Raw genomic sequence first — 114,667 nt, 5'->3', positions numbered from 1 at the left:
TGTTCTACTACACGGTCGTCGGCAACCTGGTCGTCTACTACTCGACCGTCTACGGCTACTCCGAACAGCGCACCAACGCGCTCGCCAACTGGTACTGGGGCGCCAACGCGATCGCCCTCGTCGTGGTCGGCATCGCCTCCGACCTGACCCGGGTGCGCAAGCCGTTCATGATCGTGGGCGGCGTCGGCACGGTGGTGTTCACGTTCCTGTTCGCGCTGACCACCGACAAGCCGGACACGGACTACTACACGTTCGCGTGGCTCCTGGTCGGCATCGGCGTGTGCAGCGGACTGACCTACGCGCCGTGGATGGCCGGGTACACCGAGACCGTCGAGAAGCACAACCCCGCGGCCACCGCGACCGGGTTGGCGGTGTGGGGCTGGATCATTCGGATCGTGGTGTCGGTGTCGGCGGTGTTCACGCCGGTGATCGTCACGTCGGCGACGCCGCTGGTGAACCACGGCGAGGAGGTGGTCGCGGCGCAGGCGGACGCGGGTCCCGCGCTGGAGTTGGTGCAAAAGGATCCGGAGCTGTTCATCCGAATGTCCCGGTTCCCCGACCGCGCGTCGATCCCGGTCGAGTTGCAGATCAAGGCGTTGCAACTGGCCGGCGGTGACCTGGCCAAGCTGAATCTGGTCGAACAGAAGCAAAAGTCGCTGGGGGTCCTGATCGACCACGGCGAGGAGGTACAGAAGGCCAAGGATCGCGCGAGCGACGAGTGGATGCGCTGGTGGTGGCTGACCCTGGCGTGTCAGGCGCTGTTCATCCCGTGCGTGTTCGTGATGGCCGGCCGCTGGAGTCCGCGCAAGGCGCGGGAGGACGAGCAGGCACACGCGCGTCGGGTCGAGGAGGAGCTGGCGGCGCTCGGCGCGGAGGGCTCACCGGGCCTGGCGAAGACGACCTGACCCGCCGTCCCGGACGTACCGCGGCAGGAACGCCGTCCGGAAAACGCCGAGGGCCGGCGCCGCACAAGTGCGGCACCGGCCCTCGGTCGTGCTGATCGGTGAAGATCAGAGGCGGTTGATGTTCTCCGCCTGGAGGCCCTTCTGGCCCTGCACGACGTCGAATTCGACGGCTTCGCCCTCGACGAGCTCACGGTAGCCGTTGCCCTGAATCGCGGAGAAGTGGGCGAAGACGTCGTCGCCGCCACCGTCCTGCGCGATGAAGCCGAAGCCCTTTTCCGAGTTGAACCACTTCACGGTTCCGGTAGCCATATTTTTCTCCCTACATGTGGGCCGATGAACGAATCCACACTTCGTGAATCCGGGCGTCGCCGCGTTTTTCGCCCTCATTTCGGAAGCTACCGAAATGCAAAATGCACCTGTAGTGAACAGCTCTACAGGCGCACTCAGAAGATGATGCGAACCACAACTGCAACAGGCTTCAGACTAACACAGGATGGGAGCGAGATCGAGTCCTGCTGCAAAACGGCCGTGTCCGACCGCTTCGGGCCGCCCTCTGCCCGCCCGATGGCCGGGTCCTGATCGGCACCGCGTCGAGATGCCCGATGCGGGTGACTCGCGCGCCACACCCACCTGTGACGGATTCCAAACCAATGAACCTGGACATCGCGCCGCCCAGGATGCCACTCTGAGCGCGCCGAGCCGGCCGCGTCCGCGCGTACGGGCTTGTCGTACCCCGGGCGGGTCGCGTCGGACGCCGACCTCACCGGGCCTCGCAGACCCTCCCTCGCCCCGCCTTCCTGCCAGGACGCCCGTGTAACACCCCCCTTCCGCCTCGGCCGCCCGCTGCGGCCCCCGCGACCGTGCCCTTCGCCGCCGGTCGCCCCACGCGCGGCTCGTACGTCCTTCCTCGGGCACGTCCGCGCGCGCACCCAGAGCACCCCGCCGCGCCGAAGCGCCCCGTTCGTCCCCACGACGGGCCCTCGGCCGGCCGCGCTCCCCTGCCTCGCCGCGCTCGCCGGCCCGCCTCGTGGCGGCGCCCGCGCCTGCCGCCGGCGGCCCGTTCGGAAACCGAGCTTCACGTGTTCGTCTTCACCCTGCCCGCGCGCGCCCGCGCGGCCCGGTCCGGCTCCGCCGTCGCGGCCATCTCGATCCTGGCCTCGGCCGGCTTCCTGATGGCCAACCTGCTGCCCGCCTTCCTCGACGCCGTCCGCACCGGCCTGGGCCTGTCCGGCACCGCCGCCGGCGCGATCGGCACCGCCGCCCTGCTCGGCTCCGCGCTCGCGGGTGCGGCCGTCACCCGCGCGGCGGGCGGCACGGGGCGCCTACGACAGGCCCGGATCGGGCTGCTCCTGATGGTCGGCGGCTTCGCCCTCGCGGCGATCACCGGCAATACGTGGCTCGCCGTCGCTGGCGCGATCGTCGGCGGCGCGGGCAGCGGGATGGCGCTGACCGTGGCCACGGCCGCGATGGCCGGCACCCGTGATCCGGGCCGGACGTCCGGCATCGCGATGTTGGTGGTGGCGCTGTCCGGGACCGGGCTGTACGCCCTGGTGCCGCTGCTCGGTGGTGGTCGACTCGCCACCGTGGGATTGATGGCGACGGTCGGTCTGGGCGCGTTGCCGATGGTGCGTCATCTGCCGGCGGCGGCTCCGGCCGATGCTTCGGCGGCGGTCGGGCCGGCGCCCCATCGGCGCGCCGGGTTGTTGTTGACCACCGCGTTCGGGGTGCGGTCGGTGGCGATGAACGCGCTGTGGGCGATCGCCTCCGGGGTGGGCACCGATCGGGTGGGGCTGTCCGCGAAGACGGTGAGCGTGTTGTGCGCCGGGTGCCTGTTGGCCGGGGTGCTCGGGGTCGTGGTGGCCACGTGGACGGGGCGGGGTCGGACCAAGACCGTCCCGCTGATCACGGCGGTGGCCGCGGGGGCGATGGCGGTGTTGGCAGTGACCTGCGCGCCGCGTGGCGGGCTGGTGCTGTACGCGGTGGGGCTGCTCGGCTGGAACGCCTCCTGCCAGGCGGTCACCACCTACGTCCTGGGCGTGGCCGGCACGCTGGACGAGCGCGGCCGGTGGAGCGGGCCGGCCATGTCGGCCAACACCTTCGGCGCCGCCTGCGGCCCGATCGTCGGCCTGACCGCCCTCGGCGCGTTCGGCGCACCCGCCACCGGCGCCCTGATCGCCGTCACCGCCGCCCTGTGCATCGTCCCCCTCGCCCACGCCGCCCACACCGCGAGCACCCTCGCCGGCCGGGCGCCACGAACCGTCCCCGTCGTCATCTTGGCCCCAAGGCGGCCGAGCCCCATCACGACCATGCCGCTCACCCTCGCGGCGACCACCACCGACGCGCGGCCGGTCGCGGTGCCGGACGAGCGGGCACCGGCACTCACCGGCGCCTGACCGCGCGGCACGGTCGCGGACACGGGCACACCCGGCGGCGGGCACGGCACGCCCGGGCCCCATGCGCCCGCGCGCACCGGGGCCCGCCCCGACCGCGCCGAAGACACCGACGAGACCCGCTCGTTCGTGCGTGCGAAGCCTGGTCCCGGCGGCCGGGCCGGGCGCCCGCCCACCTTCGTTGCCCGAGAAGGGCAAGATGGGCGGCATGGCGAAGATAAGCAAGGGCGGGAACACTCCGGTACCGACTGCCGAGCTTCGGGCGGTCCTGACCTGGCGCGCGGCGGGTGCCCCCGACGTGGACGCCTCGGCGCTGCTGCTGAACGCCGCCGGGAAGGTGCGCACGGAGGCGGATTTCGTCTTCTACAACCAGCCCTCGGACGCCGCCGGCGCGGTCCGGCACGACGGTAAGCGGCCCGCCGCCGACGGCTTCGTCACCGACACGATCCGGGTGAACCTGGCCGCGATGCCGGCGGACGTCGAGCGGGTGGTGATCGGCGCGTCCGCCGACGGCGGCACGTTCGGGCAGGTGCCGGGGCTGGCCCTGCACGTGGTGTCCGCGCAGGGCGGTCCGATCGCCGAATTCGACATCGACGAGGCGTCCACCGAGACGGCGTTCCTGTTCGGCGAGTTCTATCTGCGCGGCGGGGCCTGGAAGTTCCGCGCGGTCGGCCAGGGGTACGCGTCCGGGCTGACCGGCCTGGCCACCGACTTCGGCATCGAGGTCGCCGCCGACGACGCGCCGAGCGCGGCAAGCACGCCGAGCGCCCCGAGCGCGCCGGCGCCCGCCAGGCCGAGCACGCCGCCGCCCGCGGCACCCGCGGTCAGCCTGAAGAAGCAGAATCTGGTCGACATGGAGAAGCGGCTCGCCCGGGAGGGGCACCCGCAGTTGCTCAACCTGACCAAGCAGGCCGCCGTGAGCCTGGAGAAGCGCGGCCTCGGCGAGCACACCGCGCGGGTCGCCCTGTGCCTGGACATCTCGTACTCGATGCAGTCGCTGTTCAAGCGCGGCAAGGTGCAGGCGCTCGCGGAGCGGGTGCTCTCGCTCGGCCTGCGCTTCGACGACAACGCGGCCGTGGACGTATTCCTGTTCGGCTCCCGCGGCCACGCGATCGGCCAACTCGGGCTGGGCGAGTACCAGGGCTGGGCCGAGCGGATCCGCAAGAACCCGGGGCTGGAGGGCTCGACCGACTACGCCGGCGCCATGCGGCTGGTCCGCGAGCACTACTTCGGCGGCAGCGGGCCGCGGCACCAGCCGCTCGCCAACGACCTGCCCGTCTACGTCATGTTCATCACCGACGGCCAGACCACCTCCCGCGATGCGACGCGCGAGCAGATGACCTACTCCAGCTTCGAGCCGATCTTCTGGCAGTTCATGGGGCTCGGTCGGCCGGGCGGCTTCTCGTTCCTGGAGGAGTTGGACGACCTGACCGGCCGTTACCTCGACAACGCCGACTTCTTCTCGGTGCAGGATCCGGCGAACGTCCCGGACGGACAGCTCTACGAGATGATGACGAACGAGTACCCCGGCTGGCTCGCCCGCGCGAGGGCCCAGGGGTTGCTGGGCTGACCGGGGCCGCGGCCCGATACCCCGGGCATCGCCGATCCGAGCCGGGTACTACCGATCCGACTCGTGCACCATCGAGCCCGCCGAGGTCGGCCCACCCCCCTGCGGCCGGGTCGACTCGGCCGGCCGGGTCGACCCGCGCACCCAGCGGGCGGGGAACGCGGAGAGCACGTGCAGGGCCGCCTCCATCGGGCCCTTGCGCAACACGTGCCGCCAGATCCAGCACAACAGCAGCGCGGTGACGGCGAAGCCGAGCAGCCGCTTCCAGCTCTGCGCGGCGTCGAGCGGGAACCAGCGCTCGATCACGATCAGGTGGGCGGTGTACACGGTGAGCGCCATCGCCCCGACGCAGATCAGCGGGTCGAGCACGATCCGGCCGATCCAGGCGCGGCAGGCCAGCAGGGTCAGGCCGAGCAGGGCCAGGGCCACGCCGATCGCGCCGACGATCTCGAACGGCGTGCCGGTGTGGCCCTCGGCGACGGTCAACCACGCGGGATCGGACACCGGGACCGAGCCGACCCGGCTGTGGATCAGGTCGAACACGCCGGACGGCTCCGCGTCGCGGGCGAGTCGGTCGCCGGTGAACACCTCGACCACGAGCCAGGACCCGCCGTACCCGAGCACGGCCAGCCCGGTACCGATCCCGACGAACGCGCGCTGGACCCGCAGGTCGGCAAGTCGCAGCCGGCCGACCGCCATCCCGGCGAAGACGAACGGCAGCCAGGTGATCGCCGGGTAGCTGCCGGTCAGGAACAGCGTCTCGAACAGGTGACCCGGGCCCTGCCAGTCGTCGAAGCCGGGTGCCGCGTAGCGAACGTCGCCGGTGCCGCCGCTCCTGCGCAGCAGGTACGAGGCGATCGGCCCGAGCAGGGCCCAGCCCGCCGCGAGCAGCACCAGCGCGCGGGTGGTCAGCCACAGCGCGGGCCAGGCGAGCAGGAAGTAGAGGCCGTAGAAGGCGAGGATGACCAGCACGCCGGTGTCCAGATCGGCCAGCCACATGCCGAGCGGGATCAACAACACGGCCCTGATCAGCACCCGGACCACGACGGCCGAGGTGCGCCGACTGCGACCGCGCAGCGGTGCCCGGCCGGACATCAGCACCAGCGAGACGCCGGCCAGGAACGCGAACAGCGCGGAGGCACGGCCGGAGACGCCCTGAACCAGGGTGTCCACGCCGCCGTCGTAGGGGTCGGGGCCGACGTGTGAGGCGAACATGCCCAGGATGGCGAGGGCGCGGGCGACGTCCACGCCGACGATCCGTGCCCGCGTGCTTGCCGGCTGCTCCACCCGCTCCCCGTGCTCCCCCACTTCGGCCCGCATGCGTCCAGATTAGGCGGGTCCTCGAACTCCCGTCGGACCCGCCGGGTGCCGGCGGCCTTGACCTGCGGGCGGCCGGTGGTCTATTCGCCCGTGTCCCGGGCCCGCGGGGCGTCCGACACCTGCGGGGCGACGGGCGAGCGCGGTGCGGCGGACGACTTCGGGGCGGGCGCGGCCTGTGGCGCGACCGACGGCCGGGGCGTCTCCGACCCCTGTGCGGGCACCGGCGCCGCCGACTCGCCCGGCGCCGAATCCGCCGGCTCGCCGCGCCGGCGCACCGCGACCATGCCCAGTGCGAGCGCGACGCAGCCGACGAACACGCTGACCACGACCGGCGTGGACAGGCCGCTGCGTACCGAGGCTCCCGCCGCGCACTGGACCATCGTCATCGGCAACATGCCCAGCGCGGTGCCGAGCAGGAAGTGGCCGGTGCGGATCCTGGTCGCCGCCGCGCCGTAGCTGACCACCGAGGAGGGGATCACCGGGATCATCCGCAGGATCGTGATCGGCACCAGGCCGTCTCGGGAGAGTCGGCGATCGAGCACGGCCAGCGCCTCACGCTTGTGCAGCCAGCCGCCGATCCGCTCCCGGCCCAGCCGGCGGCCCAGGTAGAGGCTGATCAGCGCGCCCAGGGTGGCTCCGACCAGGGTCACCACCGTGCCGCCGATCGCGCCGAACAGTGCACCCGCGATCGGCGCGAACAACGACTTGGGGACGAGCGCGGCCACGCTCAGCGCGCAGACCACGGTGAAGATCGCCACCGAGACCGGGAGCGGCCAGTGCGTCCACGCGCCGTGGTCGAGGAAATCCCGCAGCGAGTCGAGCAAGCCCCGCACGGTGTCCAACCTGCGTCCGCCCCTCGTACCCATGTGTGTATGCGCCCGATGCGCCGATGGGCCGGACCCCATAGGTGGGTGATCCGCTTCGCATCGTCGGCCACGCCGTCACGGCGACACGCCCGCGACCACGCCGTGCCCCCGGCGCGCATTCGGCCCATTGTACGGAGCGTTCGCGCTCCCCCGTGCGGGCCGGCCGGCGGCGGAACGACCACGAGGTGAACAAACGACTTCGAAGTCGCACGCCGATCGCGCCGGCGCCGAAGGGTCGCCTCGTGTTAGAAAACCTACTGACCACTAGGTTTTTACGGAGGATCCATGACCGAGATCACCGCGCGCAGCCGGTTCCGCGCCGCGACCTGCCCCTACGAGGACGCATCGTTGTCGATCGAGGAACGGGTCGCGGACCTGCTCGGCCGGATGACGGTCGAGGAGAAGGCCGGTCTGATGTTCCAGACCATCGCGGTCATGGGCCCCGAGGGCACGCTGCCGGACGACAAGGATTTGTTGCCGTTCGACTTCACCGTGCGGGAGATGATCGCCGAAAAAGGGATGAACCACTTCAACCTGGTCGGCGGCGGTCGGCCCGAGCACATCGCGCAGTGGCACAACCGGATCCAGGAGCTGGCGCTGGAGACCCGGCTGGGCATCCCGATCACGCTCTCCACCGACCCCCGGCACCACTTCACCGACAACCCCGGCACCGCCGCGTACGCCGAGGGCTTCTCGCAATATCCCGAGACGCTCGGCTTGGCCGCGATCGGCGACGAGGAGTCGGTCCGCGAGTTCGCCGACCTGATGCGCCGTGAATACCTCGCGGTCGGCATCCGGCTCGCGCTGCACCCGCAGATCGACCTCGCCACCGAACCGCGCTGGTCGCGGATCAGCGGCACCTTCGGCGAGGACGCCGAGCTGACCGGCAAGCTGGTGGCCGCCTACATCCGCGGCGCGCAGGGCGAGACGCTGAACACCGAGTCGGTGGCCTGCATGACCAAGCACTTCCCCGGTGGCGGCCCGCAGCTCGACGGCGAGGACCCGCACTTCGCGTACGGACGCGAGCAGGTCTATCCCGGCGACAACTTCGACTACCACCTGGAGCCGTTCAAGAAGGCGCTCGCGGCCGGGACCTCGCAGATGATGCCCTACTACGGCATGCCGATCGACACCGAGCACGAGGCCGTCGCGTTCGGCTTCAACAAGGGCGTCATCACCGGCCTGTTGCGCGAACGGTTGGGCTTCGACGGCATCGTGTGCACCGACTGGGGCCTGATCTCCGACGCGAACATCATGGGCCGGCCCATGCCCGCGCGGGCCTGGGGGGTCGAGGACCTGTCCGTGCCGGATCGGGTGTCGCGGGTGATCGAGGCGGGCTGCGACCAGTTCGGCGGCGAGCACATCCCCGAGCAGGTCGTCGCGCTGGTGCGGGCGGGTCGGCTCACCGAGGAGCGGTTGGACCTGTCGGTCCGGCGTCTGCTCCGGGAGAAGTTCGTCCTGGGTCTGTTCGACCACCCGTTCGTGGACCCGGCCGCCGCCGTCGAGCTGGTCGGCACGGACGCCGGCATCGCAGCCGGGCTGCGCGCGCAGAGCAGGTCGGTCACGGTGCTCAAGAACGAGTCGGTGCTGCCGCTGGGCAAGGGCACGCGCGTCCACGTCCGGGGCATCGACCCCGAGGTGGCCGCCCGATACGGCACGGTGGTGGCCACTCCCGAGGAGGCGGACGTCGCGATCGTGCGGATCAAGACCCCGTTCGAGCCTCGTGAGGGCGCCTTCGAGCAGTTCTTCCACGCGGGTTCGCTGGAGTTCCCCGAGGCCGAGCTGACCCCGATCCTGGACCTGTGCGCGACGGTGCCCACCGTGGTGGACATCTACCTGGAACGCCCGGCGGTGATCCCGGAGATCGCCGCCGGGTCGGCCGCGCTCGTGGCGAACTACGGCTGCGCCGACGCGCCGTTGCTGGACGCGCTGTTCGGTCGGGTGCGGCCCGAGGGCAGGTTGCCGTTCGAGCTGCCGCGCTCGATGGCCGACGTGCGCGCCCAGCGCTCGGACGTGCCGCAGGACGGCACCGACCCGGTGTTCGGGTTCGGGCACGGCCTGACCTACTGAGCACTCGTCGCGCGCACCGCGGCCATTACCCCCAACGGGTATCGGCCCCGGTGCGCCGGCGGCGCGGTGCGCACCCGTGGTGGGCACGCCCGACACGCACCGGTTCACCATTGCCGCCCGCGCCTGCTTAGGGTGCTGCCATGGGTAGCGAGCAGCGGGAGGACGTGGCTCTCTCCTTGCACGCGACGGCTCGGGCATTGCGGGTGTATCGGCTGCGCGCCGCCGTGACCACGGTGATCGGTCTGGCCTGCACGGGGACCTGGTTCGCGATTTTGTCCACGGCCGAGGACGGCGGCGACGCCGCCTGGGGCGGCTGGGGCACGGTCCCCCTCGTGGTCGGCCTGGTGGCCCTGGTGATCGGGATCGGCGCGCTGGTCCTGGGCCGCCGGATGCGCCGCACGCTGGCCCGCCATCCGTGGGTGACCTGCTCGTGCCGCTTCCGCGATCCGGCCGACGGCGACGGGGCGTGGGGACCGCCGCTGGTGATCGGCCACCGCGCCGGCGACGGCACGCAGTACGCACTGACCGTGGTGTCCATGTCGCACCGCTGGTGGCACCTGCACAAGTGCGACGGCGGCGACGTCTGGTTCGCGGGTGACCCGGCGCACGGCGGAGTGGTCTCCCCGCCCGGCGGCGAACTCCTGCTCTGGACCCGCCCGAGCCGACTCAGCCGCAGCAGTCGCCCCACCCGTCGCGCCAACCCGGCCGGGGCGTAAGGGCCCTCGCCGAGCCCCCCGCCGGGGACCGACTCATTTGATCGGACGCAGGCTGATCGGGTAGCGCATCACGTCGCCGCCGGCCGCCCGGGCCCCGCCGAGGATGGCGCAGACCGCGATCGACGAGAACATCAGGCCGATCAGCAGGCCGCCGAAGTCGCCGAGCAGGCCCAGGATCGGCGCCAGCACGAACGAGAGCAGGCAGGTGAGCTGGAAGTTCAGCGCCGCCTTGGCGTTGTCCCGGACGAACTCCGAGTCGGCGCCCGCCGTCTTGCGGATCACGTACGGACCGATCACGGGCGCACAGAAACCGCTCCAGTGCGCCGCCGCGCCCCAGCCCCGCTCCCGCCCCGGACGCAGCCGCTCGTACTTCGCGACGGGCCGATCCAACCACCACGGCGGCGGCATCGGTGGTCCGGGCATCACGCGGTGCATCGGCATCGGCGGCGGCCCCGTCATCGGCATCAGCAGATCGTCGAGCAGCGCCTCCAGGTCCGCCCGGGTGCGCCCGGCCAGCGCCGCGGCCACCCGCTCCTCGAACTCGTCGGCGTTCAACCTGCCTTCGCCGTAGGCAAACTTCAGGTGTTCGATCGTACGTTCGCGATCCGCGTCGCCGACCCGCATATGCGCGGGCATACCGTACCAATGGGGTGGATGAGGACCGGAGTTCGGGTGCATGCGCGGCTCCTCTCGCTGTGCACACGGCTTCGTACAGCATGCGCCGTCGAGGCACCGTGGTCCATCAGGGATAACCCTTGGCCCAACCCCTAGACAACCGCCGCAGGGATGAGTGTGCCCCGCCCCGGAACAACGGCACTCGTGGTCGACGGCCGCTCCGACACCGGGCGGAGCCTCAGAACAGCCGGCGCAGCAGCCGCAACGAGTGCGCCTCCAGGAGTACGGAAGTGCCCGCCTTGGCCGCGGGTCGGTCCCGATCGAGCAGCACCATCGCGCTGTCCAGCACCGTTGCCCACGCCGCGCCGTACTCGGCGGGCGGCAGGGTGAAGTCCAGGTCCCCCTCGTGCGCGTTGATCAGCAGGAAGAACGAATCGTCCCGGATCGGTTCGCCGCGCGGGCCGGGTTCGCCGATCGCGTCGCCGTCGAAGAAGACCGAGATCGCCTTGTTGAATCCGGCCTGCCAGTCCGCCTCGGTCATCGGCCGCCCGCCGGGCCCGAACCACACGATGTCGGCCGGCCTGACCTCGTCCACCGACGCCCCGCGCGGGAAGCGCCGGCGGCGAAACACCGGATGCTCGCGGCGCAGCCGGATCAACAGTTGCACCCATTCCAGGAACACCCAGTGCTCCCGGCCGCGTTCCCAGTCGACCCAGGAGACCTCGTTGTCCTGGCAGTACGCGTTGTTGTTGCCGCGCTGGGTGCGGGCGATCTCGTCCCCGTACAGCAACATCGGCACCCCCTGGGACAACAGCAGCGTCGCGACCAGATTGCGCTTGGTCTTCTCGCGCAGCGCGAGGATCTCGATGTCGGTGCTCTCGCCCTCCACGCCGCAGTTCCAGGACCGGTTGTGCTCCTCCCCGTCCCGGCCGTCCTCACCGTTGGCCTCGTTGTGCTTGTGCTCGTAGGAGACCAGGTCGTGCAGCGTGAAGCCGTCGTGCGCGGTGACGAAGTTGACCGACGCGGTCGGCCGCCGGCCGTCGTGGCGATACATGTCGCCGGATCCGGTGAGCCGGGCGGCGAAGTCCGGGAGCACGCCCGGCACACCGCGCCACAGGTCGCGCACGGTGTCCCGGTACCGGCCGTTCCACTCCGTCCACAGCGGCGGGAAGTTGCCCACCTGGTAGCCCTGGTCGCCGACGTCCCACGGCTCGGCGATCAGCTTGACCCGGCTGACCACCGGGTCCTGCTGGACCAGGTCGAAGAACGCGGAGAGCTTGTCCACCTCGTAGAACTGCCGGGCCAGCGCCGCCGCGAGGTCGAAGCGGAAGCCGTCGACGTGCATCTCGGTGACCCAGTAGCGCAGCGAGTCCATGATCATCTGGAGCACGTGCGGGTGCGACATGCGCAGCGAGTTGCCGGTGCCGGTGGTGTCCCAGTAGTGGCGCGGATCCTGTTCGGAGAGCCGGTAGTAGGCGCCGTTGTCGATTCCGCGCAGGGAAAGCGTCGGACCCAGGTGGTTGCCCTCCGCGGTGTGGTTGTAGACCACGTCCAGGATCACCTCGATACCGGCCTGGTGCAGGCACTTCACCAGGTAGCGGAACTCCTGCACCTGCTGCCCCAGCGAGCCGGTCGAGGAGTAGGCGGCGTGCGGCGCGAAGAAGCCGATCGTGTTGTAGCCCCAGTGGTTGGCCAACCCCCGGGCGACCAGGTGGCCGTCGTCGACGAACTGGTGCACCGGCATCAGCTCGACCGCGGTGACCCCCAGCGAGCGGAAGTGATCGATCATCGCCGGGTGGGCCAGGCCCGCGTAGGTACCGCGGATCTCCGCCGGGATGTCCGGATGGCGCATCGTCGACCCGCGCACGTGCGCCTCGTAGATCACCGTGTCGTGGTACTCGTGCCCGGGCCGGTGGTCGTCGCCCCAGTCGAAGTACGGGTTGACCACCACCGAAGTCGTGGTGTGCGGCGCCGAGTCGCTCTCGTCCATCCGCTCCGGGTCGCCGAAGGTGTACCCGAACACCGGTTGGCCCCAGCGGATATCGCCGTCGAAGGCTTTGCCGTACGGGTCCAGGAGCAGCTTGTTCGCATTGCAGCGCAGACCCCGGCCGGGGTCCCACGGGCCGTGCACGCGGTAGCCGTAGCGCCGCCCGGGTTGCAGTCCGGGCAGGTAGCCGTGCCAGATGCCGCCGTCCACCTCGCGTAGCGGCACCCGTTCCTCGGCGCGGTCGTCGTCGATCAGGCACAGGTCGACGGCGTCGGCGACGTCGCTGTACAGGGCGAAGTTGACGCCCGTTCCGTCGTAGGAGGCACCCAGCGGAAACGGGTGTCCGGGCCACGGTTTCATCGAGGTTCCCCCTTCACGACCGCGATCGGCCGAGGGCAAACCTGCCCCGTTCCGGGTCCGGGAACCGTGCCGGAGTGTGCTGCGTCGGATGGCCATGCGAATCCACGACCGTTCCACGCGCGGGGCCGCGGCCCTGCCGATATTCGTGCTGACGGCGGGACTCGTCGTCAGCGGTTGCACCTCCTCCGGCGGCGACTCGAAGCCGGATCCGGTCCGCACGGCCGCCGCGTCCGACGAGACGATGCGGCTCACCGCGTTCGACTCGTGCGGCGCACTGGTCGACGACTTCCGGGCGGCGGCGCTGCGCACCCTGGCCGACCGGAAGTCCCCCGACACCACGAAGTCCGACGGGATTCCGCCCGGGGCGATGGCGGACGCCGGCGAGGCACCGGCCGCCGCACCCAGGGCGGCGGCCCCTCCGGGGCTGGCCGAGGACAAGGCGGCGCCCACCGCGCCGGAGCACTCGACCACCAACACCCAGGAGCGGGGCGTCGACGAGCCCGACCTGGTCAAGACCGACGGGCGTCGGGTGCTGACCGTGGCCGACGGCCGGCTGAGCGTGGTGGACGCCGCGACCCACCGGGTCTCCGGCACGCTGGAGGTGCCGGGCGCGCGGGCGAGCGATCTGCTGCTGTTCGGCGATCGGGCCCTGCTGATCCTGGACGGCTCCTCGAACCTGCCCAAGAGCAAGGGGGGTTCGGGCAAGATGGCGCCGATCCCGGTCGATCCGGGCGGTTCCTCACGTCTGCTCCCGGACAGCCGGGCCCGCTTCGTACTGGTGGATCTGACCGCCGCGCCCCGGGTGATCGGCGACCTGTCGGTGGACGGCAGCTACACGGACGGGCGGCAGATCGGCAGTACCGCGCGGATCGTGGTGCGCTCGCGGCCTCGCCTGTCCCTGTCCTCGGCCACGTCACCGGGCAAGGCCAAGGACCTGGTCCAGCGCTCGACCGCCGCGGACTGGCTGCCGCAGTTCACCCTGGCCGCGAACGGCCGGACCGATTCCGGCAATCTGGTCGGCTGCGACCGGGTCAGCCGGCCGCAGGCCAAGCCCGGCGAACCCGGGCACACCGGCACCGCGACGCTGAGCGTGTTGTCCTTCGACCTGACCCGCGACCTGGACAAGGGCGATCCGGTGACGGTCGCCGCCGACGTGGACAACGTGTACGCCTCGGAGTCCAACCTCTACCTGGCGACCACCGTCATGCGGCGCACCGTGTCCAAGGACGCGAAGGTGATCGGCGGCGGACCACCGAACACGACGACCACGATCAACCAGCTCGACATCTCCGGCAAGGGCACGCCGAAGCTGGTCGGCACCGGCGCGGTCTCGGGGGCGATGGTCAACGAGTACGCGATGTCCGAGCACGCGGGCAACCTGCGCGTGGCCACCACGCTCCAGCCCGGCGACCCGACGATTCCCGGGACCGTGCCCGGCGGCCTCCCCCGCAACGAGACGACCCGCGGCAGCGCCCCGGGCAGCGCCGCGTCGGGACAGGCCGTCCCGGACACCGCGCCGCGCGGCGCGATCGCCCCGAGCGATCCCACCGAGGCCACCCCCGGCCCGCCGCGGGACGTGTCGCCGCCGATCGCACCGCGCACCGGCACCGAGTCGGTGGTCACCGTGCTGGCCCGCAGCGGCGACCGGCTGACCCCGATCGGCCGGGTGGGCGGCCTGGGCCGGACCGAACGCATCATGGCCGTGCGCTTCGTCGGCCCGCTCGCCTACGTGGTGACCTTCCGGCAGACCGACCCGCTGTACACGCTCGACCTGGGCGACCCGCGCAACCCCAGGACGGTCGGCGAGCTCAAGATCAACGGCTACTCGGCCTACCTGCACCCGATCGCCGACGGCCGGCTGATCGGCGTCGGCCAGGACGCCACCGACGGCGGCCGGCGTCTGGGCACCCAGGTGTCGTTGTTCGACGTGAGCACCCTGGCCGATCCGACCCGGATCGCGCAGTACGCGCTGCCGGGCGCGAACTCGCAGGCCGAGCAGAACGCGCACGCGTTCCTGTACTGGGCCAAGGACGGCACCGTGGTGGTGCCGGTGAACGACTCCTACCGCGCGGCGCAGCCGCAGATCGCCCCGGGTGAGAAGTACCCGAGCGCCGGCGCGTACGCACTGGTGTTGCGGATCCGGGGCTCTTCGATCGTCGAGGTGGGTCGGGTCACCCACCCGGGCGCGAACATCCAGCGCTCGCTGGTGATCGGGACCGACCTGTGGACCGTCTCGGCGGCGGGCATCTCGGTGGACCGGCTCGCCGACGTGCGTCAGGTGGCCTGGATCCCGACCGCCTGATCGTCTCGGGCGGGCCGGTCTGGTATACCCGGGAGAGCTGATCTGACAGACCATCAGAAACGATCGGGAGCGCACATGGCGGCCACCGTCTTCACCGACCTCCAGCAGATCAAGGACTCGGTGGGCAAGCACCTCGGCCACAGCGAGTGGCTGGAGATCACCCAGGAGCGGATCAACCTGTTCGCCGACGCGACCGGCGACCACCAGTGGATCCACGTGGACGTGGAGAAGGCGAAGGAGGGCCCGTTCGGCGCGCCGATCGCCCACGGTTACCTGACCATGGCGCTGTCCAACCTGTTCCTGCCGCAGATCGTCGAGGTGCGCAACATCTCGATGGGGGTGAACTACGGCGTGGACAAGGTGCGCTTCCCGGCGCCGGTCCCGGTCGGCTCCCGGGTGCGCGGCGGCGCGGAGATCGTGGCGGTCGCCGACATCGCCGGCGGCATCCAGGTGACCACCCGGATCACCGTCGAGATCGCCGACTCGGCCAAGCCGGCCTGTGTGATCGACGCGATCAGCCGCTACCTGGTCTGAGCGCGGACGACCGGCCGTCCACCGCCCACGACGCCGGGCGGGCCGTACTCGGCCCGCCCGGCGTCGTGGGCGCCTGTTCCGAACATCCGGCTCCCGGGCCCGGGCGGGCGACCGGGTCTACGCGTCCGGCTCGATCACGACGCAGCGGGTGCGGCTGTAGATGGTCGGCATGCACTTGTTGCAGTGGATGCACAACGACTCGGTCTCGGCTTCGGCCGCGATCCGGTTGATCAGGTCGGGCTCGCGCAGCACCGCGCGGCCCATCGCGACGAATTCGAAGCCCTCGGTCATCGCGAGGTCCATCGTGCTCCGGTTGGTGATGCCGCCCAGCAGGATCAGCGGGAGCTTGAGTTCGGCCCGGAACCGCCGGGCGGAGGCGAGCAGGTAGGCCTCCTCGTACGGGTACGAGCGCAGGATATGCTTGCCGATCAGCTTGACGCCCAGCCGCTGCGGCTGCGGGAAGGTCGCGGCGAACTCCGGCACCGGGGCATCGCCGCGGAAGAGATACATCGGGTTGAGCAGCGAGCTGCCCGCGGTCAGCTCCAGCGCGTCCAGCGAGCCGTCCTCCTCCAGCCATCGAGCGGTCCGGATGCTCTCGTCGAGCTGGATGCCGCCCGGGACGCCGTCCTCCATGTTGAGCTTGGCGGTCACCGCGATCCGGTCGCCCACCGCGTCCCGCACCGCCCGACACACACCGCGGGCGACCTTGGCCCGGTTGGCGAGCGAGCCGCCGTAGGCGTCCTTGCGGCGGTTGAGCTTGGGGCTGAGGAAGGCGCTGGCGAAGTAGTTGTGGCCGAGGTGGATCTCCACCGCGTCGAAGCCGGACTCGATCGCGAGCAGCGCGGCGTCGGCGTGCGCGCGGGTGATCCGGTCGATGTCCGCCTCGGTCGCGGCCTGCGTGACGCGCATGGAGAGCGGATTGAACATGCGTCCGGCGGACAGCGCGGGCCGGCGATTGGACTTGGCGTTGGCCACCGGACCGGCGTGGCCGAGCTGCGCCGAGACCGCCGCGCCCTCCGCGTGCACCGCATCGGTGAGCCGGCGAAGTCCGGGTACCGCCTCGGGGCGCATCCAGATCTGGTGCCGGTCGGTGCGGCCCTCGGGGGCGACCGCGCAGTACGCCACGGTGGTCATCCCGATGCCGCCCGCGGCCGGACGCCGGTGGTATTCGATCAGGTCGTCGGTGACCAGCGCGTCCGGGGTGGCCCCCTCGAACGTCGCGGCCTTGATGATCCGGTTGCGCAGCGTCAGCGGGCCGAGCGTGGCGGGGGCGAAGACGTCGGGTATCACGAGGCACCTCGTTCTGTGCGGGCGGTCGGGGACGGGCCGGGCAGGGACGGGCCGGGTGCGGACGCGTCGGCCGGCGGGCCGGCCGGCCGGGGGGCGTCGAGGCCGGCGGTGACGAACCCGACGACGGCCGCGGCGGCGGGGGGCGGTACGAACGCGTCCGCCACGGGTTGGCCGTAGAGCTGGAGCAACAGGTCGAAGGCGAGCCGCCAACGGTCGGCGATCTCCCGGGCGCTCAGGTCCGGGCGCGCCGAGGCCAACAGCGCGCGCCACGGTCCGTGCCGAAACCACGGGTCGTCCCACGGCAGTTCGTGCCCGGAGAGCACGGTACGGGCGAGCAGTTGCAGCAACATCGGCCCGTTGGGTTCGCGGGCCAGCCGGTCGAACGGCTCGACGATGATCGTGACCACCTCGCCGACCGTGGGCGTCCACCCCGCCGCCCGGGCCCGCTCCAGGTCGGCCAGCGGCCCGGCCCACAGCGGCCCCAGACGCTGTTGCAGCAGCGCCACGACCAGGTCCCGTTTGGAGCCGAAGTGGTAGTGCACGGCGGCCGGATTCATCCCGGCGGCGGCGTTCACCGCCCGGACGGAGACCCGGTCGTAACCCTGGGCGAGGAAGAGCCGTTCGGCCTCGTCGAGCAGTCGAGCCCGCGATTGTGCTGTCACGGCAGGCACCAAACCACGAAGCGCCGGCATTTTCAATCACTGATTGAAGCACTGATCGAAACGGGATCGAAGCGCCGCGTGCGGCGCCGATCACCGTGCCGTTCACGGCGCCGAGCGCAGCGCCGTTCGAACGGGGGCGCACGGCCCGCCGCGCCGAACGTCTCCCGACGCGCACGGCGCCGGGCACCTCAGTCCAGCGGGACCACCAGGACCGGGCAGTGCGCGTGCTCGATCGCGGCGGTCGCGACGTGGCCGACCCAGTGCCGCAGCGGGCCGCGGCGGTGTCGCACGCCGACCACCGCCAGCGCGCTGCCCGCCGACGCCTCCACGAGCGCGCCGGCCGCGTCCGCCATCACCGAGTCCGTGCGCACCTCGACGTCGGGAAACCGCGCCCGCGCCGGAGCCAGCGCACCCTCCAGCGCGGTCGCGTGCACCTGCGCGACCGCGCGCATGTCCGCCTCGCCGGGCCCGGCCAGTCCCGCGTAGCCGGGCCAACTCCACGCGTGCACCGCCCGCACCGGCAGACCCCGCTCGCGGGCCGCCTCGAACGCGGCCCGCACCGCCCGGTCGTCGCCGTCGCCCTGCACCCCGAGCAGCACGTCCGCCCCGGCCGGCCCGAGCGCCGGCGTCCCGTGCTCGCCGCGCACGATCAGCAGCGGGCACGTCGTGCGCGCGGCCAGGAACCGCGAGACCGAGCCCAGGAGCAGGCCGACGAACCCGCCGCGCCCGCGCGACCCGGCGACCAGCAACAGCGCGCCCTCGGCCGCCGCGAGCAGCGCGTCCCCGGGCAGGCCGTAGCCGACCCGGGCCTGCACGACCAGGTCCGGATGGCGCCGCAGCGCCGCCGCACCGGCGTCGCGGACCAGCGCCTCGGCCGCCCGGCGGGTGTCCTCGTCGGGTTCCACCGTCTCGAAGCCGGGCGTGCCCATCGGCATCCGGATCGCGTGCAGGATGCGCAGCGGTGCGCCGCGCCGCGCCGCCGCCTCGGCGGCGTGGGCCACCGCCCGATCGCCGTGTTCCGAGCCGTCCGTGCCCACCACCACCGGCGGTGTGTCCGGCTCGCCCGTGTTCGCCATGCTGCTCTCCCCTACCGGTGTCCCAACGGCGAAGACCGGCCCGGCGGACCTGCCGCCGGGCCGGTTCGGGTGACCGCCGCGCTCAGAAGTTCAGATTGCTCAGCAGGTTCGCGACGCTCTTCCCGCTGCTGTGGATGCTCGGCGCGATCGAGGTACTGGCGAGGTAGAACCCGAGCAGCGCGCACACGATCGCGTGCGGGATTCGCATGCCGCCCTTGCGGATGAAGATGAACACGATGACGCCCAGCAGAACGACGGTGGAAATGGACAAGGCCATGGGGGTGACTCCTCGGGAGGCGCGCTGGGGAGCGCAGGGGACGGAACGACCGCGCCGATTTCGGGACAGCGCGAAGAGAGCCTGATGCCGGTGGGACGGCGGAGCGTGGGTGTTTGTACCTGTGTCACCGGCACAAAAACTAACAGAAAGTATCTATAAAGTAGCAAAATGTCATGATTCCGCTCATCGAGTCGCACACCGTCACGGCGTGTCTCGGCGTGTCGGCGCGCCACCGGCCCGAATTCGCCCGCAGCCGGCCGTCGATCGCCCTTCCCGACCCACCCGAGCCGTGGAATTCTGGCCGCGCCCGCGCCCCGCCAGCACCCTGCCGGAAGGTCCGCCGTGCCCGAAACGATCGACAGTGCCGCCCCGGACGCCACCACGTTCGACGTCTACAGTCCCGACAGCTACGCGGCGGGCATCCCGCACGCGACGTTCGCCCGCATGCGCCGCACCGCTCCCGTCTACCGCCACGCCGACCCGGAACGGCCGGACGGCTTCTGGGCCGTCACCCGCCATGCCGACGTGATCCGGGTGTCCCGCAACCCGGAGATCTTCTCCTCACGCGAGCGGCTGTCGCTGCTCGTCGAACCCGAGGAGGACGTGCTCGCCACCCAGCGGCTGATGATGCTCAACATGGACCCGCCGGAGCATTCGCGGCTGCGCAACATCGTCAACAAGGGCTTCACCCCGCGCACCACGCTGACCCTGGAGGACAAGGTCCGCGAGGCGTGCGAACGGATCGTGGCGAAGGCGGTCGACCAGGGCGAGGGCGACTTCGTGGCGATGTGCGCGGCCGAGTTGCCACTGGTGGTCATCGCCGACCTGATGGGCGTGCCGCAGGTCGACCGACACCGGCTGTTCGAGTGGTCGAACAAGCTGGTCGGCGACGCGGACCCGGACCTGCGCCCGGAGGAGGGCGAGGCGGAGCAGGTGCAGATGGAGATGTTCGGCTACGCGGACGCGCTCGGCGCGGCCCGGCGCGAGTGTCCCGTGGACGACATCGTGTCCAAGCTGGTCTGCCCCGACCGCGACGGGCAGGAGTTGACCGCGCTCGAGTTCGACCTGTTCTTCATGCTGTTGGCGGTGGCCGGCAACGAGACCACCCGCAACGCGATCTCCGGCGGCATGCTCGCGCTGATCGAACACCCCGAACAGTGGGAGCGACTGCGCGCCGACCCGGCCGGGCTGGCCGGCACCGCGGCCGACGAGATCGTGCGCTGGGTCAGCCCGGTCAACGCCTTCAAGCGCACCGCGGTCCGGGACACCGAGCTGAGCGGCCGGCCGATCGCCGCCGGCGACAAGGTGGTCGTCTACTACGCCTCCGCCAACCACGACGAGGAGGTGTTCGTGGACCCCTATCGGCTCGACATCGGGCGCGACCCCAACCCGATGCTCGGCTTCGGCGGCGGTGGCCCGCACTTCTGCCTCGGCCGGCACCTGGCCAAGCTCGAACTGGAGATCATCTTCCGCACCCTGGCCGAACAGGTGGCGCGGGTCGAACCGCTGGGCCCGGCCCGGCGGATGCGGTCCAACTTCCTGAACGGCATCAAGGACATGCCGGTCCGGATGCACCGGGCCTGAACCGACCGCGGCCGGCCCGAGGAACGCTCGGGCCGGCCGCGGCACACTCGGGTGCCCGCCGTCAGGTGGCCGGCACCTCGATGTCGGTTTCCAGGCGGCGGCGCGCCCGCAGCCCCTGGGTGATCGGATGCTCGTCGCCCAGCTTGCGCCGACACGCCCGCTCGGTGCGGGTGAACCATTCGCGGGACTCGTCCCGGCGACCGATGTCGCCCAGGCTCTGCACCCGGTTGCAGGCCGCGACCAGGGTGTGCGGGTGGTCCGCGCCGAGCAGCGCCTCGTACCGGTCGTAGGTCACCCGGTCCAGGTCGGCACACTCGTTGGCCTGGCCCGCCTTGTACAGGTTGTTCGCGTGGTTGAGCGCCGCCGCCAGGGTGTACGGGTGATCCTCGCCCAGCAGTTCGCGCAGACCCTCCAGGCCGCGCAGCCCCAGCGCCATCGCCTCCTCGTCCCGACCGGCCGCCCGCAGGTAGATCGACAGGTTGCTCGCACATCCGTAGGTGAACGGGTGCTGGGCGCCGAACTGCTCGCGGTATCCCTGATATGCCTCCTGGGCGAGGTCGAGCGCCGCCTCGTCGTTGCCCATCGCGTGGTTGTCGGCGGCGAGGTTGACCGTGCAGGCCAGCAGCACGGGATGGGTGGGACCGAGGTAGGCCCGGTACTTGTCCAGGGTGTCGCTGTCCAGCGAACGGGCGTAACGGGCGTCCCCCGTCTGCCGGATCGTCACCGCCAGGCTCTTGGCGGTACGCAGCGCGTCCCGGGTGCGGCCCAGCGCCTCCTCGCGCGCCAACGTCTGCTGGAGCACCGCCCGCGAGCCCGCGTAGTCACCCAGCTCGCGCAGGTCGTGGCCGACCTCGTTGGCCAGGAAGCAGGTCCTGGGGTGGTCTTCGCCCTGCATCCGCCGGCGTCGGTCGAACGCCTCCTGGTGCACCTCGCGCGCCTCCTCCAGCCGGCCCATCAGGCGCAGCGAGACACCGAGGTTGTTGGCCGCGAGCAGGGTGTCGTTGGCGTCCTCGCCGAAGACCTCGCTGAAGCGCGTGTAGTTGTCCCGGTCGGATTCGAGCGCGGTGTGGAAGCGGCCGAGCGAGCGCAGGTCGCCGCCGTAGCCGCGCCCGGTGATCAAGGTGTGCGGGTGGTCCGGGCCCAGCGATTCGCGCTGTGCCTCCAACGTCGCCCGGTCCAGGTCGTAGGCCTTGCGGTACCTGCCCTGGGAGCGGTAGACGTTCGCCAGTTGGGTGCACATCCGCAGGGTCAGCGCGTCGTGCCGGTGGAACCGGGCCCGCCAGCGCTCCAGCGCGATCTCGGCGATGTACTGGCCGAACTCCCAGTCGTTGAAGCGCCAGGCGAAACGCACCTGTTCGACGATCCAGCGGCGCACCGACTCCGAGTCGCTCTCCAGCGCACGGGAGGGCACCAGGTGCTTGTAGAGCTCTTCGTACGTCTCCTGGTTGGCCGGGTCGTCCACGTCGCCGGGGGCGTTGGAGGCCAGGATCTCCAGCACCCGGGCACGCCGGGCGGCGTTCTCCTCGGGCGGCATCTGGTCGCGCAGCACGGCCTGGACCAGCCGGTGCACCTGGATGGTGTCCTCGCCGCGATCCACCCGGGCCAGCGCGTACCGGCCGAGCTGCTGGAAGATCCGGGACAACAGGAGCGTGTCGCCCAGGGAGCTGTCCACCCGCACCAGTTCCTGGAGCACCTCGCGCGAGCGCAGCAGCCGCATCGAGATCGAGTCGGGCGACAGGTACGCGCACAGTTCCAGCAGTCGCACCGCGGCCGGCTGCCGCTCCTTGAGCTCGTCGAGCGAGACGGTCCAGGTCGCGGCTGCGGTGGTCGGGTAGTCCGGCGGCTGGCCCTCGTCCAGGATCGCGCTGACGCGCGTGTTGACCCGCTCCAGGTATTCCTCGACCTGCATCGCCGACTCGGCGAGCCAGGCACCGGCCTGCTCGACCGCCAGCGGCAGATCACCCAGCGCGGTGGCCACCTTCTGCGCGTCCGCCTCGGTCAGCGAGGGCACCCGGCGCTGGAGCAGCGCGACGCTCTCGTCGCGGCGGAACACCGGGACCTCCAGCGGACGCGCGCTGCGCGCCCACAGGTCGTTGCGCGAGGTGACCAGCACGTGGCCGTTGACGCTGCCCTGGGGCATCAGGTGGGCCACCGACGCGGGTTCGTCCGCGTTGTCGTAGATCACCAGCCAGCGGTCGTAGGGCTCGCCCTGCTGCAGGGTCTGCAGCACCGAGGCCGCCGCGTCCGAGACGTTCTCGCCCGTCGGCAGGTCGAGCCGGTCGCCGAGCCGGGCGAGTTGGGCGGCGACACCCTGCGCCTGCTCCGCCGACACCCACCAGATGACGTCGTAGTCGGCGGCGAAGCGGTGCGCGTATTCGAGCGCGACCTGGGTCTTGCCGACGCCGCCGAGGCCGTGCAGGGCCTGGGGCAGCACGGCGGTGGCGCCCTTGGCGAGTTGGTCGCGCAGCCGCTCCAGGATGTCGTCGCGTCCGGTGAACGCCGGGTGGCGCGGCAGCAGTTGGGAGACCCTGGGCTTGGTCCCGGGGAACCTGGGACCGTCCGCGGGCGGGGTCGTGGTGGGCGTGCGGCCGAACGCGGTCAGGAGCACCGTGCGGCACTGCTCCTCGGACAGCGCGGTCAAGGTGACCGTTTCGCCCACCCCCGGGTCGCTGTCGATCAGGTCGTCCACCCGCAGGGTCACCACGCTCGCCTGGTCGACCGCGGCGAGTCGGCGCAGCGTGGTGCGCATCGCGGTCCAGGATCGGCTGGGCAGCGAGTGGGAGGAGGAGACGACCACGACGCTGTCGACGTTCTGCAGGTCCTCCAGCGAGGTGTCGCAACCGCCGGTGCCGACCACCTGGGCGCCCGAGGCGGTCAGTTGGGCCCGCACCCAGTCCACCCACATGCGGTCGCGGGCGCTGTAGAGGATGCGCATCGTGACCGGGGCGGTGTAGCGGATGCGCTCGAAGCGGCGCAGCTCGCGTCGACGGTCCACCTCGTCGATCGGGTCCAGCCGGGAGATCGCGCCGTCGGTGAGCACGCCGGTCAGCCGCTCGTACGCGCTGAGCAGGCTGCCCTCCTGGAGCGGGCGGTCGCCGAGCGTGGCGAGCGTCTCCTCGTAGGCGTAGAACGCCTTGTACGGGACCTCGACTTCGCCCCAGTACTTGGTGCGCTCGGCCTCGGTGCGGTCCGCGAGGAACTCGGCGAAGCGCTCGCGGGCGTGATCGCGGCCGGCTTCGAGCTTGTCCTTCTCGTCGTCCTCCACGCGCATCGGCACGGGCAGGATGCGCAGCGGACGGTCGGCCTGGCGGGCGATCGAACGGGCCACGTTGACGCCGCCGTCGATGGCCTGTTCGTTGAGCGTGAAGCCGTCCACCACGATGTCCGGCAGCAGTGTGGTGCAGATGCCGGCGATGTCGTTGAGGCCGGTGCGGCTGTCGATCAGCGCGTAGTCGTAGGAGGCGCGCATGTCCTCGCGCAGCGCGTCCAGGAAGCCGATGCCGTGCGGGCTCTCGCAGAAGTCGGCCCAGTTGAAGCCGGCCAGCGTGGCCGCGTACTCGTGGTTCTGTCGGCCCGGGCCGAGGAAGCGGATCAGGCCGCCGTCGGCGAAGTCCCGGTCGACCTTGACCGCGCAGCCGTCCACCCGGCTCTCCGCGTCCCGGCTCGCCTCGATCATCGCGTCCGTGCTGGCCGGGGAGCCGACCACCTTGGCGAACGCGCGGATCATGTCGAGCACGCCGCGCGTGTCCTCCAGCCGCTTGTCGATCAGGTACGGGTGGAAGTAGCGGTGCAGGCCCGGCGATTCGAGGTCCCAGTCCACGACGAGCACGCGCTTGCCCCGGGAGGCCAGGATCCAGGCGACGTTGGCCAGGGCCATCGTGCGTCCGGTGCCGCCCTTGTACGAGTAGAACGTGACGACGGTGCCCGGTGGGTTGTCGCTCATCGTTTCAGTGCTCCTCAACATCGCCACCGGGTCCCCACAGCAACGGGCGGCGGGGATTGTGTCGGGCCGTGATCCAGCGGGGTCGGGTGGGCAGGTCCGGGCCGGTGCGCGCGTGCATGGGCAGGACCCGGGCAGCGGTGACGACCGGCGCGGAGCCCGCGTACGGCATGCGGGCGGGGGTGGGGAGGCTCGGCGCGGTGCGGGCACCGAGGAGTTCGCGCGCCTCGGCCGGCGGCAGCGGGCGCAGCGGGACGCGGTTGACCTCGACCACCACGCGGGCCAGTTCGGCGATCAGCCGTCGGTAGTCGGCGGAGTGGCCCTCCAGGCGCATCAGGTCGAACAGGCCCTGGCGGGCGTAGATCGGGCCGAAGTCGCCGTCGGCGCCCACATCCGGGGTGGGCTGCTCGCCGGGGCGGGCGTCGGTGGCGCGCCAGCGCACGGTGACCATCGCGTCGAGTTGTTCGCCGGTACGCACGCGGTGGCCGCGTACGCGTTCGGCCATCACCGCCCATTCGCGCATGGCGTCCGGATCGGCGAGGTAGTCGGGCGAGGCCAGCACCACCGCGGCGGGGACCGAGCAGGCGGCGTACGTTTCGGGCGGATCGCCCGCGTCGTGATCCGCGCACGGCGACAGCAGGCCCCGTGCGCCGTCCCGGCCCGGCACTCGGGCGGATACGGCTTGTTCGAGATCGGCGTGGAAGCGTTCGACGTAGACACGCTCATCGCCGCACGACCGACTCGTGAAGAAGACTGGTGTCATCTCGACCCCTGCTGTCGGTGCTTCGTTTCGACGCGCGCGGGATTGCCCTCCCCGTCCGTCACTCGTTGTTCCCAGGCTACCCGAGTCCATCACTCGAAGTTACTCCTCGTGACATCAGGTAATCTCATGTTCTCTCTCGTTTCGTAGCGTTTTGCCCATCCCCACCACCCGCCCTCCCGGGTCCGCCCCGGCCCGGGCAGCGTTTCGCTCCGCCCAGGTGCGCCGGCCCGATCGCACCCGTTCGGCGGCGCGGCGCGCCGCCCGGACGGGCACCTCCTCGCCCCACCAGGGCTCGACGGTGTCCGCCATGCCGGCCACGACCCGCTCGCCGTCCGGCGTCAGTTCGCCGCACGCGCGCAGTGTCGCGATCGCCTCCGCGACGTGCGCCCGATGCACGGCGAACTCGGCCTGCGCCCGATCCTGCTCCTCCCCGTCGGTCGTCTGCCGTCGGATCCGCCAGAAGTCCGCGATCCCCAGGTGCGCGTAGGCACCCTGGAGGAGTGCGCCCACCGGTCGGGGGTCCAACCGCCAGGGCGCCCGATACCGAAGCATCGAGCGTTCCGAGAGATTCGTGATGTCCTGTACCGCGCCGAGCTTGTTGTGCTGGAACTCGTGGATCAGCGTCACGGCCAGCGTGATCGGTCCCATCGCCGGCGTCAACGCGATGCTTCCGAACGCGTATCGAGACGACGAGCTGAGGCTGGCCCCCGGTTCCGCGAGCACCGGGACCAGCGTGGACAGCGCCTGGCCCAGGCCGGCCGCGTGGGCCCGGTGGGCGACCGCCAGTCGGCTCCACGCCTTCCCGAAGTTCCTTTGCAGCAACGATACTTGGTGCTCGGTCAAGCGGGCCGTCGGCTCCCAGCCGTGCACGTCGCGATAGGGGTCCACGTCCTCTATCGCCACGGTGGCGGACAGGCCGGCGGCCGTCGCGGAACATACCCGATTCGCCTCGCGTCGCGCGAGCGGACCGGCGCCGCGCCAGTGCCGCCCGATCGGCGCGGTCCGACCCGAGTCCTCGGCCGGCCGCACCCGGCCCAGGGTGGGCAGGTAGACCCAGCCGTCGACCGCGCGAAGCCGGATCCGCTCCCCCGCCTCGTGCTCGGGGTCGGCGCGCAGCGCGGCGGCGGTGGCGATCGAGCCGAGGTGGTCGAGCAGTCGATCCGCGTCGGGTGCCGCCGGGCCGGTCTCGGGTCGACGCAGCCACCACAGGCAACGCATCGCCCACGCGCCGGTGTACGGATGCATCAGCACCGTCCGGGCCGCCCGCGGGTCGGTGCGCTGGATCTGGGCGAGCAGGTCCAGCGCGTCGACCAGGTGCGCGGTACGGGTGCTCGGCAGGCGCTCGCGGGCGGTGGCGACCACCGCGTAGACTTGGAGCAGCCGGCGGCTCTCCTGGGCCCGGACCAGTGCGGCCACGGCCTCGGATCCGCCGTAGCCCGCGGCGAGTTCGGCGAAGACGGCGGCGTCGAGGCGATGGGTGCGGATCATCGCCGACGCTCCGGGCCGACCAGTGCCCGCAGATCGGCGTGCACCCGGGTCCTCACGTGGTCGATCAGTGCCCGCAGGTCGGCGCAGTACACCGAGGGATTGTCGAATCCGTTCGCCGGGTGGTAGCGATGCGCCCGCAGGCCGCCGCCGCAGGTGCGCAGCACGGGGCAGCGCCGGCAGGTCGGGCTCGGCTCGGCGGGTTCGCCGGCATCGGCGCCGAGGCCGCCGAACCCGCTCGCGGCGAGCACGGTCGCCGGGTCGTGCCGGAAGACGTCGAACCCGGTGGCCGCCGCCCCGTCGTAGGCCGCCTTGAGCGCGTCCTGCCGCTCGAAGGTGCCGTCCGTCTCGATCACCACCGAGCCGGCCGGGCTCAGTCCGAGCGTCTCGCTGCGCACGGCCCGACCCAGGGTCAGATCGACCAGGTCCTCCAGGAGGCGTACCCGGGTCTCCCGCACGGGTGCGCCGTACCAGCGGTCGAAGACGGCGATCAGCCAGTCCGCGTGCGCGGTTTCGCCGGTCCTCGCGCCCGGCGGCGGATACTCCCACGTGGCGTGCGGCAACAGCAGGTCGATCATCGGCGGTGCGTGCGCGAGCAGTTCCTCGTAGGTGGCGACGGGATCGTTCGCCAGGTCGATCGTGGCGAGCAGCCCGCCGTACAGGGGCCGATAGCGGGGCCGGCGCAACAGTTCGATGCCGCGCACCGTCGCCGCGTGACTGCCGCCTCCGTCCGGCCCGCGCCGGTGCCGGTCGTGGGCGACCTCGTCGCCGTCGAGCGAGACGCCGACCCGGATCCGGTGCGCGAGCAACACCTCCGCGCAACGCTCGTCCAGGAGCACCCCGTTGGTCTGCAGCGTGAAGCGCGGCTCGGCCACACCCGCCAGCGCGGCCCGCAGGTCGGTGGCGATGGCGTCGAGGCGGGCGGGGCCCACGAGCAGCGGCTCGCCGCCGTGCAGCACGATGTCCAGGGTCCGCAGGCCGGCCTGTTCGGCGTGCGCGCGCAGCCATCGCCCCAGCGCGGTCACCGTCTCGTCGGCGATCAGCCGCGGGCGGTTCCGCCAGCCCTGGTCCCGGAGTTCGTACACATAGCAGTAATCGCACGCCAGGTTGCAGCGTGCCGCTGTCTTGACGACGAATTGCCGAAACGGTAGCGCCTCGTTCATCGGCCCTCCCACGTCAGTTCCGAGTGCCGGGACTCCCATCGGACCGGGATTCCTCGACACCGTCGTCGGCCTCGGCCGGCACCCAGATCCGGGCGAAGGCGGGTTCGACCGCGCTGTCGAAGGCGGCGACCACCGCCTCCGAGGGCTCTTCGGACTCGCGGATCAACCGGCGCAGCGCGGAGCCGAGCACGGAGTCCGGCAGGTCGTCCAGATCGTCGAGACAGAGCCCGTCGAGGTCCGGCAGGGCCGACTCCACGTCACCGCGCTCCCCTTGCATCCGCAGGTCCCCCGTTCTCCCGCGTCGCCCGGACGTTCGGGTCCGCGTCGGACGACCGGCGTGTGCCGCTCGCGCGTGCCGTCCGAGTGAAACCCGTACATTCGAGTGCGGAACGTATCGCCACGATTACACAAGCCTTCCTATACTAGCCGGGCCGGGTCGGCCTGCGCGATGCTCTGTGTGGGCAGAGTCGTACACACGAACGGCCGGCACGGGGGCGGCAGTTGCCAGACCCGCCGTTTCGGCGTGTGGGTGTCGCTCCGCCGTCCTTGTACGGTGCTCGATCCGGGGGTCGCTTGGTGGACTACGACTTCTTCACGAGTCACGTCGCCGACCGCGATCCCAAGTGGGCGGCCCGCTTCCACGACGACATCGAGGCGGAACTGCGGCGCGGGGGCGATCCGGTGCGGGCGGCGATCCGGCTGCAACCCACCTTCGGGCCGATCCAGATCCCGGACGGCGATCCGCCCGCGCGGGCCCGCGCGATGGTCGCGCTGTGCTCGGACGACTACTTCGAGGATCTGGACTGCGGGCGCGATTGGGCGGTGTTCACCGACCGGTTGCGTCGACACGAGTCGATCGTGGGCGTGTCGCCGCCGAATCTGATCGCGGTGCCCTGGACCACGATGGAACAACCGATCCCGGCCGCCCTGGGCGCGATCGAGTGGGCCGCCGGGATCGCCGGGCCGAGCGTGTTCGACATGCTGCGGCTGGGCGGCATCCGCGATCTGGGCTACGTACGCGCGGTGCGCACGGTCGCCGATCGGGTGGCCGCGGCGCTGCACCATCGGCTCGCGCCGCTGAGCGCGGGCGAGGCGGCCGAGGTCGAGCCGTTGTTCGGCAGCAACGAGGGCGGCCCCCGCACGCTGCCCGAGGCGCCGCGCCGGCTGCCCATCCTGGAACCGGTCCCACCGGCCCGCACCGACCTGGTGATCAGCTACGTGGGCAACGACCTCGCCTGGGCGGACTGGGTCAGCGAGGTGCTCACCTTCGAGGACTACCGGGTCTCGCTGAGCCGCTGGGACTGGAGCGCGGGGGTGAGCTTCGGCAAGGCGATGGCCCAGGCTCGCGGGTTGGGCGAACACGTGCTCGCGCTGTTCTCCGAGCACTACTTCGAGGCCAGGCGACTGGCCATGGACGAATGGGAGGAGGCCCTGGGCGACGGGGACTCCGGGGGCCGGTTGTTGCCGATCGTGGTCGGCCACACCCAGGTGCCGTCGATGTTCCGCGGCGTCCGGCCGGTCGACCTGACCGAGGCGGACGCGGCCGACCAGCGCGACCTGCTCGTCGACGCGGTGCACCGGTTCGCGCCGTTGCCCGCGCGGAATCCGGGGTTCGCCTGACCGTGTCGGATCCGATACCACCACCGCCGCCGCGCCCACGCAGGCCGCCCGGACCGCCCAGGATGCCGCCTCCGCTCTCGGCGCGCTCGCCCGCGGAGGATCCGCCGGTGTGGCACGTGCCGGGCGCCAGGGGGCGCTTCTACGGGCGGGACGGCACGCTTGCCGATGTGCGCGCGCTGGTTCAGGTCGAGCACCGGGTCGTGCTGCGCCCGCAGGACGACCTGCCCGGCCTGGGCACCACCCACCTGGCCCGCGAATACGCCTACCGGCACCGGCATCTGTACGACACGGTGTGGTGGTTCGACTGCGCGGCCCGGCCCACCGAGCGGGGCGTCGCCTTCCTGCACCGCATGCTCGAACAACTGGCCGAACTCGGCCGGCGGGTCGACCAGGAGGTCGGCCCGCAGCACGAACTGCGGTCCCGCGAGGGCTGGTTGCTGATCTTCGACGAGGTCGATCGACCGGGCCTGGTCGGCGAGATGATTCCGACCGGCCCCGGCCACGTGCTGATCACCAGCACCGATCCGCTCGCCCGTCACCTGGGCAGCACGGTCGCCCTGCCGCCGCTGGACCGGGTTTCGTCGGTGCTGATGCTCCTCGACGCGCACCGCGAATTCGAACTGGAGATGGTCACGGCCGAGGCGATCGCCGCGTTCGTGGGCGACCGGCCCTCGGCGATCGCCCGAATCGCCGACCTCTTCGCGTCCGGTCTGGTGACCCCCGACGTCACGCTCGAACTGCTGCGCTTCGGGAACATGGCCAAGCTGTCCCGGGCCATCCCGCAGAACCAGGTCGTCTACCTCGCCGACCTGTTCCTGGCCGTACGCGGATTGCGGGCGCCGGACACCTGGTCGATCTGGCTGGACCTGTCCGAGGACTACCTCGAACACCAGTTGTTGCACCGGCACATGACCGACGCTCGATCGATGTTGCTGCACATGATCCGGACCCTGGTCAACGGCCCCGACCCGATCCACTCGTTGCAGTGTCTGTGCCGCGCGCTGCACGACGTGCTGCCCACCGCCCAGGGCGTCGAGGAGGTGTGCCGGGCGATCGACAACCTGCCCGGCTGAACGGGTGGTTCCGCTTCGGTATCGGATGAAGGGGCCGATTCCGGCCGGCCGGTGCGCGATGCTGGTACGCATGGCGAACGACGGGGAGCACGGGGGCGACACGGTGCGCTATTTCATCAGCCACGCCGGTTCGGACACCGCCTGGGCGGAGTGGGTCGCCGACCGACTCCTCCAGGCCGGCCTGGAGGTCGAACTCGACGCGTGGGACTGGGCGACGGGCGAGAACCTGACCACCAAGGTCAGCCGCGCGCTGGACGGCGCGGGGCACATGATCGCGCTGTTCTCGCCCGCCTACTTCGTACCGGAACGCTGGACAACGGTCGAGTGGACCGCGATGTCGGACGCCCTGCGCGGCGGCGACCGGCGACTGATCCCGCTCGTGGTGCACGAGTTGAACCGCGACGAAATCCCATCCGTGCTAAGGCCGTTGCTGCGCAAGACGCTCTACGGCAAGTCCGAGGAGGACGCGCACGCCGAGCTGATGGCGGCCGTCCGCGGACCGTCCCGGCCCACCGATCCGCCGGCGTTCCCGGGTCCGCGCGCGGGCGGGACCGACCCGGCCGCGCCCGCACCCGAGCCCGCACCCGAGGCCGAGCCGCCGACCGCGCTGCCGGTCCCGCCCGTACTGCGCCGCACCATCACACCCGGGCGCACCCGGGAGTTGACCGACGCGATCCTGGCGGTGCCCCGGATCGCCCGGACCGACCTGTGGAACCTGTGGCTGGATCTGGCCGAGGGCTATTTCGAACGGCCCCTGCCGCGCGAGCAGATCGCCGCGCCGCGGATCATGCTGCTGCGCCTGATCCACGACCTGTCCACGCTCACCGAGCCGGAGCCGGCCCGCGCCCTGGACGCACTGGTGCGCGCGCTGGGCGACGTGCAGCCGACCGGGGCGGAGATCGATCGGGTGCGGGCGCTGCTGGCCGAGTTGACCACCCCGACCGACGCGGCCGACCGGATGTCCTGAGCCGGGCCGCGCGCCGAGCCGGCGTCAACTCCCGTACGCGGCCCGCCGACGCCGCTCGTAGGCGCGCCGCCACCCGGCCCGCCACAACAACGCGGTGCCGGGCGGAATCCAGCGCAACACCCGCCGTCGTTCGGCCTCGGTGGCATGGTGCAGGTGGAAGGCGACCAACGCGGGCAGGTCGCGGCCCCACACCCGCACGGTGCGACTTGGCATGCGCCCGTCCGACGTGCCGCGCACGTGCCGGCGCATCAGCGGGAACAGCTGGTGCTCCTCGGCCAGACTGTGCCGGGCCACCAGGTCGTACAACCGCCCGATCGCGGGCGAACGATCGCGCAGCGGCACATTCCGGTCGGCCGCGCGAAGCATCGCGTCCTCCAGGGCCGAGTGCTCCACCTGGAACGCGGTCACGGTGCGGGCGGCACGCGGCGAACCGGCGCGCACCCACGGATACAGGACGGTGTGTTCCTCGCGATGATGCGCGCGCAAAAAGCGCAGCACCAGCGCGAGATGCTCCTCGACCGCGCGCACGCGCAGGATGTCGACCGGGTCGAGGTGTCGGGTCACCTCGGTCAGTCGGGCCAGTTCCTCGCGCAGACCTCGATGCGCGACATAGCCGGGAGTGAGGTCGAGCGTGCGGGTGGGTGCGGTGGGCGCGGGGGTGGGACTTACGGGTGGAACGGTGGTCGTCGACACGGGGGCCGCCTCGGGGGCATGGAAAGAGGGAGCCTCATACCGTAAGGGCAGGCGTCCTTGATTCCGCATCGATGCAAGGAGATTTCCGGCCATTCCCGATCGACGCCGGTTTCCGGTCCGATACCGGCCGAGCCGATACCGAACCGGAACGCCGGTTGTCGTTTTTCTTGCGTGCGCGCCGAGCGTCGCGGCTCCGTTACTTCTTGAGGTTGGGGATCGTCCAGTCGATCGCCTTGTGCCCCATGGCCGCCAGCGCGGCGTCTATCTGCGAGAACGGCTTGCTGCCGTGGAAGAGCTTCGCGGACAGCGGCGAGGGGTGCGCGCCCTGCACGATGGTGTGCTTGGCGGTGTCGATCAGCGCCGCCTTCTTCTTCGCGTGGCCGCCCCACAACACGAAGACCACCGGCTCGTCCCGGTCGCTCACCGCCTTGATCACCGCGTCGGTGAACTTCTCCCAGCCCCGGCCCTTGTGCGACGCGGCCTCGTGCGCACGCACGGTGAGCACGGTGTTCATCAGCAGCACACCCTGCTGCGCCCACGGCATCAGATAGCCGTTGTCGGGGATGGGCAGACCGATGTCCGCGTTCATCTCCTTGTAGATGTTGCGCAGCGACGGCGGGATCCTGACCTCGGGCCGCACCGAGAAGCACATGCCGTGCGCCTGGTTGTCGTCGTGGTACGGGTCCTGCCCGACGATGAACACCCGGACGTCGTCGTACGGCGTCGCCTCCAGGGCCGCGAACACCTCGTCGTCCGGCGGGAAGATCTGGTGTTCCTTGCGTTCCGCGTCCACGTACGCGGTCAGCTCGGCGTAGTAGGGCTTCGCCAACTCCTCCGCGAGCACGGGCTGCCAGGACTCGGGCAACGTCTGCACAGCAAGAACCTCCACACGAGGGCGCAACGCCCATGGATCAACGTGGGATCCAACGTAGTCGCTCGCCCGGACACCTCGGTCCGCACCGAGCGGATCGGTGCGGACCGAGGTGGGGCCGAAGCGGTACGCCGAGCCTACGCGTCCGGCTTCTCGTCCGGCTTCGGGTCCGGCTTGTAGCAGAGCTTCATCAGCAGCGCGGCGTTCGCGACGCCGACGCCGGCCGCGAACAGCGCCGGGCGCAGGCCCGACTTGCGGCGACCGATCAGCGCGTCCACCGAATACTTGCCGTTGCCGAGCGCGGCGAGCGCGACGGCGGCGCCGCCGACCACGGCGGTGTACTCCCAGCCGCCCTTGAAGACGAAGAAGCCCTTGCCCTTGTGGTCGGTCGCCGCCGCGACGCTCATCAGGCCCACCGTCGCCGCCGCGGGCAGCGGGTTGGCCACGCCGAGCGCGATGCCGACGCCGGCCGCCATCTCGGTGCCGGCCGCCAGGCGCGCGTGCACGTCGGCGGGCTTGAGGCCGAGCGACTCGAACCAGCCGGTGGTGCCCGCGAGGCCGCCGGGGCCGGCGACCTTGTTGTAACCGTGCGCGAAGAGCATCGGACCGAGCGTCGCGCGCAGTACGAGCGCCGCCACATCGCGGCCTTCGGCCGCCGCCGCGGCCTTCTTCTTGCCGAACATTGCCCACCTCATCAACTGACGCATCGTCACATTTCTGTGGGCAACCTACCCGAACACCCGGCTCGGGCAAGGACCGGGCGGCCCGCGACCGGCGCTTTCAGGACCCCGACGAGCCGATCCCGGCCCGGTCGGCACGATCGGCGCCCACGAGCGAGGCACCGTCGACACCCGCCCGCGCACCGGCTCCGAGCATCCTGGGCACCACCACCGGGGTGTCGTCCCCCGGCGCCCGGAGGATGTCCGCGTCCACGTCGTACAGCGCCCGCACCAGCTCCGCGTCCACAACCTCCTTCGGCGGCCCGGACGCGATCACCTCGCCCGCCCGCATCGCGACCAGGACATCCGCGTAGCGAGCCGCCGACGCCAGGTCGTGCAGCACCATCACCACCGTGCGCCCACCGGCGGCGACCCGCCGGACCAGGCCCAGCACCTCGACCGCGTGCCCGAGGTCCAGCGCCGAGGTCGGCTCGTCGAGCAGCAGCACCGGCGCCTCCTGGGCGATCACCATCGCGACCCAGCAGCGCTGCCGTTGCCCGCCGGAGAGTCGATCCAGACGCCGATCGGCCAGGTCCAGCACACCGGTCGCGGTCAACGCGTCCCGGCAGACCCGCTCGTCCGCGCGCGACCACTGGCGGAACAACCCCTGGTGCGGATGCCGGCCGTAGCGGACCAGCCCGGCCGCGGTGACCGCCTCCGGCGCGGTCGGATTCTGCGGCAACAGCCCTACCCGGTGCGCGGCCTGACGCGGCTTCAGTCGCCAGATGTCGTCGCCGCCGACGCTGACCCGACCCGAGTCCGGCTTGTGCAGGCGCGCGATCGAGCGCAACAAGGTGGACTTGCCGCACCCGTTGGGCCCGACGATCGCGACCACGCTGCCGGCGGCCACGGACAGGTCCACGCCGGAGACGGCACGATGCCCCGGATATCCGGCGTGCAGATCTTCCACGAGCAGTTCCATGGGCGGACCCTCCCGGCCGTACACAGCGACAGCGTATGTAAGGCGAGGCTAACCTAATCGACCCGATCGCCGGCACCTCGGTCGGCTCGGCGGGGCCGGACCGGCCGCGGGGTCGGATGCGGCCCGCCGGTCAGCGTGTGCCGACCTCGGGGAACCACCGGGCGCCGACCCGGCCGGCGCGGTCGGCGTACAACAACGCGTCCCGGCCGTGCCAGGCGAGCGTGGTCACCGGCGCGGAGACGTGGCGGCGGGCCAGCGGGGTCGGCGCCCGACGGGCCGACCCGGCGCGCACGTCCCACACCACGAGCATGCCGTCGCCGCCGGCCGTGGCCATCAGGGCGCCGCCGCCCGGTCGCCAACTCGGCGTGCACGCCTGTGGTTGCGCGGGCAGCCGGCGTGGCCGGGGGCGGACCCGGCCGCCGCGCGCGGCGAGATCCCACACGGTCACCCCGGTCCGGTCCTCCGCGGCCAGCCAGCGTCCGCCCGAGTCCAGCGCGAGCCCGGCGACCGGCTCGTTGCCGGCCGCGCCGAGGTCCTCGTGCGTACCGCCGGCGCCGCGCACGTGCACGCCCGGCACGTCGCCCGCCGCGCACAACCACGCGCCGTCCGGGGTGCCCGCGAGCACCCGCACCGGGAACGGGTAGGTCCACACGTTCGTCCGCCCGCGCGACCCGTACACGTGCACCTCGCCGCCGAGCGCGACCGCGAGCCCGCCGACCGAATCGACCCACACCACGTCGTCCACCCGGACCGGTCCGTCCACGGCCCGCCACGACTCGGTACCGCTGTCGCCCGCGTAGACCCGCACGGCGCCGCCGAAGGACACCGCGCACCGGCTGCCCGCGGACCACGCGAACCGGGCGGGCAGGCCCGGCGTACGCATCAACAGCGCGCCGTCGGTGACCCGCCACAGCGCGTACCCCGTGGGGCCCGCGAGCGCCACCACGGTGCCGTCGGGCGAGAAGCCGGCGCGGCGCACCCCGCCCGGCAACACGATCCGGGCCTGCAGTTGCCCGGTCGCCGCGTCCAGCAGCCGAACCCCGCCGGCGGCTCCCGCGACCACGCACAATCCGCCCGACAACGCGACGGCGGACGGCACATCGTCGATCCCGTGCTCCCAGCCCAGCCCCGTACGTGTCGCCATGACAGTCATCGCGGCCCCCTTGTTCGCGGGGCGATCCTTGCGCCTTCGTGTTTCGACCAGGAAAACTCTCAGGTCGAGGCCGGTTTCCCTGGGTTCGAGGAGTCTGCTAATAAGACGACCGGACCTGTTCGCCGATCGATCGGATCACACCGTTGAGCACGCTCGAAGGTACGGCGCCGATCATGGCGGACATCGCGGGCGCCAGCGGGAACGAGCCCACGATCTTCGTCGCGGGCCTGATCCTGCTCGCCGCCGGCGCCCTGCTCGCGCTCGCGGGCCGGCGGCGGTTCGCGGACGACGCGGACGACGCGGACGACGGGTACGACGAGGCCCCGACCGAGGTCGCCGAGGTGTCGACCGCGCGGCCGGCCGCCGCAGCCGTGCCGACGCCCGCGCCGAGTCGGCCGGCGGACGAACAGCCCGCGGCGGAGCCGCAATCGGCGATCCGACCGACGGCCCCGGCCGGGGCGTCGGCGAGTGCGGATTCGGCTCCCGCCGACGTGTCGGACGCCGATTCCACGCCCGACTCGGCGCGCGAGCCCGCCCGGGCTGCGAAGCCCGAGGCCGAGGCCGAATCGGCACCCGAGGAGACCCCCACGACCGAGGCCGGCTCCGAGCCCGAACCCACCGAAGCCCCCTCCGCCCCCGCGTCACCCTCCGACGCCGAGTCGACGACCGAGCCGGCCGCGGCAGCCGAGCCCGAGGCCAAGCCCGAGTCCGGGCCCAGGCCCGACTCCGAACCCGAGGCCGAGCCCGACGCCGACTCCCGCCCGCCCAAAGGCGCCTGACGCCCCGTCACCCCGCCGGACCGCGCCCCCGGCCCGCCGCATCACCCGTGCGCGCCACGCCCCGTGGGTTCGGCCGCAAGTTCGTTCCTGGGCCATTCGCGACCCTCGACGGCCTCGACCGAGCGGTTGAACCGGGTCAACACCTCGAAGAGTTCGCGTCGTTCGCCCTCGTCCCAGGACTCCAGCACTCGTTCCAGACCCCGGCAGTGGATCGCCAGCTCGTGCGCGAGCCGTTCCGCACCGACCGCGGTGATCCGCAGCTTGCGGGCGAGACCGCCGTCCGGGTCCGCGATGCGTTCCGCGTCGCCGGCCCGCAACAGCGCGGCCACCTGGCGGTTCACCGTCGAGGTATCGAGCCGAAACGCTTCTGCGAGTTGCCCGATCGACATCGGCCCCTCGACCTCCAGTCGGGTCAACAGCAGGTAGGCCGACCGCTCCAGACCGTCGCCGTTCCGCTTGCCCATGACGTGGTGGCGAGCGATCAGCATCAGCTCTCGCTCGATCCCTTCCAACACGTGCCCACTCCCGCCTTCACACCAATGCGCCTGCCGGGAACCCTAGCGCCGCACCCGGGCAATGTGCACGATACACATCATGTGTATCGTGCACATTTGTTGACCCTGGCAATCATCCGGCGATTCTGTGGAGGCAGTCCGTGACCGCTCCGAGCGGCATACCCGAGCCGAGCCCGGCGGATGCCGGGGCCCATCCGCCCGGATCGGTGGACCGGGCCGGGCCGGTGGTGGCCGTACTGGCGTTCTGCGGCGTGGTCGTGGCGCTCATGCAGACCCTGGTCGTACCGCTGCTGCCCAACCTGCCCAACCTGCTCGACACCTCGCCTGCCAACGCGTCCTGGGTGGTCACCGCCACGCTGCTCTCCGGCGCGGTCTGCACTCCCGTGATGGGGCGACTCGGCGACATGTTCGGCAAACGCCGGATCCTGATCGTCAGCCTCGGTCTGATGGTCGCGGGCTCGGTGTTGTGCGCACTGTCCGACACGCTGCTCCCGATGGTGATCGGCCGCTTCCTCCAGGGCGCGTCGTTCGGCGTGATCCCGCTGGGCATCAGCATCATGCGCGACGAACTCCCGCCCGCGAAGCTGGGTTCCTCGATCGCGCTGATGAGCGCGACGCTGGGCATCGGCGGCGCGATCGGGCTGCCGGTGGCCGCGCTGATCGCCCAGAACGCCGACTGGCACATGATGTTCTGGGCGGCCGGCGCGATCGGCGCGCTCGACGTCCTGCTCGTGCTGTTCCTGGTGCCCGAGTCGCCGGTCCGGCTGCCGGGACGCTTCGACTTCGCCGGCGCGGGCGGGCTGTCCGTCGGGTTGGTGGCCCTGCTGCTGGTGATCACCAAGGGCGCGGACTGGGGTTGGGGCAGCACCACCACGCTCGTCCTGCTCGCCGTCGCGGCCGTCGTACTGCTCGGCTGGGGATGGCTCGAACTGCGCACCGCACAGCCGCTCGTGGACCTGCGCATCGCGGCGAAGCCGCAGGTGTTGTTCACCAACCTCGCCTCGGTCGTGGTCGGTTTCGCGATGTTCGCCCAGTCGCTGGTGTTCCCGCAGGTGCTGATGAACCCGGAGAACACCGGCTACGGCCTGGGCAAGAGCATGGTCGTCGCGGGCCTGTGCATGGCGCCGTCGGGCATCGTGATGATGCTGATCTCGCCGCTGTCCGCGCGCCTGTCCGCCGCCCGCGGCCCCAAGGTCTCGCTGCTCGTGGGCACCGCGGTGATCGCGATCGGCTACGCGCTCTCGGTGTTCATGCTCGACGCGATCTGGAAGATCGTCGCGATGGCGGTGCTCTCGGCGGTCGGCGTCGCGCTGGCGTACGCGGCGATGCCGTCGCTGATCATGCAGGCCGTACCGATCGGCGAGACCGGATCGGCGACCGGCCTGAACACGCTGATGCGCTCGATCGGCACGTCGACCTCCAGTGCGGTGATCGGCGTCGTGCTCGCGAACATGACGATGCACACGGGCGGCCGCGAGTTTCCCTCGCACGACGCCTTTGTGACCGCGCTGTGGCTCGGCTGCGGAGCCGCCGTCCTGGGCCTGCTGGTCGCGCTGTTCATCCCCGGGCGCAAACCGGTCGAAGCCGCGCAGATCCCGGCAGTGAACCGAAAGCAGGACCCCGCAGCGGTCCGAACGGCCACCTGACGGCACATCAATTCCCGTGTCGCACATGGCCAAAACCGACCCGGGTAGCCGATGCTCGTAACTCTTACCCCGGCGCCGACCACACGATTGGGAGATCGCCACCCCCAGTTCGCTCTCGACAGGGAGACACCATGAGCCTTCCCACCTTCCGCGGATCGCGTTCACCCGCACCCGATCCGACCCCCGGACGAGCCTGGACCACCGAGGTCGACTGGCAGCGACAGGCGCTGCCGGTCCCGCTGCCGCAGGAGTGGCCGGTCCTGGCGGGTGGTCTCGTGGTGGTCGCCGCGCACCCGGAGGACGCGCTGCTGGGGGTGGGCGGGCTGATCTCGCGAGCGGTGGCCGACGGCTCGCCGGTGCGGGTGGTCAGCGTCACCGACGGCGACGCGTCGCACCCGGGCAGCCGGTTACCGGGTTCGGTGCTGGCCGCCCGGCGGGTGCGCGAGTCGGACCGGGCCTTCGCCACGATCGTCGGCAATCCCGGTGGGGTGGCCCCGGTCGAGGTGATCCGGCTGCGCATCCCGGACCGCACGGTGAGCACCCACGAACGGGAGCTGGTGGACCGGCTGATCCCGCTCGTCTCGGGCTTCGCGCTGTGTGTGACCAACTGGCGCGGGGACGGCTTCGCCGACCACGAGAGCACCGGTCGGGCGGCCGACGTGGCATGCCGGGAGACCGGCGTGGGTCTGCTGGAGTTCCCGCTGCGCATGTGGCAGTGGGCGGAGCCGGACGACAGTCGGGTGCCGTGGAGCCGGGCGCTGCGGGTCGACCTGACCGAGGTGCAACAGGCCCGCAAGGAGCGGGCGCTGTCCTGCCTGGCGTCCCAGATAGCCCCGCTGGTGCCGGGCCGCGACGACCGGGTGCCGCTCCCGCCGGAGAAACTGGCGTACTTCCGCCGCCCCTTCGAGGTGCTCTTCCGCTGAATCGACGGTGCACCTCGCGGCGACGCCGATGCGCGTTCCCCGTCCCGATTCGGGCATCCGCCCGGCGGCCTCGGCCGGCCCGCGGACGCGCCTTCGGCAACCGCCGGACCGCGCGGCGGAATCGGCGGAGGGGAACGCGCACGGTCGCAGCGGCGGCGTGCGCGGGCTGCTCAGCCCGGGATCATCAGCCGTTCGCGCAGCGATGCCAGGGTGCGGGCGAGAAGGCGGGACACGTGCATCTGCGAGATGCCGATCCGCTCGCCGATCTGCGCCTGGGTCAGATTTCCGTAGAACCGCATGACCAGGATCGCGCGCTCGCGCTGCGGCAGTTCGGCCAGCAGCGGGCGCAGCGCCTCGCGGTACTCGACCAGGTCGAGCGCGTGGTCCTCGGAGCCGAGCCGGTCGCCGACCGTCTCCTGGCCGTCCGCGTCGCCGTAGGCGGTCTCGTCCAGCGAGGTCGCGGTGTAGACGGTGCAGGCGTCCAGCCCTTCGAGCACCTCCTCCTCGGTGATGCACAGCCGCTCGGCCAACTCGCGCGGGGTGGGTGTGCGGCCGTGCAGCGCGGTCAGTTCGTCGGTGGCACGCAGCAGTTCGGTGCGCAGTTCGCGCAGCCGGCGCGGTACCCGCACGGACCACGAGGTGTCCCGGAAGAAGCGCTTGATCTCGCCGATGATGGTCGGCATGGCGTACGCCATGAAGCTGCTGCCGCGATCGGCCTCGTAGCGGTCGATCGCCTTGATCAGGCCGATCGTGCCGACCTGGACGATGTCCTCGACCGGTTCACCGCGGCGCCGGTAGCGCCCGGCGGCGTGCCGGACCATCGGCAGGTTCAACTCGACCAGCAACCCGCGCAGGTACGAGTGGTCCACGGTGCCCGGTTCGAGGGTGGCGAGCCGGGCGAGCATCAGATCGCCCGCCGCACGGGCCATCGGCGTGGGCAGCCGGGTGACCAGGTGCGGATGCGCCAGCAGTTCGTCCAGGTCGACGGTCGGCGGCGGCGACGGTGGGGCGACGGCGCGGGGTTCCGCGGTCGTGTCGAGGGTGCTCAGGCGCACGGCCATGCAGGGTCTCCCAATCCGGATGGATGGACACCGATAACCCCGAGTGACTATCGAGTCTGTGACCTGAAGCACAGGAAGATCAAGAGCCCTCCGGGGGTACGTCCTGACGTCAGGATCGCGACATGCGGCCCCACCTCGGGAAACGACGGACCGACGAAACGGAAAAAACGAACGAAAGCAGCCCATACGGCGCAACGAAACCGGGCATCGAGTAATCAAACGTCTGCCAAACGTGTCCGGAAAACGCCACGAACCACCGCCCGAATTTCTTCGGACGGTGGTTCGTGTGCTGCGACCGAGTGAGAAACGATCGAGTTGGTGCGAGGTTCGACCGACTTCGACCCGGGTCGAGTCGAATCGGAGCGATCAGCCCAGTTCGAGCAGCAGGTCGCCGGCCTCGACCGAGGACACCGCGCCGATCGCCAGCCGGGCCACGGTGCCCGCGCTCTGCGCCGTGATCGACGCCTCCATCTTCATCGCCTCGATGGTCGCCACCGTGCCGCCGGCCTCGACCTCGTCGCCCACGGCCACCTGGAGGGTGACCACACCGCTGAACGGCGCGGCCACGTGCTTCGGGTTGTCCGGGTTGGCCCGCTCACTCTCCGGCCGGGCCGGCTTGACCGAGCGGTCGCGCACCGAGAGCACCCGGGGCTGACCGTTCATCCGGCAGTACACGGTGCGGAAGCCGCGCTCGTCCGCGTCGCCGACCGCCTCGACCGCGAGGTAGAGCGAGACGCCCGTGGACAACGTGATGGCCAGTTCCTCGCCCTGGACCAGGCCGTACAGGAACGGCACGGTCGGCACCGCGGAGACGTCGCCGTACAACCGCTCGGCCTCGTCGTAGTCCTTGGCCGGGCCCGGGAAGAGCAACCGGTTGAGCGTGTCGCGCAGTTCGTCGCCGTCCAGCGCGGCGTCCTGCTCCGGGGTCAGTGCCACCGTGCGGGTCGAGCTCGCGGTGCGACCCGCCAGCGCCCGGGTACGGAACGGCTCGGGCCAGCCGCCGGGCGGGGTGCCCAGCTCACCCTGGAGGAAGCCGATCACCGAGTCCGGCACGTCGAACGCGCCCGGGTCGGCCTCGAACTTGGCCGGGTCGGCACCCACCGCGCTCAGGTGCAGGGCCAGGTCGCCGACCACCTTGCTGGAGGGGGTGACCTTGACGATGTTGCCCAGGATCCGGTTCGAGGCCGCGTAGGCGTCCTCGATGTCCTCGAACTTGTGGCCCAGGCCCAGCGCGATCGCCTGCTGGCGCAGGTTGGAGAGCTGACCGCCGGGGATCTCGTGCCGGTAGACCCGGCCGGTGGGCGCGGGCAGGCCGGACTCGAACGGCGCGTACGCCTCGCGCACCGCCGCCCAGTAGGGCTCCAGGGCGCACAGCGCGTCCAGGGACAGCCCGGTGGCGCGCTCGGTGTAGTCGGTCGCGGCCACGATCGCGGACAGCGGCGGCTGGCTCGTGGTGCCCGCCAACGCGGCCGAGGCACCGTCGATCGCGTCGACGCCGGCCTCGATGGCGGCGAGGTAGGTGGCGAGCTGACCACCCGCGGTGTCGTGCGTGTGCAGGTGCACCGGGAGGTCGAAGCGCTCGCGCAGCGCGCCGACCAGCGTGCGGGCGGCGGGCGCCCGGAGCAGCCCGGCCATGTCCTTGACGCACAACACGTGCACGCCGGCCTCGACCAGTTGCTCGGCGAGCCGCAGGTAGTAGTCCAGCGTGTACAACTGCTCGGCCGGGTCGGACAGGTCGCCGGTGTAGCACAGCGTGCCCTCGGCGATCGCGTGCGTGCCCAGGGTGGCCTCGATCGCCGGACGCATCGCCTCGATGTCGTTGAGCGCGTCGAAGATCCGGAACACGTCGATGCCGGTGCGGGCGGCCTCCTCGACGAACTTCACGCACACCTTGTCCGGGTAGGGCGTGTACCCGACGGTGTTGCGCCCGCGCAGCAACATCTGGATGTTGAGGTTCGGCATGCCCTCGCGCAGCGCCGCCAGGCGGTGCCACGGGTCCTCCTTGAGGAAGCGCAGCGCGACGTCGTAGGTCGCCCCGCCCCAGGCCTCGACGCTGAGCAGTTCGGGCGTCATCCGCGCGACGTAGGGAGCCGCGGCGGCGAGGTCGTAGGTGCGTACCCGGGTCGCCAGCAGCGACTGGTGCGCGTCGCGGAACGTGGTGTCGGTGACCGCCAGCGCGCTCTGCTCGCGCAGCGCGCGGGCGAAGCCGGCCGGGCCCAGTTCCAGGAGCCGGTCCCGGCTGCCCGCGGGCAGGTCGCCGGCGGGCAGCTCGGGCAGCTTGGTGCGCGGCACCGCGATGCCCGGGGTGGGGCCGTACGGGCGGTTGACCGTGACGTCGGCCAGGTAGGCCAGCAGGCGGGTGCCTCGGTCGGCACCCGGGCGGGAGCGGACCAACTCGGGGTGCTCGTCGATGAACGACGTGGTGATCCGGCCGTCGCGGAAGGCCGGGTCGTCGAGCACGGCCTGCAGGAAGGGGATGTTGGTCGCGACGCCGCGGATGCGGAACTCGGCCACCGCGCGCCGGGCCCGGTTGACCGCGTCGCCGAAGGTGCGGCCCCGGCAGGTCAGCTTGACCAGCATCGAGTCGAAGTAGGGCAACACCTCGGCACCGGTGTAGGTGCCGCCGTCCAGCCGCACACCCGCGCCGCCCGGCGAGCGGTAGGCGGACACGGTGCCGGTGTCGGGGCGGAAGTCGGCCGAGGGGTCCTCGGTGGTGATCCGGCACTGCAGGGCCGCGCCCTGGATCCGGATCTCGCTCTGCACCAGGCCCAGATCGGTCAGGGTCGCACCGGCGGCGACCCGCAACTGGGCCTGGACCAGGTCGACTCCGGTGATCTCCTCGGTGACCGTGTGCTCGACCTGGATGCGCGGGTTCATCTCGATGAACACGTACCGGCCGCGCTCGTCGAGCAGGAACTCCACGGTGCCCGCGTTGCGGTAGCCCACCGCCTGCGCGAAACGCACCGCGTCGGCGCAGATCCGGTCCCGCAGTTCGGGGTCGAGGTTGGGCGCGGGGGCGATCTCGACGACCTTCTGGTGGCGCCGCTGCATCGAGCAGTCCCGCTCGTACAGGTGCACCACGCCGCCGTCGGCGCCGGCGAGGATCTGCACCTCGATGTGGCGCGGGCGGATCACCGCCTCCTCCAGGAAGACCGTGGGGTCACCGAAGGCGGTCTGCGCCTCGCGCATCGCGGTCTCGATCGAGGAACGCAGGTCCTCGCGGCGGTCCACCTTGCGCAGCCCTCGGCCGCCACCGCCGGCGGCGGCCTTGACGAAGATCGGGAAGCCGATCGCGTCCGCGGCGGCCACCAGCGCGTCCACGTCGTCCTGCGGCGGCGCGGTCTGCAACGTGGGCAGTCCGGCGCCCTTCGCGGCCTCCAGCGCCCGTACCTTGTTGCCCGCGAGCGAGAGCACGTCGGCCGAGGGGCCGACGAAGGTGATCCCGTTGGCCTCGCACGCCTCGGCAAGCAGCGGGTTCTCGGAGAGAAAGCCGTAACCGGGGTAGATCGCGTCGGCGCCACACGAGATCGCCGCGCCGACGATCGTGTCCACGTCGAGGTAGGCGCGCAGCGGGTGACCCCGTTCGCCGATCTCGTAGCTCTCGTCCGCTTTCTGGCGATGCAGGGAGTGTCGGTCCTCGTACGCGTAAACAGCGACCGTGGTGATGTCCAGCTCGGTGGCGGCGCGCAGGGCGCGCACGGCGATTTCGCCTCGGTTGGCCACCAACAGCTTACGGATCACGAGCTACGTACCTCCTTGCCCGGGGTGTCCGGGTGCGGGGGAAATCGGACGGGTGCCTCGGGACGACAGAGTGCCGTGCCCGTGGTGGGGCGGCGGCATCGGGGTCGAACCTGCGTGACTTTAGGACACGTGTGCAGGTGCCCCGCAGGCCCGGTCCACATGCCGGGCACATCGGGCCGGCCCGACAAGTGGGTCTCACCTGCGAATTCCGGGTCCACCAGGGGCGATGTGAGCTTGATCGCAGCCCGCATCGCGAGACGCGGCGGCATTGTCGCGGGGGTTGCGAACCGCGACGATCCGGTCGGGTCCGCACCGCGGACCGGGAAATGTCGGATCATGCCGGGGACCGGGGAACGCCCCGGAGCGGAACCGGGAAATGGGGACGACCGTGAGGGTTCGGATGGGCGTGGTGGTCGCGGTCGCGGCCGTCGTACTGCCGCTGGCGGGATGCGACGACGGCGACGGGGGCACCAAGGCGGGCGGCGACGGGAGTCCGAGCCCGACCGCGGGCGGCGCGGGGGCCGGGGCGAACGGCGAGCTGCGCCCGGTCGACGCGTGCGCGATGCTCACCGCCGAGCAGGTTTCGAAGGCGTTGTCGATGCCGGGGCTGCGGGCCGCGCAGAATCCGCTGGGTTGTGACTACGCGGCGGCCGACGGAGCCCCGGTGGTCAGCACGATCGCGACCCGGTCGAAGAGTTCGGGCGGGGTGGACAAGGCGATCGACGCCTACCTGGGCACACTGGGCGACACCCGTACCGAGAAGGTGCCGAATCTGGGCGACGCCGCGGTCTACGTGCAGCCGGACACGATCGGCGGCGTCCTGGTGGTCGCGGCCCGTCGAGGCGAGGAGACGGCGGTGTTCTCGCTCAACGCGGGCGGCGGCGATCCGCCGCCGAGCAAGGAGCAACTCGTCGCGCTGGCCACCCTGGCGGTGGCGAAGCTGTGACCCGCCCATGGCCCGAGAACAGGACGCCGGGCCGAGTCCGGGAACAGCGACGATCGGCATAGCGTGAACAAATTTGACGCTCCGTCACCGACGCCCGGCACAAGACGCCCGGCGGCGGTGTCGATCGTGCCCGCGGATCGCCGGTTGCGACAACGAAGGACCAATGGCCCGGCTGTTTCGCGCATCGGCGGGCACATGATGGGCAGGGGAGTTTCACACCCTCGGCGCGGTGGGGACGAACAGGCGCCGACGGGTCCGTACCTTGCGTAGCGGGAGCGACGAATTGAGTGATCTCCTGACCACCCCGAGGCTGCGGCAGGACCGCTTCGAGCGCGACGCCGTGCCGTTTCTTGACCCGCTCTACCCGGCCGCGCTGCGGATGACCCACAACGCCTCGGACGCGGAGGATCTGGTCCAGGAAACGTTCACGAAGGCGTACGCGTCCTTCCACCAGTTCCGGGACGGAACGAATCTGAAGGCGTGGCTGTACCGAATTCTCACCAACACCTTCATCACCTCCTACCGCAGGAAGCAGCGGCAGCCGGTGGCGTCGGGCGGGCAGGAGATCGAGGACTGGCAGCTCTACCGGGCCGGGTCGCACGAATCGACCGGGCTGCGGTCGGCGGAGACCGAGGCGCTGGATCACCTGCCCGACTCGCAGGTGGTGGCCGCGTTGCGCGCGTTGCCCGAGGAGTTTCGGATCGCGGTGTATCTCGCGGACGTGGAGGGCTATCCGTACAAGGAGATCGCCGCGTTCATGGACGTCCCGCTCGGCACGGTGATGTCGCGGCTGCACCGGGGCCGGCGGCGGCTGCGCGAGGCGTTGGCGGACTACGCGTCGGAACGCGGGCTCGTCGCCGCGGCGTGAGCGCGGGTCGGCCCGGCGCGCCGCCGCGCCCGGAGCGGTGTGGGTGGTGTCCGGGCGCGACGGCGGATGGCTACAGGTACTTCAGGACCGCGGGCAGCAGGTCGTTGACCGTGTTGCCCTTGGCCGACCGACCGATCGCGGTGAGCGTCCAGCCGTCACCGCCGCGGGTCAGCTTGACCATGATCTGCGCGTTGTCGTGCGAGTCGGCGGTGGAGAGTTCGTAGCGCACGAGTTCGCTCTCGTCGCTCTCGTCCACCACGCGGCAGAACGCGTTGGCGACCCGGGAGAAGTCGTCGCTGGAGAACGCGCTGACCGTGAAGACCAGCGCCGTTATGCGCAGCGGCAGCGCGGCCAGGTCGACGATGATCGACTCGTCGTCACCCTCGCCGGCACCGGTGGTGTTGTCGCCGGTGTGCGTGACCGCGCCGTCCTTGGACACCAACTGCCGCGGCCACACGGTGTCCACGAGGTGGTGGTCGGCGTCGAACAACAGACACGACGCGTCCAGGTCGACGCCGGTGAGCGCCTGCAGGCCCGGGCGCAGCCCCTCGTGCTTGATCGGGTCCCAGCCCAGCCCCATCCGTACCCGGGCGACCGAACCGGCCTCGCCCTTGCCGATGGTGACGCGCTCCCCCTGTGCGAGAACGACCGTCATCGCAACTCCCCTCCGCGGTGGTTCCCCGATTGCGCGCCGCGTCGACGGACGCGGCGCGTGGATGGAGAGCATCCTAGGGCGTGGCTTCGACGCCCCGTCGTGAAGATCGCCCCCTTCTCAGGCGGTGCTGCCGGGGCGGGGTGTGCCGGATGTGGTGGAGCGATCGGGGATGTCGATCACCTCGGCGGCGGGCGGCGCGCTCACCTTGACCGGCACGTCGAAGTCGCCGTAGCCGACCGAGCCGCTGTTGTCGGTGTCCTTGGACACGATCAGGACCGGGTACGGCTTGCCGCCCTGGGCCTCGATGTAGATCTTGCCCTCGTCGTCCCCGGGCGGGCCGGTGAGCGGGATCATCTTGCGGCTGTCGATCGTCTCGGTGGGCAGCTTGACGCCGTCCTCGGGGAAGCTCTTCAGCGCCGCCCCCGGGTCGGCGACGGTGGTGATGTTGCGCAGGCCGCGCAGCTTCTCGCTGTTCGCGTCGCCCTTGAGCCACTTCCCGGCGAGCAGTTTGGCGGCCAGGTCGCCGTCCACGGTGCCGACCAACGAGCGGTACGCGGCTTCGTCGCCCTTGATGTACATCGCCGACTGGACCCGGCGCACCTCCAGCTTGACGCCGTTCTGCTCGATGGTGCCCTGGAAGTCCTCGCTGCCGCGGTCCACCCGCAGATCGAGCTTGACCGCCTTGCCGGCGGAGACGATGTCCGCCACCACGTGCACGGTCTTGATCCGGGCGGCGGACTGCTTGGCCCGGCGCACCAGTTCGCCGACGTCCAGGTCCTCGTTGCGGACGTTCTCGTCCAGCCCGGATCCCGCGCTCGCGGTCCCCGAGGCGGTCGACGACGGCTTCTCGATGGTGGACAACGGGCTCTGCCCGTTGCCGCACGCGGTCAGCACACCGAGCGAGACGCACACCGCCAGTACGGCCGCGATCCTGCTCCCCTGCACGGGATTTCGACGCACAACCACTCCTTGCTCACCCGAAAGTCCTGCCCCTGGGACGGCCCACCCGACGAACCGGTTCCCCGCCCCACGCTATGCGCCCGGCACCCCCTTGTCCCGGGGCAAACCCTCGGTTCCCCGGCGGAACCCGCGACGGTTGGGGACCCGCGGGTGCCCCCGGCTTCGCACCGGCGATCCGGTGTGCGGCGGGCAGCCGGGGGCACATCGGGCCGGGCGGGTGCGAGTGGGTGGGCTCGGACCGGCGTTCGGCGCAATAGCATCGGTGGGTTGGGTCGTCGTGGTTGGAGGTTGGGTCGTGTCTGCTCTCGTCTCGGTCGACGGTGCCGTGCCGGATCGCTCCGATGCGGTCGTCGTGGCCGGGGAGGCGATGTCGCGCGAGGCGTTGTTCGGTGCGGCGACGGCGTTGGCCGATCGCATCGTGGGCGCGCCCGCCGTCGCGGTGCGCGCGGACGCGAGCCTGGGCACCGTGGTGGCCACGTTGGCCGGCCTGGTGGCGGGTGTGCCGGTGGTCCCGGTCCCGCCGGACTCGGGTCCGCTGGAGCGCGCGCACATCCTGTCCGACTCGGGTGCCGCGCTGTTGCTGGCGCCGGGGCCGTGGACGGACACCGGGCTGCCCACCGCGCCGATCGACCTCGCCGCGCGCTCGTCGAGCACGCACCCGCAGCCGGCTCCCGACACGACCGCGCTGATCCTGTACACGAGCGGCACCACGGGTGCGCCGAAGGGCGTGCTGATGCCGCACGCGGCGATCGCCGCCGGGCTGGACGGCCTGGTCGACGCGTGGGCGTGGACTCCGGACGACGTGCTCGTGCACGGCCTGCCGCTGTTCCACGTGCACGGCCTGGTCCTGGGTGTGCTGGGCGCGCTGCGGGTCGGCTCGCGTGTGGTGCACACCGGCCGCCCCAAGCCGGCCGCCTACGCGCAGGCGGGCGGCAGCCTGTACTTCGGCGTGCCCACGGTGTGGTCGCGGATCGCGCAGGACCCGGAGTCGGCGCGGGCGTTGGCGGGCGCGCGGTTGCTGGTGTCCGGGAGCGCGCCGCTGCCCGTCCCGGTGTTCGGGCGACTGGCCGAACTCACCGGTCACCGGCCGATCGAGCGGTACGGCATGACCGAGACGCTGATCACGGTCAGCACCCGGGCGGACGGCGAGCGCCGACCCGGCTTCGTCGGGCTGCCGATCGCGGGTGTGCGCACCCGGCTGGTCGGCGAGGACGGCTCGGCGTGTGCGCACGACGGCGAGACGGTGGGCGAGTTGCAGATCGATTCGCCCACGCTGTTCCAGGGCTACCTGAATCGACCCGAGGCGACCGCCGAGACGCTGACCCGGGACGGCTGGTTCCGCACCGGCGACGTCGCGGTGATCGACGCCGACGGCCGGCACCGGATCGTGGGCCGGGCCGGCACCGACCTGATCAAGTCCGGCGGCTATCGGATCGGCGCGGGCGAGGTCGAAGGTGCCCTGCTGGCGCACCCGGCGGTGCGCGAGGCGGCGGTGATCGGCGTGGCGCACCCCGACCTGGGACAGGAGATCGTCGCCTTCGTGGTGCCGGACGGCGAGGTGACGGAGCGTCAGCTCATCGATCACGTCGCGACCGGGCTGTCCGCGCACAAGCGCCCCAGGCGCGTGGTCTTCGTCGCCGACCTGCCGCGCAACGCGATGGGCAAGGTGCAGAAGAAGCTGCTGACGGACTGAGCCGGGCCGGCACCGCCGGCGGGCCGCCGGTCGCTCGACGCGAACGGCGGCCGGCGTGGCGAAGGCTCAGTCGCGGCGGGCGATCAGGCTGGTCTCCGGCAGGCGCACCAGCGGAATCCGCCGCTCGGTGCGGGTCTGGTAGTTGTTGTAGTAGTCACGGTCGGCGGTGAGCCCGGCCCAGGTCTTGGTGTACTCGTCGCCGTCGAGGATCTCGGCGGTGCTCCAGAACGTGGCGTGCTGCACCCGCACCAGCAGTTGCGGGTTGGCCGTGCGGTCGGACAGGTTCACGAACCAGGACGGGTGCTTGGCGGCGCCCGCGAAGGAGCCGACCACGACGCGGTGACCGTTCTCGTCCGCCCAGAACGGGAGCGCGACCTTGTGCAGCTTGCCGCTCTTGCGGCCGACCGTGTGCACGAGCACGTGGTTCATCCCGGCCAGGAGCCAGACGTCGTCACCGTCCGACTGCTCCATCTGCGAAACGTGCTCCTTGGTGAAGAGAACGATCTCCTCGGGCGAGGGCTCGATGAACTCGTCGTTCTTTTGTTCCACCATGATCGTTACTCCAGGGAAGGCACATGCGGCAGTTCGGTTGCGCGACTCTAGTGCGGCCCTCGCCAACCATCAATGGCCGTCCACCGATCCGGACGTGGGCCGCGTCACGGCCGACGAAACGGCCCGCGGATGGGCCTGGCCCGGCCGACGCACAACACCGGGATCAGCCGCACGACACCGTCGGGGATCGCCCTCCCCCGTGGACCGACTCCGGGCCACCGTGTCACTCGGTGACGGATCGCACACGTGCCCGTAATCACAGCGTCGCGGGCCGGGCAGGATCGGTGCACCGCTCGTAGGATCGCGGCACATCGGCGGCGAACGGACGCGGGGGGCGGCAACAGCCATGAATACAAGGCGATGTGTGCTGGTCAGCGGTGGGGGCAGCGGGATCGGCCGGGCCGTTGCCCGTCGATTCGCCGCCCAGGGCGACCACGTGACGGTGCTGGGTCGGCGGCCGGAGCCGATCGCCGCCGTCGCCGAGGAAATCGGCGGCACCGCCCTCGTCGTCGACCTGACGGACCCTCAGGCGGTGGAACGGGCCTGCGCGTTGCTGCCCGCGCGGGTGGACGTCCTGGTCAACAACGCCGGGCAGCGGATGCCGTTGCCCACCGAGCCGGGCCTGGCCGCGGTCGCCGACCACTGGCGGCGGATGTACGACCACATCGTGTTGCCCACGGTGCTGCTCACCGAGGCCCTGCTCCCCCGGCTGGCCCGCCCCGGCGGCCGGATCGTGTCCATCGGGTCGACCGCGGGACTGCGCGGGAACAACGCGTACGGCGCCGCCAAGGCCGCCGTGCACGCCTGGAACCACACCCTGGCGGCCCGGGTCGGCCCCGAGGGCATCACCGCCAACGTGGTCGTGCCGGGCTACATCGCCGACACCGAATTCGCCTTCGACATGGTCCAGGACGCCGCCGAGCACGAACGGCGCGCGGCGGCCACCCTGGTCAAGCGGGTAGGTCGGGCCGAGGACATCGCCGCCGCCGTGACCTTCGTGGCCTCCCCCGAATCCGGCTTCATGACCGGCGAGTTCGTCAACGTCAACGGCGGCCACGTGTTGGGCCGATGACCGCCGGCGGGCCCCGCCCGCACCGCGGCGAGGCCCACCGCGAACCGGCCATGACGGGCCGTCAGGGCCGGGTGAAGGCAGGGCTGTTGCTTTCCTTGGGCAACTCCGCCAGCGGCTCGGCGAGTTCCGCGTGGGTCGGCCCGACCTCGGCCGCCAGCGCGTCCAGCGCGGTCAGGTCGAAGCCGTACAGCGTCGCCGCGTTCCCGGCCAGGATCGCCCGCAGTTCGGCCGGCGAGGCGTCGTGGAAGGAACGGCGCAGCGCCTCGCGCGTGTACGGATAGGTGCCCTCGTCGTGCGGATAGTCCGCGCCCCACATGTAGCGGTCGATGCCCAGTTCGTGCCGCGCCTGTGCCTCGACGGGCGAGGGGAAGCTCGCGCCCACCCAGCAGTTCCGGGCGAAGTACGCGCTCGGCGGCTCCGGCAGCCGATCCGCCTCGGTGTACTTGAGTTCACCGATGCGACCGCTCGCCATCTGCGCGTGGTAGCCGTCCAACTGCCGCAACACCGGCGGGATCCAGGCCGCGCCCTGCTCGGTGATCGCGAACTTGAGCCGGGGGAAACGCGCGAACGCCCCGGACAACAACATGTGGGTCAGCGGTCGACGGGAGAACAGCGTCGCCTCGGCGATCCACAGGAAGGTGGACGCCGGGTAGGCGCCGTAGTCCGGGCTGCCCGATCCACCGTGGTTGACCACCGCCAACTCCAGGTCCTGGCACACCTCCCAGAGCCGGTCCCACTCCGGTGCGTACAGCGGCAGGATGCCGCTCACGTCCGGCGGCGTGGTCGGGATCAGGATGCCCGCGAGGCCGTTCTCCTTGGCCCAGACCGCCTCCGCGACCGCGTCGTCGACGTTGTTCAGGAACACCTGGGCCAACCCGGCCCGGCGCACCGCGTTCGCCCCGCCGCACCACTGCGCCAGCCAGCGGTTGTGCGCCCGGATCCCGGCCAGCCGGCGGGCGTAGGAGTCCTTCGACGGGGGACGGGCGAGCAGTTGCCCGGTCGGGAAGAACGGCGGCACCGTGTTGGGGAACACCACCTCCGCGACGATCCCGTCCGCGGCCAACTCGGCGATCCGTCGGTCGTCGTCCCAGTTGCGGGTGCGCCGATCGCCCTGGAGGTCCCGGAACGGATTGCGATACCGCTCCCGCCAGTCGTCGAACTCCGCGCGCCAGGACGGATCCAGGAATTCGCGGTAGGTGTCCATGCCGGCGCCGGCATGGCCGTCCGCCGAGATGATCGTGTGGCGTTCGGACACGGTGGTCACTCCTCTCCCAGCTTGAACACCCGCATGGCGTTCTCGCGCAGAAACTTCGCGCGCACCTCGGGCTTGAACGGGACGTCCGGCAACTCGCGGAAGATGCGCTCCAGGGACAGGCCCATCGGGTAGTAGCCCGCGTACATCACCTTGTCCGCGCCACGCGTGTTCGCGTAGTCGACGATCGCCTTGGGGTAGTACTTGGGCGCGAACGCCGACGTCATGTAGTACAGCCCGGGCCACTTGAGCATCAGCTTGACCGCGAGGTCCTCCCACGGCTCCGCGCCGTGCCGCATCACGATCCGCAACTCCGGGAAGTCGTAACAGACCTGGTCGAAGTGCATGACGTCCTGGCACGCGGACGGCACCCGCGGTCCGGCGATGCCCGCGTTGGCGACGATCGGCAGGTCCAGGTCGATGCAGGTCTGGTAGACCGGGTAGTAGCGCCGATCGCTCACCGGCACCTGCGGGTTGCAGCCCGCCGGGAAGGTGGTCACCGCGACGATGCGGTGCTCCAGGTACGCCTGCCGGATCCGGCGGACGGTCGTGGTGATGTCGTTCGGGTCCACCTCCAGCGTGGGCCGAAAGCGCTTCGGGTGCTCGGCGATCGCGCGCAGCGCGGTCTCGCTCAGGCCGACCAGGCCGATCTCGACGCCGCACGCGTCCATCTGCCCGAGCGTCACCTCGATCGGATCGACCCCCTCGGCCAGCCGATTCGGCACGCCCTTGAACATGTACTCGGCGGGGAACTCCATCTCGCCGCTCTCCGCGTCGCGCAGTTGCGGCTTGAGGAAGTCGTAGTGGCTCTTGGCCTGTGCGCTCGGGAAGCCGATCATCAAATCGATCGCCCCCGGTCCGGCCGCGGACCCGACAGCGGACATGGCAAACCCCCTGCACCATCAAAGTTGATTGACTCCATCAACTTAACACCAGCAGGGGGATCCAGCCAGAGCCGATTCGTGGCGCCTCAGCGGTTGGTCATCGCCTGCTTGATCAGGGTGCGGCCGAAGTCCCACATCAGCCCGGTGCCCTTGTGCGCGTCGTCCATCACGTCCACGAAGCCCGCGACGAAGTGCTCCACGTCCGCCGGCCCGATCACATAGGGCGGCAGCAGCTTGATCACGTCCATGTGGTCGCCCGCGACCTGGGTCAGCACCCGGTGCCGCTGGAACATCGGCACCACCACCATCTGCGCGAACAACCCGTGCCGGGCCGCCTGCAACGCCGTCCACCCGGCGCGCAGCTTGAGCGAGCGCGGCTTGCCGAACTCCAGGCCGATCATCAAGCCGCGTCCGCGCACCTCGGCGAACAGCTCGTACTTGTCGATCAGCGGGGTCAGCCCGGCCACGAACGCATCGCCCATCCGCGCGCTGTTGCCGATCAGGTCCTCGTCGTCGAGCACCGCCAGGGTGGCCAGGCCCGCCGCCATCGCCTGGTTGTTGCCGCCGAACGTGCAGTCGTGCACGAGCACGCGGTCCATCGTCGAATAGACCTTCTTGAACACCCAGTCCCGGGTCAGCGTCGCGCCGATCGGCACGTAGCCACCCGACAGCGCCTTGGCGACCGTGACGATGTCCGGCTCGACGCCGTCCTCCCACTGGTACGCGAAGAACCGGCCGGTGCGGCCCATCCCGGTCTGCACCTCGTCGGCGATCAACAACGCGCCGTGCTCGCGCAACAACTTCTGCGCGGTGGCCAGCCAGCCGGGCGGCGGCGCGAGCACACCCTTGCCCAGGATCGGCTCGATGATCAGCGCCGCGACGTCACCACGCTTCAACTCCCGGGCCAGCGCGTCCAGATCGCCCAGCGCGATGCCCACGTCCGGCAGCAGCGGTTCGAAGCCCTTGCGGAACTCGGCCGCGCCGTTGACCGACAACGCGCCGGTGGTCAGCCCGTGGAAGGCGTGGTCGATGTAGACGATCCGGCGCCGCCCGGTGGCGAAGCGGGCGAACTTCAGCGCGGCCTCGACCGCCTCGGTGCCGCTGTTGCAGAAGTACACCCGGTCCATGCCGGGCGCCCGGGCCAGCAGCCGGTCCGCCAACGCGGCGGCCAGCGGCGGCGTGTGGAAGTGCACGATGTCCGGCAGATCCAGGGCGATCACGTCCTGCATCGCCTTGCGCACCACCGGGTGGTGCCGGCCCACCCCGTAGGTGCCGAACCCGGACAGGAAGTCCAGGTAGCGATCGCCCTTGTCGTCGTACAGGTACGGCCCCTGGGCCCGGACGTAGTCGCGGTCCATGCCGATGGTCCGCAGCACGCGCGGGAGTTGCGGGTTGAGGTGCTTCGCGTGCAGCTCGAAGCCGCGGTCCGCGTACGCCTCGTACGTCTCACCCAGATCGAACGTCATCGCCCGCCGTACCTCCTGACTTGGTTCGCTCGTCGTTGGCCCAGTCAAGCAGGGCCGGGGTCGCGTGGCGCAACGTGCGGAACGCCTTGAACCCGTCCACCAGCAGGCGCGGCCGGAGCAGTTCCCGCTCCGGGGTGTCGGTGATCACCCGGACCACCCCGGCCGGCCGATCGCCCGCCGCCGCGAGCAGGTACACCGACTCCATGTCGGCCGCCAGCACCCCGCGTTCGCGCAACGCCTGCCGCGCCGGGCCCTTGACCACCCGGTCCACCGTCTCGATCGGACCGTGATGCAGCCTCAGCTTCGGCGAGACCCGGTGCATCCACTCCAACAACAGTTCGGAGGAGGGCAGTTCGACCACCGTGCCGTCCGCGCCGCGCACCTCGGAGGCGACCACCACGTCACCCACGCCGACCCCCTCGCCCACGCCCGCGCCGAATCCGGCGACCGCGAGCGCGCCGTATTCCCGGGCCGGGAGCGCGGACAGGGCCCGCGCCCGGGCACGGGCCTTGTCCGCCCCCATGCCCGCGCGCACCACCCGCACGTCGAACGCGCCCATCAGCCCCGCCTCGACCGCGCGCATCTCGATCCGCAGCGGGGTGACCACCATCAGGGGCATCGTTCAGCCCGTCGTCTTGGCGTACCGACCGAGCGCCATCACGGGGAAGACGAGCCGGTACATGTGGTACTTGATGTAGAAGTCGCCGGGGAAGCCGGTGCCGGTGAACTGCGGCTCGTCCCACCCGCCCAGCGCGTTCTGATGGTCGGTCAACCAGTCGATGCCACGCTGCGCGACCTCGCCGAACTCGCCCGCCGCGTGCAGCGCCAGCAGCGCCCACGCGGTCTGCGACGCGGTGGACTCGCCGCGCCCGGACCAGGTCTCGGCCAGATCGTAGCTGCGCAGATCCTCGCCCCAGCCGCCGTCCGGATTCTGCCGGAGCTCCAGCCAGCGCACCGCGCGCCGGATCGCGGCATGCCGCGGATCGACTCCGGCCGTCACCAGCGCCGGCACCACCGCGCCGGTGCCGTAGACGTAGTTCGCGCCCCAGCGGCCGAACCAGGAACCGTCGCTTTCCTGATGCTCCATCAACCACTTGACGCCGTCCGCGACATACGAGCTGTAGCGGGCGCCGCCGTCGGCGAGCATCTCCACGATGTGCGCGGTGACGTCGGCCGAGGGCGGGTCGGTGACCGCGCCGAAATCGCTGAACGGCAGCTTGAGCGGCAGAATGCTGACGTTGTCCGCGTCGAACGCCCCCCACCCGCCGTCCTTGCTGCGCATCCCGGCCGTCCACCGCTCGGCCCGGTCCAACACCGCGTCCTTGCGCGCGCCGTCCGGGTGGTCGGTGTAGCGCAGGGCCATCACGATCTCGGCGGTGTCGTCCGTGTCCGGGTACCAGTCGTTGGCGAACTCGAAGGCCCAGCCGCCCGGTTCCAGGTCCGGCCGCTGCACCGCCCAGTCCCCGACCTCGCGGATCTCCTCGTCCATCAGCCACCCGGCGGCCTTGACCACGCGCGGGTCGGACGCCGGAACTCCCGCGTCCCGCAGGGCGACCAGGGTCAACCCGGTGTCCCACACCGGCGACTGGCACGCCTCGAACCTGCGGCGCGGCAGGCCGTCCTCGTCGGTGTCCACGATGGTGAACCCGTCCAGGCCCTTGATGCCCTGGGCCATCACCGGGTGGTTGAGCGGATAGCCCATCAGCCGCAGCGCGATCAGCGAGTAGACCCACGGCGGCTGGATCCCGCCCCAGCCGCCGTCCGCCTCCTGACGCTGCACGATCCACTGCGCGGCCTTGCGCCGGGCCGCCTGCCGGAACGGCTTGAACGGCACCTTGTGGTACTGGTGCAGCACCGCGTCGAGCGCCCGGAAGACCTTGGACCACGGATCGTCGGCGGCGGGCCGGCCCCGCACCGCGGCGCTCGGGCGCAACTCGGCCAGGTCGAACGGCGCGGGCCGCACCGGGCGCATCGAGCTGACGATGGTCAGCGGCACGATGGTCTGCCGGGCCCAGCAGGCGAAGTCGTAGACGTTGAGCGGAAACCACTTGGGCAGGTGGATGATCTCCGGCGGCAACACCGGCAGGTCGTCCCAGGACCACCAGCCGAAGAAGGCCAGCCAGAACCGGGTGAACACCCGGGTGTTGGCGATGCCGCCGCCGTCGCGGATGAAGGCGGCGGCGGCTGCCATGTGCTTGGCGTCCGGGTCGTCGCCGGCCAACTTGAGCGCGACGTACGCCTCGACGGTCACCGAGAGGTCGGCGGGACCGCCGAAGAAGGTCGCCCAGGTGCCGTCCGAGCGCTGGTTCGCGCGGATCCACCGGGCGCCGGCCGCGGTCTGCTCCTCGGTACGGATGCCCAGGAACTCCCGGAAGAGCAGATCCTCCGCGTCCATCGTGACGTTGGTCTCCAGCTCCCCCTTCCACCAGCCCGCATCGTCCTGAAGCTCCATCAGGTGGGCGACGGCCCGGTCCAGCGCGCCTTGGAGCCTGTCGTCGTGGACGTCGCCGATTCCCGGCTGGTCGAGCACTGTCATCTCTTCACAACTCCCGAGTGGTGGTGAAGGCCGCGAGTGAGGTCAGGTCCGTGTAGGTACCTTGCGGGACGTCCAGGGAATCCAGGCAGGCCATCGCCTGCTCCAGGTGCCGGGCCGCCTCGGTCTCGGTACGGGCACGTCCGCCCGCCTCCTCGACCAGGCGGGCGGCCAGGGCCAGTCCCTCCTCGTTGCGCGGTCCCTCGTCCGTGTAGATGCGCGCCAGCTCGCGTCCGGCGGTCGTGTCGCCGGAGAGGGCGGCGACGACCGGGACGGACTTCTTGCGCCGGCGCAGGTCGTTCCAGGCGGGTTTGCCGGTCACCTCGGGTCGCCCCCAGATGCCCAGCAGGTCGTCCACCGCCTGGAAGGCGACGCCGAGGTGATGCCCGAAGCCGTACAGCGCCTGCACGGTGCGCTCGTCGGCGCCCGCGAGGGCCGCCCCGATCGCCGACGAGCAGGCCAGCAGGGCCCCGGTCTTGTTGCCCGCCATGGTCAGGCACTCCTCGACGGTGACGTCGAGTCGGGCCTCGAAGGACAGGTCCTGGGACTGCCCGTCGATCAACCTGGCGGTGGCCTCGGTGAGCAGGCGGGCGGCCCGATCGCCGTCCGCGTCGTCGGCGTCCATCAGGACCTGTTCGGCCAGCACGAGCAGGCCGTCGCCGGCCAGCACGGCCAGACCCGGGCCGAAGACCTTCCACGCGGTGGGCCGATGCCGGCGTTCCTCGTCGCCGTCCATCAGGTCGTCGTGGATCAGCGAGAAGTTGTGCACCAGTTCGACCGCGACGGCGCCGGGCACACCCACCCGGGTGGACGCGCCGACCGCCTCGGCGGAGAGCAGCGCGAGTGCGGGGCGCAGTGCCTTGCCACTGTTGCCGGGCAGCTCGCGACCGGCCTCGTCGGCCCACCCCATGTGGTACGCGGCCACCCGGGCCAGCGGTGGTTCGAGTCGGGCCGTCGCGACCCGCAGCGCGGGGCGACTCGCCTCGCGCGCGCGATCGAGCACGGCGGGGGCGATCGATGCGTCGGCGAGCGTCATAGCGGCGTCGTCCTCTCCGGAATGGCACGGGTTCGGCCGAGATACGGGAGGGCCTCGTGGGCGGCGGAAAGGCCGCTGCGCACGGCACCCTCCATCGTCGCGGGCCATCCGGTGGCGGTCCACGCCCCGGCGAGGGCGAGACCGGGGAGCGCGGTCCGGGGGCCGGGACGAAGCCGGCCCGAACCTGGGGCGGGACGAAAGGTCGCGGCGCGTTCCTTGGTCACCACGAACCGCTCGACCCGGGCATCCCGGGCCGAGGGCAGCACGCGCGCCAGCTCCGGAACGAACCTATCCCGCAGTTGCGCACTCGTCAGGTCGATTTCCCGACCCGCCGCGGACAGCGACACCGCCACGTAGCGGCCCGCCGCCAGACCGTGACCGGCACTGCGGTCGAACATCCACTGCACCGGGCCGCCGATGCCCGCGGCGAGCGGGACGTCCAGCACCGGCCGGTCGTAGACCACGTGCAGGTTCACGATCGGCGAGGTGCCCAGCCCGGCGAGCAGCGTCGGGTCGGCGGGCATGTCGCCCAGCAGCAGGGCGCCCGGGGGCAACAACCTGGCCGCGTCGTAGTGCGGCACCGCCAGCACCACCGCGTCCGCCTCGAAACGTTCGCCGCCCGCCACTATCGAGAAGCCGCCGTCGCCGATGTCGAGCGTGTCCACCCGGGTGCGCAGGTGTGTGCGCACGCCCGCGCGCGCCAGCGCGCGAGTCGCGGCGTCGCCGTGCAGTTCCTGGAGCGGGACCAGGCTCCAGCCGATGTCGGCGCCGTCGTTGCGGTCGAGCACGCCGGTGCGGAAGACCTTGACCGCCATCGCGAGCGACGCCTCGGTCGCGGGCAGGTTGAGCGTGGCGATGCCGATCAGGTCCCACATCGCCTCGCGCTCGCGGGCGGTGACGCCGAAGCGGTCCAGCCAGGCGGCGAAGGTGAGCTCGTCCAGGGCCGGGTCGGCCGGATCCAGCTTGCGCAGGGCGAGCGCGGCACGGCCCACCCGGGCCCGGCCGGCCATGGTCAACAGCGGGTAGCGGGCCAGCGCGGAGGACAGGTGCAGCGGGGCGGGCAGGGCGGAGCGGCGCAGTCGGGTGCGGGTGCCCCAGGGGGTGCGCACCGGGACGTCCATCCGAGGTTGCAGGTAGACCTTGTCGGCGCTGCCGATCCGCTCCAGGAAGGAGATGTACTCGGTACAGCAGCGCAGGAAGACGTGTTGCCCGTTGTCGAGCCACATGTCGTCACGGCGCAGCGAGAACGTCGCGCCGCCCAGTCTGGGCCGGCCTTCCAGGAGGGTGACCTCGACGCCGGTGTCGGCGGCGGCCAGCGCGGCGGTGATACCCGCCAGACCGCCACCGATCACCACCATGCGTGCGCTCATGCCTTGCTCCGTACCCACGTGATCAATCCCTGTACCGGCCCCTGCGGCCGGCTTGCCGAGCCGGCCCCGGGCCGGTCATCGATCGACGTTCACCGCCTGCGCGCCAGCAGCGAGTGCGCACCGACCGGCAGGCCGGCGAGTGCGCGTGTGGCGATCTCGGCCTTCTCCCAGTTCGGGAGGGAGAGCCGACCTATCAGCACCTGGCCGGGTTCCTCCACGATTCTGGTCAGCAGTCGGCGGTAGATGCCCGCCATCGCACCGGTGCTGGCGGCGCTGCGCCGGTCGAGCAGCGGGAGCAGGGTCAGTCCCCGCTCGAAGAGTTGCTCGGCGCGGGCGCCCTCGAAGCGGACCAGATCCTCGAACGCGGCGCTCTGGGTGAAGCGCCCGTCCTTGTGCCACGCCTCTTCGAGGCCGAACTTGGCCAGGTCCTCGCGCGGCAGGTAGACCCGGCCGTTGTCCTTGTCCTCCTTGATGTCGCGGAGGATGTTGGTGATCTGCAACGCGATGCCGAGGGTGTCCGCGAGGTCGGGCGCGTGCAGCGCGTCGCGCGAGCCGAAGATGCCCAGCGAGAGTCGGCCCACGGTGCCGGCGACGCAGCGACAGTAGACCCGCAGCTCGTCGAAGGTCTCGTACTCGGTCTCGCGCACGTCCATCTCGACGCCGTCGATCAGCTCGTCGAGCGCGGCCAGCGGGATCGGGAATCGGGTCGCGGCGTCGGCGAGCGCGACCGCGACCGGATCCCGATCCGCGCTCAGGTCCTTGAGCTGCTTGCGCATCCGGGCCAGCTCGGCGATCTTGCGATCCGCGGGCAGATCGCCGTCGCCGATGTCGTCGATCTCTCGCGCGAAGGCGTACACGGCGCTGAGCGCGAGGCGCTTGGGCTCGGGCAGCAGCCTGATGCCGTAGTAGAAGTTGCGGGCCTGATTGCGGGTCAGGCGCTCGCAGTACGCATACGAAGCGTCGACGTCCATGGTTCCCCTTTTACCTCTTTCGTACCAGTACGCCGGACAGCTCACGCAGCAGGGTGGCCTTCCGGGGCTTCGCCCGGTCGGCCAGGACGTCGAAACCGGCGTCCTTGATCGCGGCCACGGCCGCTCGTCCACCGGCCACGAACCCGGCGATCGCGAGGCGCTCGCGCCCTCGCAGTGTCCGTGCGAGCGGTGCGCCGCAGCGCAACAACCGCGTCGCGCGGTGTGTCTCGTAGGCGATCAGTCGCCGCACCGCGGGGGTGGCGGTCGGTGCCGCCAGGTCCGCCTCGGTGACGCCGAACCGGTCCAGGTCCTCCTTGGGGAGGTAGATCCGGTCGCGTTCGAGATCCTCGGCGACGTCCTGGAGGTGCTCGACGATCTGCAGCGCGGTGCAGATCTCGTCGGAGCGGGCCACGCGTTCCTCGGTGGCGCGCCCGAAGACGTGCAGCACGAGCCGGCCGACGGGGTTCGCGGACAGCGCGCAGTAGGCGGCGAGTTCGTCGTACGTCGCGTAGCGGCGCACCACCTGGTCCTGCCGGTTGGCCTCGATCAGGCCCAGGAACGGTTCGATCGGCAGGTCGAGTTCGCGCACGCTCGGTTGCAGCCGGCGCAGCACCTCCAGCTCGGGGGTGCCGGTGAACACGCGGCGCAGGTCGCCCTCGAAGGCGTCGAGCTGGGCGACCCGGTCCCCCTCCGCCTCGTCGCCGATGTCGTCCACCAGGCGAGCGAAGCCGTAGACGGCGAGCAGGTGGCGCCGGTGGTCGGGACGCAGGATCCCCATCGCCACGGGAAAGTTCTCGTGGCCGGCCTGGCGCATGACCACGTCCGGGTCGATGACCGAGGCGTCGATGCCCGCCGTGTCCTCGTCGCCGGCGCCGGTTGTGCGCTCTGGACCGCGGGAATCACTCCCCATATCTCTCCCTGGGCCCCCGAAAACATTCCCAACATTACAGTTGGCCAGGAATTCGTGCCGTCCCGGTCGGTCTGACGGTTCAGCTTGCCCGATCGAAGTCGGATCGATCAAGCACCGAGAACACGCGTGTCATAGCTCACCCGGACTTTTCCTTCGCGAAACACTTTTGTTATCACCGCGCGCCTCTCGCGGACCCCCGCCGATCCCCGTACCACTCAGGACGTCCGGCATGCCCGGGCGGTTTCCGGGCACCTGAGGAGGTTTCGTCTCCCGATCCCCTCCCTGCGGAGTAGTACGGAGTTCCGCCTTCCGCATGAGGAGTACGGCGATTATCCGTGCGCAATGGACCAAGTGGGGTCGATAAAGCGAGTGGCCGGCGAAATGTTGATCAACTTTCCGGATTTGCGGAATACCCGGAGGATAGCGGTGCGCGCCGACACGCCGCCGTACACCGAATCGATACCCGAATGCGCGGGCCCGGTCGACCCCGGTCGCCTAACGGTCCACACATCCGGGACTTTGGCCCCTGCTCGGGCCGGCCGCGCGCGGGCACCCTGGGGGGCATGCCGCACGACACGAACCGAGATGCCCGGGCGTCGCAGCAGCTCGCGCCCGCGGACGCGCTGGCCCTGATGGCCTCGGTGCCGATCGGTCGGGTCGTGTTCAGCCTGGCCGCGCTGCCCGCGATCGTGCCGGTGCACTTCCGCTTCGACCGCGGCACGCTCGTCTTCCGGCTGGTCGGCGACGAACGGGTGCGCGCGGCGCTGCACGACTGTGTGTGCGCGTTCGAGGCCGACGCCTACGACCGGCGCGAGCGCAGCGGCTGGACGGTCACCGTCACCGGCCGGGCGCACTGCGTGCCGGACCCGGACGAGGCCGGTCGCCCGGCCCGGGTGCCGCCCCGGGGGTGGGACTCGGGCGAGCCGCGACACTTCTTCCGAATCACCCCGGAGGTGGTCGTCGGGCGCCTGCTCCACGACACCGGGCGACCGCTGCCGGTCTGAGCCGCCGCCCGGGCCGCACCGCGCTTCACCGAGGGTGGTGGCAGGCCACCTCGACCTCGCCGAGCAGCTCGGGCACCGGGCGACGCTCGGCACACACCTCGGTCGCGAACGGGCAGCGCGGGTGGTACCCGCAGCCGGTCGGCGGCGCCGAGGCCGAGGGCACCTCGCCGACGATGCCCGCGCCCAGCGCCGCCGCGCTCGCCCGGCCGGTCCGCTCCGGGTCGGGCACCGGCACGCTCGCGAGCAGCAGCTCCGGATAGGGGTGCCGAGGGCTCGACAACACCCGCTCGGCCGGACCCGACTCGACGATCCGCCCCAGGTACATCACCGCCGCCCGGTCGGCGAGCCGTCGGGCGATGTCGATCTCGTGGGTGATCACCACGATCGCCAGGTCGAGTTCGGTGCGCAGCCGCAACAGCAGGTTGACCACCGTCGCCTTGACGCTCGCGTCCAGACTGGCGGTCGGCTCGTCCAGGACCAGCACCCGCGGGCGCACCAGCAGGGCCCGGGCCAGCACCAGGCGGGCCAGTTCGCCGCCGCTGACCTCGCCGGGCAACCGGTCCAGGTGATCCGGGCTCAGGCCGACCCGCGCCACCATCGCGAGCACCAGCTCGTCCCGCTCGGCCCGGTCGGCGCCCAAGCCGTGCACGCGTAGCGGCTGGTGCAGCGCGTGCCGCAACGTACGACGCCGGTTGAACGCGGCGCGCGGGTTCTGCGTGACGAGTTGGATCAGCCGCCGGTCGGCGGGCGTGCGGTCGGCGGACAACACCCGGCCGGCCACCGCGACCGTGCCCGAGGTCGCGGTGTCCAGGCCCGCGAGCACGCGGGCCACGGTGGTCTTGCCGGAGCCCGACTCGCCGACGACGGCGAGCACCTCGCCGGCCGCGACCGTGAACGAGACGTCCTCGGCGGCGGGCACCACGCGCGGCTCGGCCCGGCGCCGGCCGAACGGGGCGGGCAGCACGAACCGACGGGTCAGGCCGTCCACCGTCAACAACCCGCTCACCGGTCCGCCTCCCGATCCACCCAGTGGCAGCGCACGTCGCTCGCGCCGTGCCGGGCCGAACCGGGCATCCGCTCGCCGCACACCTCCAGCACGTGCGGGCAACGCGGCGCGAACGGGCAACCGGGCAACAGGTTCGCGCCGTCCGCGCTGCCCTCCACCGCCCGCAGCGGCCGGTCCGCGGGCGTGGTCGCGGGCATCGCGGCGATCAGCGCCCGGGTGTACGGGTGCCGCGGCGCGGCGAAGAGTTCGCGCACCGGCGCCGTCTCCACCAGCCGTCCGCCGTACATCACCCCGACCCGATCACAGATGGTGGACACCACCGCGAGGTCGTGCGAGACGTAGACGACGGCCAGGCCGAGCTTGTCCCGCAGGGCCAACAACAGGCGCAACACCTGCGCCTGCACGGTCGCGTCCAGGGTCGTGGTCGGCTCGTCGGCGAGCAGCAGCGCGGGCTCGTGCGCAAGCACCGCGATCGCGATCACCACCCGCTGGAGCTGGCCGCCGGAGAAACTGCCGGGCAGGTCGCGCGGGCGGTCCAGCACCGGGCCCAGGCCGATCCCGGTCAGCGTCTCGCGCACCTCGACGTCGTCCAGCCGATCGCCCAGGTACCAGCGCAGTTGGCGCAGCACGGGGGTGGTCGGGGCCAGCGAGGTCATCGGCTGCTGCGGTACCAGGGCCAGCCTGCGCCCGCGCACCCGGCGCAGTTCCCGTTCGCGCATCGCGGCCAGGTTCGCGCCCTGGAACTCGATGCCGCCCGTGCGCGTCGCGCCGTCCGGCAGCAGACCCATCAGGGCGGTGCACACGCTGCTCTTGCCGCTGCCGGATTCGCCGACCAGGCCCAGGATCTCGCCGGGCGCCACGTCGAAGGAGACCCCGCGCACCGCGGGCACCGGCCCGGCCGGGCCGCGATAGTCGACGTCGAGATCGCGCACCCGCAGCAGCGGCACCTCGCTCGCCTGCGCCATCACACGAACCGCAGGTGTTGCGGGTCGAGCCGGCTGATCCGCAACTTCCTCGGGTCCAGCGGGGACAGTTCGGTGCGCTGGGCCAACGCGAGCTTGGGGTAGACCGGCGGGGTGATCACCGCGTCCTCGGCGAGCAGTCGGTCCACCCGGCCGAGCGCGGCCGCCCGTTCGGCCTGGTCCGAGGTCTGCCAGATGGTGTCGATCAGCTTGTCCACCTCGGGATTGGCGTAGCCGCAGGAGAGCACGTTGGTGGAGCCGGCGGGCGCGAGCGTCAGGTAGTTCGCCGGGCCCGAGGTGAAGCCGGAGGAGAACGTGTTCATCAGCATGTCGTAGTCGCGCGAGAGCCACTTGTTCGACCACGGCCCGCCCGCGAGTTGCTCGATGGTGACGTCGAGGCCGATCTGCTTCCAGCCCGCCACGAGCACCTGGGCGATGTCGCGGATCCCCTGGTTGGTGCCGATGGTCACGGTGAACGAGCGCTTGGTCGTCCTGGCCCGGGCCAACAACGCGCGGGCCTGCTCCAGGTCCGGAGTGGGCGCGAACGGCTTGAGGCCGGCGTCCCAACCGAGTTCGGCGGGTCCGATCGGGCCCTGGCCGATGGTGCCCTCGCCGCCGTAGACCCGTTGCAGCACGCCCTGGCGGTCCATCGACAGCGCGACCGCCTTGCGGAAGTCGGGGTCGGCGAACGGCTCCTTCTTCATCATCACGTAGCTGAGCACGTCCAACGGCGCCTCGGTGAGCACGAGCGCGAGCGACTTGTCCTTGCGGATCGTGTCGAAGGTGGCGAAGGACGGCGCGGTGATCAGGTCGACCTTGCCCTGCCGCAGGCTCAGCACGCGCGTGTTGGCGTCGGCGAACACGGTGTACTGCATGCCGGCGAACGCGGGGCCGGCGCCGCCGGAGTACTGGCCGCCGTGGTAGCGGTCGAAGCGGGAGAGGGTGAAGCTCTGGCCGGCCACGAACTTGTCCAGCCGGTACGGCCCGGTGCCCATCATGGTGTCCTTGCGGGCCACGAAGTCGCGGTGGGTGATCGGCAGGTTGGTCAGATGCGAGCGCAGCAGGCCGTACGGCTTGCTCAACACGATCCGCACGGTGTGCTCGTCGACTTTCTCGAACCGGGAGAGGTAGCCGAGCATGTAGGTGATCCACTCGCTGCCGGCCGCGAGGTCGAGCATGTGCGCCAGGGTGGCCACCACGTCGTCGGCGGTGAACGGGCTGCCGTCGTGCCACAGCACGCCCCTGCGCAGCCGGATCGTCCAGGCCAGCTTGTCCTCGCTGATCTGCGGTTCGCCGTCGGCGAGCAGCGGCACCGAGGCGAGCTCGGCGTCGTAGCCGTACAGGCTTTCCATGATCGGCTCGGCGATCCACCGGGTGATCTCCGAGCCGGAGTCCAGCGGGTTCAGGCTGCTCGGCGCGGACGCGATGCCGATCCGCAGGACGGCGTCCTTGTGCCGATCGGCCGCCCGCTTGGTCCCGGAGGAGCTCGAACACGCGGTGAGCACGCCCACGCCGCCGGCCGCCGCGAGCGCGGCGAGGCCGAGGAAGCCTCGGCGGTTCGGGCCGACTGTGCGCACCGGGGTCACTGGGTCTCCTTGGGAGTGGGGGTTGTCGGGTGAAGGTGCCCGCGAGCGTGCCCGGCGGCGGAGCCGGTCGCGGCGGTGCGCGATCGGCCGGCGCCGGCCGTCTCGCCGAGCAGGTTGAAGCCGAGGATGCCGAGCACCAGCACGGTGCCGGGCAGCGTCGCGTACCACCAGTCGCCGCCGATGAGTTGCCCGCCGGCGTCGGCGATCAGGTTGCCCAGCGTGGCCTGCGGGGGCGCGACGCCCAGGCCGAGGAAGCTCAGGCCCCCCTCGGCGAAGACCGCGATGGCCATCGCCAGCAGGGCCTGGCCCAGCACCGGCGGCCAGACGTTGACGAGCACCTCGCGAAAGAGGATCTCCCGGGTGGGCACCCCCAGACCGCGCAGGTTGGCGACGTAGTCCTCGCGCATCTCCACCACCGTGGCGCCGCGCGCGACCCGGGCGAAGTAGGGCACGAAGCCCAGCGCGATGGCGAACGCGACGCGCGGCCCGTTGCCGACGGTGACCGGACCGAAGTGCATGTCCGCGGTGCCCATCAGGCCGATCAGGAACATCACGAAGACGAACTGCGGCAGCGCCTGCAGGGTCTCCACCGAGCGCATCAGCACGCCGTCGAGGCGACCGCCGTGCCGGTATCCGGCGAGCACACCCAGCGGCATGCCGATGGCGACCGCGAAGCCGATCGAGGTCAGGCAGATCCACAGCGAGGTCCAGGCGCCCTCGGCGGTTCGGGCCAACAGGTCGCGGCCGAGGTGGTCGGTGCCGAAGGGGTGCGCGAGCGAGGGCGCCTCCGGGCCGGGGGTGACCAGCGCGACGGGGTCGCCGTGCAGTCGGCCGACGGTGGCCACCAGGAGGTAGAGCACGACGCAGGTCAGACCGACCCAGCCGGCCACGCCCGGGCGCGGCAGGCGCGGGCGGGCCCTCACGCGGCCCGTCCGAGCTTGTCCCGGGTGACGTCGGCCGCGGTGCGCGGGTCCACGAGTGGGTAGAGCAGGTCGACCACCAGGTTCAGCAGCAGGAAGATCGCCGATGTCGCCACACAGGCGCCGAGCGCGAGCGGGTAGTCCTGGCGCTGGAACGCGGTGACCATCAGTTGGCCGATCCCCGGTATCTGGAACACGTTCTCGATCAACACGGTGCCCGACAGCAGCCCACCGATCAGTACGCCGGCCACGGTCAGCGTCGGCACGAGCGCGCCGCGCAGCGCCACCCGGCGCAGCGTGAGCAACCGTGAGCCGCCCATCGCCCGGGCGAACAGCACGTGGTCGGAGGCCATCGCGTCGGCGAGCCCGCCGCGCAGCGAGCGGGTGAGCATCGCGAAGGTGGCCAGTCCGAGCACGATCGCGGGCAATACGAGCACCTTGAGGTTGGTCGCCGGGTCCTCGGTGAAGGTGACGAAGCCGCCCGCGTTCGGCAGCAGGTCCGGATGGCTGTCGCCGACCACCACGAGCGCGACGACGGCCAGCCAGTAACCCGGCAGGGACATCGCCAGCACGCCGAGCACCCGGGTGCCGTGGTCGAGCACGCCACCTCGGCGCAGCACCGACCAGGTGCCCAGCAGCATGGCCGGGAACACCGCGAACACGAAGGCGAGCAGCCCCAGTTCGAGCGAGATCGGCAGCGCTCGGCCGATCTGCTCGGCGACCGAGGTGCCGTCGTAGAGCGAGGTGCCGAAGTCGCCGCGCAGCGCGTCGCCGACGTAGTCGAGGTACTGCGTCACCAGCGGCCGGTCCAGGCCCATCCGGTGCTCGACCGCGGCGCGGGCCACCGGATCGGCCGCGACCTGCGGCGCGAGCTGGTTGACCGGACTCACCGGGGACGCGTGCAGCAGCAGGAACAGGCCGGTCACGACGGCAAACATCACCACGACGACGCCCAGGACGCGCCGCACCAGGTAGTTCGTCATCACTCTCCCGCCGATCCGATGCGCCATCCATTGTCGGACGGCGCATCGGACGGTGGGCCCCCGGGGCATGCGACGGTGGCGGAACCCGCTGTTCCGCCCCCGATCAGGCGGTCTTGCGGAACCGCTCCAGGTCGTTGCCCAGCTCACGCAGTACGGCGCTGTTGATGTCGTACGCGAACAGCACCTCCTGGATCACCAGTTCCTGCTCCTGGGCGTCCCACGGCGCGTTGTTCATCGCCGCGCGGTAGGCGTCCTTCCACACGGTCAGGTCGCCGAGCCCGTCGAAGACGTAGAAGTCGCTGCCCTGGGTGCCGGGCAGGTCGTAGTGCTTGCGCATCTGCTTGGCGATGAACTGGCCGCCGGACATGTCGCCGAGGTAGCGGGTGTAGTGGTGGGCCACGAAGCCGCCGGCCCAGTCGTAGCACTTCTCCCGCATCCGGTCCGCGTAGCGCACGGTGGCCTCGTTCGCGGGCCACTCCTGCTTCCAGTTCTCGCCCGCCAGGAAGAGCAGGTCGGCTTCGAGCACGGCCCGGCGGTCCAGTCGCGCGTCGGCGAACGGGGCGCCGATCGGGTCGTTGCGCATGGTGTCGGCGGCGTCGTCGAGCACGACGTAGGCCCAGTAGTGCTGGGCCACCATCGCGGTGTACGCGTCCCGGGTCAGTTCGCCCTTCATCAGCGCCTCCAGGAAGCCCGAGCCCTCGGCTTCCTGGTGGAAGGCCCACGAGCGCTTGCGCAGCGACTCGGCGAAGGTCGGGGTGGCACCGGCGGTTTCGGCGGTCTCGGTCGTGGTCATGAGGTTTCCCCTAGGTGCGACAAGATCTACCGAACACGCACGAATGGTGCGGACGGTGCGAACTGTGATGGGTCAGGCGGCATCGCCCGTGCGGATTCGACACTTCGCCCAGGGCGCAGCGTCGGCAGCGATTCGGGTCGCCGCCCGTTTCCGCTGGTCCTCGCAGTCTGTGTGGCGCCATGCGGTGCCGTCAATAAGTTACCGACAACTTGTCGGCACGTTGTCGGCAGGGTCACGCTCCGGCCGACTCGGCGTCGGCGGCCGGCACCGGCCGGCCTCGCAAAGCGGGCCGACCGCTCGATCGGGGCCGCCTTTCGGGCACCCCCCGACTGCTTCGCCGGTTCGCCCCGGTCTTAGGATAGCCTCACCTCCAATCATTCCGTACGCAGTCGTACGGTCGGCCCAGGGGAAACAACGTGAGCCCAGCCCGCACCGGACGCCTCGGCGTCACCGCCGTCGCGTCGCTCCTGCTCGCCTGGACGCTCGCCGGCCCGGCGGGTCCCGCGCACGCGACCGGTACCCCGGCGGCGGGCCAAGCCACCCTGACCGCGGCCAAGACCACCGGACTGGACCCGGCGGGCGACGTGGTCAAGCTGGTCGGCAAGGGCTTCGCGCCGGGCGTGCGGCTGTTCATCCTGCCGTGCGACCCCGCCCAGGGCGCGGGCCGCGCGTGCGACATGGGCTCGTTCTCCGGCCCCACCGAGGCGGACGCGACCGGCTCGTTCAGCGCGGACGTCAAGGTCGCCGCCAAGTTCGGCGCGGTCGACTGCCTCAAGACCCGGTGCGCCATCGCCACCTCCAACTCGGCCAACGGCAAGGACCGGACGCAGGAGGTCTACCTGCCGATCGGCTTCACCGGCGAGGCCCCGGGTCTGCCCGCGAGCCCGCCGCCGGCCACCGCCGCGCCGCAGGCCGGCGCGCCCGGCGCCGGCGCGCCGCCCGCCGCGGCGCCGAAGACCTCGGCCGCCGCGCCCGCCGCGCCGAGCAACGACGGCGCAATGGCCGAGAAGACCGACGACGACGACAACACCGGCCTGATCATCGGGCTGGTCGCCGCGGTCGTGGTGCTCCTGGTGATCGTCGGCGGCGTGCTGGTCAAGCGCCGCCGCCCGAGCGCCTGACCCGCGGCCTCCCCCGATCCACCGAGCTCCTTCCAGCTTCCGGAGTCCCCACATGCACAAGTCCCGTACCGCCGCGGCGCTCGCCGCCACGGCCATCGCCGGCCTCGGCCTCACCGCCCTCGCCGCCGCCCCCGCCTCGGCCGCCGACGCGCCGACGATCGCCCTGTCCAAGTCGACCGGCCTGGCCGCCGGCGGCGAGGAGATCACCGTCACCGGCAAGGGCTTCAAGCCGGGCAAGGGCGTGTACATCGCGCAGACCGTGGCCAAGCCCGGCGGCGTGCCGACCCAGTACGGCAACGCCGGCTACGTCCCGCAGGTCGGCCCGGACGGCACCTTCTCGGTCAAGATCAAGCCCACCCAGAGCTTCGAGGGCAAGGACAAGAAGAAGGTCGACTGCGCCACCACCGCGTGCTTCGTGGCCACCTTCAACGACCACACCGACATCGCCAACCGCGACCAGGACGTGTGGGTCCCGGTGGCCTTCGGCGCCGCCGCACCGGCCGCCGCGACCCCGCAGACCGGTGCCACCACCGAGGCCGGCGAGCCGAAGTTGCCGAAGACCGGCTCCTCGACCACGCAGCTCGGGTATGTGGGTGCGGGCATGCTGGTGATCGGCGTGGGCGCGGTCGCCGCGTCCCGTCGGCGCCGCGACGACGCGCGCGCCTGATCACCTCGGCCATCCCACCCCTATCGCCGGAGGCGACCCGCATGAGCGAGGCGACCGTCAACCCGTTCGGAGCGGACGCGATCACCGCCGTCTGCAAGCACATGAACGACGACCACCCCGAGGACTGCCTGCTGATCTCGCGCGGTCTGGGCGGGCAGCCGCAGGCCACCTCGGCCACCATGACCGGCCTGGACGGCGACGCGGCGTACTACTCGGCGATCGTGGCCGGCGAGCCGATCGCGGTACGAGTGCCGTGGAGTCGCTCGATCACCGAACGGCGGGACGTGCGGATCGAGGTCGTCACGCAGTACAACGACGCCTGCAAGGCGCTGGGCCTGCCGGCCCGCGGCGAGGGCGAGCACTGAGCCGCGAGTCTCGGCGAGCCCCGACGCGCGGGGAACCGAGGCGCCGGCCGGCCCGACCACCTACAGGTCGGCCCGATCGTTTGTAACAAGCGTCACGCCGACGGCCCGGGAGGACTTCCTCCCGGGCCGTCGGCGTTGTGCATCCGGTGTGTGCGGCAGCGTGGGGGCCGGGAAAAATAACCTGCGGGCTGCACTTGTACAAAAAGATATAGTGAGCTTCGCTCAGTATCAGGCTCCGCCCGCTTCCCCCAAAACGAAGGCCGTCTGCCGTATGCCGCCCATATCCGCATCCCGCCTCAGTCAGAAGGTCGTGGTCGGCGCCGTCTTCGTCGCCGCGATGTTCGTCAACATCCTCGACATCACCATCATCAACGTCGCGCTCCCCGCGATCGGTCGCGACCTCGGCGCCTCCCAGGCGAGCCTGGCCACGGTCGCGGTGGGCTACCTGGTCAGCCTCGCGGTGTTCATCCCCGCGTCCGGCTGGCTGGGCGACCGCTTCGGCACCAAGCGGATCTTCCTGATCGCCCTGGCCCTGTTCACCGGCGCCTCCGCACTGTGCGGACTGGCCCAGAGCATCGACCAACTGGTGCTGTTCCGGATCCTCCAGGGCGCGGGCGGCGGCATGCTGACCCCGGTCGGCATGGCGATGATGTTCCGGGTCTTCCCGCCCGAGGAGCGGGTGCGCGCGTCCCGCATCCTGATGGTCCCCACCGCGCTGGCCCCCGCGCTCGGTCCGGTGCTCGGCGGCCTGCTCGTGGACAGGGCGTCCTGGCACTGGGTCTTCTACATCAACCTGCCGGTGGGTGTGGCCGCGTTCGTATTCGGCCTGATCTTCCTGGAGGAGTACCGAAACCCCAAGGCCGGTCGCTTCGACCTGCCCGGCTTCGTGCTCTCCGGGGCCGGCTTCGCACTGCTGATGTACGCGCTGAGCGAGGGCGCGACCAAGGGTTGGGGCTCGCCGATCATCCTGTCCACCGGGATCGTCGGCCTGATCCTGTGCATCACCATGGTCTTCGTCGAACTGCGGGTCAAGGAGCCGATGTTGCATCTGCGGCTGCTGCGCGACCGGCTGTTCGTCAGCACCAACGTGGTGTCGATGGTCAACTCCGCCGCGTTCCTGGGTGTGCTGTACGTCTTCCCGCTGATGCAACAGCAGGCGTTCGGCAAGTCCGCCCTGGAGACCGGTCTGCTCACCTTCCCGGAGGCGTTCGGTGTGGTGATCGCCACGCAGTGGGTCTCCCGGCTGTACCCGGTGGTCGGACCGCGTCGGCTGATGGCGGGCGGCCTGCTCGGCATCGGCGCGTGTGCGGCGCTGCTCGCCCTGGTCGACGGCGACACCTCGTCCGCGCTGATCGTGGTGCTGATGTTCTGCACGGGTGCGTCGATGGCGCACGTGATGATCCCGATGCAGGCGGCGGCGTTCGCCCGGACCGCGCCGGCCGACAACGGTCGCGCCTCGACCATCTTCAACGTGCAGCGCCAGCTCGGCTCGGCCCTGGGCGTCGCGCTCCTGGCCAGTGTGCTCGCCGGAATCGGCACCATGACGACGCACTCCGGCGGCGCGCCGAGCCCGAACCTGCACGCGTACCACGTGGCCTTCCTGGTCGCCGCGGGCCTGGCGGTCCTCGGCGCGATCGCCGCCCTGACCATCCGCGACGGGGACGCCGCGTCCACCCTGCGCAAGAAGACCGAGATCGTTCCCGCCAGGACGCCGGCCGTCGAGAAGGCGACGGTCTGACCCGGCCGATCGTGGGCCGGCGGCCGGCCGCGCGTCCGCGTGGACGCACGGCCGGACCGGCCGGGCTGTACCCGGGTCAGGCCCGAAAGCGCCACGAGACGTGGGCGGAGCGCCGCCGCATCGAATCGCGGCGCTCGGGCTCGTCCACCGTGCGCGTGCTCGGCACGAGGTGCTCGCGGACCTCGCCGCGCGGGACCACCAGCGCCCGCACGGCGGGCTGTTCGCGCGGGTCGAGCCAGCGGTGCGTGGCGAAGACCTCGGTGCGGCCCTCGGTGTCCAGCCAGTTCGGCACCCCCGGGTCCAGCGCGCCGATCACCACCCGGATCAGCCCGTCCGGGTCGGCCTCGGCCTGCACGTGGTTGAGCGAGGTCTGCCGGTTGGCGAAGTCGAGCGACTCGAACCAACCGGGGCTGTACAGCTGGAGATCCCACTGCGCGGAGACGCGGGGGTCGGTCTCCACGATCAGCACCTGATCGTCCCTCAGCCGCACCCGGGCGAAGCCGTAGACGACCTCCTTGACCCCGCCGGCCACCGTGGCCGGGGTGCTGAACGTGTTCACCGGCTGCCGGTCGCCGGTGGTGCGCACCCAGTCGTTCCACACCTCGATCGAGTTCTCCACCGATGTCGCGGCGCCCTCCAGCATGCCCGCGACCCGCTCCGGGGTCACCCGCGCGGCCGGTCGTCCCTGGGTGTCCAGGCGTTCCAGGGCCAGCATGGCCGGTTGTTCCGGCTTCCAGTCGAAGTAGTAGTCGCGTACGTGCAGGACCCTGGCCTCCGGCGTCAGCCGGACCCAGTTCCCGGGTTGCTCGACGGCGCTGAGGATGATCTCGACGGTGTCGCCGGGGCCGACGCCCAGCGCGGTCGAGGAGGTCTCCGCGACGATGTCGGTCCGGCCGGAGTGCATGTCCCCCGGCTTGACCTGGAGGACGAACTTCTCGCACGCGTTCATGGTCACGGTGAGCCGGTACACGCCGTCCCCGGCGATCGGCGCACGGCGGGCGTTCTGGTCCACGTTGGGCCCGCCCCAGCGGTACGCCAGGTCGTTGTGGGTGAAGAAAGCCGGGTTCTGCGGATCGGTCGCGGCGAGTTGGTAGGTCAGCCAGCAGGCGACCTGGTTGGCCAGATGCCGGATGCCCTCGGCCCGGTCGGCGTCGGTGGCGCCGGGGAAGTCGGCCTCCAGGATGCGATCGCCGAGCGCGGCCATGCGCTCGCAATAGGCACGCCACGCGGTGCCGTCGACGACGTCGTGCGCCGGGTCGGACCGGCCGGGTTCGTTCACGCGGAGTTCGTTCGACTGCACGTCAGATCTCTTCCGTCGGGACCAGGAACCGCTTCTGATAGTCCGTCAGCCGAGATCGTACGTCCTCCCGACGCAATCCGAGGTCCTCGAACGCGTAGTTGTGCCGACCGTGCCTGCCCTGCGGGCGCTCGGCCAGGTGCGCACGCATCGCGTCCTCGGCCTCGCCGGTGAGGTCGAGACCGAAGGTGGTGTACAACTCGCGTACCACCGCGAGCGGATCGCGCATGAAGTCGGCGTAGGCCGAGTCGTGCCAGTCGCCCTCCGCGACGCGGCCCGCGTCGCGGAACGCGGTCAGTCGGTCGTAGGCGGTGCACCACAGGTCGCTCTGGGTGCGGGCGACGTCGCGGATGTCGGACGGATTGCCGTACGCGTGGTGAATCGTGGCGATCAGGCTGCTCAGCGACGCGAGCACGGTGAGCGGGTCGCGATGGGTCACCGCCAGCCGCGCGTCGGGGTAGACGTCGACCAGCGCGTCCAGCGTGAGCAGGTGCGCGGGCGACTTGAGCACCCAGCGGGTCCGCCCCGGCGTGCGCCGCTGGAGGATCTGCAGCACCAGCCGGTGGTAGGCGTACGCGGGCCGCATGTCGCACTCGGCCAACCACGCGGCGTAGGAGGGAATCGCGAACTGCCCGGTGAAGTCCTCGGACCGGAACGCGAGCGCGTGGGCGCTGATGCACTCCTTGGGCAGCGTGCCGCTCTTCTCGTGGATCGCGTCCATGGCCGGCACCGCGCCGGTGATGAAGCGGATCTCGCGCTCGGCGAGCCCGATCCGCGGGTCGGTGTCCCGGGTCGCCGGCTCCGGCGGCGGCACCGGGCGCAGGAACTCCCAGGTGGTCGGCACCCGGTTCGCCGGATCCCGGGCCAGCAGCGCGTGCAGGATCGAGGTGCCGGTACGCGGGCCGCCGGTGACGAAGATCGGCCGGTGGATCGGCTCGTCGAGCACGCCGGGGTCCTCCCGTACGTAACGGGCGATCTGCAGTCGCACCTCCAGCAGCCGGGACACCCAGGTGTGGGCCCACCAGCGGCCGACCCGGTCCAGGTTCGCCTCGTGCTCCAGCGCGTACAGCAGCCGGTCCAGCCCCTCGCGAAAGCCCGGGTCGTCCTGATCCGGTCCGCTCAGGCCGGTCCTGGCCCGCGCCTCGCCGAGCAACACGTCGGCGGTGAACGGCCGATCCAGGTCGTCGGTGAGCGGCGGGATGTCGCCGGCGGCGAGGGTCTCGGTCCAGGCGGCGCGCTGCGGTGGTGTCCAGGGCATGACTGGGCGTCTCCCTCATCCTCGGTTCACGGTCGGACGCCGAGTCGGCGCGACCTCGCCGCAGATTAGCTCTTTGTGAAGGTAAATCTGAAGAGCCGTCAGATACTTGTCCGCAGGTCGTCGTGCGGACGGTCGACGAGGTCCGTCACGGGACCCGACGATCGTGGCCGGGCGGCGGCCCGGATCCGGGGCGCGGGACGGCGCCCCGTACGGTACGAATCCTGTGGATCGATGTGGATGGAGAGTCGTGAGCGAGCGCAACGTGGTCTGGCACGAGGGCGGAGTGACGCGCGAGCAGCGTCCGGCGCCCGGAGCGACGATCTGGTTCACCGGCCTGTCCGGCTCGGGCAAGTCGACGGTCGCGGTGATCGCCGAGCGGCTTCTGGTCGAGCGCGGGATCACCGCGTACCGGCTGGACGGCGACAACGTGCGGCTCGGGCTGAACGGCGACCTGGGCTTCGGTGCCGAGGACCGCACCGAGAACATCCGTCGGGTCGGCGAGGTGGCCCGGCTGTTCGCCGACGCGGGCGTGATCGCGATCGTCCCGGTGATCAGCCCGTACCGCGCGGATCGAGACCGGGTCCGCGCCCTGCACGCCCGGGACGGTCTGCCGTTCCTGGAGGTGTTCGTGGACACCCCGATCGAGGAGTGCGAACGCCGCGACCCCAAGGGCCTGTACGCCAAGGCCCGGCGCGGCGAGATCGGCGACTTCACCGGCATCTCGGCCCCGTACGAGGCCCCGGAGAAGCCGGAACTGCGACTCACCCCGGCCGACGGCGACCCGGAGCAACAGGCGGAACGGCTGCTGGCGCTCCTGGAGACGCTGGTCGCGGGCTGAAAGGTGCCGTCGGACCGGCCCGGCGGTAGGTGACGTGCCGTCAGGGCCCGGGTATCCCCCTCGGATACCCGGGCCCTGACGCCGTGTCGGATCGCGCGCGGCGGGCGACCGACCGATCCGGCGCCCACCGCGGCGCCGGATCGCGGCCGCCGCTCAGTGCAGCAGGCCGCCCGTGGCGGGCTTGCGGCCGTGCTTCATCACCAGTGCGATCACCAGCGCCAGCACGCCGCACGCGATCAGGATCCAGAAGCCGGTGGTGAAGGCGTCCGTGGTGTACGTGCAGCCTCGTACGTCGCACGCGTCGTTGGTGGCGGTGCCCTGGCCGGTCGGCGAGGGACCGGTGATCCGCAGGCGGTTGTTGGTGAAGATCGGGGACAGCAGCGCGACGCCGACCGAGGCGCCGAACGACTGGGCGACCACCAGCATGCTGGACGAGATGCCCTGCTGTTCCTGCGGTACGGCCTCGATGATCAGGTTCGGCGCGGCGGCGTAGTACATCCCGAAGCCGATGCCGTAGACCACGCCGCAGAGCAGCATGAGCTGCCACGAGTCGTGCAGGAACAGGTACATGAAGCCCGCGACGGTCAGCGTGCCGACGCCGACGATCATCGGCATCCGCAGCCCGCGGCGCTGCCCCCACAGACCGGCCAGCGGGCCGGCGATCATGCTGGACAGGGACTGCCAGATCAGCACGTGCAGGGCGAGGCCGAGCAGGGTGAAGCCGAGCGCGTAGTCGAGCGAGTCGTTGAACGAGACGGCCGCCTTGACCTGGTCGGCGATGCCGGCCCACATCGCCTCGGGCGCGCCCATCGCCTTGGCGCCCTGGACGGCGCCGTCGCCGTACTTGTCCAGGGTGCTCTGCTTGACGTCGTCCGGGGTCAGGCCCATGTAGCTGGTGAGGTAGTTCTGGATGCCGATGATCATGTTCGCCAGGAACGCGATCCCGAGCACGAGCGCCACCCGCGGGGCGGTCAGCAGCTTGAGGTCGATGATCGGGTTCTCGACCCGCTTCTCCCACAACACCCACGCGCCGATCACCAGGACGCCGAGGATCGCGTATCCGAACGCGGACGGCTTGCCCCAGCCCCACGCCTGACCCTGGCTGATGTAGAGCAGGATCAACGCGAGCCCGACACCGAGGATGACACCGCCGACGTAGTCCACCTTCTGCGGCACGCGCAGCTTGGACTCCGGCACCACGACCAGCAGCAGCGGGATCAGCACGAGCATGTAGACGACCAGGAACCAGAACAGCGAGCGCCAGGAGTAGTGCTCGGTGAGCAGCCCGCCGACGACCGGCGCGAGCGCGGCGGAGAGGCCGAGCCCGGTGGCCGAGACGCCGATCGCGACCGGGATGAACTTGCGCGGCATCAGGTCGCGGATGAGCCCGTATACGACTGCGGTCATGCCGAACGCGACCGCCTGGAGCGCGCGGCCGACCAGGAACAGCGGCCACGAGCTGGTCAGCGCGCAGATCAGCGAACCGAGCAGGAACGACACGCTGGTCGCGAGCAGCAGCCGCTTCTTGCCGTAGACGTCGGAGAGCTTGCCGATCAGCGGGCTGACCGCGCCGCCGACCAGGCCCAGGATCACCACCATCCACGAGATGCTCTCGCCGACGGACCGGAAGGACGGGGCGATCTCCGGCACGGCGGAGGAGATCATCGCGTACTGGAGCGGCACGACCTCGGAGAACATGACCACGACGGCCAGGACGGCGAAGACTCGGCCCTTGGACACCCCCTCCAGTCGACCGGTGTCGACCGAGGATGGGTCGGATTCGGGCTCCGGCGGCTTCGCGGATACTTCAACGGTCGCAGACATACCGGTACTTTCCGTTCTGTGCAGGGGCGCGCGCCGGACACGTGTCACCACTGCGACACGTCCGGTTTTGTACGGAATTTTTGGGGGCAAAGCGCCGCTCGGCCTCGATGGGGCGGGCGTGCATCTCGTGGACGCTACCAACCGGATCGGTGCTCTCCAGCCGAACTGTTTGACAGTGTTTAGCACGGCGCGGAGGCGCGGGGAAGAGCAATGACCGGGTCGACGGGTATTCGATCCCGATATGGGGTAGAAAATCCCTGACGACCCGTCAGCTCACTGTCGTGGTCGGACCCCGACCGCTCCCCCGCCCTCCGTTCCCGATTCCGTGTCCCTACGTTTTCCTCAGCCCAGGTCGTGGAAAGCCGCGGCGACCTCGGTCCAGCGTTCGACCGACTCGGTGTCCTCGCGCCACGTGCTCACCGCCGAGTACGCGACGACGCGCGTGGCGACCCCGCGGTATCGGCTCATCAGGGCCTGCGCCAAGCCGTCCCAGGGCGCGGTCACCGTCAGCGTGTCCAGCACCTCGTCGTCGATCGCGGCGGCCATGCCGGCCCGGTCCTTGGCGCCGAAGAGGCGGTGCAGTCGGGGCTGGAGGTCGTCCCAGCCGTGCGTCTCGAAGACCTTGGCGTAGCCGGGCGTCGAGCCGTAGAAGGCCAGCCGCATGCGCAGCTTGGCGCGCTCGGCCTCGATCTCCTCCTCGGTGTCGCCGGTCGCGGTCATCACCGGGCAGACCAGCGCGAAGTCATCCGCCGCGCCGCCGGCGGCGAGTTCGGGACGGACCACCTCGTGGATGTAGCGCACGCTGTGCAGCGGGTGGATGTGCAGGCCGTCGGCCGCCTCGCCGATCATCCGCAACATCCACGGATTGACCCCGGCCAGGTAGATCGGCGGGTCGGCGATCGAGCCGCCCGGCGTCCATTCCGGCGTCATCAGGGTGAATTGATAGAAGTCACCCTTGAAGCGCAGCCGTTCCTCGCCCCGGAAGGCCGCCCAGATCGCCCGCAACGCGCCGACGTACTCGCGCAGTCGCGGTCCCGGCCGGTCGAACTCGGCCGAATAGCGCCGCTCGATGTGCGGTCGTACCTGGGTGCCCAGGCCCAGCACGAAGCGGCCGCCGGTGGCCTCGGACAACTCCCAGGCCGCCGACGCGGTGACCATCGGGCTGCGCGCGAACGCGACCGCGATGCCGGTGCCGACGGTCAGGCTCTCGGTCGCCAACGCCGCAGCGGTCGCGGCGGTGTACGCGGTGCGACCACCTTCGGTGAGCCATAGCCCGTCGAAGCCGGCCCGCTCGGTGGCGGCTGCGGCGCGTTGCATGCCGCGCAGGGTGAGGCCGGCTGCCATGACATCGAGCTGAGGGGGCGTCACTTGTTCTCCTGTACCGAGGATTCGGCGGATTCCGCTTCCGCCGCGCGTACACGGTCCCACGCGCCGGTGACCGTGCCGGTCCAGCGCGGTGCGCGCCGTTGCGACCAGGCGCGCGGGCCCTCGCGCGCGTCTTCGGTGCCCATCAGAATGCGGTGATAGGCGGTTTCCAGCCGTTCCACCTCGTCCGGGCCGGCGTCCGCCCACAACAGGCGCTTGGTCAGCGCGGCCGATACCGGGTGCACGTTGGTGGCGATGTCGTGGGCGATCTCCATCGCGGCGGGCAACACCTCGTCGGCGGGCAGCGCACGCGACGCGAGCCCCAGCGCGAGGGCCTCGCCGCCGCGGAACGTACGCCCCGTCAACAGGATGTCGGCGGCCACCGCCCGGGACGTGGCGGTCGGCACCGTCCAGTGCGACTGGGCGTCGGGCACCATGCCGCGCCGGACCTGGGGAATCGCCAACTTGGCGTCCTCGGCCACGATCCGGATGTCGCACTGCATCGCCAGGGTGAACCCGATGCCGATCGCGTGCCCGTTGATCGCCGCGATCACCGGCTTGCGCACGGCCCAGGCGGGCGGCTGTACGGGCGAGGCGCTGAACGCGCGCGGACCGGCGCCCGACCGTTCCCCCGGCCCGGCGAAACTGTCCGCGGCCGGCGACATGTCGGCCCCCGCGCAGAACGCCCGCCCGGCGCCGGTCAGCACCACCGCCCGCACCGCGTCGTCGGCGTCGCAGCGCGCGTACGCGTCGCCGAGGGCGGCACCCATCCCGCCGGAGAACACATTGAGCCGGTCGGGCCGGTCGAGCGTGACGACGGCAACCCCGTCGTGCATGGCGAACTGGATCACCCTGCGAAGGTAGGTCGAGTCCTTGACTAAATCAAGTGACGATGCCCGGAGTCGACGCCGTCACCGGACCGGGCGGACCAGCGGCAGGACCACCTCGTCGACGATGCGTTCCAGGAAGGCGTCGTCCAACTCCTCCGGGGCCGTGAGGTTCTGATGGACGAGGACGGCGATCCCGACGCGGGCGACCAACGGGGTCGCCGCCCCGGGGCGCACGTCGCCGCGGGCCTCCCCGGCCCGCAGGACGTCGAGCATCATGTTTCGGGCCGGTGCGGACACCCGCTCGCGGATCAGCTCGTGGGCCTGGGCGAAATCCTGCTTGGCCTGCCGGAAGCCGGTGTCCGCGCCGACCGTGCAGGCACCGAACATGAAACGCAGGATCGAGAGCACGTCGCCGCGCAGGTCGCCGACGAACTCGACGTCCTCGGCGACGGGCAGCCGGTCGCGGAACGCGTCCAGGAGCAGGGCCTGCTTGTCGGACCAGCGGCGATAGAGCGGCGCTTTGCCCGTACCGGCCGCCGCGGCCACGCCGTCCATCGTCAGGCCCGCGTATCCGACCTCCAGGATCTGGTCGAACACCGCCTGGTAGATGGCCTGTTCGAGGGCACGTCCGCGCCGCCGGACGGGTGTCGCGTCCCGGGCAAACGGCTCGTCGGCACTCTGGCGGTCGGTACGGGAGCCCAACGCGGGTCACCTCTTTCGGGTCGTACCCCGATTATCCCCGAACGCTTGTAAGAGACTCCAGAGTCTCCTAAGCTCGCCATAAGAGACGTTCTCGTCTCTTGGTTTCGGCCGTTCCTGCCGTTCCGGCACTCGTCCGCGCGCCGCCGGGCGCGCCGATTCGCGCTGCCCGAATCCCAGCTTCGTACCTCGGGGGTCTCGCCATGTCCACATCCGCCGCCACGCCCAAAATCGGGCCACCATCGAGCGGGTCGGCTTCGGCCGCACCGCGCCCCGGGCTGGTCCTGGCCGTCATCACCGGTTGCATGTTGCTGATCGGCATCGACGTCACGGTGGTCAACCTCGCACTGCCCCGAATGGGGGACGCCCTCGACATGTCACGCGCCTCCACGTCATGGGTGCTCAACGCGTACACGCTGGCCTTCGGCGGCTTCCTGCTCCTCGCCGGCCGACTGGGCGACGTCTTCGGCCGCAAACGCGCGTTCATCGCCGGCGCCGGACTCTTCACGCTCGCCTCACTGCTCGCCGGGTGTGCGCCGTGGGCATGGTGGCTGATCGCGGCGCGTGTGCTCCAGGGTCTGGGCGGCGCGCTCGCCGGGCCGAGCACGATGGCACTGATCGTCAGTACGTTCGAGGGGCAGGCTCGCGCGCGGGCCATCTCCTGGTACTCCGCCGTCCTCGGCGGCGGCGCGTCCGTCGGGCTGGTGCTCGGCGGTGCGCTCACCGATCTCGCCTCGTGGCGTTGGGTGTTCCTGATCAACGTGCCGCTCGGCGTGCTGCTGATCGTGCTCGCGTCGCGGCTGATCACCGAGCCCGCGCGGGTCCGCACGGATCGGCCGCGGCGGTTCGACCTCGCGGGCGCGCTGACCGGGACGGCGGGCATCGGCGCGCTGGTGTACGCATTCATCCGCGCCGCCTCGGACGGTTGGCGCGATCCGCAGACCATCGCCTCGCTGGTCGCCGCCGCGCTGCTGCTGGCCGCGTTCGTGCTCGTCGAGAAGCGCACCGACGAACCGCTCACGCCGCTGCGCCTGGCCACGCGCGGCACCCTCGCGCGGGTGCTGCCCGCGATCACGCTGGTGGGCGCCGCGATGTTCAGCGTGCTGTTCCTGTTGGCGCAGTACTTCCAGGAGGCGCGCGGCTTCAGCCCGGTCGAGGCGGGCCTGGCCTTCCTTCCCCTGATGGGCCCGCAGTTCACCGTGGCGCGCCTGTCGCCGGCGCTGGTCCGCCGAGTCGGTCCGGCCTGGCCCGCGGCGGTCGGCGTGGGGATGGTGGCGGTGGGTCTGGCCTGGCTCGGCCGGCTCGGCGAGCACGACACCTACGTCGGCGGCGTCCTGGGACCGCTCCTGCTGATCGGGGCCGGCGTCGGTGCCGCGATGCCGACGATGAGCACCTACGGCATGTCGGGCATCGACCCCCGCGAGTCCGGCGCCGCCTCGGGCCTGATGCAGACCATGCAGTGGATCGGCGGCACGCTCGGACTCGCGGTCTGGGTCACGGTGTTCGGCGCCGCGACCCGCGACCGGTCGGCGGGCGAATCCGCCGAACACCTGTTGACCCACGGGATCGCCACGGCGTTCGGCGCGGCGGCGATCTGCGCGGCGGGCGGGTTCCTGGCCTCGCTGGCACTGTCACGACGCCCGGCCTGACGCTTCGCGGGGCGTGCGCCGAGCGGATTGTTGACCAGATCAAGGAGTGATCCTAGGGTCTGACCAACCATTGTCACGAGGGGACTTCTCACCATGACCAACCCGTTCGGGTTCGAGGGTAAGCGCGTTGTCGTCACGGGGGGCTTCTCGGGTGTGGGGGCCGCCCTGGTCGAGGTGCTGGCCGAGCAGGGCGCCGAGCACATCACCGTGCTCGACCTCAAGGAGCCGACCGGCTCGGCGCACACGTTCGTCCGGACCGACCTGTCGGACGCCGCGTCGGTGGACGCCGCCGTCGCCGCGATCGACGGCCCGGTGCACGCGCTGTTCAACAACGCGGGTGTGGCCGGCACGCTGCCCGCACCGACGGTGTTCGCGATCAACTACCTCTCGTTGCGCCGGTTGACCGAGGCGCTGGTCGCCAAGGGCGCGCTGCCCGAGGGTGCCGCGATCGTGAACACCGCGTCGATCGCCGGCATTTCCTGGCCGGCCCACCTGGAGGCGATCAAGCAACTGCTCGCGATCGAGGACTGGGACGCCGCGCAGGAGTGGCTCGCGGGCAACGAACTCGGCAGCGACGCCTACAGCTACAGCAAGGAAATCGTCCAGGTTTACACGATGCACTACGCCCGCACGGCCGCCGCCAAGGGCCTGCGGATCAACAGCGTGTGCCCGTCGCCGATCGACACTCCGCTGCTGCCGGACTTCCGCAAGACGATCTCCGACAAGGTGATCGACTGGAACATCTCCCAGGGCAACGGCCGCCTCGCCACCGGGCGCGACGTCGCCCTCGCCCTGGCCTTCCTGGGCGCGGACGCCTCCGGCTTCCTCAACGGCGTCAACATCAACCTGGACGGCGGCTTCAACGCCGGACTCACCGTCGGCAACATCGACTTCTCCGGCCTGGCCTAGTACTTCGCTCCATGAGGTACTCCGGTCGCGCTCCACGAGCGTGTCCTGCGGATGCCCCGGGGCATCCGGGGCATCCGCAGCGCTCGTGGGGTCACTCCGGCCAGTCGGAGTCCTCCACGATGCCGACGAAGTTCGGGCGCACGTAGCCGGGGGAGAACCGGTCGAGGACGTCGGCCTTTATGTTGCCGAAGGTGGTGGCGGGCTTGGGGGCGATCCCGTCGGTGAACGCCCGGAGGATGCGCCGCTTGAAGTCGGGGCGCGGATGCGCGGCGACCACCGCGGCGCGCTCCTCGGCCGAGACGTCGTGGTAGCCGATGCCGAGGACGTCCAGTTCGACACCCGCGGTGGTCAGCGCGATGACGGGATCCATGTGGGTGGGGATCTCCGGCGTGGTGTGCAGGGCGATCGCCTCCCAGACCAGGCGGGCGTCCTCGTCGGCGATGCCGTGCGCGACGAGGAAGGCCCGGGCCTCGTCGGCTCCGTCGATCTCGAAGCGGCGGCCCGAGGCCCGGTGCGGTTCGGTGAGCCCGATGTCGTGGAACATGGCCGCGATGTAGAGGAGTTCCGGATCGGCTGCGACGCCCAGGCGGCGCCCGTGCAGCGCGCCCCACAGGTACACGCGTCGCGAGTGGTGGTAGAGAAGGTCGTCGGTGGCTTCGCGGACGAGTTCGGTCGCCTCGGCGGCGAGCCTGCTGTCCGGGATGGCGATGTCGGCGATGTGGATGCTCATCTGCTGCTCCTTGTGGGATGGGACCGTGCGGCTGCCCGCGGGGGCGGCCGAAGCGGCTTCAGACCCGGGCGAGTTCGGCCTCGGCCAGCACCCGGCGGTGCGCGGCGATGCGACTGTTGCGGCCGATGGCGACCGCGCCGACGAAGCGGCCCTCACGGTGGTAGGTGACTTCCAACGTGCGGTCGACCAGGTTGCGTTCGAGGGTGCGCTCCTCGTCCGCCGAGGCCGGCAGGCCGACCCCGCGGAGCGTGATGCCGTGCAGGTCGCACCAGAAGGACGGGATGGCGGTCAGGGGGCGCGCGGCATCGCCGTGCACGAGCGTGCGCGCCGCGACAGCCGCCTGTTCCACGGCGTTGCTCCAGTGCCCGAGCGAGCTGCGGTTCCCGTCGTAGACCGCCGCGCGCGACGCGGAACGCGAGTCCGAGTTCGGTGGGTGCGGGTGCGGAACGACCGCGACGTCGCCGGCCGCGACGACGCCCGGCATGGGCGTCCCGTCGATCGACAACACGCGCAGTCGCTCGTCGCACCGGACGCCGCCGGCCAGTGCGATGCCGGACCCGGCCAGCCACGCGACGTTCGGGACCGCGCCGAGGGCGAGAACCGCGATGTCCGCCGCGAGTTCGGTGCCGTCGTCGAGACCGACCGCGGTCAGCCGCCGACCGCCGACCAGCGCCTTGACCCGGTACCCGGGGAGCACTCGGATGCCGGCCGAGTCGTGCAGACGGGTGATGAACTCACCGGCGGCGGAGCCTACTTGCCGCACCAGCGGTCGGCTTTCCGGGACCACCAGCGTGACGTCGAGGCCGCAGGCCCGAGCGGCGGCCGCGATCTCGCTGCCGAGGAAACCGCCACCCACGACGACGGCCCTGCGGCCGGGCCGCAGATCGACGCGCAACGACGCGGCGTCCTCCCGGGTACGCAGCGTGTGCACGCCGGACGGCAGGGGGAGGAGTGCGGCCGGCACGCACGCGGCGGCACCGGTGGCGATGACCAGTCCGTCGTACGGGAGGTCGCGTCCGTCGGACAGCCGCACGGTCCGGCCGTACGCGTCGAGGCCGTCGGCACGCGTGCCGAGGATCCAGGTGGCGTCGAGGTCCCCGGGCACCGGAAGATCCGTCGCGGACACCGGCAGAGCATCCGTGAGCTGCTTCTTCGACAACGGAGGCCGGTCGTAGGGCAGATGGGACTCGGCGCCGACCAGGACCAGCTCGCCGGCGAATCCTTCGGCGCGCAGCGTCTGCGCGGCCCGGAGGCCGGCCAGCGACGCGCCGGCCACCACGACGCGCTTCACGCCGCGGCTCCCAGGGTGCCGAGGATGCCGATGGCACGGACCGGGCACATCGCCGCCGCGGTGCGGACCTCGTCGAGACGGGCGTCGGACGGCTCCGCTTCGTAGACGAGGTAGTCGTCGTCGTCGAAGGCGAAGACGTCCGGCGCGGCGAAAACGCACTGGCCGTGGCTCTCGCACAGGTTCATGTCCACGGTGATGCGCATCATCGAACTTCCTTTCTTTGGCGGATGTCAGGCGACCGGCGGGGCGAAGCGCGAGTGCCGGCCGGCTCGACGGCGATCACGGCGACCCGGGTCGGCCCGGCGAGGACCCCGGCGAGGTGGCGGTGGTGGGCGGATGAGTGGCGGCCCGGGGACCGCCGTTTGGAAGAAGCCGCAGGTCGGGGCATCGACGGGGTCGACACTCGGACGGCGTGTAGATCTCCGGGCGGATGGCGTCCGGGTCGAGGAACGCGAACTGCCGTCACCGCTACGGCCGGGGTGTTCGCGCTCGGCGCGCCGGCGTCGTTCATGGCAGAGTTCCGTTTCCGTTCGCAGGGGTGCGCCGGCCCGGCCGGGCGGATATCCGCGCTTCGGCTCTACCTCGAACGTATGGGCGCCGCGTACCGCCGACGAGGGGCCGAACGCGCCAAACAGGGGCTCCGGCGCACCAACGGGAACGGCTCGGATGATCTAGCCTGGGAAACCGTGCTCAACGGAACCTTCTCCGCCCGTATGGCCGCTTCATGCTGCAAGTCGCCCGCCGGGCCGGAATGCCGCCCAAGCGGCTCGAACGCCTGCCCGGGTTCGAGGACGGCGTGCTCGCGGACGACTTCGTCCGGGTGCCGACCACCGCCGCGCTGGTGCTGTGGGAGGAAATCATCGCCGGCCGCCCTGCCCCGGGCGCCGGACTGCACGCCGCCGCGATGGCCCCGTTGGGATCCTTCGGCGTCTGGGACTACCTGTTCACCTCGGGCGCGACACTCGCCGAATCACTGGCGAGCGCGGGCGGCTACGTCACGGTCATCGGCGACCCGGACGCCGAGCGCATATCCGTCGTCGACGACGGCCGCCTGCTGACCCTGTCCCACACCACCGGCCCGGCCGGAGCCGATGTGGTCGCCGCGATAGAGCAGTTCGCGGCCGTGCTCTTCACCCGGCGCGCGACCGAGGCGCTGCGCCGCCCCGTCGCCCCCGTGCACGCCGCCTTCCGACACGGCACACCCGCCGACACGCGCGCTCCGGCCGATCTCCCGGGCACCCGCAGCATCGAATTCGGCGCCCCCGCGAACACGATCACGTTCCTCGCCGACGACGCCCACGCCCCGCTCCCGCACACGCAGCCCGGCCTGCGCGAGGTCCTGCGCCATCACGCGGAACTGTCCATCGCCTCCGCGAAATCCGTCCTGACCTGGCACGCGGTCCTTCGTATCGCGCTGGAGGCGGCGTTGCGCGACGCCGACCTCTCGCCGGCCACCGTCGCCCGCCGGATGGCCACCAGCCCCCGATCCCTGCAACGCCGGCTCGGCGAGCACGGAACGACCTGGCGCGACGAAGTCCGGGCCACCCGCGAACAACTCGCCCCGGACCTGCTCCGCGACGGCACCCTCCCCGTGCGCGTCGTCGCCGCCCGCACCGGATTCAGCGACGCGCGGGCCCTGCGTCGTGCCATGCACAGATGGCAGGGCGCCCACCCGCCGACATCCGCAAAACCCTCGCCGACCCCACCCGCCCCCTCGACCGGTGAACCCGAAGCACCCCGCCGTCAGCCGCGCAACGACGCCGCGAGCACACCCCACGAAGCGGCAGGCACGACCAGGAACCCGACACCCGGGTCCTTGCTGTCACGGACGGGCACGATGCCCGGGAAGTCATCGGCCACTTCGACACACGCGCCTTGATCGTCGTTGCTGTAACTCGACTTACGCCAGGCAGCGGTGCTCAGATCGAGGATCGTGTGCATGCCTCGTACTCCTTGATTGCGGCGCGGATCATGGTTGCCGATTCCCTCGGGGTCAGGGCGTAGGCACTCACCCGATCGTAGGTCCGTTTGCGCATCGTGACGACGTCCGGGTCCTCAAGAATCTGCCCACTCGCACTGCCTTCCACGTAGATCAGTGACGTGCCGTCTTCCAACTCGATCACGATCTGCGTCGCCTCACTCAGGCCGAATTCGCCACGGCAAAGGGGCAACACCCGGGCGGTGCCGTGCGCATGGTCCATCATCGGCAGGAGGGCAACAAGTTGTTCCGCCATGACTACCGGTCCACCGATCCAGCGGCGAAGGACCGACTCGTCAAGGATCGCCGTGAAGTAGGGGCTTGGGTTTTTGTCGAAGATTGCGCGTCGGCTCATCCGGGCGGCGACGCGCGCTTCGATCTCTTCGTCGGTTGCTCCCCGGTCCGCTTCCCGGAAAACTGCGCGGGCGTATGCCGGGGTCTGAAGCAGTCCGGGAATGCGGAAACCTGCCCACTCCCTCAAGCCGAAGGCGTCGTTCTCCAGCCCCATGTATTCCAGGTACCGATCCGGGAACCGCACGCCGCGCAGCATCTCGAACAGGGCGGTGAACAGTCCGTTCGTGCCGAACGCGGCATCGAGCTTGGGGCACAACTCTTCGGGAACCGGGCTGTCACACGTTTCGAAGCGGCTCATCGATGCCTTGCTGTAGCCCACGACGTCGGCCAACTCCGTTACGGACATGCCGGCTCGCGTTCGATGCTCGCGAATCTGAGCGGCCACGCGTTGGCGTGGTGATCCGTTTGTCGGATCGGTCCGACGCTCCCGGAATCGCACGCGCGTACCCCTCTTTCGTTCCAATCGGATCCGCAACGGTGGGCTGCTTCAAAGGCTAAACCGAAGGGCCGATCCTGAACCACAGAGTGGCCGAATAACCACCTACTGCAATCGCAGCGGCGCTCCGCCACGAAGAGGGATGGGGTAGGGGGCGAGTGAATGCCTGGACAGCGTCTCGCCCCCTACGTGCCCCGCAACGAGAAGGGACACGTCATCAAGATGACAGATCGAATCGGCTGGACCCAGCGAAGCTCGGCACGCGTGTCGACGCTGGATCGCGATGCGCAGGACGAGCAACTGCTCCTGCTGGTCCGGAAGTGGGTCGACGGACCGGACGCCGAGGCTCCCCCGCGCCCACCTGCCTCGCGCCCGACGCTGCTTCGGCGGCTGCGTTCGCATCGGCTGTGGCGGGCCTGGCGGTTGTCGGTGCGGTCTCGCGCGCCGTACTCGGGTGGGCGGGGATCGCGATGAGCGCCCAAGGGCGAGTCTCGGGGAGTACGCAGGAGGATCTCGACAAGGGCCGCGCGTTCTTCGAGCGCTACCGGCACGCGTGGTGTCGCGACGCGTACTCGGGCCGCGAGGGCGTGCTGATGGACGTGCAGGGTCGGCAGGTCTACCTACGCCTGCGAGTCGGCATCGAATTCGTGTGCCACATGCGGGACTTGGTCATCCTCCGGCCCCCTCCCCCGGTCCTGCACGCGCGCGTCGCCTACGTCGGGGCGGAAGACGCGACGAAGCGACCGAACGGCACGCTCATGGAGATGTGGGCCGTGGACAAGGGCACGTTGGCCGTCGTGCAACCACCGAACGGTCACGCATGGTTCGCCCTCCTGGCAGACCTCGAACGAGCCGACTGCCCCATGGGCCCCGTGGCGGAGTGGGCAGATCCGGCGGACGGTTCGACGCCGGACGCCTCGACCAAGGGCGACCACCCGACCGGTGCCGTGCAGCCGCCCTCACCCGCGCCGTGCGTCACCCCACGAGCTGAACAACGGTCACCAGAAGCTCACTTGTCGTGATCTGGTAGATCACGATGACGCTTCCGCAGGTCGCCGTGCGCCTGTCCTTGCTGTATGTGGCACTGGACCCGGACCCGTATGGGTCGTTGGCGATGCGGGCCATGCCGTTGTCCAGGTCTCGCCGCTGGCTACTCGGAAGATTGCGGCGGGCCTTCTCGCAATCGGGAGTCCACTTGATCGAGTACGTCCGCACGATCCACCCCCATGACGACGGCCGCTTCCGCTTCCTCGTGAATCCCCTGCACCCAGTCGTGGATCCGGCGCATGGCCGCCGGGACCGGTGTGGGTTTCTCCGCCCATCGATACAGCGTCAGGGGCATGTCACGAGCGGGCGTGTGCTCGATCTCGTCCATGAACTTGGCGCGTTGCTCTTCCGGCAGGGACTCACGGATGCCTGCGATCGTGGCCGGCAGGGTGTACCACGTGCCGTCCACGAGGGTGACGAACAGGCGCCCGCCGTCGTTGTCGGGCGCATCGGGATCGCGCTCGTGTTCGTCGCCGTGTTCGTCCATGAGCGTCCTTCGACATGAGTTACGGTCCGACTACAGACAGTGTGCATGCTCGGATGCCCCTTGTGAAGACTCCGACGTGCCACGGCGAGAAGAGCAACGGCACGCGCGACGGCAGGCGACCCGATCGGCCCGAAACCTCCCCCGACCCCGATCGCACCCCCGCTCACACAATGGCGGCACGGCGCGGAGAACCACGCCGAGTTCCCCGGCTCGGCGCGGCAGGGGTCGGTTTCGGCAATAGGCGCCGATAAATCGGCGACCGTCGGGTGATCCGCGCAGTCATTCGTGCGGCGGCCGGCCGGCGAATTGCCAGGGCTCCTTGTCGAATGTCACCGACAAGGAGCCCTGGCAATTTGGGATATGACGAATAGTCAGGCGGGTCGAGGTGTGCTCAGACGGCGGGGTCCTCGACGGCCGCGGGGATCTCGCCCTCGGCCATCTCCTCGACGAATCGCTGCAACAGCGCGGCGAACGTCTCGCGGTCCGCGTCGCTCCAGCGGTCGAGCATCTCGCTCATCCGCCGGTCCATGACGTCGTTGAGCCGGCGCCGGACCGAGTCGCCGCGCGGGGTGAGCGAGACGAGGCTGACCCGCCCGTCGTCCGGGCTGGGCGAACGCCGGACGTAGCCCTCCCGCTCCAGTTGGCCGACCTGGCGCGCGGTGGCGCCCGGGTCCATGTTCGTCATGCGCGCCAACTCCCCCATGGGGAGCGGGCCTTGCTTCTCGATGCGGCGCAGCAGCACATAGGCGGGCTGCGAAATGGTCGCGCCCGCCGCGGCGGCCTGGCCCGCGTATACTCGGCGGCTGGCGTGGCGCCGAAGCAGTGCCTCCAGCGCCCGCTGGATCGCTTCGACGTTTTCGGTGGAGTTCACCCGGCCATGATAGCAGTCCTTGACTGCGTCAATTTAATACTGTGCGATAACGTGCATAACTCGGAGCGGATTCCGAGCCCGCCGCACATCGCGGCCGAAGGCGGCCTTGGCGAACAGGCGGACAGCGGGCGGCCGGGCGAACGAACAGGGCTTCGACTCCGGAAATACCGCGCGGCGGGGTCCGCGGCGCGCCCACCGACGCACTCGCGATCATGTGTGATCACACTTGTTTGTTATCCGCAGCCGAGCGGCCGTCAAGCGGTCGCCTCGGTCCCGACGGAGGAAACGAGACCGAGACGACCTGCCCATGGACTATGTCAGTCGTCAGACGATCAGACAATGGCAACCGGATTGATGGGGCTCCCCGTTGCACCGGTGACCGGAAGCGGGGCCACACACAACAGACACGAATAGGCGCCGGCTTCCGCCATCGCCTCGGCAAGCTCGCTCAGCCATAGATGTTCGAGCAGTGGCACACCGGATTCGACGAGCAACGCGATGTGGACCGACAAGAACCGATCATCGAACGGAATGCACTCGATCGCGCTGTTGTCCGCGCCGACCACACTGATGTCGTGTTCCCGGACGTAGTCCACCGCGTCGAGCGACAGACCGGGCTGTGCGAACGAGGGCTCGCGGCCGGCGGCGACCGTGGCCCGGTACTCGTCCAGGTAGCCGGTACGAACCAACAGCGCGTCGCCGGCGCGCACCTCGACGCCCTGCCGCTCGGCGCACCCGGCCAGATCGGCGCCGGTGATCTTGTATCCGCCCTCCAGATACGGCCTGTCGAAGTGCCGCGGCAGGTCGAGCAGCACCGCCCGGGTCGCGAACGCGCCGAGCTTGTCGATCCCGCAGCGGCCGGCGCCGGTGTGCGAGCGGAAGCTGTCGGCCGGAAAGCCGTTGTAGAACCGTCCCTTGGCCTGCACGTGGCACAGCGCGTCCATGTGCGTGAGGTTGTGCGACGGGATGATCAGCACGTCCTCGTTCGAGCCGACGTCGTCGCCGCCCTCGAACCCCTCGTACATCGCGTCGGTCTGACTGACCAGCGTCAGCCGTTGTGGCGTGCCGCGGAAGTCGAAGGCGGGTTGGTTGCCGCGCACGATGGGAAGGGCGAGCGAGTACGAGCGCCCGGTCCGGATCTCGTGCGCGGCGGTCCGGACCCCGGCGGGCTCGATCAGGTTGAGCGCCCCGCGTTCGTCCTCGGCGCCCCAGCGGCCCCAGTTGCCGGCGGCGGGCGGCGGCGTGGACTCGGGGCCCGGGTCGAGTGCGGGCAGGTCCGTACCGGCTCGGGTGTCGTCCGTCATGCGTCGGGCGGTCCTCTCGGGCGGCCGGCCGGATCGGCGATCCGCGTCCGGCGGGCGGGCCGGGCGGATCGGCGATCCGGCCGGGCGGTCCGGTCCGGGCGGGCCTCAGAACGCGATGACGCCGCGCGCGATCCGTCCGTTGTGCATGTCGTCGAGCACGTCGTGGAAGCCGTCGGCCGGATAGACCTTGGACACCAGCGCGTCCAGGTCGAACTTGCCTTGGCGGTACAGCTCGACGATCGCCCGGATGTCCTCGTGCGGACGCACGCCGCCGGCGCGGGTGCCCAGGAGGCCCCGGTCGCACTGGAGCAGGTTGGCGATCCGGATGTTGGCGGTCGCGGTCTGCGCGGGCTGGCCGACGGCGATCAGCGTGCCTCCCCAGTCCAGCGCCTCCATGGCGTTCTCCAGCACGGCCGGGATGCCGGTGCACTCGAAGATCCAGTCCACGCCGCCCGCGCCGAACACGCCGACCTTGACCTCGTCGCTGTACGGGAAGAGCGTGCGGATCTCGTCCGCGACGTCCACGTCCTTGCCCGACTTGACGAAGTCGGTCGCACCGAACTTGCCGGCCAACTCGAACTTGCCGGGCACGGTGTCGATGCCGACCACGCGGCCGGCGCCCTTGAGCCGCAACGCCTGGACGGCGGACAGGCCGACCCCGCCGAGGCCGATCACGGCCGCGGTCTGGCCGGGCAGCACGTTCGCCCTGTTGAGCACCGCGCCCGCGCCGGTGACCACGCCGCACGGCACCAGGCACGCGGAGGTCAGCGGCACGTCCTTCGGGATGGTCACGCACTGGATTTCCTTGACCAGGGTCAACTCGGCGAAGGTGGACGCCCCCGCGAAGTTCCACACCGGCTCGTCGCCGATGGCGAACGGCGTGCCCCGGTTGCCCAGCGTCTGGCGACAACGGTTGGGGTGTCCGGTCTGGCAGTGCCGACACATCCCGCACGCGGCGATCGTGGTGATCACCACGTGGTCGCCCGGCACCACCGAACCGACCCCCGCGCCGACCTTCTCCACGATGCCGGCGCCCTCGTGCCCGAGCACGGACGGCGTGGGCCACTCGATGACGCCCTCCAGCACGCTGACATCGCTGTGGCAGACCCCGGTCGCGACGATCCGGACCAGGACCTCACCGGCCTCCGGGTCACGTACGGTGACATCGTCCCGGATCTCGGCGCCCGTGGCGGTGTGCAGGATCGCGCGCATGTACCGTCTCCTCGTTCCGGGCGGACGGCCCGCCGCGAGGTGTGTTCGCCGCGCACCGGACCGGCCCACCCCAAGCCGAACTTCCACATCCTTGATCACTACAACGATCTCGATTATTCACCGAGTGCCCAAGAGGTCAAGGCATACCAACGCCGGGATCCGACGGCCCCGCTTCCCCGACCGACCGGCCCCGCGCCGCGCGTCCCGACCCGGTGCCGCGCCGGTCGACTCGTCGAGCGCGGCGAAGGGTGCCCGGGCAGTTTGCCCGCGTCGAGTTCCGCCCATCCCGGCGCCCGCTCCCGAAACGTGGCGTTCCCGGTGTCGATGCCGAGTTGATGGATCGTGAGCACCTGGCCGGCATGCTCGGGACGCATCGGCGCGATCGTCACGGCAGTGACGGCGGCAGTGGACATGGCGCTCGCTCCGGGGACGCGGCGGCCGACGGAAGTCCCATCCCGACGCAAATGCACATGCGCCCCGCACCCGCCCCCGGTATAAATCGCCGGATGGGATCACAGGCGGCACAGGACGTGGAATCGACGGTCGCACACGCCGTCGCGGTATTGACCGAGGCCACCGAGGGCGAGCGTGACTGGTCGCGCCCGGCGGGCGGGTTGGAATGGGACTGTTGGTACACGCTGGTGCACGTGGTCGGCGATCTGTACGCGTACGCGGGCCAGGTCGCGTCCGCTCGGATGGACGACTACGTCCCGGTGGACATCCAGGCGGACGACGACGCGACGCCGAGCACGATGTTGCACGCGGTCCGCGCGGGCGGCGCGCTGCTCGCGACCATGGTGGCCACCCGCCCCGACTCGGCTCGCGCGTTCCACCCGTACGGGATCTCCGATCCGGACGGCTTCGCCGGAATGGGCATCATCGAGGTGATGGTCCACATGCACGACCTGGCCGCCGGTCTCGACCTGGCCTACGAGCCCGATCGGCAGGTCTGCGCCCGGGTACTGACCCGGATGTTCCCCGACGCCCCCGCCGGCTTCGCCCCGTGGCCCACCCTGCTGTGGTGCACCGGCCGTACCGAACTCCCGGGCCACCCGCGTCGGGTCGGCAAGTGGCGCTGGCGGGGCCTGCCCGACGCGTAGGGCCGAGACAACTACCGGACCGCCCCGAGGCACGCCTCGTACCCCGACTCGGAAGGAACCCCCGTGCCCGCACCGTCCCTGGATGGACTCGGTTTCGCCCCGCTCGATCGTCCCGAGCACGGCGAGGTGGACGCGTCCACGTTCTTCGCGTACCACGAGGCCGACGGGGTGGTCTGGGCCGACTACCGCGGCGGCGACATCGTCCGCGGCCACCTGATCGGCACCCGCGACGGGGACACCCTGGACTTTCGCTACACGCAGCTCAACCGGTCCGGCGCCACCGCGTCCGGGCACTGCGTGAGCGCCGTCGTGGTGTTGCCGGACGGTCGGCTCCGGCTGGAGGAGACATGGGAGTGGGAGTCCCGGGAGGGCAGCGGTACCAGCGCCGTGGAGCAGGTCCCGGGCTCCTGAACCCGACACCCGGTCGGTTGTCGGACGCGGTATCTACGTTGAACCCCAACGGACATCGCGACCGAAGGGGTGGGCCATGGGATTCAACGGGGACATCGTCGTATTACGCGCACGGACGCCGTTGGCGGACCTGGCGCCCTACGTCGGCGGAAACGGACATCCGGTCTACGGCGAGTGGACCTACGCGGACGGCTGGCGCGCGGTGCACGTGCGCCACTTCGAGGACCCGTACGCCTTCCAGGGCCCCTGGCTCACCGACCTGGCGGCGCGCACCGGTTCGCCCGTGTTGGTCTGCGGGGTGTTCGAGAGCGATGTCGCGCACGTCCAGGGGCTGAGCGGCACGGACTTCTGGGAGGGCTGGCTCGATCCGGGCAGCGCCGCCACGCAGTTGGCCGGGAATCGGTGGAACCGGGCCGGGCAGCACGGCGACTTCGGCCGTTTCCGGGACGAGGCCGCGGCGTGGCTGGAGGAGGATCGGCCGCGCGTCGCAGAGGCGGCCGTGCGGTGGGCCGCGGCGGCCGGATACCGCGTACCTCCCGAGCCGATCCTGGAGTTGCTGAGCCTGCAGCGGGACCCGTTCGTGCAGCACCTGTTCTTCGAACTGCTCACGTGCCTGGGGCTGGTGTCGCTCCCGGAGCGGTGATCGGGCGGGCCCGACTCACTCGGCCCCCGCCGCCTCGACGCCCTCCGGCACCTTCTCCACCTCCGTGTCCTGCGGCCCGATCGGGCGGCCGTCCGCAGCGCGTACCTCCAGCGTCCGCAGCGGGCGGCCCTGACGCCGGTCCAGCAGCCGGGACTGCGGCTCGGCCGGCTCGAACCAGTGCGCCTCGCCCCACTGGCGCAGGGCCACGATCACGGTGAACAGGTCGCGGCCCTTGGCGGTCAACACGTACTCGTTGTAGGCACTGCCGTCGGATGCCGGGACCACCTCCAGGATCCCGCCGGCCACCAGCGCGCGCAGTCGGGCGGTCAGGATGTTCTTGGCCACGCCCAGGCTGCGCTGGAACTCGCCGAATCGTCGGCTCCCGTCGAACGCGTCGCGCACGATCAGCAACGACCACCAATCGCCGATCGCGTCCACCGAGCGCGCCACCGGGCAGGTGCTCTCGTCGAACCGGGTGCGCTGCACCATGCGGGTCGTCTCCTCGTCCTCGGATCGGGTGGCCACTCGCCGCCACCCTGGTTGCAACATGCTACCAAGCTCGTCTAGCGTGCATCCGGTAGCAACTTGCCACCGGATTCGAGGGAGAGCGTGACATGGCGGTCGAGCAACAGGGCGGTCCGAGGCGGATCGAGGCCGAGGCGGGAAACCCGGAGGCCGCCTCGCTCTCCCGCGCCCACACCCTCCTGTTCGCGGTCGCCGCCGGCGTCGCCGTGGCCGGCGTCTACCTCGCCCAACCGCTGCTGGTGACCATGGGCCACGACCTGGGCCTGGCCCCGGGCACCGTCGGCGTGGTGGTCACGCTCACCCAGGTCGGCTACGCACTCGGCCTGTTCCTGCTCGTCCCGCTCGGCGACCTGCTCGACCGCCGCCGGCTGATCGTGGGCCAATTCGCGCTCCTGGCCGCCGCCTCCGCCGCCGTCGGCCTGGCCGGTCACGCCGCCCTGCTGCTGGTCGCGATGATCTGCGTCGGCCTGCTCGCCGTGGTCACCCAGGTGGTCGTCGCGCACGCCGCCTCGCTCGCCGCCCCGGCCGAACGCGGTCGCGTCGTCGGGGCGGTCACCGGCGGCGTGGTCCTGGGCATCCTGCTCGCCCGGACCGTCTCCGGCACGGTGGCCGACCTGGCGGGCTGGCGCGCGGTGTACCTCGGCTCCGCCGCGCTGAGCCTGCTCCTGGCCCACACCCTGTACCGGGTATTGCCTCGCGGGCGGGACGACCGGCCCGCGGCGACCGGCGGCGACCGGCTGTCCTACCGCAAGCTGCTCGTCTCGATGCCGACCCTGTTCGCGGCGGAACGCCTCTTCCGGGTCCGGGCCCTGTTCGCGCTGCTGATCTTCGCCGCCTTCAGCACCCTGTGGAGCAGCATCGCGCTCCCGCTGAGCGAGCCGCCGCTGTCCCTGTCGCACACCGCGATCGGCGCCTTCGGCCTGGCCGGCGCCGCCGGCGCGCTCGGCGCGATCCCGGCCGGCCGACTGAGCGATCGGGGCCACGCGAACCGGGTCACCGGGATCGCGCTGGTCCTGCTCACCCTGTCCTGGCTGCCGCTGGCCTTCACCCGCCAGTCGCTGTGGGCGCTGGTGGTGGGCACGATCATGCTCGATCTCGCGGTCCAGGCGGTACACGTGAGCAACCAGACGCTGATCCACCCGCTGCGGCCGGACGCCGGCAGCCGACTGATCGGCGGCTACATGATCTTCTACTCGATCGGCAGCGCCGTCGGGGCGATCGCCTCCACCACCTTGTACGCGGCGGCCGGCTGGTCGGCGGTCTGCCTGCTCGGCGCGGGCTTCGGGGCCCTGGCCCTGGTGGTGTGGGCGGTGGACGCGCGCCGCGGGCCCCGGGAGCGCGCCGGTGCGTCCGCGCCGACCGTCACACCGTGACCAGTACGTTCACGATCACGCCGACGACGAGCAGCAGGATCACCCAGGACCACACCGGGCGCTCCGCCGACCGAGATCGCGGTGGTCGTCGGGTCATGGTCGACTCCTTCGTCGTGGGTGTCGACCGCTCCCGGACGAGCCGCCGACCCCCACGAACGTAGGATCCCGAGGCGGTCGCCCGGCATCCCGGCCACGGGCGTTTGTGGGGTGGTGTGCGCACCACCCCGCGAGGGGGCCCGGCCCGGCTGTCGGTCGGGTGCCGCGCCGGAGAGCATCGAACCAATCCGGGAAAGGGGTCGAGCGATGTCCGCGAGGTCCGGCCTGTCCCGAACGCTCGCGGCGCTGCGCCGTCTGCCCGGCCGGCTGCTGCTGCTCGCCGAGGCCGGCGGCACCGCACTGCTCGCGCTGCTCGCCCTGCCCGCGGTCGTGCTGGTCGCCGCGCTGTGCGTCGTGGGCGTCGGCCTGCCCCTCGCGGCCCCGCTGCTGCGCACGGTGCGCCGACTGGCCGGGATCGAACGCCGCCGGGTCGCCGGCGTGCTCGGCGGCCCGCCGATACCCGAGCACTACCGCCCCCTGGAGGGCTCCCTGCTCGGCCGAGCCCGGATCGCGCTCACCGACCCGGCCGGCCGGCGGGACCTGCTGTGGCTCCCGGTACACGGGTTGACCGGCCTGCTCGCCGCCGTGCTCGGCCTGGGCCTGGGCCTGAGCGCCGTCAACAACCTCACCATGCCGCTGTGGTGGTGGGCCGTCCCGGGCCGGCCGCCCTCCGGGGCCGGATTCCCGGTCGACTCGTGGTGGACGGCCGCGGCGATGGTGCCGATCGGTGCGGCCCTCGCGATGCTCACGGCCACCCTGGTCCCGATCCTGCTCCGCGGTCAGGCTCGACCGACCCGCCCGCTGCTCACCCCCTCGTCCACCCCCCACCTGGTCGAGCAACTGGCCGAGGCGACCGCCGGCCGAGCCGCCGCATTGGACGCACACGGCGCCGAACTGCGGCGCATCGAAAGGGACTTGCACGACGGTACGCAGAATCGACTGCTTGCCGTGGTGCTGCACCTCGGGCTGATCGAACGGGCTCTGGAACGCGATCCGGAGCAGGCGCTGCCGCTGGTCCTGCGCGCTCGGCGAGCCGCCAACGACGCGCTGGACGAACTGCGCGACGTGGTCCGCGGCATCCACCCGCCGATCCTGGCCGAACGCGGTCTGGACGGCGCCGTCTCCGCCCTGGCCGCCCGCTGCCCGGTGCCCTGCGTCGTGCGGACCGTCGGCCTGACCCGGGCCCCGGCCGCCGTGGAGACCGCCGCGTACTTCGTCGTCGCCGAGGCGTTGAACAATGTGGCCAAGCACAGCCACGCCGACCACGTCGTGGTCACGTTGGCGCAGGAGGAGGACACGCTGGTGATCGAGGTCGAGGACGACGGGCGCGGCGGCGCGGACGGGCACCCGGGCAGCGGCCTGATCGGCCTCCGGCGGCGCGCGCTCGCCCTGGGCGGCCGGCTGACGGTGCACAGCCCGGTGGGCGGGCCGACCCGACTGCGTGCGGAGTTGCCGTGCGGGTGGTGATCGCCGAGGACGACGCCCTGCTGCGCGAGGGGCTCACCCTGCTCCTGGCCGGCGAGGGCTTCGAGGTGCCGGCGGCGGTGGACAACGGCACGGATTTCCTGGCCGCCGTGGCAACCCACGAGCCGGACGTCACCGTGGTCGACGTACGACTGCCACCGGATTTTCGCGACGAGGGGTTGCGGGCCGCGATCGAGGCCCGGCGGCGTCGACCGGGGCTGCCCGTGCTGGTGTTGTCCGCGTATGTCGAGGACCGCTACGCGGCCGAGTTGCTCGCCGACGGCAAGGGCGCGACCGGCTACCTGCTCAAGCAACGGGTGGGCGACGTCGCGGAGTTCGCCGACGCGCTGCGCCGGGTGGCGGCGGGCGGCACGGTGATGGACCCGGAGGTGGTCGCCCAACTCCTGGTCCGCCGCCGCTCGGACGACCCGTTGCGCGAGTTGACCCCGCGTGAGCGCGAGGTGCTCGGGCTGATGGCCGAGGGTCGCTCGAACACGGACATCGGCCGGCTGCTGGTGATCAGCGAAGGCGCCGTCAACAAGCACATCCGCAACATCTTCGCGAAGCTCGGCCTGGCACCCGACGACGTGGGACATCGACGGGTGTTGGCCGTACTCGCCTATCTGAACGGTTGAGCGATCGCGGGCAGGCGGCCGGGTGCCCGGCCGCCTGCCCGCGCGCCTCACGCGTCGAAGGCGTCCCGGCGGGTGCGCGGACGCTTGCGCGCGGCCGGGATCGGCTGCGGGGCGGCGCCCTCGACCACCGTGTTGGTCAGCGTCCCGATGCCCTCAACCGTGAGCGCCACCGTGTCACCCGGCTTCAGCGGCGACAACTCCCGCCCCAGGCCCCACAGTTCGCCGAGGCAACCGCCGTTGCCGCAGGTGCCGGTGCCGAGTACGTCGCCGGGACGGATCCAGGTGCCACGCGAGGCGTAGGCGACCAACTCGGCGGGCGGCCAGCCCATGTTGACCAGCGAGTCGCGGCCGATCTCGACACCGTTGACCGACGCCCGCAGCGCGATGTCCAGGAAGCCGTCCGCGTCCCGGTACTCCTCGAACTCGTCGGCGGTCACCAGCCACGGGCCGAGCGTGGTCGCGGTGTCCTTGCCCTTGCACGGACCCAGACCGACCCGCATCTCCCGGGCCTGGAGGTCGCGCGCCGACCAGTCGTTGAAGATGGTGTAGCCGACGATGTGTTCCGCGGCCTGCTCGACCGTCAGGTCCTTGCCCGCGCGGCCGATCACGATGCCGACCTCCAGTTCGAAGTCGAGCACGCTCGACCCCGGCGGCATCGGCACCACGTCGTCGGGGCCGATGATCGCGTAGGGGTTGGTGAAGTAGAAGGTGGGCAGCTCGTACCACTCGGGCACCACCGTGGCGTCCGGCCCCTGCACGGTGATCGCGACGCCCTCGACGTGCTCCTCGAACGCCACGAAGTCACGCACGGTGGGCGGCTGCAGCGGCGGCAGCAGGCGCACGTCGGCGAGCGCGACCGAGGGCTGCGACAGGGCCTGCTCACCCGCCGCGCGCAACGCCTGCCCGCCCCGCTCGATCAACGAGAGCAACGTTTCGCCCGCCGGCAGCGGGTGCACGGTATCGCCACCGCTCGACAACACCCCGGAGTGGATCGAGCCATTCAGGTCGAAGGTCGCGAACTTCACGATTGTGCTCCTTGTTCCGTACGTGCCGAGGACCGGCGACGGTGCGTCGGTATCGCTAAATGATCACACCGCCCCCAACCCCGACCAAAAGCGCCGGCCGGGCCGTCAACGGCCCGGCCGGCGCCCATGGCCGATCAGCCCGGCCCGCGTTCGAGGCCGGCCGGGCCGCAGGCCGCACCACTCGTCACGCGTAGCAGGAAAGCGGCTTGCCGTCGTTGAACACGACCATGTCGCCGAGCGCGCCGTAGATGTCGATCGACGCGGCCCGCTCCGCCCCGTTCAACTCGGCATATGCCCGGTGCAGGTTGCCGACGATCCGCTCCGAGTCGGACAGCACCGCGTACTCGCCCAGGTCCGTCTCCCGCGCCACGCTCAGCGGGTCCAGCCCGGCCTCCAGACCCTTGCGGGCCGTCTCCAGGAGGAAGTTCGTGTACCCGATCGCATAGTCGATCTGCTCCGGGCCACACACCTCGCCGTGCCCGGGGACCAGCGTGGTCGCGCCCAACCCCTTGATGCGCTCCAGCACTTCGAGGTAGCCGGCGGGCGAACCCATCAGCAGGAACGGGGTACCGCCGTTGAAGATCAGGTCGCCCGTGTAGAGGACGCCCTGCTCCTCCAACCACACCACCGAGTCGTTCGAGGTGTGCGCCGGCCCGAAGTGCCGCACCTGCGCCCGCAGTTCGCCCGCGTACACGGTGACGCTGTCGGTGAAGGTCAGGAACGGCGGTGCCGCGCGCAGCCCGCCCCAGCCGACCCCCGGCCAGATCGCCTCGACCTCCATGATGCCCAGATTGAGGATCTCGGCCCGGGTGTTCTCGTGCGCCACGATGGTGGCCGACTCGAACAGGTAGTTCCCGTTCGTGTGGTCGCCGTGGTGGTGCGTGTTGATCAGCGTGCGCACCGGCGCGTCGGTGTGCTTGGCGATCGTCTCCTGGAACATCCGGGTCCGGGCCTCGGTGGCGCAACCGTCGATCGCGACGACGCCCTCCGGGCCGACCAGGAAGCCGGTGTTGTTGATCCACCAGGTGCCGTCCGGCTGGATGTACGCGAACGCTCCGTCGGCCACCTCCTGGACGCGAGGGGGATCCATCCGGCCGTGATCGTGCTGCGACGTGCTCATCGATACTCCCGATCGACTGGGGGTGTGCGTTGACGTGCATACACCGCCGACCACCCGGCGCGCAGCCTGACGACCCGTCAGTTGCCGAGTCCGGTAGGGCTTGTCCCGGGATGTCCGGGGGCCCGGCGGCTCGTTCGGGCTCAGTTCACCGCACGACCGGTGAACGCGGCGAGCCGGTCCGCGGCCGGCGCGTCCGCGGCGACCGGCTGCTCCGGGCCGAACGCACGCCCCTCGCCGCGCGCGGCGTCCGGAAGGGTGCTGCGCATGCGCTCCAGGAGCGTCTCGGCGAGCTCGGGGTCCAGGTCGGTCGGCCTGCCCAGCGCCCGGGCCAGGTCCCACGCGTGCACGAAGATGTCGCCGGTGGCCAGGCCGAGCAGGAAACCGCCGGTCTGCTCGCCGAACGGGGTCTTGATCGACGCGGCGATCCGCTCCGGCGTGAAGGTCGCCAGCATCGTCTCGACCACCGCCTCGAAGTCCTCCCTGGGGTCCTCGGAGACCGGCTCGGACGGCCCGGTCAGGGCCGCCGCGAGACCGCGCTGGGCGCCGGTGGCGTGGGCGAGCAGGCCCTTGACGTCCCATTCGTCGCACGGACACGCGAGTCCGAGCTTGGCGTCGTCGACCTCGGCGAGCAGCGGGCGGAAGGCGTCGACCGCACGCCGGTACTGGGTCATCTGGTCCACGAGGGCTCCTTCGAGTGATGTCGAGTCATGTCGAACAAGTGAAGTCGAGCGTTGTCGAGTGCCGACGCCGCGTCGACACGGCGTGCTCGACCGGTGACGCACGACGGGCAGCGGTCAGGCTACGCCTGGGCTCGGGCCGCGGATACAGCCGGTTGGGGAATGTTTGGCGGTCGCACGTATGTTTCCTTTTCGGTGCGTCCGCCGCCGTGACCGTCGGTACGTCCGTCCTGTACATCGCCCCCGTGTCCCGGGACGCCGCAGCCGCTGTGCGGCCAGTGCCCGCGACCACCGAGCAAGAAAGCCGGAGAGCAAGTGAAGGTCGAGATCTACAGCGATATCGCGTGCCCGTGGTGCTACGTCGGGAAGCGCCGCTTCGAGCGCGCGCTCGCGGCGTTCCCGGGCGCCGAGGACATCCAGGTCACGTATCGCCCCTACCAATTGGACCCGAGCACACCCACCGAGCCGTCGCCGCTGCGCGAGCGGCTGGCCGAGAAGTTCGGCGCGGCCAACCTCGACGGAATGAACGCGCGGCTCGCCGACGTGGGCACCGCCGAGGGCATCACCTTCGACTTCACCCGGGCGCTGTCGGTGAACACGCTGACCGCGCACCGGATGTTGTGGCTCGCCCTGACCGAGTTCGGCCCGGCGGCCCAGGCCGCGCTCAAGGATCGGCTGCTCGCGGCCTACTTCACCGAGGGCGAGAACGTCGCCGACCACGTGCGGTTGACCGAGTTCGCCGTCGAGGCCGGGCTGGACCGGGATCGGGTGGTCGCCTTCCTCGCCTCCGACGAGGGCACCGACGAGGTCCGGCGCGAGATCGCCGAGGCGCAGGAGATGGGCGTCACCGCCGTGCCGACGTTCGTGTTCGAGGGCACCTGGGCGGTGCAGGGCGCCCAGGAGGCGTCCACGTTCCTCCAGGTCCTGGAGCAGGTGCGCGACCAGGTGCGCGAGCAGAGCGGCGAGTCCGCCCGGCCGGCGACCGACGGCGACGCGTGCGCCGACGGTTCCTGCGCGGTGTGAGCGCCCCGGGGGAAACGACCGGGCGGTTGTCCATCGAACGTCTACAGCGGGCCCGGTGGGCCGCGCTGTGGGTGTTCTTCGCGTTCAGCGCCGCGGTGGCGGATTTCCTGGCCCGGATCCCGCAGTTCAAGGAGGATCTGGACCTCGACGACGCCCAACTGGGACTGGCCCTGCTCGGCTCGCCGGTGGGCGCGCTGGTGGCGGTCCAGCTCGCGGGCACCGCCGCCGGGCGCTGGGGCAGCAGGCGGGTCGCGCGGGTGTCGGTGATCGGCGGGTGTCTGGCGCTGTTCCTGCCCGCGTTCGCCTGGAACCTGCCCTCGTTGGCGGTCGGCCTGCTGATCCTGGGCGCGCTGATGGGTTTCACCGATGTCGCGGCGAACGCGCAGGGTGTCGCGATCGAGCAGCAGTTGGGCCGGCCGATCATGAACGGGCTGCACGGCGGCTACAGCCTCGGCGGGCTGTTCGGCGCGCTGGTCGGCTCCGGAGCGGCGGCCCTGGGGGTCACTCCCCGGGTGCATCTGTCGGTGATGGCGCTCGTGCTCGCGGTCGGGGCGTGGGCCGGTTCGCGGGCGCTGCTGGGCGTCGCGGACGATCCGCACGTGCATACCCCGGCAGCGTCGGACTCGAAGTCGGATTCGAAGTCGGCGTCGGCGTCGGCGTCGGAATCGGAATCGGGTGAAGCACCTGCGGCGGCCGCGGGCGGTCTGGTCCGGCTGCTCGCCGGCTACCGCGCGGTGGTCCTGCTCGCGCTGATCGGGCTGTGCTCCTTCGTCGGCGAGGGCGCGGTAGCGGACTGGAGCGGGGTGCATCTGCGCGAGACGCTGGACAGTTCGGCGGGGGTCGCCGGGCTGGGCTTCGCGGGCATGTCGGTGGCGATGGCGGCCGGCCGGTTCGCGGGCGATCGGGTCGTGGAACGCTTCGGCCCGGTACGGGTGTTGCGGACGGGCGCGCTGATCGCGGCGCTGGGCATGGCGCTCGCGCTGGTCACACCGTGGCCGGCGGTGTCGGTGCTGGGCTTCACGCTGTTCGGCGTCGGAGTGGCCCCGGTCGCCCCGGTGACGTTCAGCGCCGCCGGCAACACCCCGGGGGTGCCCGCCGCGTGGGCCATCTCGCGGGTGACCGGCATCGCCTACATCGGGCTGCTCGCGGGCCCGCCGGTGATCGGCTTCATCGCCCACCACACCAGCCTGACCACGGCATTGGCGATTCCGGCGGTGCTGGTCGCGATCATCGCCCTGACCGCGGGCGCGGTCCGCCGCTGACCCGGCCCGTCCTCGGGCGCAGCCCCGCGCCCGAGGACGCGGCCCCGCGTCAGGTCAGCCGGTCCGCGTGGTTGATGCCCTGCGCGTCCCAGCGCGCCTCGTGCGCCGCGGCCCGGGTGCGAAAGTCCGCCCAGTCGCGCCGTTCCGGGCGGGACCAGGCGGCCTCGGCGACCGAGGCGATCCGCGGGAAGAGCAGGTACTCGGCGTCCGCGATGGTCTTGATCGTCTCGCCCCACAACGCGCCCTCGACCCCGAGCACCGCGTCCGCGGGCAGTCCGGGCAGGTGCGTCGAGGGTTCCCAGTCATAGGACTGCCGCACGTCGACGGTGCCGGCCCAGGTCACCCCGAGCCGCTCGCCGGCGCTGTACTTCATGTCCAGGTAGGCGTGGTCGGCCGGCGCCAGCACCACCTTGTGGCCGGCCCGCGCGGCGGCGGCGACCTCGGCCGCGTCCTGCCGGGACGCGCCCCAGTACTCCAGGATCGCGCCGGGCAGCGGGTCGCCGGAGGCGAGTTGGTGCCAGGCCATGGTCTGCTTGCCGTGCTTGGCCACCAGGGGTTGGGCGCGGGCCATGAAGGCCCGGTACTGCGCGGGCTTGAGCGTGTGCGTCTCGTCTCCGCCGATGTGCAGGTAGGGGCCGGGGGTGAGTTCGGCGAGCCGGCCGAGCACCTCGTCCAGGAACGTATAGGTGGCCTCGCCGTCGACGCACAACGAGGAGAAGCCGACCCGGGTGCCGGTATAGGGGGTGTACTGCTTGCCGTCGCAGGCCAGTTCCGGGTAGGCGACGATCGCCGCGTTGGTGTGTCCGGGCATGTCGATCTCGGGCACCACGGTGATGAAGCGCTCGCCCGCGTAGTCGATCACCGCGCGGTAGTCGGCCGCCGTCCAGAACCCGCCCGGCCCGCCGCCCACCTGGGTGGACGCGCCGATCCCGGTGAGTTCGGGCCGCCCCTCGATGGCGATCCGCCAGCCCTGGTCGTCGGTCAGATGCAGATGCAGGTGGTTGAACTTGTAGGCGGCGAGGTGATCGATCAGCCGGCGCATCTCGGCGGGCGGATAGAAGTGCCGGGCCAGGTCGATCATGATGCCCCGGTACGGATACCTGGGCGCGTCCCGCACCACGGCCGGGCGCAGTTCGAACGGCGGCTCGACCGGCACCAGTTGGCGCAGCGTCTGGGCGCCCCGGTAGAGGCCGACCGGCGCGCCCGCGCGGATCGTGGCGCCGTGCTCGGTGACGATCAGCTCGTACGCCTCGTCGCCGTCGGGTCGGCCGGCCGGGTCCGGATCCAGGACCAGGGCGAGGTCCGCGCCGGTGCCGGACCGGGCGTCGACCAGCACGGGCAGCGGCAGGCCGGTGGCGGCGCGCAGTTCGGCGGCGACCGATTCGGCGACCGCCCGCGCGGCCTCGGTCGCGGCCCGCACCCGGGTGTCCCGCCCCGGTGTCCAGGGGCGGCCCGGTCCGCCGAGCGCCTCGACCGGGATCGGCACGAGTCCCCGCGCGTCGGCCGCCAACGGTCCGCTCGGCAACACCCGGGCCTCGGCCCCGCCGGCGGCGGGCCGGCCGGGGTCGCCGGTCCCCTTCGGGTCGGCCTTCGGCGGGCCCCCCGAGGAGGAGGAGGCGGCGTCGGTGATCCACACGGCCGCCCCCGCGGCGGCGATCGGGACGGTGAGGAAAAAAGCCAGGGCGCGTCGCCGCAACATGTGACTCTCCCAATTCGCTCCGCCGGGATCGGTCTTCGGCCCAGTCTAGGCAGCCGTCGGCGACGATCCGGTTGGTCGACACACCGATAAACGGAAGGCAACGATCCGGTATATCCCAACGAATGGTTGGCAAACGGGCACCGTAGGGCGGGGGTGGAAATACGGATATAGGGGTCCGAGCAACGACGGTGGGGCTCAAATGTCTTGATATCCCGGTGTGTACGGGCATGCCCCGCAATCGATCTTCCTTCGCGGGGTTAACTTACGCATGTCAACATTCGGGGGCGTATGCGGGACTCCCGGCCCCTTACCCACCTGCCACTGCGAGCACACGTGCGAATGCCGCTAGGCTCTGCCCGTCGTGCACGGAATAGGACGCGATCCGCGTCACCGAAAGCGCAAGACCGGAAAGTGCGAATCATCGGGAAAATGACGTACTTGACAAGCGGAATACTCGACTCCGTATCCCTGCCTCGCTCCACCCCGGCAACGATCTGGTGGTGGACGACCTGAACATCACTCGGAAACTCGTCCTGCTCGTCGCCGTGCCGCTCACCGTGATGGTGGGGTCCGCGGGACTCGCCGTGTCCACCACGACCGGCGAGGCCCTGGACGCGAACCGCCTGCGCTCGCTGACCCAGGTCTCCGGCGAGGCCGGCGAACTCGCGCACCGCCTGCAGAGCGAACGCGCCGCCGCCGCGGCGGTCCTGTGGCCGGAGGCCGGCAGCGGCGCCCTGGTCACGTACCACCAGCGCACCGCCGCGACGGACGAAAGCGCCACGCGCTACCGCAAACTGCGCAAGGACCTGGGCTCGATCCCCGGCAACACCAAGGAACGACTGCGCAGGCTGGACGCGGGTCTGACCGACCTGACCGCGCTGCGCGAACAGGTCCAGGCGCCCAAGGGCACCTCGCTGACCGCCGTCGTCTTCCGCTACCGCATCCTGATCGCGGACGCGCTCGACTACCGCGACAGCGTGGCCCAGGCCGGCGGCGCCGGCCCGGACAACTCGGACCGCCTGCGCGCCGCCGCGGCCCTGTCGCACGCCACGGAGTGGCTGGGACAACAACAGACGGCGGTCCTGCGCGCGTTGGCGTCCAGCCGGATCTCGCCGTCCCAACAGCAGGACATCCTGGCCACCCGTACCGGCTACGACGAGAGCGAGACGTCCTTCGAGTCGCTCGCCGACTCGGAGTGGCTGGGTTGGCTGGAACTGGCCCAGACCGGCCCGGAGATCCTGGCCGTGCACCAGCTCGAGGACGCGGTGTCCCGAGCCAAGGTGGACACGCCCATCCTGATCAGTCAGGACGTGTGGACCAAGGCGACCGCGGACCGGATCGCCCGGATCAGCGACGTCGAACGACGCGTGGACGCCTCGGTGCTGTCCTCGGTCAGCGACGAACGCGACGACCGTCGTTGGTGGGCGATCGGGCAGGCCGCCGCGGTGCTGCTCGCGCTGGCCGCCGCGGTACTCCTGGTGCTGCGGCTGGGTCGACCGATGACCCGCGAACTGCTGCGCCTGCGCGACACCGCGCACGAGGTGGCCTACACCGGCCTGCCGGACGCGGTGGCCAAGCTCCAGCAGGGCCGCTCCCTCGACGGCGCGACCGCCGACGAGATCGCCGAACGCGCGGGCACCCCCATCGAGGTGCGCGGCAAGGACGAGATCGCCGAGGTGGGCTCGGCGTTCAACACCGTCTTCACCGCCGCCGTCCGGATCGCCGCCGAACAGGCGGTGCTGCGTGCCGGTATCGCCACCGTGCTGGTCGCCCTCGCGCGCCGCAACCAGCGCCTCACCGACGGCCTGGTCAAGGTCCTCGACGAGGCCGAGGCGCACGAGCACGACCCGGACCGGCTCAAGCGGCTGTACTCGCTCGACCACCTGGTCCAGCGCATGGGCCGCAACAACACCAGTCTGCTGGTACTCGGCGGCGAGGGCACCGCCCGCGTGCGCGAGGACGCGCTGCTGCTGGACGTCGCACGCGCGGCGATCGGCCGCATCGAGCGGTTCACCCGGGTGGACCCCGGCGCGGTGGATCCGCGCATCCTGATCGCCGGTCGGGCCCGCGACGACGTCGCGCACCTGCTCGCCGAACTGTTGGACAACGCGACCAAGTTCAGCCGCCCGGAGACCTGGGTGGTACTCCAGGCGAACCGACGCGGCGACGGCGCGGTGCTCACCGTGACCGACTCCGGCGTGGGCATCACCCCGGAGCGGATCGCCGGATTCAACGAACGCCTGGCGGCTCCGGCCCAGTTGGACGTGCACGCGGTGCGCGCGATGGGTCTGACCGTGGCCGGCCACCTGGCCACGCGCTACGGCATCACGATCACCTTGAGCCAGGGACCACAGGGCGGCACCGTCGCCGAGGTGGGCCTGCCCGAGGACATCGTGGTCTTCCGCGATCGCCCCGGCCGGCACCGCGGGGTGCCCAAGCCCGAGGTCGCTCCGGTACCGGCCTCCGGCCGGGCACTGGACGTGGGCGTACGGGCCGGTGGCCACCCGGACCCGGGCCCGTTCGAGCCGGTGGCGAACGTGTTCACGCCGACCCGACCCCAACCGGTCAGCGACGCGAGCGCCCCCGGACCGCGCGAACCCGCGCCCTCGGGACTGCGCTTCACCGGCGAACGGCCGCCCGCGCCCGCCGCCCCGACCCCGCCCGCACTCGCCCCGATGAGCTCGGCCGAACCCGCCGAGCGCCCGGTGCAACCGCAGGCGCCCGCCGGTCCGACCCCGGAGTCGGCACTGCCCACCCGCACCACGAACACGGGCCTGCCGCTGCGCGTTCGTCGGGACACTCCCAGCGTGCACCCGGGCACTCCCCCGGCGCCCGCCGCACCGCTGGTCGACACGACCGGGACGCCCCCCAGGGCGAACACCACGCCGGACCGTCGCGACGCCCGCCAGGTGTCCGCGGCGATGTCCGCCTTCGCGCAGGGCATCGGGCACAGCCGGTCCCGCCGCGCCCCCTCGCCCCGCCCCGGCGGCGGCGATCCGGATCACAAGGAGAGATCGTGACCCACCCCACCGCAGCCGATCTCAGTTGGCTGCTCAACGATTTCGCCACCCGGGTGCCCGAGGTACTGCATGCCGTCGCGGTCTCCGCGGACGGCCTCGTGGTGGCCAACACCAGCTCGCTGCCGCAGGACCGGGCGGACCAGCTCGGTGCGGTCGCCTCCGGCCTGGTCAGCCTGCTGGCCGGCGCCGCGCGCCTGTTCGGCACCGACCCGGTGGCGAGCAACCTGACCGAGATGAACGGCGCGTTCATGTTCTCGATGCAGGTCAGCGACGGCGCCTCGCTGTTGGTACTGGCCTCGCGTGAATGCGACATCGGTCAGGTCTCGTTCGAGATGGCCGAGCTGATCAACCAGGTCGGCCCGGCCCTGACCCCCGCCGCCCGCGAACGCTTCCTGCACGTACAGCGCGGGGCGCTGGGCTGACCGAAGCGCCCTCGCGTCCCTCCCGACGCGGCCCATTTCGACCGCTCGACGCTGTACCCGCCCAAACCCTGGAGCACGTCATGACCCCGGCAAGTCCCATATCCCGACGCTCGTTCCGCGTCACCTCGGCCGGCCTGCTCGCCGGTGCGCTCGCGTTCACCGCCGCGTGCAGCGGCAGCGCGGCGGACGACAAGAAGGGCGGGTCGTCCTCGGGCACGCTCAAGATCGGCCTGACGATCCCGCTGACCGGTGTCTACGCCGCGCTCGGCCCGGACCTGCAGAACGGCTTCCAGACCTACCTGGACCAGCACGGCGGCAAGCTGGGCGGGCACAAGATCGAACTGGTGATCACCGACGAGGGCGACGGTCCGGCGACCTCGGTGCCCTCGGTCACCAAGCTGATCAAGCAGGACAAGGTCACCGCCGTGGTGGGGCTGACCAACGCGGCCACGGTGGCGGCCAACGTGCAGGTCGTGAACGACAACAAGGTGCCGATGATCGGCGCGGTCGGTCGTCCCGGCAAGATCGACAAGCCGGACTACGTCTGGCACACCAGCTACCTCTCCGAGGAGCCGGGTGTGGCGGCGGCGCCGTACATCAAGGAGAACGTGCCCGGCGCGGTCTACGCGATCGGCCCGGACTACCAGGGTGGATGGGACCAGCTCCGCGGCTTCACCGAGACGTACGACAAGGCCGGCGGCAAGCTGGCGAACCCGGACGGCAAGACCAAGTTCACCCCGTTCCCGGGCACCACCAACTTCCAGCCGTACTTCACCGAGATCAAGAACTCGGGCGCCAAGGCGGTCTACACGTTCTACGCGGGCACCGCCGCGGTGAACTTCGTCAAGCAGTACAAGCAGTCCGACGTCAAGGACATCCCGCTGTACGCGGCGGGCTTCCTGACCGAGGGTGCGGTCCTGGGCGCCGAGGGCGACGCGGCCAAGGGCGTGTTCACCTCGCTCAACTACACGCCCACCCTGGACATCCCGGCGAACCGCTCGTTCGTCGCGGCCTACCAGGGCAAGTACAACGCGCTGCCGACGATGATGTCGGCGACCATGTACGACGCGGCCGCCGTGCTGGACAAGGCGATCGCCGCCGCGGGTGACAAGGTCACCCCGGAGACCGTCAACGCCGCGATCTCCAAGACCGGCAAGGTCGACAGCCCGCGCGGTTCCTGGGAGTTCAACCCGAGCACGCACGCGCCGGTGCAGAAGTGGTACCTGCGTGAGGTCAAGCAGGACGGCACCGCGCTGAGCAACGTCATGGTCCGCGAACTCGGCACGCTCGGCTAGCGGCGGCTTCGGAAGCGAAAGGGAGCGTGCCGTGGGCTGGTTCGACGACAATTTCATCCCGGCCGTGGACGGGGTGGCCTACGGGCTGCTGCTGTTCGTCGTGGCCGCGGGCCTGACCCTGGCCTTCGGCTCGGGCGGAGTCCTCAACCTGGCGCACGGCACGCTCTACGCGTTCGCCGCGTACACCGCGACCGCGGTCGCCGACGGCTCCTGGGTGGGCCTGGCACTGGCGGTGCTCGCGGGCATCGGGGCGGGCGCGGCCGGCGGCGGGGTGCTGGCGGCGCTGACCGCGCCGATCGCCGGCCGAGGACACATGGCGCAGGCGATGTTGACCTTCGGCGTCGCCCTGGTCGGCGGCGATCTGCTGACCACCTGGTTCGGCAAGGACGACCCCCAGGTCCTGGTGCCCGGCGCGCTGGAGAAGCCGGTGTCGATCCTGGGCCACAACTACCCGGGCTACCGGCTCGCGTTCATCGTGGTCGCGATCGTGCTCGGGGTCGGCGGCTGGTACGTGCTGGCCCGGACCCGGATCGGCGCGGCCGTGCGCGCCTCGGTGGACGACCCCGAGATGCTCGCGGCGGGCGGCATCTCGCCGGCCCGGGTGCGCACCGGCGTACTGGTCGCCGCGGGTGCCCTGGCGGGCCTCGCGGGCGGTCTGGGCGCGCCGATCATCGGCCCGTCCACGTCGGTGGCCAACACCGTGCTGTTGCAGTCCCTGCTGGTCGTGGTGATCGGCGGACTGGGCTCGGTCGGCGGCGCGTTGCTCGCCGCGATCCTGGTCGGCGAGGTACAGACGCTCGGCGTCACGCTGATGCCCGACCTCGCGCCGTATCTGCTGTTCGCCACGATGGCCGTGATGCTGATCGCGCGCACCGCGCGCTTCGGCCCGACGGGGAGCCGAGTATGACCACCCTCGCCCTGCGCGCACGGACCGCGCTGCATTCGCCGCGTGCGCGCCTGGTGGGCCGCGTCCTGGCCGTCGCCGCGATCGTGTGGTTGTTCGCGGCGCCGTACCTGGTCGGCCTGTTCACCCTCATCCTGCTGTCCCAGGCGTTGTCCCTGGGCGTGCTCGCGGCCAGTGTCGCGGTGCTCGGCGGCGGCGCCGGGCTGCCCTCGCTCGGCCAGGTCGCGCCGTACGCGGTGGGCGGCTACACGGCGGCGATCCTGGCCGAACACGGCATGCGGATCGGGGTCGTACACACCCTGGTCGCCGCCGCCGCGGGCGCCCTGTTCAACGCGCTCACCGCACCGATCGTGGTGCGCACGCGCGGCGTCACGGTGCTGATGATCACGCTGGCCGTCGGCGAACTGGTGCGCACCGCCGCGGAGAAGTGGAAGTCGGTCACCGGCGGTACCGACGGCAAGTCGGGTGTGCCGCCCATCCAGCCCTTCTGGGGCATGGGCGACCTCGTCGACGACGTGGACACCTACTGGTACGTGCTGCTGACCACGCTCGTGGTGATCGGCATCACCGCGGTGGTGCTGCGCTCGCCCGCCGGCCTGCTGCTGGACGGTGCGCGCGAGAACGAGACCCGGATGCGCGCGACCGGCCACCCGGTGACCCGATACCTCTCGGTCACCTACATCGGCGTCGGCGCGCTCGCGGGCGTCGCGGGCGCGCTGCTGATCTCGGTACAGCGCTACATCTCGCCGGCGCACATCGGCTTCGACACCTCCTCGCTGGTGCTGCTCGCGGTGGTCATCGGCGGTGGCGCCTCGCTTGTCGGCGCGATGATCGGCGCGGGGCTGATCGTGTTCACCCGGGACTGGCTCTCCGGTCCCTGGCCCGGGCACGGTCCGCTGCTGCTCGGCGCGCTGTTCCTGATCGCGGTATACACGCTGCCGGGCGGCCTGGTCGGCCTGACGGCGGGCGGTCCGCGGGCCGCCTGGCGGGCCCTGGGCCGGGCCACCGGCACTCCGGACCTGCCGGACGAGCCGGCGGACCCGGAGAAGGCCGAGACGGCCGAGAAAGCCGAGGAAGGGAAAGCGGAGAAACCGGCGACGACGGAGCAGGCGGCGCCACCCGCGGCCGATCCGGACGCGCTGCTCACCATCACCGGGCTGACCCGCAGATACGGCGCACTGGCCGCCGTGGACGGGCTGGACCTGACCGTGCGGCGCGGCGCCCGACACGCGCTGCTCGGCCCCAACGGCGCGGGCAAGTCGACCGTGCTCGGCATGATCGCGGGCGCGACCCCGGTGACCTCGGGCACCATCGTGTTCGCCGGTCGCGACATCACCCGGCTCGCTCCGGCGCGTCGTTCCCGGATCGGTATCGCGCGCGCCTTCCAACAACCCGCGGTGGTGCCCTCGCTGTCCGTCCTGGACAACGTGGCCCTGGCCGCCTGGCGGCACGCGAGGATCACCGGCGCGGCCTGGCGACCGGTGCGCTACCGGGCCCTGGCGGGCGAGGCGGCGACGCATCTGGAGACGGTCGGCCTGACCGATCGCGCCGACGAGATCGCCGGCGAACTCTCGCACGGCTCACGGCGGTTGCTCGACATCGCGATGGCGCTCGCCGGGCATCCCACGCTGCTGCTGCTGGACGAGCCGGCCGCGGGTCTGACCGATACCGACATCGTCCGGCTGGCCACCGTGCTCAAGGCGCTGCCGGCCGAGGTGACCATGGTGCTGGTCGAGCACAACTTCGCGCTGGTGCGCGAGGTCACCGACACGGTCACGGTGCTGGCCTCCGGACAACTGCTGGCCACCGGCACGCCGGACGAGATCGCGGCGGATCAGGCGGTCCGCGACACGTATCTGGGCGCGTCCGAGCCCGAGCACCAGGAAGTGGGCTGAATCGTGCTGGAGATCGGCGAACTGACGGCGGGTTACCAGGGCGGCTCGGTGCTGCACGGGGTCGACCTGAGCATCCCCGAGGGCACGGTGCACGCGCTCCTGGGCGCCAACGGAGCGGGCAAGTCCACCCTCATCCATACCGTCGCGGGGCTGCTCAAGCCCTCGGGCGGACGCGTCGAACTGTCCGGCACCGACCTGACCGGCCGCCCCGCGCACCGGGTTTCGCTCGCGGGCATCGGCCTGGTGCCGCAGGGCCGCCGGGTGTTCGCGAGCCTGACCGTGGCCGAACACCTCAAACTGGCCCACCGCAAACACGCCGCGTGGACGCCGGCACGGGTGTTGGAACTGCTGCCCCGCCTGGGCGAGCGGGCCGGCAACCGGGGATCGCAACTCTCCGGCGGCGAACAGCAGATGCTCGCCATCGCCCGGGCCCTGCTCGGCGGTCCGCGCCTGGTCCTGCTGGACGAGCCGACCGAGGGCCTGTCCCCGGTGATCGCCGAGCAGATCCGCGGGCTGATCACCACCCTCGCCGACGAGGGCCTGACCATCCTGATCGCCGCACCGCAACTGGGCTTCGTCCAGGGCATCGCGGACCACCTGACGGTGCTGTCCACCGGACGCGTCACCGCCCGGCTGACCGCGGCCGAGGCCGCCGCCGACCCGGGCCCGATCCTGGCCGCGCTGGCCCCGGGCGTGGCCACCGTCGGCTAGGGCCTACCCGGAACAAGCGCCGCGGGCCCCATTGCTACGACCTGTGCGCCGAGCACTCGGAGCGGCTGACCGCGCCGCGTGGTTGGGATGTCGTGCGCCTGGCGCCGGATCCGAGCGCGG

General features: G+C 71.4%; 102 protein-coding genes and 2 pseudogenes (1 of these 104 cut by a window edge). 44 read left to right on the top strand and 60 right to left on the bottom strand.

Annotation, left to right across the window (positions count from 1 at the left end; genetic code table 11):
* On the top strand, positions 1-905 hold the 3' portion of the coding sequence (locus tag ABZ374_RS24560; RefSeq protein ID WP_360314485.1) for an MFS transporter. 847 nt of this gene lie to the left of the window's left edge; only the last 905 of its 1,752 coding nucleotides appear in the window; the start codon falls outside the window, past its left edge; its stop codon occupies positions 903-905.
* A gap of 105 nt (positions 906-1,010) precedes the next feature.
* On the opposite strand, the gene ABZ374_RS24555 is transcribed toward ABZ374_RS24560, so the two are convergent.
* Positions 1,011-1,214, bottom strand: coding sequence for a cold-shock protein (locus tag ABZ374_RS24555; RefSeq protein ID WP_020555278.1), 204 nt, complete (start codon positions 1,212-1,214; stop codon positions 1,011-1,013).
* Positions 1,215-1,984: 770 nt separating this feature from the next.
* Here ABZ374_RS24555 and ABZ374_RS24550 point away from each other — a divergent pair.
* Both ABZ374_RS24550 and ABZ374_RS24545 read left to right on the top strand, forming a co-directional pair.
* Positions 1,985-3,298: an MFS transporter gene (locus ABZ374_RS24550; RefSeq protein ID WP_360314483.1), complete on the top strand. Its 1,314-nt coding sequence runs from the start codon at positions 1,985-1,987 to the stop codon at positions 3,296-3,298.
* A 205-nt stretch (positions 3,299-3,503) separates the two neighbouring features.
* Entirely contained in the window at positions 3,504-4,865 is a 1,362-nt protein-coding gene (locus ABZ374_RS24545; RefSeq protein ID WP_360314481.1) for a VWA domain-containing protein, read from the top strand.
* 48 nt (positions 4,866-4,913) lie between these two features.
* Here ABZ374_RS24545 and ABZ374_RS24540 read toward each other — a convergent pair whose 3' ends face one another.
* Both ABZ374_RS24540 and ABZ374_RS24535 read right to left on the bottom strand, forming a co-directional pair.
* Positions 4,914-6,182: a DUF418 domain-containing protein gene (locus tag ABZ374_RS24540; RefSeq protein WP_360314479.1), complete on the bottom strand. Its 1,269-nt coding sequence runs from the start codon at positions 6,180-6,182 to the stop codon at positions 4,914-4,916.
* 80 nt (positions 6,183-6,262) lie between these two features.
* Positions 6,263-7,048, bottom strand: coding sequence for a TVP38/TMEM64 family protein (locus ABZ374_RS24535; RefSeq protein ID WP_360314477.1), 786 nt, complete (start codon positions 7,046-7,048; stop codon positions 6,263-6,265).
* Between the two features lie 285 nt (positions 7,049-7,333).
* Between ABZ374_RS24535 and ABZ374_RS24530 the strand changes: the two genes are divergently transcribed.
* Complete coding sequence (locus ABZ374_RS24530; RefSeq protein ID WP_360314475.1) at positions 7,334-9,118, top strand: glycoside hydrolase family 3 N-terminal domain-containing protein; 1,785 nt, start codon at positions 7,334-7,336, stop codon at positions 9,116-9,118.
* A 140-nt stretch (positions 9,119-9,258) separates the two neighbouring features.
* On the top strand, positions 9,259-9,834 hold the full coding sequence (locus ABZ374_RS24525; RefSeq protein ID WP_360314473.1) for a hypothetical protein: 576 nt from the start codon (positions 9,259-9,261) through the stop codon (positions 9,832-9,834).
* Between the two features lie 33 nt (positions 9,835-9,867).
* On the opposite strand, the gene ABZ374_RS24520 is transcribed toward ABZ374_RS24525, so the two are convergent.
* Together ABZ374_RS24520 and glgX are read right to left on the bottom strand one after the other, a co-directional pair.
* Complete coding sequence (locus ABZ374_RS24520; RefSeq protein WP_360314471.1) at positions 9,868-10,470, bottom strand: DUF1707 and DUF4870 domain-containing protein; 603 nt, start codon at positions 10,468-10,470, stop codon at positions 9,868-9,870.
* 217 nt (positions 10,471-10,687) lie between these two features.
* Complete coding sequence (gene glgX, locus ABZ374_RS24515; RefSeq protein ID WP_360314470.1) at positions 10,688-12,796, bottom strand: glycogen debranching protein GlgX; 2,109 nt, start codon at positions 12,794-12,796, stop codon at positions 10,688-10,690.
* A gap of 88 nt (positions 12,797-12,884) precedes the next feature.
* On the opposite strand from glgX, the gene ABZ374_RS24510 reads away from it, so the two are divergent.
* Together ABZ374_RS24510 and ABZ374_RS24505 are read left to right on the top strand one after the other, a co-directional pair.
* The gene (locus ABZ374_RS24510) at positions 12,885-15,098 is read left to right on the top strand and encodes a beta-propeller domain-containing protein (protein ID WP_360314468.1); all 2,214 of its coding nucleotides are present in this window, start codon (positions 12,885-12,887) and stop codon (positions 15,096-15,098) included.
* A 75-nt stretch (positions 15,099-15,173) separates the two neighbouring features.
* On the top strand, positions 15,174-15,632 hold the full coding sequence (locus ABZ374_RS24505; protein WP_360314466.1) for a MaoC family dehydratase: 459 nt from the start codon (positions 15,174-15,176) through the stop codon (positions 15,630-15,632).
* A 117-nt stretch (positions 15,633-15,749) separates the two neighbouring features.
* Here the strand turns inward: ABZ374_RS24505 and ABZ374_RS24500 are convergent, their stop codons facing one another.
* The 4 genes from ABZ374_RS24500 to ABZ374_RS24485 form a co-directional block, all read right to left on the bottom strand.
* A complete protein-coding gene (locus ABZ374_RS24500; protein ID WP_360314464.1) occupies positions 15,750-16,922 on the bottom strand; it encodes an NADH:flavin oxidoreductase in 1,173 nt (390 codons plus the stop codon).
* Positions 16,919-17,584, bottom strand: coding sequence for a helix-turn-helix domain-containing protein (locus ABZ374_RS24495; RefSeq protein ID WP_360314462.1), 666 nt, complete (start codon positions 17,582-17,584; stop codon positions 16,919-16,921). Before ABZ374_RS24495 ends, ABZ374_RS24500 begins: the two co-directional genes overlap by 4 nt.
* 188 nt (positions 17,585-17,772) lie before the next feature.
* Complete coding sequence (locus ABZ374_RS24490) at positions 17,773-18,660, bottom strand: universal stress protein (RefSeq protein ID WP_360314460.1); 888 nt, start codon at positions 18,658-18,660, stop codon at positions 17,773-17,775.
* 82 nt (positions 18,661-18,742) lie between these two features.
* Positions 18,743-18,937 (bottom strand): DUF2304 domain-containing protein, encoded by a 195-nt coding sequence (locus ABZ374_RS24485; protein ID WP_126639508.1) that lies wholly within the window; start codon positions 18,935-18,937, stop codon positions 18,743-18,745.
* 342 nt (positions 18,938-19,279) lie between these two features.
* On the opposite strand from ABZ374_RS24485, the gene ABZ374_RS24480 reads away from it, so the two are divergent.
* Entirely contained in the window at positions 19,280-20,521 is a 1,242-nt protein-coding gene (locus ABZ374_RS24480; RefSeq protein WP_360314458.1) for a cytochrome P450, read from the top strand.
* A 61-nt stretch (positions 20,522-20,582) separates the two neighbouring features.
* Here ABZ374_RS24480 and fxsT read toward each other — a convergent pair whose 3' ends face one another.
* The 5 genes from fxsT to fxsA all read right to left on the bottom strand — a co-directional run bounded on the left by fxsT (position 20,583) and on the right by fxsA (position 28,149).
* Positions 20,583-24,464 (bottom strand): FxSxx-COOH system tetratricopeptide repeat protein, encoded by a 3,882-nt coding sequence (fxsT, locus tag ABZ374_RS24475; protein ID WP_360314456.1) that lies wholly within the window; start codon positions 24,462-24,464, stop codon positions 20,583-20,585.
* 4 nt (positions 24,465-24,468) lie between these two features.
* Positions 24,469-25,224: a hypothetical protein gene (locus ABZ374_RS24470; protein WP_360314454.1), complete on the bottom strand. Its 756-nt coding sequence runs from the start codon at positions 25,222-25,224 to the stop codon at positions 24,469-24,471.
* Positions 25,225-25,338: 114 nt separating this feature from the next.
* Complete coding sequence (locus tag ABZ374_RS24465; RefSeq protein WP_360314452.1) at positions 25,339-26,712, bottom strand: HEXXH motif domain-containing protein; 1,374 nt, start codon at positions 26,710-26,712, stop codon at positions 25,339-25,341.
* Positions 26,709-27,872 carry an FxsB family cyclophane-forming radical SAM/SPASM peptide maturase gene (locus ABZ374_RS24460; RefSeq protein WP_360314450.1) on the bottom strand — a complete coding sequence of 388 codons (1,164 nt, stop codon included), beginning with the start codon at positions 27,870-27,872 and terminating at the stop codon, positions 26,709-26,711. Before ABZ374_RS24460 ends, ABZ374_RS24465 begins: the two co-directional genes overlap by 4 nt.
* Before the next feature lie 13 nt (positions 27,873-27,885).
* A complete protein-coding gene (gene fxsA, locus ABZ374_RS24455) occupies positions 27,886-28,149 on the bottom strand; it encodes an FxSxx-COOH cyclophane-containing RiPP peptide (RefSeq protein ID WP_360314448.1) in 264 nt (87 codons plus the stop codon).
* A 299-nt stretch (positions 28,150-28,448) separates the two neighbouring features.
* On the opposite strand from fxsA, the gene ABZ374_RS24450 reads away from it, so the two are divergent.
* The 3 genes from ABZ374_RS24450 to ABZ374_RS24440 all read left to right on the top strand — a co-directional run bounded on the left by ABZ374_RS24450 (position 28,449) and on the right by ABZ374_RS24440 (position 31,532).
* Positions 28,449-29,492: a toll/interleukin-1 receptor domain-containing protein gene (locus tag ABZ374_RS24450; protein ID WP_360314446.1), complete on the top strand. Its 1,044-nt coding sequence runs from the start codon at positions 28,449-28,451 to the stop codon at positions 29,490-29,492.
* Between the two features lie 107 nt (positions 29,493-29,599).
* Positions 29,600-30,565 carry a hypothetical protein gene (locus tag ABZ374_RS24445; protein ID WP_360314444.1) on the top strand — a complete coding sequence of 322 codons (966 nt, stop codon included), beginning with the start codon at positions 29,600-29,602 and terminating at the stop codon, positions 30,563-30,565.
* Between the two features lie 70 nt (positions 30,566-30,635).
* Positions 30,636-31,532: a TIR domain-containing protein gene (locus ABZ374_RS24440; RefSeq protein WP_360314442.1), complete on the top strand. Its 897-nt coding sequence runs from the start codon at positions 30,636-30,638 to the stop codon at positions 31,530-31,532.
* A gap of 24 nt (positions 31,533-31,556) precedes the next feature.
* Here the strand turns inward: ABZ374_RS24440 and ABZ374_RS24435 are convergent, their stop codons facing one another.
* The 5 genes from ABZ374_RS24435 to ABZ374_RS24415 all read right to left on the bottom strand — a co-directional run bounded on the left by ABZ374_RS24435 (position 31,557) and on the right by ABZ374_RS24415 (position 35,881).
* Positions 31,557-32,225: a hemerythrin domain-containing protein gene (locus tag ABZ374_RS24435; protein ID WP_360314440.1), complete on the bottom strand. Its 669-nt coding sequence runs from the start codon at positions 32,223-32,225 to the stop codon at positions 31,557-31,559.
* A 196-nt stretch (positions 32,226-32,421) separates the two neighbouring features.
* Positions 32,422-33,099, bottom strand: a complete 678-nt coding sequence (locus ABZ374_RS24430) for a uracil-DNA glycosylase (RefSeq protein WP_360314438.1) — start codon at positions 33,097-33,099, stop codon at positions 32,422-32,424.
* 134 nt (positions 33,100-33,233) lie between these two features.
* A complete protein-coding gene (locus tag ABZ374_RS24425; RefSeq protein WP_360314511.1) occupies positions 33,234-33,791 on the bottom strand; it encodes a DoxX family protein in 558 nt (185 codons plus the stop codon).
* Positions 33,792-33,876: 85 nt separating this feature from the next.
* A complete protein-coding gene (locus ABZ374_RS24420; protein WP_360314436.1) occupies positions 33,877-34,737 on the bottom strand; it encodes an ABC transporter ATP-binding protein in 861 nt (286 codons plus the stop codon).
* Between the two features lie 130 nt (positions 34,738-34,867).
* On the bottom strand, positions 34,868-35,881 hold the full coding sequence (locus ABZ374_RS24415; protein ID WP_360314434.1) for a hypothetical protein: 1,014 nt from the start codon (positions 35,879-35,881) through the stop codon (positions 34,868-34,870).
* A 152-nt stretch (positions 35,882-36,033) separates the two neighbouring features.
* Here ABZ374_RS24415 and ABZ374_RS24410 point away from each other — a divergent pair, with 152 nt between their 5' ends.
* Positions 36,034-36,669 (top strand): hypothetical protein, encoded by a 636-nt coding sequence (locus tag ABZ374_RS24410; protein ID WP_360314432.1) that lies wholly within the window; start codon positions 36,034-36,036, stop codon positions 36,667-36,669.
* A 41-nt stretch (positions 36,670-36,710) separates the two neighbouring features.
* Here ABZ374_RS24410 and ABZ374_RS24405 read toward each other — a convergent pair whose 3' ends face one another.
* Entirely contained in the window at positions 36,711-37,157 is a 447-nt protein-coding gene (locus tag ABZ374_RS24405) for a MarR family transcriptional regulator (RefSeq protein ID WP_360314509.1), read from the bottom strand.
* Between the two features lie 167 nt (positions 37,158-37,324).
* Between ABZ374_RS24405 and ABZ374_RS24400 the strand changes: the two genes are divergently transcribed.
* Both ABZ374_RS24400 and ABZ374_RS24395 read left to right on the top strand, forming a co-directional pair.
* Positions 37,325-38,830 carry an MFS transporter gene (locus ABZ374_RS24400; RefSeq protein WP_360314430.1) on the top strand — a complete coding sequence of 502 codons (1,506 nt, stop codon included), beginning with the start codon at positions 37,325-37,327 and terminating at the stop codon, positions 38,828-38,830.
* A 131-nt stretch (positions 38,831-38,961) separates the two neighbouring features.
* Positions 38,962-39,753 carry a PIG-L family deacetylase gene (locus ABZ374_RS24395; RefSeq protein WP_360314428.1) on the top strand — a complete coding sequence of 264 codons (792 nt, stop codon included), beginning with the start codon at positions 38,962-38,964 and terminating at the stop codon, positions 39,751-39,753.
* A gap of 170 nt (positions 39,754-39,923) precedes the next feature.
* Here ABZ374_RS24395 and ABZ374_RS24390 read toward each other — a convergent pair whose 3' ends face one another.
* Together ABZ374_RS24390 and ABZ374_RS24385 are read right to left on the bottom strand one after the other, a co-directional pair.
* Positions 39,924-40,814, bottom strand: coding sequence for an RNA polymerase sigma factor SigF (locus tag ABZ374_RS24390; protein ID WP_360314426.1), 891 nt, complete (start codon positions 40,812-40,814; stop codon positions 39,924-39,926).
* 366 nt (positions 40,815-41,180) lie between these two features.
* Positions 41,181-44,555, bottom strand: a complete 3,375-nt coding sequence (locus tag ABZ374_RS24385; protein WP_360314424.1) for a pyruvate carboxylase — start codon at positions 44,553-44,555, stop codon at positions 41,181-41,183.
* A 388-nt stretch (positions 44,556-44,943) separates the two neighbouring features.
* Between ABZ374_RS24385 and ABZ374_RS24380 the strand changes: the two genes are divergently transcribed.
* Both ABZ374_RS24380 and ABZ374_RS24375 read left to right on the top strand, forming a co-directional pair.
* Positions 44,944-45,501: a DUF3558 family protein gene (locus ABZ374_RS24380; protein ID WP_360314422.1), complete on the top strand. Its 558-nt coding sequence runs from the start codon at positions 44,944-44,946 to the stop codon at positions 45,499-45,501.
* Positions 45,502-45,784: 283 nt separating this feature from the next.
* Positions 45,785-46,369 (top strand): sigma-70 family RNA polymerase sigma factor, encoded by a 585-nt coding sequence (locus ABZ374_RS24375; RefSeq protein ID WP_360314420.1) that lies wholly within the window; start codon positions 45,785-45,787, stop codon positions 46,367-46,369.
* A gap of 70 nt (positions 46,370-46,439) precedes the next feature.
* Here ABZ374_RS24375 and ABZ374_RS24370 read toward each other — a convergent pair whose 3' ends face one another.
* Both ABZ374_RS24370 and ABZ374_RS24365 read right to left on the bottom strand, forming a co-directional pair.
* Positions 46,440-47,024, bottom strand: coding sequence for a TerD family protein (locus ABZ374_RS24370; protein ID WP_360314418.1), 585 nt, complete (start codon positions 47,022-47,024; stop codon positions 46,440-46,442).
* 117 nt (positions 47,025-47,141) lie between these two features.
* Positions 47,142-47,984, bottom strand: coding sequence for a hypothetical protein (locus ABZ374_RS24365; protein WP_360314416.1), 843 nt, complete (start codon positions 47,982-47,984; stop codon positions 47,142-47,144).
* A gap of 295 nt (positions 47,985-48,279) precedes the next feature.
* On the opposite strand from ABZ374_RS24365, the gene ABZ374_RS24360 reads away from it, so the two are divergent.
* Positions 48,280-49,677: an acyl-CoA synthetase gene (locus ABZ374_RS24360; RefSeq protein WP_360314414.1), complete on the top strand. Its 1,398-nt coding sequence runs from the start codon at positions 48,280-48,282 to the stop codon at positions 49,675-49,677.
* A gap of 66 nt (positions 49,678-49,743) precedes the next feature.
* Here the strand turns inward: ABZ374_RS24360 and ABZ374_RS24355 are convergent, their stop codons facing one another.
* Positions 49,744-50,229, bottom strand: a complete 486-nt coding sequence (locus ABZ374_RS24355; RefSeq protein ID WP_360314412.1) for a nitroreductase/quinone reductase family protein — start codon at positions 50,227-50,229, stop codon at positions 49,744-49,746.
* Between the two features lie 346 nt (positions 50,230-50,575).
* Between ABZ374_RS24355 and ABZ374_RS24350 the strand changes: the two genes are divergently transcribed.
* The gene (locus tag ABZ374_RS24350) at positions 50,576-51,301 is read left to right on the top strand and encodes an SDR family oxidoreductase (RefSeq protein ID WP_360314410.1); all 726 of its coding nucleotides are present in this window, start codon (positions 50,576-50,578) and stop codon (positions 51,299-51,301) included.
* A 61-nt stretch (positions 51,302-51,362) separates the two neighbouring features.
* Here the strand turns inward: ABZ374_RS24350 and ABZ374_RS24345 are convergent, their stop codons facing one another.
* The 9 genes from ABZ374_RS24345 to hpnC all read right to left on the bottom strand — a co-directional run bounded on the left by ABZ374_RS24345 (position 51,363) and on the right by hpnC (position 61,627).
* Positions 51,363-52,556, bottom strand: coding sequence for an amidohydrolase family protein (locus ABZ374_RS24345; RefSeq protein WP_360314408.1), 1,194 nt, complete (start codon positions 52,554-52,556; stop codon positions 51,363-51,365).
* A 5-nt stretch (positions 52,557-52,561) separates the two neighbouring features.
* Positions 52,562-53,437 carry an amidohydrolase family protein gene (locus ABZ374_RS24340; RefSeq protein WP_360314406.1) on the bottom strand — a complete coding sequence of 292 codons (876 nt, stop codon included), beginning with the start codon at positions 53,435-53,437 and terminating at the stop codon, positions 52,562-52,564.
* Between the two features lie 86 nt (positions 53,438-53,523).
* Positions 53,524-54,903 (bottom strand): aspartate aminotransferase family protein, encoded by a 1,380-nt coding sequence (locus tag ABZ374_RS24335; protein ID WP_360314404.1) that lies wholly within the window; start codon positions 54,901-54,903, stop codon positions 53,524-53,526.
* A complete protein-coding gene (locus tag ABZ374_RS24330; protein WP_360314402.1) occupies positions 54,884-55,513 on the bottom strand; it encodes a 1-hydroxy-2-methyl-2-butenyl 4-diphosphate reductase in 630 nt (209 codons plus the stop codon). The genes ABZ374_RS24335 and ABZ374_RS24330 overlap by 20 nt, the downstream gene beginning before the upstream one ends.
* Before the next feature lie 12 nt (positions 55,514-55,525).
* The gene (gene shc, locus ABZ374_RS24325) at positions 55,526-57,439 is read right to left on the bottom strand and encodes a squalene--hopene cyclase (protein WP_360314400.1); all 1,914 of its coding nucleotides are present in this window, start codon (positions 57,437-57,439) and stop codon (positions 55,526-55,528) included.
* Positions 57,440-57,443: 4 nt separating this feature from the next.
* Positions 57,444-58,472: a polyprenyl synthetase family protein gene (locus ABZ374_RS24320; protein WP_360314398.1), complete on the bottom strand. Its 1,029-nt coding sequence runs from the start codon at positions 58,470-58,472 to the stop codon at positions 57,444-57,446.
* On the bottom strand, positions 58,469-59,842 hold the full coding sequence (gene hpnE / locus ABZ374_RS24315) for a hydroxysqualene dehydroxylase HpnE (RefSeq protein ID WP_360314396.1): 1,374 nt from the start codon (positions 59,840-59,842) through the stop codon (positions 58,469-58,471). Before hpnE ends, ABZ374_RS24320 begins: the two co-directional genes overlap by 4 nt.
* Before the next feature lie 89 nt (positions 59,843-59,931).
* Positions 59,932-60,813: a presqualene diphosphate synthase HpnD gene (gene hpnD / locus ABZ374_RS24310; protein ID WP_360314394.1), complete on the bottom strand. Its 882-nt coding sequence runs from the start codon at positions 60,811-60,813 to the stop codon at positions 59,932-59,934.
* A 10-nt stretch (positions 60,814-60,823) separates the two neighbouring features.
* Positions 60,824-61,627, bottom strand: a complete 804-nt coding sequence (gene hpnC / locus ABZ374_RS24305; RefSeq protein WP_360314507.1) for a squalene synthase HpnC — start codon at positions 61,625-61,627, stop codon at positions 60,824-60,826.
* A gap of 659 nt (positions 61,628-62,286) precedes the next feature.
* Between hpnC and ABZ374_RS24300 the strand changes: the two genes are divergently transcribed.
* A complete protein-coding gene (locus ABZ374_RS24300) occupies positions 62,287-62,727 on the top strand; it encodes a pyridoxamine 5'-phosphate oxidase family protein (protein ID WP_360314392.1) in 441 nt (146 codons plus the stop codon).
* A gap of 25 nt (positions 62,728-62,752) precedes the next feature.
* On the opposite strand, the gene ABZ374_RS24295 is transcribed toward ABZ374_RS24300, so the two are convergent.
* From ABZ374_RS24295 to ABZ374_RS24270, 6 genes are all read right to left on the bottom strand, one after another.
* Complete coding sequence (locus ABZ374_RS24295; protein ID WP_360314390.1) at positions 62,753-63,733, bottom strand: oligopeptide/dipeptide ABC transporter ATP-binding protein; 981 nt, start codon at positions 63,731-63,733, stop codon at positions 62,753-62,755.
* Positions 63,730-64,698 (bottom strand): ABC transporter ATP-binding protein, encoded by a 969-nt coding sequence (locus tag ABZ374_RS24290; RefSeq protein ID WP_360314388.1) that lies wholly within the window; start codon positions 64,696-64,698, stop codon positions 63,730-63,732. The genes ABZ374_RS24295 and ABZ374_RS24290 overlap by 4 nt, the downstream gene beginning before the upstream one ends.
* Positions 64,698-66,281 carry an ABC transporter substrate-binding protein gene (locus ABZ374_RS24285; protein WP_360314386.1) on the bottom strand — a complete coding sequence of 528 codons (1,584 nt, stop codon included), beginning with the start codon at positions 66,279-66,281 and terminating at the stop codon, positions 64,698-64,700. The genes ABZ374_RS24290 and ABZ374_RS24285 overlap by 1 nt, the downstream gene beginning before the upstream one ends.
* Positions 66,278-67,204 (bottom strand): ABC transporter permease, encoded by a 927-nt coding sequence (locus ABZ374_RS24280; protein WP_360314385.1) that lies wholly within the window; start codon positions 67,202-67,204, stop codon positions 66,278-66,280. Before ABZ374_RS24280 ends, ABZ374_RS24285 begins: the two co-directional genes overlap by 4 nt.
* A complete protein-coding gene (locus ABZ374_RS24275) occupies positions 67,201-68,184 on the bottom strand; it encodes an ABC transporter permease (protein WP_360314383.1) in 984 nt (327 codons plus the stop codon). Before ABZ374_RS24275 ends, ABZ374_RS24280 begins: the two co-directional genes overlap by 4 nt.
* A 103-nt stretch (positions 68,185-68,287) precedes the next feature.
* Positions 68,288-68,977 carry a biliverdin-producing heme oxygenase gene (locus ABZ374_RS24270; RefSeq protein ID WP_360314381.1) on the bottom strand — a complete coding sequence of 230 codons (690 nt, stop codon included), beginning with the start codon at positions 68,975-68,977 and terminating at the stop codon, positions 68,288-68,290.
* Positions 68,978-69,393: 416 nt separating this feature from the next.
* Here ABZ374_RS24270 and ABZ374_RS24265 point away from each other — a divergent pair, with 416 nt between their 5' ends.
* The 4 genes from ABZ374_RS24265 (at position 69,394) to ABZ374_RS24250 (ending at position 72,868) form a co-directional block, all read left to right on the top strand.
* Positions 69,394-70,098 (top strand): neocarzinostatin apoprotein domain-containing protein, encoded by a 705-nt coding sequence (locus ABZ374_RS24265; protein ID WP_360314379.1) that lies wholly within the window; start codon positions 69,394-69,396, stop codon positions 70,096-70,098.
* 52 nt (positions 70,099-70,150) lie between these two features.
* Positions 70,151-70,765 carry a neocarzinostatin apoprotein domain-containing protein gene (locus ABZ374_RS24260; protein ID WP_360314377.1) on the top strand — a complete coding sequence of 205 codons (615 nt, stop codon included), beginning with the start codon at positions 70,151-70,153 and terminating at the stop codon, positions 70,763-70,765.
* Between the two features lie 41 nt (positions 70,766-70,806).
* Positions 70,807-71,130: a DUF2470 domain-containing protein gene (locus tag ABZ374_RS24255; protein ID WP_360314375.1), complete on the top strand. Its 324-nt coding sequence runs from the start codon at positions 70,807-70,809 to the stop codon at positions 71,128-71,130.
* Positions 71,131-71,401: 271 nt separating this feature from the next.
* On the top strand, positions 71,402-72,868 hold the full coding sequence (locus ABZ374_RS24250) for an MDR family MFS transporter (RefSeq protein WP_360314373.1): 1,467 nt from the start codon (positions 71,402-71,404) through the stop codon (positions 72,866-72,868).
* Between the two features lie 76 nt (positions 72,869-72,944).
* Here the strand turns inward: ABZ374_RS24250 and ABZ374_RS24245 are convergent, their stop codons facing one another.
* Both ABZ374_RS24245 and ABZ374_RS24240 read right to left on the bottom strand, forming a co-directional pair.
* A complete protein-coding gene (locus ABZ374_RS24245; protein ID WP_360314371.1) occupies positions 72,945-74,147 on the bottom strand; it encodes a DUF1214 domain-containing protein in 1,203 nt (400 codons plus the stop codon).
* A gap of 22 nt (positions 74,148-74,169) precedes the next feature.
* Positions 74,170-75,423, bottom strand: coding sequence for a sulfotransferase (locus tag ABZ374_RS24240; protein ID WP_360314369.1), 1,254 nt, complete (start codon positions 75,421-75,423; stop codon positions 74,170-74,172).
* Between the two features lie 247 nt (positions 75,424-75,670).
* Between ABZ374_RS24240 and cysC the strand changes: the two genes are divergently transcribed.
* A complete protein-coding gene (gene cysC, locus ABZ374_RS24235) occupies positions 75,671-76,261 on the top strand; it encodes an adenylyl-sulfate kinase (RefSeq protein WP_020555338.1) in 591 nt (196 codons plus the stop codon).
* Positions 76,262-76,414: 153 nt separating this feature from the next.
* Here the strand turns inward: cysC and ABZ374_RS24230 are convergent, their stop codons facing one another.
* From ABZ374_RS24230 to ABZ374_RS24215, 4 genes are all read right to left on the bottom strand, one after another.
* On the bottom strand, positions 76,415-78,085 hold the full coding sequence (locus tag ABZ374_RS24230; protein ID WP_360314367.1) for an MFS transporter: 1,671 nt from the start codon (positions 78,083-78,085) through the stop codon (positions 76,415-76,417).
* Positions 78,086-78,427: 342 nt separating this feature from the next.
* Entirely contained in the window at positions 78,428-79,453 is a 1,026-nt protein-coding gene (locus tag ABZ374_RS24225; RefSeq protein WP_360314365.1) for a TIGR03617 family F420-dependent LLM class oxidoreductase, read from the bottom strand.
* Entirely contained in the window at positions 79,450-80,301 is an 852-nt protein-coding gene (locus tag ABZ374_RS24220) for an enoyl-CoA hydratase-related protein (protein ID WP_360314363.1), read from the bottom strand. The genes ABZ374_RS24225 and ABZ374_RS24220 overlap by 4 nt, the downstream gene beginning before the upstream one ends.
* Before the next feature lie 60 nt (positions 80,302-80,361).
* Positions 80,362-80,982, bottom strand: a complete 621-nt coding sequence (locus tag ABZ374_RS24215) for a TetR/AcrR family transcriptional regulator (RefSeq protein WP_360314361.1) — start codon at positions 80,980-80,982, stop codon at positions 80,362-80,364.
* Positions 80,983-81,182: 200 nt separating this feature from the next.
* On the opposite strand from ABZ374_RS24215, the gene ABZ374_RS24210 reads away from it, so the two are divergent.
* A complete protein-coding gene (locus ABZ374_RS24210; RefSeq protein ID WP_360314359.1) occupies positions 81,183-82,628 on the top strand; it encodes an MFS transporter in 1,446 nt (481 codons plus the stop codon).
* A 93-nt stretch (positions 82,629-82,721) separates the two neighbouring features.
* Positions 82,722-83,537, top strand: a complete 816-nt coding sequence (locus ABZ374_RS24205) for a coniferyl-alcohol dehydrogenase (protein WP_360314357.1) — start codon at positions 82,722-82,724, stop codon at positions 83,535-83,537.
* Between the two features lie 91 nt (positions 83,538-83,628).
* Here ABZ374_RS24205 and ABZ374_RS24200 read toward each other — a convergent pair whose 3' ends face one another.
* The 3 genes from ABZ374_RS24200 to ABZ374_RS24190 are packed head-to-tail and all read right to left on the bottom strand — an operon-like array spanning position 83,629 to position 85,761.
* Positions 83,629-84,267 carry an HD domain-containing protein gene (locus ABZ374_RS24200; protein ID WP_360314355.1) on the bottom strand — a complete coding sequence of 213 codons (639 nt, stop codon included), beginning with the start codon at positions 84,265-84,267 and terminating at the stop codon, positions 83,629-83,631.
* Positions 84,268-84,325: 58 nt separating this feature from the next.
* On the bottom strand, positions 84,326-85,558 hold the full coding sequence (locus ABZ374_RS24195; RefSeq protein WP_360314353.1) for an FAD-dependent oxidoreductase: 1,233 nt from the start codon (positions 85,556-85,558) through the stop codon (positions 84,326-84,328).
* Positions 85,555-85,761: a ferredoxin gene (locus ABZ374_RS24190; protein WP_360314505.1), complete on the bottom strand. Its 207-nt coding sequence runs from the start codon at positions 85,759-85,761 to the stop codon at positions 85,555-85,557. Before ABZ374_RS24190 ends, ABZ374_RS24195 begins: the two co-directional genes overlap by 4 nt.
* 521 nt (positions 85,762-86,282) lie before the next feature.
* Here ABZ374_RS24190 and ABZ374_RS24185 point away from each other — a divergent pair.
* A pseudogene (locus ABZ374_RS24185) lies at positions 86,283-87,221 on the top strand (AraC family transcriptional regulator ligand-binding domain-containing protein); the annotation flags it as partial.
* Between the two features lie 80 nt (positions 87,222-87,301).
* Here the strand turns inward: ABZ374_RS24185 and ABZ374_RS24180 are convergent.
* Both ABZ374_RS24180 and ABZ374_RS24175 read right to left on the bottom strand, forming a co-directional pair.
* Positions 87,302-87,499: a DUF397 domain-containing protein gene (locus ABZ374_RS24180; RefSeq protein WP_360314351.1), complete on the bottom strand. Its 198-nt coding sequence runs from the start codon at positions 87,497-87,499 to the stop codon at positions 87,302-87,304.
* Entirely contained in the window at positions 87,478-88,275 is a 798-nt protein-coding gene (locus tag ABZ374_RS24175; RefSeq protein ID WP_360314349.1) for a helix-turn-helix transcriptional regulator, read from the bottom strand. The genes ABZ374_RS24180 and ABZ374_RS24175 overlap by 22 nt, the downstream gene beginning before the upstream one ends.
* Before the next feature lie 273 nt (positions 88,276-88,548).
* Between ABZ374_RS24175 and ABZ374_RS24170 the strand changes: the two genes are divergently transcribed.
* Together ABZ374_RS24170 and ABZ374_RS24165 are read left to right on the top strand one after the other, a co-directional pair.
* Positions 88,549-88,800: a hypothetical protein gene (locus tag ABZ374_RS24170; protein ID WP_360314347.1), complete on the top strand. Its 252-nt coding sequence runs from the start codon at positions 88,549-88,551 to the stop codon at positions 88,798-88,800.
* Positions 88,797-89,348, top strand: a complete 552-nt coding sequence (locus ABZ374_RS24165; protein ID WP_360314345.1) for a hypothetical protein — start codon at positions 88,797-88,799, stop codon at positions 89,346-89,348. The genes ABZ374_RS24170 and ABZ374_RS24165 overlap by 4 nt, the downstream gene beginning before the upstream one ends.
* A gap of 128 nt (positions 89,349-89,476) precedes the next feature.
* Here ABZ374_RS24165 and ABZ374_RS24160 read toward each other — a convergent pair whose 3' ends face one another.
* The 4 genes from ABZ374_RS24160 to ABZ374_RS24145 all read right to left on the bottom strand — a co-directional run bounded on the left by ABZ374_RS24160 (position 89,477) and on the right by ABZ374_RS24145 (position 93,247).
* Positions 89,477-89,860 (bottom strand): hypothetical protein, encoded by a 384-nt coding sequence (locus ABZ374_RS24160; RefSeq protein WP_360314343.1) that lies wholly within the window; start codon positions 89,858-89,860, stop codon positions 89,477-89,479.
* A gap of 391 nt (positions 89,861-90,251) precedes the next feature.
* Positions 90,252-90,731 carry a MarR family transcriptional regulator gene (locus ABZ374_RS24155; RefSeq protein ID WP_360314341.1) on the bottom strand — a complete coding sequence of 160 codons (480 nt, stop codon included), beginning with the start codon at positions 90,729-90,731 and terminating at the stop codon, positions 90,252-90,254.
* Between the two features lie 332 nt (positions 90,732-91,063).
* Positions 91,064-92,035: a cyclase family protein gene (locus ABZ374_RS24150; protein WP_360314339.1), complete on the bottom strand. Its 972-nt coding sequence runs from the start codon at positions 92,033-92,035 to the stop codon at positions 91,064-91,066.
* A gap of 105 nt (positions 92,036-92,140) precedes the next feature.
* On the bottom strand, positions 92,141-93,247 hold the full coding sequence (locus tag ABZ374_RS24145) for an alcohol dehydrogenase catalytic domain-containing protein (RefSeq protein ID WP_360314337.1): 1,107 nt from the start codon (positions 93,245-93,247) through the stop codon (positions 92,141-92,143).
* Between the two features lie 506 nt (positions 93,248-93,753).
* On the opposite strand from ABZ374_RS24145, the gene ABZ374_RS24140 reads away from it, so the two are divergent.
* From ABZ374_RS24140 to ABZ374_RS24130, 3 genes are all read left to right on the top strand, one after another.
* On the top strand, positions 93,754-94,347 hold the full coding sequence (locus ABZ374_RS24140; protein WP_360314335.1) for a hypothetical protein: 594 nt from the start codon (positions 93,754-93,756) through the stop codon (positions 94,345-94,347).
* Positions 94,348-94,410: 63 nt separating this feature from the next.
* The gene (locus ABZ374_RS24135; protein ID WP_360314333.1) at positions 94,411-94,758 is read left to right on the top strand and encodes a hypothetical protein; all 348 of its coding nucleotides are present in this window, start codon (positions 94,411-94,413) and stop codon (positions 94,756-94,758) included.
* Between the two features lie 76 nt (positions 94,759-94,834).
* Positions 94,835-95,401, top strand: a complete 567-nt coding sequence (locus ABZ374_RS24130; protein ID WP_360314331.1) for a hypothetical protein — start codon at positions 94,835-94,837, stop codon at positions 95,399-95,401.
* 15 nt (positions 95,402-95,416) lie between these two features.
* On the opposite strand, the gene ABZ374_RS24125 is transcribed toward ABZ374_RS24130, so the two are convergent.
* A complete protein-coding gene (locus tag ABZ374_RS24125; RefSeq protein ID WP_360314503.1) occupies positions 95,417-95,890 on the bottom strand; it encodes a helix-turn-helix domain-containing protein in 474 nt (157 codons plus the stop codon).
* A 125-nt stretch (positions 95,891-96,015) separates the two neighbouring features.
* On the opposite strand from ABZ374_RS24125, the gene ABZ374_RS24120 reads away from it, so the two are divergent.
* The 3 genes from ABZ374_RS24120 (at position 96,016) to ABZ374_RS24110 (ending at position 99,494) form a co-directional block, all read left to right on the top strand.
* Positions 96,016-97,299 (top strand): MFS transporter, encoded by a 1,284-nt coding sequence (locus ABZ374_RS24120; protein ID WP_360314329.1) that lies wholly within the window; start codon positions 96,016-96,018, stop codon positions 97,297-97,299.
* A 303-nt stretch (positions 97,300-97,602) separates the two neighbouring features.
* Positions 97,603-98,862: a sensor histidine kinase gene (locus ABZ374_RS24115; RefSeq protein WP_360314327.1), complete on the top strand. Its 1,260-nt coding sequence runs from the start codon at positions 97,603-97,605 to the stop codon at positions 98,860-98,862.
* Positions 98,850-99,494, top strand: coding sequence for a response regulator transcription factor (locus ABZ374_RS24110; RefSeq protein WP_360314325.1), 645 nt, complete (start codon positions 98,850-98,852; stop codon positions 99,492-99,494). Before ABZ374_RS24115 ends, ABZ374_RS24110 begins: the two co-directional genes overlap by 13 nt.
* Before the next feature lie 47 nt (positions 99,495-99,541).
* On the opposite strand, the gene ABZ374_RS24105 is transcribed toward ABZ374_RS24110, so the two are convergent.
* From ABZ374_RS24105 to ABZ374_RS24095, 3 genes are all read right to left on the bottom strand, one after another.
* Complete coding sequence (locus ABZ374_RS24105; protein WP_360314323.1) at positions 99,542-100,519, bottom strand: fumarylacetoacetate hydrolase family protein; 978 nt, start codon at positions 100,517-100,519, stop codon at positions 99,542-99,544.
* 184 nt (positions 100,520-100,703) lie between these two features.
* A complete protein-coding gene (locus ABZ374_RS24100; protein ID WP_360314321.1) occupies positions 100,704-101,639 on the bottom strand; it encodes an MBL fold metallo-hydrolase in 936 nt (311 codons plus the stop codon).
* 140 nt (positions 101,640-101,779) lie between these two features.
* A complete protein-coding gene (locus ABZ374_RS24095; protein WP_360314501.1) occupies positions 101,780-102,310 on the bottom strand; it encodes a TIGR03086 family metal-binding protein in 531 nt (176 codons plus the stop codon).
* Between the two features lie 321 nt (positions 102,311-102,631).
* On the opposite strand from ABZ374_RS24095, the gene ABZ374_RS24090 reads away from it, so the two are divergent.
* Both ABZ374_RS24090 and ABZ374_RS24085 read left to right on the top strand, forming a co-directional pair.
* Positions 102,632-103,339, top strand: coding sequence for a DsbA family oxidoreductase (locus ABZ374_RS24090; RefSeq protein WP_360314319.1), 708 nt, complete (start codon positions 102,632-102,634; stop codon positions 103,337-103,339).
* Between the two features lie 26 nt (positions 103,340-103,365).
* Positions 103,366-104,601, top strand: coding sequence for an MFS transporter (locus tag ABZ374_RS24085; protein WP_360314317.1), 1,236 nt, complete (start codon positions 103,366-103,368; stop codon positions 104,599-104,601).
* Positions 104,602-104,650: 49 nt separating this feature from the next.
* On the opposite strand, the gene ABZ374_RS24080 is transcribed toward ABZ374_RS24085, so the two are convergent.
* A complete protein-coding gene (locus ABZ374_RS24080) occupies positions 104,651-106,300 on the bottom strand; it encodes a family 20 glycosylhydrolase (RefSeq protein ID WP_360314315.1) in 1,650 nt (549 codons plus the stop codon).
* 500 nt (positions 106,301-106,800) lie between these two features.
* Here ABZ374_RS24080 and ABZ374_RS24075 point away from each other — a divergent pair, with 500 nt between their 5' ends.
* From ABZ374_RS24075 to ABZ374_RS24045, 7 genes and pseudogenes are all read left to right on the top strand, one after another.
* Positions 106,801-109,320 carry a nitrate- and nitrite sensing domain-containing protein gene (locus ABZ374_RS24075; RefSeq protein ID WP_360314313.1) on the top strand — a complete coding sequence of 840 codons (2,520 nt, stop codon included), beginning with the start codon at positions 106,801-106,803 and terminating at the stop codon, positions 109,318-109,320.
* Entirely contained in the window at positions 109,317-109,742 is a 426-nt protein-coding gene (locus tag ABZ374_RS24070) for a roadblock/LC7 domain-containing protein (RefSeq protein WP_360314312.1), read from the top strand. Before ABZ374_RS24075 ends, ABZ374_RS24070 begins: the two co-directional genes overlap by 4 nt.
* 80 nt (positions 109,743-109,822) lie before the next feature.
* A complete protein-coding gene (locus tag ABZ374_RS24065) occupies positions 109,823-111,037 on the top strand; it encodes an ABC transporter substrate-binding protein (RefSeq protein ID WP_360314310.1) in 1,215 nt (404 codons plus the stop codon).
* Between the two features lie 31 nt (positions 111,038-111,068).
* Positions 111,069-111,944, top strand: a complete 876-nt coding sequence (locus tag ABZ374_RS24060; RefSeq protein ID WP_360314308.1) for a branched-chain amino acid ABC transporter permease — start codon at positions 111,069-111,071, stop codon at positions 111,942-111,944.
* Entirely contained in the window at positions 111,941-113,836 is a 1,896-nt protein-coding gene (locus ABZ374_RS24055) for a branched-chain amino acid ABC transporter ATP-binding protein/permease (RefSeq protein WP_360314306.1), read from the top strand. The genes ABZ374_RS24060 and ABZ374_RS24055 overlap by 4 nt, the downstream gene beginning before the upstream one ends.
* Before the next feature lie 3 nt (positions 113,837-113,839).
* Entirely contained in the window at positions 113,840-114,547 is a 708-nt protein-coding gene (locus tag ABZ374_RS24050; RefSeq protein WP_360314304.1) for an ABC transporter ATP-binding protein, read from the top strand.
* A 26-nt stretch (positions 114,548-114,573) separates the two neighbouring features.
* Positions 114,574-114,667, top strand: a pseudogene (locus ABZ374_RS24045) (DUF3499 family protein); the annotation flags it as partial.

It is taken from the genome of Embleya sp. NPDC005971, assembly GCF_040629175.1.
In the GTDB taxonomy this organism is placed as follows: domain Bacteria; phylum Actinomycetota; class Actinomycetes; order Streptomycetales; family Streptomycetaceae; genus Embleya.
The sequence above is the reverse complement of the archived record's forward strand: the minus strand, read 5'-3'. Positions and strand labels throughout refer to the sequence as shown.

Coding starts and splice junctions, on each gene's coding strand:
- ABZ374_RS24555 (WP_020555278.1), bottom strand. CDS start 1,214: ATGGCTACCGGAACCGTGAAGTGGTTCAACTCGGAAAAGGGCTTCGGC.
- ABZ374_RS24545 (WP_360314481.1), top strand. CDS start 3,504: ATGGCGAAGATAAGCAAGGGCGGGAACACTCCGGTACCGACTGCCGAG.
- ABZ374_RS24540 (WP_360314479.1), bottom strand. CDS start 6,182: ATGCGGGCCGAAGTGGGGGAGCACGGGGAGCGGGTGGAGCAGCCGGCA.
- ABZ374_RS24535 (WP_360314477.1), bottom strand. CDS start 7,048: ATGGGTACGAGGGGCGGACGCAGGTTGGACACCGTGCGGGGCTTGCTC.
- ABZ374_RS24530 (WP_360314475.1), top strand. CDS start 7,334: ATGACCGAGATCACCGCGCGCAGCCGGTTCCGCGCCGCGACCTGCCCC.
- ABZ374_RS24525 (WP_360314473.1), top strand. CDS start 9,259: ATGGGTAGCGAGCAGCGGGAGGACGTGGCTCTCTCCTTGCACGCGACG.
- ABZ374_RS24520 (WP_360314471.1), bottom strand. CDS start 10,470: ATGCCCGCGCATATGCGGGTCGGCGACGCGGATCGCGAACGTACGATC.
- glgX (WP_360314470.1), bottom strand. CDS start 12,796: ATGAAACCGTGGCCCGGACACCCGTTTCCGCTGGGTGCCTCCTACGAC.
- ABZ374_RS24510 (WP_360314468.1), top strand. CDS start 12,885: ATGGCCATGCGAATCCACGACCGTTCCACGCGCGGGGCCGCGGCCCTG.
- ABZ374_RS24505 (WP_360314466.1), top strand. CDS start 15,174: ATGGCGGCCACCGTCTTCACCGACCTCCAGCAGATCAAGGACTCGGTG.
- ABZ374_RS24490 (WP_360314460.1), bottom strand. CDS start 18,660: ATGGCGAACACGGGCGAGCCGGACACACCGCCGGTGGTGGTGGGCACG.
- ABZ374_RS24485 (WP_126639508.1), bottom strand. CDS start 18,937: ATGGCCTTGTCCATTTCCACCGTCGTTCTGCTGGGCGTCATCGTGTTC.
- fxsT (WP_360314456.1), bottom strand. CDS start 24,464: ATGAGCGACAACCCACCGGGCACCGTCGTCACGTTCTACTCGTACAAG.
- ABZ374_RS24470 (WP_360314454.1), bottom strand. CDS start 25,224: ATGACACCAGTCTTCTTCACGAGTCGGTCGTGCGGCGATGAGCGTGTC.
- ABZ374_RS24465 (WP_360314452.1), bottom strand. CDS start 26,712: ATGATCCGCACCCATCGCCTCGACGCCGCCGTCTTCGCCGAACTCGCC.
- ABZ374_RS24460 (WP_360314450.1), bottom strand. CDS start 27,872: ATGAACGAGGCGCTACCGTTTCGGCAATTCGTCGTCAAGACAGCGGCA.
- fxsA (WP_360314448.1), bottom strand. CDS start 28,149: ATGCAAGGGGAGCGCGGTGACGTGGAGTCGGCCCTGCCGGACCTCGAC.
- ABZ374_RS24440 (WP_360314442.1), top strand. CDS start 30,636: ATGGCGAACGACGGGGAGCACGGGGGCGACACGGTGCGCTATTTCATC.
- ABZ374_RS24425 (WP_360314511.1), bottom strand. CDS start 33,791: ATGAGGTGGGCAATGTTCGGCAAGAAGAAGGCCGCGGCGGCGGCCGAA.
- ABZ374_RS24420 (WP_360314436.1), bottom strand. CDS start 34,737: ATGGAACTGCTCGTGGAAGATCTGCACGCCGGATATCCGGGGCATCGT.
- ABZ374_RS24415 (WP_360314434.1), bottom strand. CDS start 35,881: ATGGCGACACGTACGGGGCTGGGCTGGGAGCACGGGATCGACGATGTG.
- ABZ374_RS24405 (WP_360314509.1), bottom strand. CDS start 37,157: ATGCTGATCGCTCGCCACCACGTCATGGGCAAGCGGAACGGCGACGGT.
- ABZ374_RS24395 (WP_360314428.1), top strand. CDS start 38,962: ATGAGCCTTCCCACCTTCCGCGGATCGCGTTCACCCGCACCCGATCCG.
- ABZ374_RS24390 (WP_360314426.1), bottom strand. CDS start 40,814: ATGGCCGTGCGCCTGAGCACCCTCGACACGACCGCGGAACCCCGCGCC.
- ABZ374_RS24370 (WP_360314418.1), bottom strand. CDS start 47,024: ATGACGGTCGTTCTCGCACAGGGGGAGCGCGTCACCATCGGCAAGGGC.
- ABZ374_RS24355 (WP_360314412.1), bottom strand. CDS start 50,229: ATGGTGGAACAAAAGAACGACGAGTTCATCGAGCCCTCGCCCGAGGAG.
- ABZ374_RS24350 (WP_360314410.1), top strand. CDS start 50,576: ATGAATACAAGGCGATGTGTGCTGGTCAGCGGTGGGGGCAGCGGGATC.
- ABZ374_RS24340 (WP_360314406.1), bottom strand. CDS start 53,437: ATGTCCGCTGTCGGGTCCGCGGCCGGACCGGGGGCGATCGATTTGATG.
- ABZ374_RS24335 (WP_360314404.1), bottom strand. CDS start 54,903: ATGACGTTCGATCTGGGTGAGACGTACGAGGCGTACGCGGACCGCGGC.
- ABZ374_RS24330 (WP_360314402.1), bottom strand. CDS start 55,513: ATGGTGGTCACCCCGCTGCGGATCGAGATGCGCGCGGTCGAGGCGGGG.
- shc (WP_360314400.1), bottom strand. CDS start 57,439: ATGACAGTGCTCGACCAGCCGGGAATCGGCGACGTCCACGACGACAGG.
- ABZ374_RS24320 (WP_360314398.1), bottom strand. CDS start 58,472: ATGACGCTCGCCGACGCATCGATCGCCCCCGCCGTGCTCGATCGCGCG.
- hpnE (WP_360314396.1), bottom strand. CDS start 59,842: ATGAGCGCACGCATGGTGGTGATCGGTGGCGGTCTGGCGGGTATCACC.
- hpnD (WP_360314394.1), bottom strand. CDS start 60,813: ATGGACGTCGACGCTTCGTATGCGTACTGCGAGCGCCTGACCCGCAAT.
- hpnC (WP_360314507.1), bottom strand. CDS start 61,627: ATGCGCCAGGCCGGCCACGAGAACTTTCCCGTGGCGATGGGGATCCTG.
- ABZ374_RS24300 (WP_360314392.1), top strand. CDS start 62,287: ATGCCGCACGACACGAACCGAGATGCCCGGGCGTCGCAGCAGCTCGCG.
- ABZ374_RS24290 (WP_360314388.1), bottom strand. CDS start 64,698: ATGGCGCAGGCGAGCGAGGTGCCGCTGCTGCGGGTGCGCGATCTCGAC.
- ABZ374_RS24275 (WP_360314383.1), bottom strand. CDS start 68,184: ATGACGAACTACCTGGTGCGGCGCGTCCTGGGCGTCGTCGTGGTGATG.
- ABZ374_RS24270 (WP_360314381.1), bottom strand. CDS start 68,977: ATGACCACGACCGAGACCGCCGAAACCGCCGGTGCCACCCCGACCTTC.
- ABZ374_RS24260 (WP_360314377.1), top strand. CDS start 70,151: ATGCACAAGTCCCGTACCGCCGCGGCGCTCGCCGCCACGGCCATCGCC.
- ABZ374_RS24255 (WP_360314375.1), top strand. CDS start 70,807: ATGAGCGAGGCGACCGTCAACCCGTTCGGAGCGGACGCGATCACCGCC.
- ABZ374_RS24250 (WP_360314373.1), top strand. CDS start 71,402: ATGCCGCCCATATCCGCATCCCGCCTCAGTCAGAAGGTCGTGGTCGGC.
- ABZ374_RS24240 (WP_360314369.1), bottom strand. CDS start 75,423: ATGCCCTGGACACCACCGCAGCGCGCCGCCTGGACCGAGACCCTCGCC.
- ABZ374_RS24230 (WP_360314367.1), bottom strand. CDS start 78,085: ATGTCTGCGACCGTTGAAGTATCCGCGAAGCCGCCGGAGCCCGAATCC.
- ABZ374_RS24210 (WP_360314359.1), top strand. CDS start 81,183: ATGTCCACATCCGCCGCCACGCCCAAAATCGGGCCACCATCGAGCGGG.
- ABZ374_RS24205 (WP_360314357.1), top strand. CDS start 82,722: ATGACCAACCCGTTCGGGTTCGAGGGTAAGCGCGTTGTCGTCACGGGG.
- ABZ374_RS24200 (WP_360314355.1), bottom strand. CDS start 84,267: ATGAGCATCCACATCGCCGACATCGCCATCCCGGACAGCAGGCTCGCC.
- ABZ374_RS24190 (WP_360314505.1), bottom strand. CDS start 85,761: ATGCGCATCACCGTGGACATGAACCTGTGCGAGAGCCACGGCCAGTGC.
- ABZ374_RS24180 (WP_360314351.1), bottom strand. CDS start 87,499: ATGCACACGATCCTCGATCTGAGCACCGCTGCCTGGCGTAAGTCGAGT.
- ABZ374_RS24170 (WP_360314347.1), top strand. CDS start 88,549: ATGACAGATCGAATCGGCTGGACCCAGCGAAGCTCGGCACGCGTGTCG.
- ABZ374_RS24165 (WP_360314345.1), top strand. CDS start 88,797: ATGAGCGCCCAAGGGCGAGTCTCGGGGAGTACGCAGGAGGATCTCGAC.
- ABZ374_RS24160 (WP_360314343.1), bottom strand. CDS start 89,860: ATGGACGAACACGGCGACGAACACGAGCGCGATCCCGATGCGCCCGAC.
- ABZ374_RS24150 (WP_360314339.1), bottom strand. CDS start 92,035: ATGACGGACGACACCCGAGCCGGTACGGACCTGCCCGCACTCGACCCG.
- ABZ374_RS24145 (WP_360314337.1), bottom strand. CDS start 93,247: ATGCGCGCGATCCTGCACACCGCCACGGGCGCCGAGATCCGGGACGAT.
- ABZ374_RS24140 (WP_360314335.1), top strand. CDS start 93,754: ATGGGATCACAGGCGGCACAGGACGTGGAATCGACGGTCGCACACGCC.
- ABZ374_RS24130 (WP_360314331.1), top strand. CDS start 94,835: ATGGGATTCAACGGGGACATCGTCGTATTACGCGCACGGACGCCGTTG.
- ABZ374_RS24125 (WP_360314503.1), bottom strand. CDS start 95,890: ATGGTGCAGCGCACCCGGTTCGACGAGAGCACCTGCCCGGTGGCGCGC.
- ABZ374_RS24120 (WP_360314329.1), top strand. CDS start 96,016: ATGGCGGTCGAGCAACAGGGCGGTCCGAGGCGGATCGAGGCCGAGGCG.
- ABZ374_RS24115 (WP_360314327.1), top strand. CDS start 97,603: ATGTCCGCGAGGTCCGGCCTGTCCCGAACGCTCGCGGCGCTGCGCCGT.
- ABZ374_RS24100 (WP_360314321.1), bottom strand. CDS start 101,639: ATGAGCACGTCGCAGCACGATCACGGCCGGATGGATCCCCCTCGCGTC.
- ABZ374_RS24095 (WP_360314501.1), bottom strand. CDS start 102,310: ATGACCCAGTACCGGCGTGCGGTCGACGCCTTCCGCCCGCTGCTCGCC.
- ABZ374_RS24080 (WP_360314315.1), bottom strand. CDS start 106,300: ATGTTGCGGCGACGCGCCCTGGCTTTTTTCCTCACCGTCCCGATCGCC.
- ABZ374_RS24065 (WP_360314310.1), top strand. CDS start 109,823: ATGACCCCGGCAAGTCCCATATCCCGACGCTCGTTCCGCGTCACCTCG.
- ABZ374_RS24055 (WP_360314306.1), top strand. CDS start 111,941: ATGACCACCCTCGCCCTGCGCGCACGGACCGCGCTGCATTCGCCGCGT.